Source organism: Paracoccus alcaliphilus (genome assembly GCF_028553725.1).
GTDB classification, from domain to species: domain Bacteria; phylum Pseudomonadota; class Alphaproteobacteria; order Rhodobacterales; family Rhodobacteraceae; genus Paracoccus; species Paracoccus alcaliphilus.
On record NZ_CP067127.1, the window covers coordinates 173,015 to 286,295 of the forward strand.

Sequence of the window (113,281 nt, forward strand, 5' to 3'; positions counted from 1 at the left end):
CGCGTATCAGGAAATTCCGCGCCGCCGGACCCCATGCGCGGGCCAGCCAGTCGATATCGGCCTGAAACCCGCCCGAGGCCAGAACGAAGGCCTTTGCCCGCACCACCTGCGGCTGGCCCGCGATCTCTGCCTCCAGATGGGTGATCTTCTGCCCGTCGCGATGGACATGGGTTACCTGCGCATCGTAATGGACCTCGACGCCCAGATCCTCGGCGGTGTTGTAATAGGCGTTGACCAGCGCCTTGCCGCCGCCAAGGAAAAACGCGTTGGTGCGCGACAGCGACAGCGTGCCCGACAGCGAAGGCTGAAACTGCACCCCATGCGATTCCATCCACGGCAGGCATTCTTCCGATGTGCGGATTGCCATGCGGGCCAGGTGTTCGTCGGTCTTGCCCTTTGTGACCAGCATCAGGTCGTCGAAATATTCGTCCTCGCCATAGGCATCGGTCAGCACCGACATCGGCCCCCGATGCATGCAGCGGAAATTGCGGGTATGACGCGAATTGCCGCCGCGATAGGGTTCGGGCGCGCCTTCCAGAATGACCACCCGCGCCCCCGCCTCGGCAGCGGTGATCGCGGCGCAAAGCGCGGCGTTGCCGCCACCGACGACAGCGATGTCATATGTGTCGGGGGGTGTTCGGTGGCTCATTCGGCTTCCTCCAATGGGATGTCGCGGTTGCGCATGCCCCGGATGCGGGCCTTCAGCGCGGCCTCGACATGGCGTTTCATCGCCAGTTCTGCGGCGTCGCCATCACGCGCGGACAGCGCCGCGATCACTTCGGCATGTTCGGACACCGCGCCCTCTTGCCGCTCGGGTTCGGCCAGTGTGGTCGGGCCAAGAATCAGCAGCGTCTTTTGCAGGGCGCTGACCGTTTTCAGCAGATACCGGTTGCGCGCGGCGTCGATCAGCGTGCGGTGAAACTGGCGGTTGGCCTCTTGCGCGGGCGTCCCGACCGGGGCCGCAGCCAGCTGGGCGTTCAGCGCCACAAGTTCTTCGATCTCGACGGGCAGGGCCATCCGCGCGGCAAGGCGGGCCGCCGTGCCCTCCAGTACCGCCCGCATCTCATAAAGCTCGATCACCTCGCCATATTCCAGCCCGCGCACCGAGGCCCCCTGACGCGGCAGATGGGTGACCAGCCCGTCGGCCTCAAGCTGGCGAATCGCCTCGCGTACGGGGGTGCGGCTGATGCCCAGACGCTCGGCCAGTTCGGTTTCGCGCAGCCGCGCGCCGGGCAGAAGGCGGCCCTGCTGGATCTCTGACAGGATCTGCCGATAGGCGGTCTGGCCCTGCGGTGTGTCCGGATCGTCGCTCATGGCTGAAACTTCGCGAGTTGATTTGCATGTTGCACGCAGTTGCATACAGTGGGATACAATAATCGTCAACGCTTGGGGAGGTAAGCCGCATGACGTCATCCGCCACCATCCTGCCGCGTCTGGGAACGCTGGCCCTTGCGCTGGCCGGGGCGATCGTGTTTTCGGTCGCCGGTCTGCCGCTGCCCTTCCTGTTCGGGCCGATGTGCTTTTGTCTGGTTGCCGCACTTGGTGGCGCAAGGCTGAAGGGGATGGGGCAGGTCTCGGTCGGTGCGCGCACCATTCTGGGGGTCGCCATCGGGGCCTCGATCACGCCCGAAGTGATCAACCAGATCCCGCAGATGGCGATGAGCGTGGCGCTGATTCCGCTTTATGTGGGGCTGATCGGGGTGATCGGGGTGCCGTTCTTCCGCTGGCTGGGTTTCGATCCGGTGACCTCGTATTATGCCGCGATGCCCGGCGGATTGCAGGACATGGTGATCTTTGGCGAAGAGGCCGGGGCCGATACGCGCGCGCTGTCGCTGATCCATGCGACGCGGGTGGCGGTGATCGTCACGCTGGCGCCGATGATCCTGACATGGCTTTACGACGCGCCCCCCACCGGCGCCATCGGCGCCCCGGTGCTGGATCTGCCACCGGCGCAACTGGTGCTGATGGCGGCGGCGGCCCTGATCGGCTGGAAGGGAGGAGAGCGGATCGGGCTGTTCGGTGCCTCTATCCTTGGGCCGATGATCGTGACGGCGGTGCTGTCGTTGGCCGGTATCATCCAGTTCCGTCCCCCGGCCGAGGCGATCATGGCGGCGCAACTGCTGATCGGCATCGGTATCGGGGTGAATTATGTCGGCGTCACCCTGCTGGAACTGCGCAGTTTCGTGCTGGCCGGGCTGGCCTTCGTGCTGATCCTTGCGGTGCTGGCAGCGGGCTTTACCGAATTCGTGACGCTGACCGGGCTGGCCCCGCCGGTCGAGGGCTTTCTGGCCTTCGCACCGGGCGGGCAGGCGGAAATGACGGTGCTGGCGCTGGTGGTCGGGGCCGATATGGGCTTCGTGATCCTGCACCACCTGACCCGGATCGTGCTGGTCATTACCGGCGCCCCGGTTGCGGCAAGGTTGATGAAACTGCGCAAATCACCAAGATGATCCTCCAGAACAGAAGGAGCACCCGATGACATTAAGGATTGCGGTCCTTGACGATTATGCGGGGATCGCCCGCGACTATGCCGACTGGCCCGGCGAAGACCGGATCGAGGTCTTTCGCGACACCATTTCCGACCCCGATGCGCTGGTTGCCCGGCTGCTGCCCCATAATGTGATCTGCGTGATGCGAGAGCGCACGCCCCTGCCGGCCACGATCCTTGAACGCCTGCCGAATCTGCGGCTGATCGTGACCTCGGGCGCGCGCAACCTGTCGATCGACACGGCGGCTGCGGCGCGGCTGGGGATCACGGTCTGCGGCACCGAATCGCGTGGCAGCGCGACGGCAGAGCTGACCATGACGCTGATGCTGGCCCTGTCGCGGCGGATCGTGCCCGAAGCCAACTCGGCCAGCGCAGGGGGCTGGCAGACCGGCATGGGGCGCGATCTTTCCGGGCTGACGCTGGGGATCGTCGGCTATGGCCGGATCGGTGCGATGGTGGCCCGGCTGGCGCGGGTTTTCGGCATGCGGATCCTTGCATGGTCGCGCAGCCTGACGCCGGAAAAGGCCGCCGCGCTGGATGTTGACCACGCCGCCAGCCTGACCGAACTGATGGCGGGGGCGGATATCGTCTCGGTGCATCTGGTGCTGTCAGAAGAGACGCGGGGGCTGATCGGGGCTGCCGAATTCGCGGCGATGCGTCCGGGGGCGCTGTTTCTGAACACCTCGCGCGGGCCGGTGATCCAGGTGCCCGCGCTGCTGGACGGGCTGAGAAACGGACGGCCTGCCGGGGCGGCGCTGGATGTGCATGATATCGAACCCCTGCCGCAGGACGCGCCCCAGATCGACCGCGACCTGATCGATTCGGGCCGGCTGCTGCTGACCCCGCATCTGGGCTATGTCAGCGAACAGACCTTCCGGCTGTTCTATACCCAGATGGCCGAGGATATCGCGGCATGGAAGGCGGGCGCACCGATCCGTGTGATCGGGGCAGGGGCGCAATCTACTCCGAAAGCTTGATCGAGAAATCGCGGGCCAGGATCTGATGCACCCGGCGTCGGATATCGGGGTCAATGCGCAGGGCGCGCCGCGCCAGATCCTCGGCCTCGTCGCCGATCAGCAGCGGATAGACACCCAGTGCCGCGGGCGCGCCTTCATGGAAATCGGGGTCCTTCAGCAGCTTTCCCCACGCCTCCAGCCAGATCCGGCGCAGCGGTTCGGGCGTGTCCGACGGGATCACCACCATCTTCTGGGCGGCAAAACCGGCGATGAAGAAGGCGTGATAGATCTCGTAATCCGGGCCCGACGGCGGCTGGCCATAAAGGTGTTCATAAACCTCTTCGACGGTGGGCAGGTCGGGAAAGGTCGGATCGCGCTGCGTCCGGCCGTCCGGGCCCATCACGCCCCATGACATCAGCGGCACCAGATCGCCCGACTGGAAGGCTGGCATCAAATTGCGCAGCACCGATGCGGTGGTCTGATAGTCGATATTGACGTCGCCTTCGATCATCGCGGTCAGGCCGTCATGGCGGCCGGTATAGCCAAAGACATATTGCACTTCGAGGCCCAGCAGCCGGAAGGCCAGAAACGGCACCAGATCCAGCGAGGTCGGCCCCTGACTGGCAAAGACCAGCCGCCGGTCGCGCAACTTCCGGATATCGCGCCACGATTCCAGCCCCAGCCCGGCCGAGACGAAAACCACCCCTCCGGTGGGCGAGGTCGCCAGAACCGTCCAGTCCTCGTAATCGTAATGAACGCGGAAATCGCCCAGCAGATAGGGGAACTGGGTCGAACCCGAGGTGCCAAGGATCATCCGCCCGTCCGGCTCGGCGCGCGCGGCGAAGATATTGGCGCCACGGGTTCCGCCGCCGCCCGCCTCGTTGACGATATTGACCTGCGGATTGCCCGGCAGATGCCGTGCCAGCAAGGGGGCAAGAAAATGCGCCCAGGTATCGGACCCGCCCCCGGCGCTGAAGGGGATGATCCAGTCGATTTCCTGACCGATCGGCGAAGGCTGCGAATCCTCGGCATGTGCGGCCCCGGCCAACAGGCTCAGCGCCACGACAGCCGCCCGCAAACATGATCCGGCAAGCCTTACCATCCGGCATTCCTCCCCCACAGCCGTTCGGTTCCCCTGTCCGTTTGTAGGGTCAGCGGGGCCGGCAGGCCACCCCCGAATGGTCTGCCCCTTGCCTGCCGGGACCGGGCAGCGCAGTATTCAGCATTGCCCCGCCACCACCCGGTAGCTGCCCATGCGGATCGTCTTGATCGAGGATAACCAGATTCTTGCGCGCGCCGTCGAACAGGCGCTGCGGCAGGATGGCCATTCGGTGGACTGGTTGGCCGATGGGGCGGACGGGGCGCAGTTTCTGGCCGATGAGGGCGCCGATCTGGCCATCGTCGATATCAACCTGCCGCGGATGAGCGGGCTTGACGTGGTGCGCGGGCTGGTTGCCGCGGGGGGCGAGATCCCGGTGATGATGCTGACCGCCCGCGACGCCCTCAGCGACCGCGTCGCCGGGCTGGACGCGGGGGCGGATGACTATCTGACCAAGCCGTTCGAGATGGCCGAGCTGCGCGCAAGGGTGCGGGCGCTGGGGCGGCGGCGCGGCAAACGCAGTCAGGCGCCGGAACGGATCGGGGATCTTTCCTATGACCGGCTGGGCCAGCGGCTGATGGCACCCGACGGGATGCTGGACCTGACCCGGCGAGAGATGGCGCTGTGGGAGGCATTGTTCGACCAGGCCGAGCGCGTGCTGTCGAAATCGGCGCTGTGCGACAGCATCTATGGCACCGGCGCAGATGTGGATATGAACGCGGTCGAATTGCTGATCTCTCGGCTGCGGCGCAAGATCGACCGCTATGGGGTGACGATCCGCACGATCCGGGGTCTTGGCTATATGTTGCAGACATCCGGGGCGGCCTGATGCGCCGCCGTCTGAGGCTTATCAGCCTGCGCTCCCGGCTGTTCGTTCTGATCATCGCGCCGCTGGCGCTGGTGGCGCTGCTGGCCAGCATGGTGCTGCACTGGATGGCGCGCGACATGTCGCAGGATCTTTATGACGACACGCTGCGCGTCGTTGCCCATGCCGTCGCGCGCGAATCGGTGCTGAGCGGCGGCAATATCCTGCCCGAGGCGCTGCTGCATTCGCTGGTGGGGGCGATTGGCGGCCCGATCTATTATCAGGTCGTGGCCTCGGGCGGGCTGTTCGTCGCGGGCTATTCCGATCCGCCCCCGCCGCCGTCGGACATGCAGCCGGGTCTGGGCGCGCCGATCTTCTATGACGCGGTCTATCGCGGCGAGCGGGTGCGGGTCGTGGCGCTGCTGGAACATATCGTCGATCCCGAAATGGACGGCTGGACCTCGATTCATGTCTGGCAGACGGTCACGCGGCGGCAGGAACTGAGCATGACCATGCTGGCCCAGTCGGCGGCGGTGCTGGCCTTGCTGGTGGCGGCGGCGGCGGCACTGGTCTGGCACGGCATCGACCGCGGGCTTGCGCCGCTGACCCGCCTGCGCGATGCGGTCGCGCTGCGCACCACCAACGACCTGCATCCGATCCGGCGCAGCGTGCCGCCCGAGGCCGAGCCGCTGGTCAGGACGATCAACACGCTGTTCCTGCGCCTGTCCGAGGAACTGGAGCGGCGCAATGCCTTCATCTCGAACGCCGCCCATCAGCTGCGCAACCCGGTGGCGGCGATCCAGGCGCAGGCGGAATCCGCGCTGGCGGCCGGCAGCGATCTGGACCGCGATCAGCGGCTGAACGATCTGGCGCTGGCGGCGCGCCGGTTGTCGCGGATGAGCCAGCAGCTTTTGCGTCTGGATGCGGCGACGATGGGCCCCGACGATGGTCATTCGGCGGCGGTGGATTTCGGCCAGCTGGTCGGCGACGTGGCCCGCCGCCATGTGCCGCGCGCGCTGCGCCGGGGGGTCGAGGTGACGCTGGACGACGCCGACGAACCCTTGCCGGTGCGGGCCAACGCGATCCTTCTGGAAGAGGCCATCGACAATGTGATCGACAACGCCTTGCGCTATGGCTGTCCTTCGGGATCCGGGCTTTCGCTGCGTCTGGGCCGGGCAGGGGACTGCGCCGTCCTGCGAGTGGCCGATCAGGGTCCGGGCATCCCGCCCGACATGCGCGAAAAGGTGTTCGAACGCTTTGTCCGCCTGTCCAGCGAGGATGACGGCGGCAGCGGACTGGGCCTGCCGATCGTGCGGGCCATCATCCACAACGATGGCGGCACGGTCGGAATCGAGCCCTCGGCCAGCGGCTGCGTGCTGGCCATCACCCTGCCGCTGACGCACATGCAGAAGACGTGACGGAACCTGCATGTTCTGAACGCCTATATCCTGAACAGACGTCAGCATCACTTGCCGGAAAAAATGAAAACCTGCGGCGGCCGGCGCTGCATCACTTCCCCAGATGAACCGTTCTGCCCGGTGCAAGCGATCCAAGGAATGCCTCGTCGTGGCTGATGACCAGCACCGCACCGTCATAGGCAGTCAGCGCGGCCTCCAGTGCAGTGATGCCGTCCAGATCAAGATGATTGGTTGGCTCGTCCAGGATCAGCAACTCGGGCGGTGGCATGGCCCCAAGGGCACAGGCGAGACCGGCGCGCAAGCGCTCGCCACCGCTCAGTTCGCCCGCCTGACGCAAGGCATCTGCCGCACGGAAACCGAACCGGGCCAGTGCCGCATGGGCGGTATGCATATTCGCGGAAGGGTTCAGGCGCCGGAAATTCTCGTGCAGGGTGCGGGCCGGATCGAGCAACCCGAGATGCTGATCCAGCAGCGCGAACGGCACCATCAGGTTCACCCGCCCGCGTTGCGGGATAATCTGCCCGGTGATGATCTTCAGAAGCGTGGTCTTTCCGCTGCCGTTCGGCCCGGCAATGACGATACGCTCGGGGCCGGTAACAGTCAGCGACAGATCGCGGATCACAGGGCGGGCGGGATCATATCCGCCGGTCACGCCATCCAGCCGCAACACCGTCTTGCCGGGTGCAAGGCCGGTCGGCGGAATGTCCATGCGCAGCGGTTGCAACAGTTCGATCTTCTCGCGCGCGGCGGACAGCGCCTCGTTCGCCGCTTCGCGCCGCGCATCGCGCAGGTGCACGCCCGCGCCGCCCGAGGCTTCGGCCCGGCCCTTGGCGGCATCCATCAGGATTTTCGGCTGATCGCCCTTGGCCCGCGCCCGGCGCCCGGCACTGTCCTTGCGCGCCTTGCGCTCGGACGCCTGCTGCGCGCGCCGCGCCGCATCAGCGCGGGACTTTTCCGCATGGGCAAGGTCGCGCGCCGCCGCCGCCAGTTCAGCGTCCTTGCGTTGCCGGAAGGCACTGTAATTCCCGCCATATCGGGCCGCCCCCAGCGAGGTCAGCTCGACAATGGCGTCCATTTCCTCCAGCAGCGCGCGATCATGGCTGACGATGATCGCGCCCCCTGTCCAGCCCCGGACGAGGTCGATCACCGCCCCGCGTCCGTTACGGTCGAGATTGTTCGTCGGCTCGTCCAACAGCAGGAAATCCGGCTCTGCAAGGATCAGGGCGGCCAGGGCGGCGCGGCTGCGCTGTCCACCGGATAGCGTCACAAGCGGCGTCTGCGGCCCGACAGAGAGACCGCACCGTAAAAGCGCGGTTTCGATCCGCGCGGGCAATGTCCAGTCTGCGTCAGCCAGTTCGTCGGCATTCGCCAGCCCTGCCTCTGCCCGGTCCAGCAAGTCCAGCGCGGGGCGCATTCCGAACAGGTCGGCGATGGTATCATCGGGCCGCTCCATCGCATCCTGCCGCATCATGGCGATGGTTCCAGTTACCTGAACCTGACCAGAAGTCGGCGATAAATCGCCCGATATCAGGCGCAGAAGCGTGCTCTTGCCGGTGCCATTGCGTCCGACAATGCCGGTGCGTTCAGGCCCGAAGGTCAGGTTGAGGTCAGTGAAAAGCGGGGTGCCGTCAGGCGTGGACCAGGTGAGGCCGGACAGGGAAACGGATGCAGGCATTGGACAGAACTTCTCGCAGCGAAACCGAAGGGGTGAATGCGGCGAGGTTCAGGTCCATAGGGGTGGCGTCTCCGATAGAAAGATCGCCTTAAATTAGGGGCCGCCCGGCAGTTTTGCAAGCCGGGGAAATCAGCGGATTCCGGGCTCCGCTTGCTGGCTGCGGGCTAACGCGCTGGCTTGCACGACCTTCGACATCGTCGGCCTGCTTGCGTTTCCGGTATTCGCGCCCCGGAATGGTGGGGTGTTTTCATGCACATTCCACATCCGGCTTTCGATTGCGCAATTCGTCCACCAGCACGCGGGTATTTTCGGAATAATCGACCGGCACTTCGACCAGATGGACGCCACCACCCGCAAAGGCGGCTTCGAGCACCGGCACCAGATCCGCGACGGCGGTGACTCGCGATCCCTTCGCACCATAGCTTTCGGCATAGCGCACGAAGTCGGGATTGCCAAAGCTCATGCCGAAATCCGGGAAGCCGTCCACCGCCTGTTTCCAGCGGATCATGCCATAGGCATTGTCGTTCAGGATCACGACGACAAGGTTCAGCCCAAGCCGTACTGCCGTTTCCATCTCTTGCGAGTTCATCATGAAACCGCCATCGCCGCAGACCGCCATGACGCGCCTGTCGGGATACAGCATCGCCGCCGTCATCGCCGAGGGCAGACCCGCACCCATCGTCGCCAGCGCATTGTCCAAAAGCAGCGTATTGGCGACATGGGTGCGGTAGTTGCGGGCGAACCAGATCTTGTACATGCCGTTGTCCAGACAGACGATGCCGTCTTCCGGCATCACCTTGCGGACATCATGGACGATGCGCTGGGGCGTGACCGGGAAGCGGTCTGCCTCGGCACGGTCGTTGAGGCGGGCAAAGATCTTCCGGCGCAGCTCAAGCATCCCATCGTCGGCACTCAGCCGGCCTTCCAGCCGCGCGCCAAGCGCTTCGACAGAGGCCCCGATATCCCCGATCACCTCGATATCCGGATAATAGACCTGCTCGACCGTGGCGGATTGATAGCCGATATGGATCACCTTCGGCCCGCCGGCGCTTTTCATCAGGAAGGGCGGCTTCTCGACCGTGTCGTGGCCGATGGCGACGATCAGGTCGGCGCGCTCTACGGCCTCGTGGACATGGTCGCCCTCGGACAGCGCGGCGGTGCCCATGTAAAGGTTGGAGCCGCCGGTGACGGCGCCCTTGCCCATCTGCGTATTGAAAAACGGCAAGCGTGTGCGCGCCACGAAGCTTGACAGCGGTTCAACCAGCGACGGCCGGTTGCCTGCCGCGCCGACCATCACCAGCGGACGTTTGGCAGCAAGGATCGTCTCGGCCGCAAGGTCCAGCGCCGCCACGCTGGCAACAGGACGCTCAAGCGTGTGGCGCGGGATGAGAACGGTATTCGCACTCTCCTCTGCGGCCACATCTTCCGGCAGTTCCAGATGGACCGGGCCTGGCCGCTCTTCCATCGCGACGCGGAAAGCGTCGCGAACGATCGCCGGAATGCTGCCCGCATCGACGATCTGCCGCGTCATCTTGGTCAGCGGCTTCATCGAGGCAACGATATCGACGATCTGAAAGCGGGCCTGCTTGGCGCTCCTTATGGGTTTCTGGCCGGTGATGAGGATCATCGGCATGGCGCCAAGATGGGCATAGGCCGCACCGGTCGCAAAATTCAGCGCGCCCGGCCCAAGCGTGGCAAGGCAGACGCCGGGCCTGCCGGTCAGCCGCCCATGCGTCGCCGCCATGAATGCCGCCGCCTGCTCGTGGCGCGTCAGCACCAGTTCTATGTTCGAGTTCCGCAGCGATTCCAGCATGTCGAGGTTTTCCTCGCCCGGCACCCCGAAGATGCGTTCCACGCCCTCGTTCTCAAGCGCGGCGACAAACAGGTCAGATCCTTTAGGCATGGTTTCAGCCTCCCGTGGCGGTCTTTTGCAAACACATTCCGATGATGCACAGAAAAGCCCCATCGCGGCAAATCGCCGACGATGGCGGCACCCGACGGACATCGCCTGATATTCGGCAAGATGAAGCAGCCCGTGCATCTGGCGCTTCATCCCTTCAGGCAGATCCCGACCTGTGAGGATAGAGATCGCGTGCTTATCGAATCGGGCGCGGTCGTGTGGATGCGCGACTGTCCTGCGGCAACGGCACCGCCAACACGCGCGGGGCTGCCTTGCAGCCCCCGGCTGCCTGCCCTAAATTCCATCCATGATGTTCATGTCCACATTCTTCCCGCTGATCTGAACGGCCCTGCCGTCCGGCGCGTTCGCGCCATCAGATCGACACGGCGCCCGCGCAGGCGCCCAACGGAGAATGCATGATGCCAAATCCCGACCCCACCGGCCTGACCCCGCGTCAGGTCCAGAGCTTCATCGACGACGGCTTCGTCAGGATCGACGGCGCCTTTCCCGCCGACCTCGCCCGGCAATGCCGGGAAAAGTTGTGGTCCGCAATGGGCCTTTCGCCCGACCGCCCCGAGAGTTGGACGCAGCCCGTCATCCGGATCGCCTCCATGTCCACGCCCGCTTTCGTCCAGGCCGCCAATACATCGCTGCTGCACCGGGCCTATGACCAGCTTGCCGGGTCGGATCGCTGGCTTGCGCCGCAAGGTTTGGGAAGCTTCCCGATCCGCTTCCCCTCGGCCAACGCACCAGGCGACGATGGCTGGCATGTGGACATGAGCTTCGGCGACAGCTCGGATTTCATGGAGTGGCGGGTCAATGTCAAAAGCAGTCATCGCGCGTTGCTGATGCTGTTCCTGTTCTCGGATGTCGGGCCTGACGATGCGCCAACCCGGATCAGGAAGGGCTCGCATATGACCATCGCCCGCGAATTGCTGCCCCATGGCGCGGCGGGCGCGACGCTGCGGCAATTGTCGGCGGACGGCTATGCCTCGACCGAAGCCTGCCCCGAGGCGCTGGCCACGGGCCCGGCGGGCACGGTCTATCTGTGCCATCCCTTCCTGGTTCATGCGGCGCAACCGCATCGGGGAACAGGGCCCCGCTTCATGGCGCAACCGCCGCTGCTGCCGAAGGGTGAATTCGATCCGGCACTGCCGCCCTCACCGGTCCAGATCGCGATCCGCAGGGCTTGCGGGCTGGAATTCTGACACCGGCAATGGCAGGCATCTGGAGGTCTGCATCGAACCGGGGAATTTCCCGGACACAGGCGCCTTCACCTATGCAGCGTCTTGCTTATCGAAACCATGACCGACCGCATGATGCCGATGACGCATTCGAATTGCTCAGGTCGTTCCCGCAACTGGCCCCGTCTGTTTATGAGCGGACGGATGGCGGACGCGCTTGGCCCTGAGGGCCCGAACATCTCAAGCAGATCGCAGAGGCATGGGCGGCGAAACAGAAGCCGGATCGTGGATCAATCCCTTGGCCCTCAACGGCATTCGTCAGACCATTCTGCCACCAGAGCGCTGGTTCAGGCGCAGCGCCCCGCGCAGGGCCAGCGCCTCCATGCTGTTGCGCCTGCCATCAAATCCCATGCGACGCATCATCCGTTCTTCATCCGGTGATGCGGCCTTGCCAAAGGCTGCCGCCAATAGCCGGGCCTTTCCCCGAACTGTCGCAGAGAGGTTCTTCAGCACTGTCATGGCGGGCAGTAATCGCTGCTCGATCTCACTGAAATCGGTGCCGAAGGGAAAACGAGGAAGAAGCGTCCGATGCGGGTCCAGCCAGTCGTCCAATCGCTTGGGTGAATTTCGTGTTGCGCTGACGGGCAGCCGGAAGTCCTGCGGCAGCTTGCCCACTGATTTGGCGCGGCGAAGAAGCCCCGGCTGAAAGCGGCTGTCTGCGATGCCGATCAGGGCGGCGACGGTCTGGGCATCGGTCTTGCCGCGCAGGTCGGCGATGCCGTATTCGGTCACGACGATATCGCGCATGTGCCGCGGCACGCTGACCGAGGGCAGCGACCACGAGAGATTGCTGCGAAGCCTGCCCTTGGCCATCCGGGTGGCGGGCAGGGTGATGATCGCCCGCCCGTCATCCAGCGCGAAGGCCTGCTCGACAAAGTTGAACTGCCCGCCGATGCCGCTGATGACCTTTCCGTCGGTGACGGTATCGGACATGACATCGCCCAGCAGGGACACCTGCATCGCCGCATTCACGAAACGCGCCTTCTTACGCGCCGCCCGCCTGCCGGGTTCGTCGCCGTAAAGCTGGTTGGTGAAGCTGACCGGAACCATGCCGATCCGGGCGCGGCGGCCGGGTTCCATCTGGCGCAGGCGCCGATAGAAATCCCGCGTCTCGACGAAGAAGCCGGCATGGATCGCGCAGCCATCCACCTCGCGGTCGATGACGCCTTCGTCGAACAGCTCCAGCAATCCGCCGACCAGCATCTCGGTGACGGCGTAAAGCCCTGTCGTGAACGGGCCGTCGGCGCCTTGCGGCCGGGTGAAGGGGCAATCCTCTTGCAGCGCCTGGTCCAGCCCGCGATGGCGCAGCAGCAGCGCATTCGCCACCGCATCACCGACCGAGCCGATGCCGATCTGCAATGTGCCGCCATCCTCGATCAGGCGACTGACATGCAGTCCGATCGCATGGCTTGCGTTATCGACAAGGCGCCTGGGGGCGGAAAACAGCTCGTAATCACCGGGTCGATCCAGCACCAGAGCGAATTCCTTTGGGCTGAGGATCGCATCTTGTCCGGCGAAAAACGGCAGTTCCGCATGGGTTTCAGCGACGGCCAGAAAATCCAGAACGCCGTCGCGGCGCATGCGGAACAGATCTGCCGAGATATCGGTATTGCCCGACAGGCTGAACCGCCCGTCCGCCTCGGCCACCAGTTGCGCCACGACATTCGGGCGCATCCCGACCAGCAGATCAAGCGCGTGGGTATAGTTGACCGAGATGTAATCCTGCTGCGCCTGCGCGACGTCACTCCAGCGGCCCGCCATGAAAAAGAACTCGCTGACCCTGATATTGTCGGGCAGATCGCCGCGCCGCAGCAGGTCGGCATAGAGCAGTTGCGGATAGGCGCCGAACAGCCGGTCCAATGCCGGCTCCAGAAAGCGCCGCTCGATCCCGCTGCCGGGTTGAGGCCGTTCCAGCGTCAGCGCGGTGAAGATAGACAGTTCGATCCGGGGATCCTCGCAGGCCAGCCGCACCAGCGCATTGGCGATGGATACCGGCTTGCCAAGACCAAGTGGCAGTGCAAGGCGGATCGTGCCGTCGGTCCGCGAAACGATTTCCCGCGCGACGGCATCGGCGTTGTCATGCCGTGTCATTCGCTCCAACCCGGATCGGGGCGGAACCTTTCGCCGTGGCGATCCGCCAGTTCGTCCAGCCTGTGCCGGATTTCATTAATACCGCGCGTGTTGGCGTAACGCATCGGCCCGCCCCGGAACGGCGCGAATCCGGTGGCGAAGATCATCGCGCCATCCACCTGATCCGCGTCGCGCGCGATGCCCTTGCGCAGGCATTCCATGCAGGCATCCAGTATCGGCAGGAACAGCCGGTCCTGAAGATCCTCGGGGCCGGTCTGCGCGGTTTCGGGACGCGGCGTGCCGTCCGACCAATCGTAAAAGCCGCGCCCGGCCTTCTTGCCGGTCTCGCCCGCCTTTACCTTCTTGCGCAGGCGTGGGCTGATCTCGGGTATCGGCTTCTTCAGGGCCAATTTCAGGCTTTCGGCCACGTCGAGGCAGATATCGAGACCCACCTGATCGGCCAGCGTCACCGGACCCATCGGCATGCCGAAATCGAGGGCGGCGCGGTCGATGACCTCTTTCGGGACACCTTCGTCCATCAGCACCATCGCCTCCATCAGATAGGAAACCAGCGCGCGATTGACCAGAAAGCCCGGATAGTCGTGCAGCAGCGCGGGCAGTCGGTCGATGGCCCCGCAGAAGGCCGCAAGGCGGTCCATGACCTCTGGCGCGGTGCTGGCGTGGCCGATGACCTCGACCAGCTGCATCCTGGCGACAGGGTTGAAGAAATGCAGCCCGGCGAAAAGCGCGGGATCGGGCACCGCGCGGGCCAGTTCCGTCAGCGACAGGCTGGAGGTATTCGTGGCAAGGATCGCATCCTTTCTCATCCGGCCCGCCGCCTCGCGATGGATCCGGGCCTTCAGGGCCGCGTCCTCGGGGACGGCCTCGATCACCAGATCGGCGCGTGCACAACCGTAACCCTTCGGGTCCGGCATCAGCCGGTCCAGCGCGTCGCGCGTCTCGATCCCGCCCAGATGGCTGTCGCGGCAGATCTGCGCCGCCTGCCGGATCGCGCGGGCCAGCGCCTTTGGTTCCAGATCGGCCAAGGTCACGCGCTTGCCCCGGATCGCGGCCCATGCGGCGATGCCCGCGCCCATCTCTCCCGCGCCGATCACATGGACATGGGCGATTCCGTCATCGCCGCGGCCAGCCTGTTTCAGTCCCTGTTGCAGAAAGAACACCCGGCGCAGGTTCCGCGAGGTTTCGCTGTCCAGCAACCGTGCAAAGCTGGCGATCTCGGCCTTCTGCATCGCGTTGCGGTCGCCGCCATGTGCCTCCCACAAGTCGATCAGCGCATAGGGCGCAGGGAAATGCGCGGAGGGCGCCTTCTTCCCGGTCTCGGCACGCATCCGGGTGGCGGCGAGGCTGCGGGCCTTGTGCAAGGCGAGGGCGCGGGATTTCAGCCCCTTCACCGAAGGATCGACCTTGCCGTCGATGATGGCCTCGACGGCCGCGCGGACATGGCGTTCCCGGGTGACGACATCGACGACGCCCAGCTTTTTCGCCTTTTCGGTATGCGCGGATTTGCCGGTCAGCATCAGGGTCATCGCCTCGATGGGGTCGATCAGGCCGGTCAGCCGGAACGTGCCGCCAAGACCCGGATGCAGACCCAGATTGACCTCGGGAAAGGCAAATTTCGCGCCGTCGATGGCGATGCGGTGGTCGCAGGCCAGCGCGATCTCGAACCCCGCGCCAAGGGCCGCGCCATGGATGATGGCGATGGTCGGGCAGGGCAGGGACGCCAGCCGATCCAGCACCGCATGGCCCTGTTCCAGCAGTTCCACCGCCCCCTGACCGCTGATGCGGTCGAAGCTGTCGATATCCGCGCCCGCCGCAAAACCGCCGGCCTTGGCCGAGCGGATGACCACCCCGCGCGGCGGGGACCCGGCCAGATCGCGCAGTGCCGCATCAAGGCCGGTCAGCACATCCTCGGTAACGGTATTGACCGGGCTGGCTTCGCAATCCAGCACCAGCCAGACGATACCGTCGGCCTCGGCCCGTCGCCAGGGATGGGTGGTCTGGTCCGCCGCCGGGCCAAGCTCCAGCCGCGTTCTGTTCAGGAACTCCATTGCGCTGGTCATCACGCCACCTCCAGCAGCATCGCGACGCCCTGTCCGCCGCCGATACATTCGGTGGCGATGCCGCGCCGGTGGCCAAGGCGGCGCATGGCATTGGCCAGATGCAGCACGATCCGGTTGCCGCTGGTGCCGACGGGATGGCCAAGCGAGATCGCCCCGCCATCGACATTCAGCCGGTCGCGGTCTATCCGCCCGAAGGGCTGCGCAAGCCCCAACACCTCGCGGCAGAAATCCCCGTCCTGCCACGCGGCAAGGCAGGCCAGCACCTGCGCGGCGAAGGCCTCGTTGATCTCCCACAAGTCAATGTCGTCGCAGGACAGCCCGTGGCGTTGCAGCAATGGCGTGGTGGCCAGAACCGGGCCAAGCCCCATGATCGAGGGGTCCAACGCCGCCCATTCGCTGTCCACGATCCGCGCAAGGGGCGTCAGCCCGTGACGCCGGACGGCATCTTCCGAGGCAAGGATGGTCCAGCAGGCACCATCGGTGATCTGGCTGGCATTGCCCGCCGTTACCTTGCCATAAGGCGGCTCGAAGGCGGGCTTCGGTTTGGCCAGCCCCTTCATGTCGCTGTCGGGACGGACGCCGTCGTCGCGCAGATGGGCGTTGCCGTCGCGGTCGAAGGCCGGCATCACCTCGTCCTCCAACCAGCCCTGATCCTGTGCGCGGGCCAGCCGGTGATGGCTGTCCATCGCATAGGCATCGGCGGTTGCACGGTCGATGCCAAAGCGATGGGCCAGAATTTCTGCGGTCTGACCCATGTTCAGCGCGGTGATCGGGTCGGTCAGCCCGCGTTCCAGCCCGACGACCGGCTTGAGGAATCCCGGACGGAAGCCGGTCACGGCCGTGGCGCGGGCGACGGGGCCTTTGGCATTGGCCATGTCGCCGAACCATTCGACCGCCTCCTGCCGCAGCACGAGGGGCGCATGGCTCAGTGCCTCGGTGCCGCCGGCCAGGATGATGTCGTGGCTGCCCTCGCGGATGTAGCGCAGGGCGGTGTCGATCGACTGCATCCCCGATCCGCAATTGATCTGCACGCTGAAGGCCACGGTGCTGTCGGGCAGGCCCAGACGCAGCGCGGCCACGCGGGCGGGGTTCATTTCGTCGGCGATGACATTGACGCAGCCGAGGATCACCAACTCGATCAGGTCGGGATCAAAGGGCTGCCGCGCCAGCAGGGGCCGGCCGCATTGCACCGCCAGATCGACCGGGGTGAAGGGGCCGGGCCTGCCCCGCGCCTTGAGGAAAGGCGTGCGCGCGCCATCGACCAGCCAGACGGTCCGGGTCATTGCGTGACCTCCGTTGTGCCGGGAAAGAGGCGCGCAATTTCCTCGGACGTGAAATCATCGACGGCGACGACCTGCGCGACCAGATCCTGCATTTCCGTCAACCGCGCCCGTTCCGCGTCAGAGATCACCCCGGACGCCAGCCCGCTGTCGGGATCGTGCCCGGCCTCGCGCAGCTTCGCCGTCACAGGTTCCAGCGCGACCACGGCGGCGAAGGCGCGGTTCAGCAGGGCGACGCCGCCATGCGCGCAGCCATCGTCCAGCCGCCCGATGATCCGGTCGCGGGTGGGTGAGGGTGCAAAGATCAGCCCGGCGCAGCGTTCGACCAGCGCATCATAGGGCGGGCGGGGCGCGCCGCCGGGTAGGGTCAGGAACCGGCCAAGCGCGGCGGCCCAACGGGCAGGAAAGTTCCGCAGCACCTGATCCAGCGCGCCGCGGATATTCGCGGATCCGCGCGCGGCGGCGTATTCCAGCAGCGGCAGATCCTCGGGCGACTGGCCGTCGTCGCGCCAGCGTTTCAGCGCGGCAGACAGCAGATACATCTCGGACAGCGCGTCGCCCATGCGGATCGAGATCATCTCCTTGCGCTTCAGCGCCCCGCCCATGGTCAGAAAGGCCAGTTCCGCGATCAAGGCCATCGCCGCCGACCAACGCGACAATTGCCGATAGATCGGTGCCGCCTCGCCCGCATCGTCGGGCGCAGGTGCAAGCCGCCCGCCGGTCCATGCCCGCCACCATGCCCGCCCCGTGGTCCGCAGGGCATGACCGACATGCGCCCAGAAGGCGCGGTCGAAGGCATCCAGGCTTTGTTCCTCGTCCTCGATCTGCAATGCCTGCATCTCGTCCAGCAGATGCGGATGCGCGCGGATCGAGCCCTGCCCGAAAATGATCAGCGCGCGGGTGACGATATTCGCGCCCTCGACCGTGATGCCGATGGGCACCGCGCGATAGAGCGGCAGCAGATAATTCGATGGCCCGTCGATCACCGCCTTGCCGGAATGCACGTCCATCGCGTCATTGACCGCCTCGCGCATCCGCGCCGTGGCATGGGCCTTCATGATCGCGGAAATCACCGACAGCGCCCGGCCCTCGTCCAGCCCGGCGCAGGTCAGGCGGCGGGCGGATTCCATCACATAGGCGTCGGTGGCAAGCCGCGCCATCGGCTGCTGGACGCCGCCGAACTTGCCGATGGGCAGGTTGAACTGCTGGCGGATGCGGGCATAGGCGCCCGTCACATGGGCCGACACCGAAATCGCCGCGCAACCCATCGAGGGCAGCGAGATGCCGCGCCCGGCGGCAAGCGCGCTCATCAGCATCATCCAGCCGCGCCCGGCATGGTCGGGCCCGCCGATGATATGGTCCAGCGGGATGAAGACATCCGTGCCGGTCGTTGGCCCGTTCATGAACATCGTGGTCGAGGGGATATGCCGCCGCCCGGTTTCCACGCCCGGCAGATCGGTCGGAACCAGCGCGCAGGTGATGCCGATATCCTCGGTATCGCCCAAGAGCCCGTCCGGATCGCGCAGCTTGAAGGCAAGGCCCAACACCGTGCAGACCGGCGCAAGCGTGATGTAGCGCTTGGCCCAGTTCAAGCGGATGCCCAACACCTCTTGCCCGTCCCACATCCCCTTTTCCACGATGCCCTCGTCGCGCATGGCCGAGGCGTCCGACCCGGCTTCGGCGCTGGTCAACCCGAAGGCGGGCAGTTCGCGGCCATCGGCCAGCCGGGGCAGCCAGTATTCCTTTTGCGCATCGGTGCCGAATTGGTGCAAAAGCTCGCCCGGACCCAGCGAATTCGGGACCATCACCGTCACCGCCGCCGCGACGGACCGCGTCGAGATATAGCGCACCACCTCAGAATGGGCGAAGGCCGAAAAGCCCAAACCGCCATGTTCCTTGCCGATGATCATCCCGAAAAAGCGGTGCTGGCGCAGATGCCGCCAGATTTCCGGCGGCAGGTCGGCATCGGACTGGTTCACCTGCCAGTCGTCGATCATGGCGCAAAATTCGCGGCAGGGGCCGTCGATGAAGGCCTGTTCCTCCGGGGTCAGTTCCGGGGCCGCCGTCGCATGCAGCCTGCCCCAGTCGGGATTGCCGGAAAACAGCTCTGCCTCCCACCAGACCTCGCCCGCGCCAAGCGCCTCGGCCTCTGTCGCGGACAGTTGCGGCAGGGCGCGCTTCGCCCATCTGCGGATCGGGCGGGTGATACGGTTCCTGCGAAATCCAGCCATGACGCCTCCTTCATGGCTCAACAGCGCCCGAGAAAGCAGGGTTCCATGCCTGCCGTCCGGTCATGCGGGGTTTCCGGAACGTCCGACCGGGCGATGTCCGTCGGCAAGCCAACACCTCGCGGACCCCACAAACGGAAAGGTTGGCGGCGGGACGGGGCTGTGTCATGGCAAAGTCGTCGCTGAATTCCACCGCGCAGATGCCGCCCGTGGTCCTGTTCATTGCCAGATGCGCCTTGCGATACTGGCGTCGGCGATGTGTACCATGCTGGCGCGCAAGCCATTCGTCATCGCCGTGGCGACGCCTGGACGGATGACACAACAGCATCATCGTCCCAAGCCGTAACCGGGAGGCGTTATGCCCCCCGGTTATGGCTGCCGGATCGCCTAGCGGGCAACAGCGGTGATGCGCCAGATGCGGTCGCCGTTCGGATCGTCCTGTCCCTGCGACTTGTTCACCGCCCAGACATTGCCCTTGCCATCGGCGCGCACATGGTTCGGATAGGAACCCGCCTCCAGATTGGCCACGATCTCGCCATCGGTATTCACGACCGTGATCGTGCCGGCGCCGCGATTGGCGACGAAGGCCCGGCGGCTGACCGGCTCGAACGCGACGCTCAGCGCCCCCGCGCCGACCGTGACGTCATGCAGGACTTCGCCGGTTTCCTCGCTGACGATCAGCAGGTTGTCGGATGCCTGCGACGCCACGAAGATCAGCCCGTCCTGCGGGTCATAGGCCGCGTCCGATGATGCCTTGGCGCCGGGCAGCGGCAGCACGCGAACCTCGCCGCTGTCCAGATCGACCACCGCGACCTCCGGCGTGTTGAGACTGGCCGAGAACAGCTTGCCCGCTTCGGGATAGACGGCGATGCTGCGTGCGCCGAACTCTTCGCCGCGCACCGTCGAGGTGATCTCGATCGGCTCCAGCGGCTCCAGGCTGTTGGTGTCGAAAACGTTGATCGCCTTGGTGAAGCTGGTGCTGACATAGGCGCGGCCGCGGCCCTCGTCGATCACCACATCGCGCGGATGGGTGACGGAACCGGAATCGAACTGCTTGACCAGCGACAGATCGTCCTTGTCATAGACCGCAAGGCTGTCCTGACGGGTCGTCGTGGCCCAGACATGGCCATTGGTGTCGTCCACCCAGACGCCATAAACCCCGAACAGCCCGCCATCGCTGCCGTCGGGACGCGCGGGGGCTGCGGGCGGCGTGGCGCGCCCGACGATTTCCAGCGTTTCGGGGCTCAGCTTGACCAGTTCGGATTGCGAAATCGGCGGTCGCCCGACCGACGAGGTCACATAAAGCGCGTCCGAGGATTCGTTATAGATCACCTGATAGAGACCGGGCACGACGGGCTGGCTGGCGATCTCGAACAGGTCTTCGCCCGAAAGCGGGACCTGGGGCGAGACCTTCAGCTCGAACACGGTCGCAGCGGCGGGGTTTTCGGCGATGGCGACGATGGGTTGCAGGCCGAGCGCCGCCTCTTCATCGACGGTCAGGTCGAAACTGACCTCACCTTCGTCATTGGCGATCAGCGGGCCGTCCGGGTTCAGCACCGTGTTGCCACGCATCAGCGTGATCTCCTGACCCGGGATCAGCCCGTAACCCGAGATCGTGGCCGCGCTGCCCGGATAGATCGCGGTGCCGCCGGATGGCGCTGCATACAGGCCGCCGGTGAATTCTTCCGCGACAGGGGTGTACGGGCTTTGCGCAAGAACGGGGGCCGCCAGCGACAGCGCCAGTGCCGAGGCGCCGACCAGCCTGCGGATGGGAAGGCGAAGATTTCCGTTCATCATGTTCTCCTGATTGGATGGATGGATTGCAGGCTTGACCGATTGTTCGGGCTGGCTTCGCTGCGATGCAGCAGTAGGTTTCCGACCGAAATTGTCAACCATCTGACTTCGGGTGGGTGTGTTCGTCGCCCTCGCGTCAGAACCGGCTTTGCAGCGCGAAGGAGACGCGGCGTCCTTCGCCGTGATAGTTCCCGCCGCCACGGCTGCCCGCGATCTCGTAGTATTTTCTGTCGAACAGGTTATCGACATTCAGCGTCGCGCTGACGCTGTCGGTGAAATCATATCCGACCTTGGCCGAAACGATGCCATATCCCGGTGCCTTGACGCGGTTCGTGTCGGCCTCATCCGTCGCGTCGCCCCAGAACGAGCTGCGCAGACGCAGCCCGAGGCCAAGGCTCAGCCCGTCCAGCCTGCCGGATTCAAAGCCATATTGCGTCCAGATGTTGGCGGAATGCCGGGGCGCCATGGCAAGGGTCGCACCCGGTGCCAGTTCGCTTCTGACATATTTGGCGTCGAGATAGGTATAGCCCGCCCCGATCTTCCAGCCCGGAAGGATCTCGCCATTCAGTTCCAGTTCCACCCCCCGGCTGCGGGTCAGGCCGGACGCAACCATGAAGGGAAAGCCGTCCGAGGCGATATGATCCGGGTCGGCGTCATCCCCGGCGCTGTTCTCTTCCTTGATCTCGAAGACCGCTGCCGTCGCAAGCGCGCGACCGCCGAAGACATCCGCCTTCACGCCGATTTCCTTCTGGGTGCCGGTCGGGTTGGGCAGCAGAACGCCGTCCTCATAGTCGTAAACCTCGCCCGCCGTCCACTCGGGCCTCCAGCCGCGGTTCCCGGTGTTCACCGAGAACATCTGCGAATACTGGCCATAGACGGTCACTGTGTCGTTGATCTGGTACACGGCGGCAATCGACGGGGTGAATTCGCCTTTCGCGGTCCATTCGCCTTCCGAGCTTTTCACCCAGCTAAGACGACCGCCGATCGGGATGGTCAGCCGGTCGGTTGCGGCAATATCGACGCGGCCAAACAGGTGATATTCCGTCGTTGGATCGGGCTTCGGGCCGAAGGGCGTGGTGATGGCCCATTCCGGCCTGTCGATCACATGTGGATCGGGGTTGAAGATGTCGACGATGAATTCGTCCCCGACATCGACCGGAAGACCGAAGGCCCGGCGGAACCAGCTGCGTTGCTGTATTGCACCGATCACGACATCATGCGAGCGCCCGAAGGCGTCGAACGATCCGGACAGGTTCGCGTCGATGACTTCATACTGGTTCCAGTCGTTCCAGTAATAAAGCGTATGACAGGCGCGCCCGTCGGGATTGTCCCTGTCGATGCCGGTGCGGTCATAGCCGATCCCGGCATTCGGTCCCGAACAGCTTGCAATGTTGCGCAGTGCCGGATGGTCGGATTCGCCGTTGCGATAGGCCAGCTTCAGGTTCCAGCGGTCGTTGATCTCATGCTCGACCTCGGCGTTCACCCACAGCGATCGGAACGGGTACAGTGCCCAGTCCTGCGTCAGCGTGGTGCCAGCGGGAAAGTCGATCAGCGTCCCGTCGGAATAGGCGGGCAGCGCCGTCCGCCACCCCTGGATCGAGTCGTTTTTCTGCCGCCACGCGTTGACGCGGAATGTGGTGCGGTCGGTCACATCGAACTCTGCCACGCCGAAATAGGACTGACGCTCGTATCCTTCCGGATGTGCGGTAAGGTCGCGATCTTCCCACGATCCCACAAACCGCGCGCGCAGCCTGCCGTCCAGAAGCGGCTCGATCGAGTAATCGACCGTCGCAAGTTTCGATGACGGATCGCCGAAACCGACCCGCGTGGTCAGCGCCTCGTGGTCCAGCGGACGCTTGAACGAATAGTTGATCATGCCTCCGAAGGCGCCATTGCCCTGAAAGATGGCCGCTGGTCCCTTGAGGATCTCGACCTGCTCGAACGCAGACAGGTCGGCCGAGGTCCGGCCGATGAAGGTGCCCACCGGGGTGCCTTCAAGCGAACTGTTCGCCCCGAAACCCCGGATGCTTGTAAAGCCCTCGTTGCTGGTCACCACGACGCCCGGCGATGCCTGAAGCAGATCGAGGTTCGAGCGGATATCCTGATCGGCGATCCTGTTCGCCGTGACCGCCGTCACCGTCTGCGGCACATCCTTGGGGTCTGCGGCCACCCGCCCGACGGTCGAGTCCGCCCGATAAGAGGTTTCCGCGCTGTCACCGGCGCCCATGATCGTGATGACATCCAGAATCGTCGGGTCGTCGTCATCGGTCGGGGATTGCGCATGGCTGGCATGGGAGCACAGCGACAGGATCAAACCCATCGCCGTGGCTGCGGAAACAGAGTGTCTTCCTGATCTTCGCATCGGTTCCGTACTCCGGTAAGGCGCTGCAACACAAAAAACCCACGTCCGACATTTCCATGCGTTTACATCCACTGGCGTGCAGGTGAATGCGCAGCCAGAGTTCATGCACAACAGAAGGAGTGGGCCGAAACCACGGGCTTCGGTCGCATCGCGGATCTTGGTGAAACGGCTTGGTGTTCCGGCAGTCTGCCTTGAACCGACCTGGCGCTTGAATATGGCGAAGCGTCCACATCTGACGATGAGATCACGCCGAAGCTGACGCAGCGGCTACTATAATGTGCGGGCAGAGTTAACAGCCGAATACCCGTCAGGCGATCGGTGTCGGATCATCTGTGTTCCGCTGGCCACAGTTTCGTGATGTGGTTCAGCCGGGGCGGCGGGCCTTCGGCAAAATCCCCTTTGACAAGCCGGTGGCATGGCGGGACATTACGCCGCGTGCCAGACCCAGTGATCCGACCGGCCAGATCCGGTCCGCCGCCAGGCCCCGCAAATCTCTGCCCTCGTTGTCCCTGCATATGAAGCCTGCGCCCCATGCGCCGGTGGATCGCAAAATGTTCCCCAAGACCAGCGGGCGTGCAGATTCCGACCTGCTGTCCGAGCGTAAGAAAGATAAGGTCATGAAATTCATTGCGCTGATTGCCGTGCTTGCGTCCCCGATTGCCGCCCATGCGGATGCAATCGACGATTTTGTGGCGGCCGAGATCGAACGGCAGGAGATCCCGGGCGTGGCGCTTGGCATCTTCCGCAATGGCGAGGTGCTCAGATTGCAGGGCGACGGACTGGCGAATATCGAGCATGGCGTGACCGTCCAGCCCAACACGATCTTTCAGGCGGGTTCCATCGGCAAGATGTTCACAGCGGCGGCGGTGATGGCGCTGGCCGAGGACGGGCTGATCGATCTGGAGGTCCCGGTGCGGAACTATCTGCCCGATGCACCTGAAAGCTGGGATGCGATCACGCCGCGCCATCTGCTGAACCATACCGGCGGATTGGGCAGCCCCGAACAGGACTACCGTCAGGATTACAGCGACGATGATCTGGTCGCGCTCTATGCCGAAACGCCGGCGCTTTTTGCCCCGGGACAGCGCTATTCCTACAGCAACACGGGCTATGCGCTGCTGGGGATCATCGTGAACAGGGTGGCGGGCAGGCATTACGGCGAGGTGCTGCAAGATCGGGTGTTCGGTCCGGCGGGGATGCGCACGGCGCGCGTCATCAGCGACACGGACATCGTGCCGAACCGCGCCGCGGGCTATGAACCGGGCGAAGACGGGCTGAAGAACCAGTCCTGGGTTTCACCCTCGCTCAACGCCACAGCGGATGGCTCGCTGTATCTGTCGCTGCTTGATTATGCGCGATGGGATGCGGTGGTGGCACGGCGCGACATCTTCAGTGCGGCCTCGTGGCGCCAGATGCTGCGCCCTGCGCCGCTTAACAACGGGACGGTGTATCCCTATGGTTTCGGCTGGACGCTTTCTGAAGGGCCGGACGGTCAGCAGGTGATCGGTCATGGCGGGGCCTGGCAGGGTTTCCAGTCGGATTTGCGGCGCTATGACGGGGATGGAATCACCTTCGTCGTGCTTGCCAATTCCGCCGGCGCGGATGTGGGCAGCATCCTGCAAGGCGTCGCAGAGCGGTTCGATCCGCGTTATGCGAAGCCCGCCGTGCAGCTGGTGGACACGCATCCCGGTCTGAGCGCCAGCTTTGACGAGGCGCTGCGACGGATCGCCCAAGGGTTGGCCAGTCCAGCAGATTTTCAGGACATGGACCCCGAATGGGCGGTGCGCTCGCTGGAGCGCAGCCGGGAGGCGATCGAGGCGGCCGGGGATTGCGGAGAGTTTGAGCTTACGTCTCATCAGCCGAATGGCGACCGGACGACACGCTTATGGCGGGCGGATTGCGCGAAGGACAGGCTGACGGGCAGGGCTTCGTTCGATGAAGATGGCCGCGTGGTCGCCGCATCGGTCTGGGGGCAGCGTTAGGCGCCTGCAAAACCGTTGCGAGATCCGGCCGCCGGGTGGCGGCCGGAGAATCTGCATTGCTCAGAACGTGTTGGTCAAACCCACATAGAAGCGGCGCCCGTCGTTATAGCCGGTATTGCCGAAGGTCTTGTCATCGACGTTATAGATGGCGACGCTGCCCATGACGCTGTCGTTGAAATCATAGTCGAGGCCGATGTCGAAAACGGCGTGCTCGCCGACGTAACCGCTGCCGGTATCGAAGGTCGCGCTGCGGTATTGTGCGTTGCCCCAGACCGACAGGGCGTGGCTTGCCTGCCAGTCCAGCCGAAGGTTCGCCACATGCAGCGGGCTGTTGTTGAAGCGGCTGCCGACCTCTTCCCCCTTGGTCACCTTGCTGTCGGCATAGGTATAGTTGAAGGCGACATCGACATCGCCAAGGACGAAGTCCACCGTCGCCTCGACCCCGTTCAGTTCGGCCGCATCCCGGTTCACATATTGATTGATCCATTTGATCGGATCGGTCGGCGTGTTCATTCCGCAATCGCTTGGCAGACCCGGAACGGGGGTGTCATGGGCGCAGATCTGTTCGGTCGTGATCTTGTCCTTGAACCGGGTGTGATAGGCCGTCAGCCCGATCTGCACGCCGCCTGCGGTTTCCCAGATCGCGCCGATTTCATAGTTGGTGCTTTCCTCGGGCTTCAGGTTGGTATTGCCCTGATCGCGGGCCCGGCCATCGCCGCCGGAAGGCTCGAAGATATTACTGTCGGCCTGTTTCAGCGTCGGCGTCTTGTAGCCGCCGCTGACGCCGCCCTTGACGGTCAGCGCGGGGGTGGCGTGCCAGACCGCATAGGCGCGCGGGGTGACGTGCGAACCATAGCGTTCGTTATCGTCATAGCGCAGCCCCATCGTCAGCATCAGGTCGTCGGTCAGGTGGAAATTGTCCTCGGCAAACAGCGCCCATTGCCAGCGGGTCATCTTGGGATCGACATTGACCCGGTCGGGCGAGTGGCGCGTCGTCTCATCGCGATAGTCCAGACCGAAGGTCAGATCATGCCGGCCAAGGCTCATGCGGGTTCTGGTGTTCAGGTTCAGCATCTCATAGCCCGACAGGTTCGTGCCGTTCTCGAAATCGACATCCTCATAGGTCAGGAAGCTGTCGGTCTCGTAATCATCGCCCCAGACGATATTGTGTGAGACGCCATAGCTCATGCGCTTGTAGCTGATCCCGCCCGGCGTTCCTTCCCCAAGCGGGGTCGAAACCGTGTCCTGCGCACTGTAGATCGTTTCGAAATCCAGCTTCTGCGCCTCGTCGATTTTCCAGGTCAGCCGCGCGCCAAGCGATTTGCGCTCGATATCCTGCGATTGCAGGGTATCGCCGCCGCGCCCCGACACGATCATCTCATCCTTGTTGCGATCATGGCGCGAACCGAACAGCGTCAGGCCCAGCCGATCCTGCATCAGCGGCCCGCCGAGATAGAAGCGCCCCTCATTGGCCGCGCCTGCGCCACTGTGCTTGTACTGGCTGGTGCCAAGCGTCATCGAACCCGACCAGACATCCGAGACGGGCTTGGTGATGATATTGATCACGCCGCCCGATGCCGCGCTGCCGTAAAGCGAGGACATCGGTCCGCGGATCACCTCGATGCGTTCGATGGCCGAGGGCGGCGGCAGATAGGACCACGCAAGACCCGAACCGAAGCCGTTATAGGTGGCCTCCTGAGAGTTGCCGACCGGCTTGCCATCGACAAGGGTCAGCACATAGCCTTCGCCCAGCCCCCGGATCGAGACGCTTTCCGCACCCGAACGCCCCGAAGGCGCGCTGACGATCACGCCCGGCACGTTCTTCAGCACATCGGCCACCGTGGCGTAAGGCTTTGAGGCGATTTCTTCGCCGGCGATGACCGTGATCGTCGCCGGGGCGTCCGGCAGGGTCTGGGCATGCCCGCTGGCCGAAACGACGATGGTGTCCAGTAGGACAGTCTGCTCTTCTGCCGTGCCGTCCTGTGCCTGAACCGACGAAGGCGCGGCCATTGGCAGCACGGCGCCTGTCATCAGCAACCAAAGCGGCAGGCGCGCCAGCCCGCCTGACATCATGTGCGTTGATTGGTTCATTGATTTGCCCCTCTTTTGCCATTTTTGGCGAATGCCGGAATCCGCCTTGTTACGAAGGGCTTCACGAATGAGACGGGCGGTCACTGAACCAATGGCAGAGTTTTTCTGTCATCTTTTTCGCGCGCGGCCGAAACTGTATCGGATATGCAACAATCCACTTGCGGGCGGGCAGACAGGTTCTGGACAGAATCCGGCCCGGGGTGATAGCCACTTGGCTGTCAGCCCGATGCGGCCCGCCGTCGCATTTCAGCCAGAACGCTATCCTTCCCATACGCGATTTTTGGCTGCTGTGATGTCTTCCCGTGACAGTGAAAAGATTGGTCGCCTTTACCTCGATGAAGGCGAGCGGCTTGAACGCCAGATCGCGCGACGCATCGGCAATCGCAGCATCGCACGGGATCTGGTACATGATATCTTTCTGCGCTTTTGCGAGCGTGCGGGCGAATTGCGCGGCAATCCTTCCGCCTTCATGGCGCGGTCGGCGCGCAATATCGCCATCGACCATCTGCGCCGCGAAAAGCTGCGCAGCGCCCATGCGGCGACCGGCTGCACCCAATTCGCGCCCGGCGATCCGGCCTTTGATGCGCTGCTGGCGCGGCAATCCGGTGATGCCGTCAGGAATGCCATCCAGAACCTGCCCAAAACCACCCGGCGCCTTTTCCTGATGAACCGCGTGCAGGGGCTGACATTCCAGGAAATCGCCTCGATCTGTGGCATGTCCGAAAGGAACGTGGCAAAACATATGGCAAAGGCCGTGGCCCATTGCGCCCGCGCGCTGGAAGACGTGCAAAGCGAATGAGGACCACCCCCTTGCTGCCTCGTCCTGATCCGCAGAAACGACTCCGGGCAGAGGCTGCGGATTGGGTGGTGCGCATCGCCTCCAACCCGGCGCTTGAGGACGATCCCGCCTTTCACGACTGGCTGGCGATGGGCGAGGACCGGACCCGTGCCTTTGCCAATGCGCGTCTGGCCTGGCAGATCGCCGCCGAAGTCGGGGACAGCGTCGCCGTGGGTCATGCCCCGGCCAGACGGCCATTCCGGCTGCTGCCATCCCTTGGCGGGGCGCTTCGCCCGGCGATGACCTGCGCGGGGCTGGCTGCGCTGACGCTGACCGCGCTGTGGCTGGACATGGTGCGGCCCGATCTGCGCCTGCACCTGTCGGCCGATCACGTCACCCGCCCTGGCCCGGCGCAGGGCTTTGCACTGCCTGACGGCAGCAGAACCCTGCTCGATGGCGGCTCGGCGCTGGATTACGCCGAGGATGGCGCGACCCGTCGGGTGACCATGCGTTCGGGTGCTGCCTATTTCGACGTCACAAAGGGGGATCGCCCGTTTTCGGTCCGGTTGGGAGACAGCGAGGTTCGCGCGCTTGGCACCCGTTTCGAGGTGCGCGACTGCGGCGGCTGCATGATCGTGACACTGGAGGAAGGCCGCGTCGAAGTCCTTGGCCCCGGCGGGCGATCTCTGGCGGTGCTGGAACCGGGGCAACAGCTGCGCATCCCCGCCCGATCAGACGCGGCAATGCCGGTCGCAGAGCGGGTCGATCTGTCCGACGCGCTGGCATGGCGCGAGGGGCGTTATGCCTTCTATGACGTCCGTCTGCGCGAAGTGACGGGGATCCTGCAGCGCCGTGGTGCTGGCGCGATCGTCATTGCGAACGGTGCGGTGGCCGACCGTCGCATCACCGGCAGCATCAGTCTGACCGATCCGGCAGCCGAACTTGCTGCGCTGGTCGAGGCCCTGGGGCTTCGGCTTGTGCCGCTTCCGGGTGGCCAGCTGGTCATGTAAGTGCCATTCCCGCCAGCCCTTCCGCCAGCGCATCACAAGTGAAACCGCAGGTTCGGTGTCGGGCCTGATTGCGCAAAACGAATGAGAACCGGGCCGGCCGCCCGGAAGGAAAGATGCCGTCATTCTCCGCCAGATGCAGACCGGCGCTTTTCGCGCTTGCGGCCCTTGCGCTGCTGACCGGCGCGGCGACGGCGCAGCCCGGGGCGACGAAGTTCGATTTCGACATTCCGTCCCAGCCTCTGGCCCATGCGGTCAACCATATCGGACAGATCACCGGCACATCGGTTCTGATCGAGGGCGAGGGCGACGGTCTTACCAGCCCACCGCTTGAAGGCAGCATGACGATTGACGCCGCGCTGCAATCGGTGCTGCGCGACAGCAGGGGACGTTACCGCTTTACCGCGCAGGGCAGCCTGGTGGTCGAACTGCCTGCGCGGACACGCGCGACGACCCCGGCCGAGGGGGCGACGGTGACGCTGGATACGGTCGTGGTCACGGCCAGCGGATATGTCCAGCAACTGACGGATGCGCCCGCCACGATGACCGTCATCCGGGGCGAGGACCTGACGGCCCGCCCCATCGCCGATGCGCTGCGCGATGTGCCCGGCCTGTCTGTCGGCGTATCGGGGCGCGATGGCGGATCACCGATCACCCTGCGCGGCATGGGACAGCCATATGTGCTGTTCATGGTTGATGGCAAACCCCTCAGCGCCTCTGAAGAGGCCGCCTATAACGGCAACGGCACGGGGTCCAAGTCGGGCTTCCTGCCGCCCGCCGCAGCCATCGACAGGATCGAGGTGATCCGGGGTCCGATGTCGGCGCTCTATGGGTCGGCGGCCCTGGGTGGCGTCGTCAATGTGATCACACGTCCGGTTCCCGAAAGCTGGTCGGGAAACGCCGATCTTGGCCTGTCGCCCGATACGGGATCGACCGAGGCGCGTTTCATGTATGGCGGGCCGCTGATCCGCGACCGGCTTGGGCTGATGCTGTATGGCGGGCGCAGCGACCGGCAGGGCAGGCTGCCGCCCGACGGGTCTGCCTTGCGTCGCGGCCATAGCGAACGTGTCAATCTTGTCGGCAGGCTGAGCTGGAACCTGACCAGGGATCATTCGCTCGACCTCGATCTGTGGCGCAGCAGGCAACGTTTCGAACATGGCGCAGGCGGTGGCCGGATCCGCGATAACGGCGCAAGCCTGACCCACAGGATCCGCTGGAGCGCCGGGGCCGAGACGGTTTCCTTTCTGTTCCGCGAAACCACAGACTTCGACGCGGATTACCAAAGCGGCCACGACGCGCTCACCTTCAGCACCCGCTCGTCGCTGCCGTGGGGGCCGCATCATCTGACCTTCGGGTTCGAGCATCGGCACTAACGGACAAGACACGACCCCGACCGGCTGCCCGATTCCGTCATCGTCAGCCCGGAACGCTGGCATCAGGCGCTGTATGGCGAGGGTCGTTTCATGCTGTCGCCGGATGCCATGCTGACCCTTGGCCTGCGCTATGACCGCAGCGAAAGATATGCGGCGCAACTGACGCCCCGGCTTTATGCCGTCTGGCATCCGCTGCCGGGGCTGACGCTCAAGGGCGGGATCGGCAGCGGCTATCGGGTGCCGGCGCTGAAACAGGCCGATGACGATGTGTGGGAGCCTTCGGGCGGGGATGGCCGCTCTCGCGATCGGGGCAACAGCGCCCTGAAGCCCGAGCAAAGCACGAATTACGAGTTGGGCCTGGTCTGGGAGGCGCAAAACGGGCTTCAGATCGGCGCCGCCGGCTTTCATACCCGTTTTCGCAATCGCATCAGCCGGATGGACCTGTGCCGCACGCCGGCCGGGCAGGCCCCGTCCTGCGAATTGAACGGCACCCATCACGTCGCGGTCACGCAATATGTGAACGAGGATGCCGCCACGCTGGAGGGGGTGGAACTGACCTTTGATCTTCCGCTGGATCAGGTGCGGATTTCGGCGAACTATACCTGGTCCAATTCACGGATCACCAGTGGCGTCAACGCCGGACGGCCCTTTCACAACCTGCCACGGCATATGCTGAATCTCGGTCTGAACTGGCAGGCGGACGAGGCGCTGGAATTCTGGTCGCGGGCGCGCTTTCGCAGCAGGACCGAAACCCTTGGCAGGTCGGCGGGTCGGCCCTCGCATCTGACTGTCGATCTGGGCGTGAACCACCGCATCGGCAAGGCAATGACGGCCAGCCTCGGGCTGTATAATATCGGCGATGTGGTCATGGCGGACGATCCCTTCGCCGAGGGGCGGCGGTTGTATCTGGGGCTTGGCGGAAGGTTCTGAATCCCGCGCCCTTGGCCGGGACGGTGATCTATGACCGCCACCACGCAGGAATCGCGGGTCGAACCGGGCCGCCATGCGCAGACCGTCAGCGTCATGGTGGCGCGGGGGCTAGTGGATATACAGCTTGACGGCGGGGCAGCGCAGGCAGTTGTCGGATGGCGACGGCGACACTGAAATATCAATGGTGATTGCGGAAGGGCGCGGGCCTTTGCGACGGGGTGGCCCATGTCGTGGGCATCCCGGTGGCCCGGATGCGCCTGTGGCTGCTGGGGCTGACCGCCTGCGCGACGGCGGCGGCGGTGCTGACGGTCGGACCGCTGACCTTCGTCGGTCTGCCGGCGCCACATCTGGCGCGGCTGACCGGCTTTCAGCGTCCCGCCAGCCATCTGGCCGCCAGCCATCTGGCCGCCAGTGTCCTTGGTCGCGTCACTCTGTCCGGTCGGCGCGGTGATGCGTCAGCCGGACAGGGCGGCGTAAGGTGCGCACGGTTTCAAGAGCCCGGACCGATATGGGCCGTGGAGGATGTTCAGGGGAGTGTTATAAACTGGCAGCAAACGATCGAAGGAATCGAACATGCTGGACGGGCTGACGCTGGACCAGATGCGCGTCTTCTTGACGGTCGCCGAGAGCGGCAGCTTTCGCGCGGCGGCGATGCGGTTGTCGCGCGTGCAATCGGCGATCAGCCATGCCATCGGCAACCTTGAGGCGCAACTGGCGGTGGAACTGTTCGACCGGTCCGGCCACAGGCCGCAACTCACCCCGGCCGGAGCGACGCTGCTGGCCGATGTGAAGGCGCTGCTGATCAAGGTCGATGCCCTGCGCGCGCGGGCAGGCGGTCTTGGCCGGGGAGTGGAGCTGGAGATCACCGTGGCGCTCGACCCGCAATTCCCCTTGCCGATCCTGGGGCGCGCGCTCGGCGTGCTTTGCGAAAGCTATCCTTCGGTCGCTTTCCGGACCCTTTCGACGCCTCTGGGGGCGTCGTTCGAGGCGTTGCTGAAAGGCGGATGCGATCTGGCGATCAGCGGGATCGACCTGATCAATCCGGCGATCGAACTGGAAGCACTGATGAAGGTCAGACGTGCTGCCGTGGCCGCAGCTGGCCATCCGCTTGCACAGACTGACCAACCCCTCGGCACGGCCATGCTTGCGGATCATATCCAGATCGTGGGCGAGGACCCGTCGGCCCTGACAGGCCAGCGGGATTACGGCGTGGTGTCACCGTCGCGCTGGCGGGTGGCGGATAACATCACCAAGAAGACGCTGATCCTGTCCGGGGTCGGGTGGGGCAGCCTGCCGCTGTGGATGATCGAACGCGAGTTGCGCGATGGCGATCTTGTCCGGCTTCCCGTCGCCGCCTTCGCGAAGGATGGCGAAACCACGGTGCAGACCTATCTTGCCCATCGCGTCGACCGCCCGCTCGGTCCGGCAGGCACCGCCTTCCGCGAGGCGTTGCTGGCGGCCCTGCCGAACGCCCATCCAATCAGATAGATCATGATGATCCATCTTTTGTCAGTCCCGTAGATCATGCAGCCGTGGCATCAAGCGCCGTCAAGAACATTGCGTTCGACGGAGGCTCTGATGACCACAGCGATCACGACAGGAACGGATGCCGGACAGGCAGGCTTGCGGATGGACGACGACCCGCGGTCGGCGGGATGGAATACGGTTTTCATCATCGCAGGCGCAGGCGTCGTCTCTGCCTTTCAGGTTGGCAAGGCGCCAATGGCGCTTGGCGCTGTCCAGCAGGATCTGGGCCTCAGCCTCGTCGTTGTTTCCTGGCTGATATCGGCCTTCGCCATCATCGGCGCCTTCGTCGGGGCGCCGGTCGGACTGGCGGCGGACCGGATCGGGACCAGGCGCATGATCCTGGGCGGGCTGGCGCTTCAGGCGCTTGGGGCGGGGCTTGGCAGCCTGTCGCCCGGCGTCGAATTGCTGATGGTGTCGCGCGTCGTCGAAGGGCTGGGCTTTATGGCGGTTCTGGTGGCCGCGCCCGCGATGATCTTTGCGACCGTCGCCAAGCGGATGCAGGATCGCGCCATCGCGGTCTGGGCCACGGTCATGCCGGTCGGCATGACCACGGTGATGCTGGCCTCGCCGCTTCTGACCCTGCTTGAATGGCGAGGTTTCTGGCTGCTCAATGCAGCGATCCTGTTCGCCTATGCGGTGTTCTTCGCCTGCGCCATCCCGGTTTCAAGAGCGGCAATCGCGGACGGTCGGCGCATCGGCACGCAGTTGCGGCGGGCGCTTGCGACGCCGGGGCCATGGGCACTTGCCACGATCTTCGCCGCCTTCTCGGCTGCCTTCTTCGTGGTATTCGGCTTTCTGCCCACTTTGCTGACAGAGCGGTTCGGTCTTGGCCGGGATCTGGCCAGCATGGTCGCCGCCATTGCGATCGCGGCAAGCGGGGTCGGCAATCTCGTCGCCGGTTTCCTGCTCGCCTCGGGGCGCAAGCCGCTGCATGTGCTGGCGGCGGGCTTCCTTGTCATGGCGCTGTTCGGTTTCGGGGTGCTGACCGGCGATATGTCGTGGATCGTGATCGCGATATTCGCGGTACTGTTCGCCTTCATGGCCGGCCTGATCCCGGTTGTCCTCATGGACAGCGTGCCGCGCTTTGCGACGCGCCCTGAACTGGTTGGCGCGACAATGGGCCTTGCCATGCAGGGCAACAATGTCGGAATGCTGCTCGGCCCGGCTGCGGGTGGCGCGCTGGCCGCCAGTCTCGGCTGGCCGAGCGTGGCCATCGCCATGGCGCTGGTCTCGGTCGCTGCGGTGGTGCTGGCGCGCGGGGTTTCTTCACTTGCTGCGTGATCCCCCATCAACCCGCCCGGTGCTGCTGGGCGTCATGACGCCGCTTGGCCGCCTCGACATTTTCCAGCTCGCGCCCGATCCAGCCGGTCAGCCCGTCCATGACGCCCAGCAACCCCTCGCCCAGATCGGTCAGGGCATAGCTGACCTTCGGCGGGACGCTCGGCTCGACATGGCGGGTGATCAAGCCGTGACGGCACAGCTTCTTCAGCGCCTCGGACAACACGCGCTCGCTGATGCCTTCGACCGCGTTGCGGATCTCGTAGAAGCGCTGCGTGCCGCCCCGCAGCGACCACAGGATCAGCAGCGGCCAGCGGCTGGTGATCAGTTCGAACAGCGCGCGGCCGGGGCAATCGCTGCGCATCGGGTCGGCGGGGTTGAGAAGGGGGCTTACATCCATGTCAGCTCCTGAGATCCATATCTGCTCTTTAATCAGTAAGCGGCTTACTTATTATAAGCCAATATCAGAATGCATCAAGAAAGGTTGGACATCATGGATGCGATCAGGAACGACGCCTATACGCTGGTCAATGTCTTTACCCCCAAGCCGGGCGAGACGGATCGATTCCTTGACCTGCAACTGCGCGAAACCGCCGCGATGCGCGGGGATGCGGCGCGGCAGGGCTGGCTGGGAAACGAGGTCTATCGCGCGCAGGACGGTGCGCGGGTGATCGTGGTCACGCGCTTTGCCGATGCCGAGGCGCAGCGGGGCTGGGCGGCCACGCCTGCCTTTGCCGCCCATCTCGACCGCATCGGGCCGTTGCTGGAGAAGGTCGAGTCGATCCCGGTCGATCAGGTCGCCCGCCACAACGGCAATGCGCTGCGCCTGGCGGTCGTCATCGGCAGCACGCGCGAGGGCCGCTTTGCCGACAGACCGGCGTCCTGGATCGCTGAGAAGGCCGAAGGCGCGGGCTTCGATGTCACCGGGATCGACCTGCGCGATTTCGCCATGCCGTTTTTCGGCGACCCTGCGGCCTCCGAGGCACAGCAGGCCGCCGCGCAAGCCTTTGCCGATAAGATCTCCACCTTCGACGCCTATGTCTTCACCGTTGCCGAATACAACCACGCCCCGACGGCGGTGCTGAAGAACGCGCTGGATCATGCGGAATGGGCCAGAAAGCCCGCCGGGCTGGTCGGCTATGGCGGCGTTGGTGGCGCGCGGGCCGTCGAACATGTCCGGGCGATCGCCGCCGAGCTTGAGATGGTGACGATGCAGACCGCGGTTCACATTCCTTTCGGCGACTATCTGGCGATCACGAAAGGCGAGGCCGAGATCGGCAAGCTGGAACATCTGGATCGCTCGGCCGGCAAGATGCTGGAGCAACTGGCATGGTGGGCCCGCGCGCTGCAAACCGCCCGCAGCGAAGCACAGGTGACGCTGACTGTGTGACGGTGGCAGGCGGGCCATGCCCGCCTCACCATTCCGATCCTTGTCGCTGGCCGGGCGTCAACGCACCGGCAAGGTGGCGGCTTTTGCCGTCGGCGCGCTCTGCTGGCTCAACCAGATGCTGGCGATGACGACCGCCGCGCCGATGGCCTGCAACAGCGACAGCGACTGGCCGAGAAAGACCCAGCCAAGCAGGATCGCCGTCAGCGGGCTGAGAAAGCCCAGAGAGGACAGGGCGGCGGGTTGCAGTCGTGCGACGCCGCGAAACCACAGGATATAGGTCACGGCGGTGAACAGGATCAGGTAGGCCATGCCCATCGCACTTGCCGAATCCGGCGTGGGTATCGGCGGGTCCAGCAGCAGCGCCAGCGGCAAAAGCAGCAGGCCGCCCGCCGTCAACTGCCACGCGGTCAGCACCAGCGCGGAAACCGGAGGTTGCCATTTGCGCGTCAGCACGGTGCCGAAAGCCATCGACACGGCCCCGCCAAGTGCCGCCGCCATCCCCGTCATGTCCGGCGCGGCGCCGCCTTGCAGTACCAGCAGCGCCACGCCGGCCATGCCCATGACGGCTGCCAGCACCGCCCGGATTGTCACCTGCATGCCAAGGACGGCACCGGCGGCAAAGACCACGATCAGCGGCTGCACCGCGCCGACCGTCGCGGCGATGCCGCCCGGCAGGCGATAGGCCGCGACGAACAGCAGCGCCCAGAAGACGGTGAAGTTCAGCGCCCCCAGAACGAAACTGCGCCAAAGCCATTCGCCCTTGGGAAGCCGCCGCACCAGCAGCAGCAGAATCAGCCCCGCAGGCAAGGCGCGGATCGCGGCGACGCTGAGCGGTGGGGCACCGGGCAGCAATTCGGTCGCGACGATATAGGTGCTGCCCCAGACCATGGGGGCCAGCGCGGTCGGCAGGATGTCGGATGCATTCGGCATGGCGGCCCCGGGGCTAAATCGTGGTCAGGATCTGCGCCACCGGCAGGCGCGGCTTTTGCGGCCAGTTGCCGGCACCGGCATGGCCGACGGCCAGCAGCATGACCGGCAGTTCGTCCGGGGCCAGTGCGAATTCGCGTGCCAGCCTGTTCGCATCGAAGCCGACCATCGGGCAAGAGGCCAGCCCATGCGCCTGCGCCGCGAAGATCAGGAAGGCCGCCGCCAGACTGGCCGAACGGATCGCCTCGTCGCGCTGTATCCGCGCGTCGCCATAGCCCTCGCTGACGGCGGTGGTCCATGTCTGCGCGGTCTCGGCCGTCATGATCCCGGCCGCGACCGAGGGCCGCAGCCGCTCGGCCAGCGCGTGATGCGAGGGGGCCTGACCGCAGAGGATATAGACCACGGCCGCCTCGCTGACCTTTTGCTGCCCGAAGGCGATGTCGCGCAGCCGGGCCTTGGCCCGGGTCGAGCGGACCGCGATCAGGCGCCAGTTCTGCAGGTTATAGGCAGTGGGCGCGCGCGTCGCCAGTTCGGCCAGATCGCGGATCTGCGTGTCGGGCAGCGGTTTGGCCGGGTCGAAGCGGTTGGCGGAAATACGCGTCGTGATCCCGGCGATGATCGAGTCGTTCATTCGGGCCTCCTGTGGGTTGCCCGTCCGATCTAATTGCTTCCGATCTGGGTGATAATCAGCTATTTATTCATGATACTCGCAACCAATGGTGCATGATGGATCAGATCACCGCCCTGCGCGTGTACCGGACGGTGGTTGAGCAGGGCTCTTTCGCCGCTGCTGCGCGGCGGATGAAGCTGTCGCCCGCCGCCATCAGCAAGAATATCGCCGAGCTGGAGACCCATCTGGGTGCCCGGCTGCTGAACCGCACCACTCGCCGCATGAGCCTGACCGAGCCGGGCCAGCGCTATTACGATCAGATCGCCCGCATTCTGGACGATCTGGCCGAGGCGGATCATTCGCTTGGCCCCCTGCAACGCCAGCCAAGCGGGCTTTTGCGGGTCAGCGCGCCGATGACCCTTACCCTGACCCGGCTTTCCACCGCGATCCCTGCCTTCCTGTCCCGCCATCCCGGTCTGTCGCTGGACCTTCAGCTTGACGACCGCCGGGTGGACATCGTGCAGGAAGGTTTCGATCTGGCCATCCGCGGCAGCGATCGGCTGGAGGATTCCAGCCTGATCGCACGCCGGCTGATGGTCCTGCATCACGTCATCTGTGCCTCGCCCGGTTACTTCGCCCGCCACGGCAAGCCGCGCGTGCCGCAGGACCTGCGGGCGCATGACTGCATCCGCTTCACGCTTTCGGGCCATGTCAGCGAATGGGAGTTCACGCGCGGGGCCGAGACCGTCCGCGTGCCCATCGACGGCCGCTATCGGGTGACCAGCGGGCTGGCGATCCGCGATGCGCTGCTGGCGGGTTTCGGGCTGAACCTGATCCCGCGCCAATATGTCGCCGAGGATATCAGGGCAGGGCGGCTTGAAACCGCGCTGGATGACTGGGTGCCTGTGCAGACGGTGATGCACGCCATCTATCCCTCGCGCCGCTATCTTCTGCCCAAGGTCCGTGCCTTCGTCGAATTTCTGGTCGAGCAGACACGGGATGAGGATTAACCTGTCACAAACCGCCCTGCCGTCTCGTCATGGTTACAGAAGCAACCCCGATGGAGAAACCCATGACCCCTCGACTGGACTATTTCAAGGCGGCCCCCGCCGCGATGAAGGCGATGCTGGCGCTGGAAACCGCCAGCCGGCAGCAGTCGATCCCCACAGCCCTGCGCCAGCTGGTGAAGATGCGGGTGTCGCAGATCAACGGCTGCGCCTATTGCCTGGACATGCACGCCCCCGAGGCGCGCGAGGCCGGCGTCGCGCAGCAGAAGCTGGATGTGCTGGCGGCATGGCGTGAAAGTCCGGCCTTCGATGCCCGCGAACGCGCGGCCCTTGGCTGGGCCGAGGCGCTGACCCGGATTGAAACCTCTTGCGCGCCGCAGCAGGATTATGACGAACTCGCCGCGCAATTCAGCGAGGCCGAACGGGTCGATCTGACGCTTATCATCAATGCGATCAACAGCTGGAACCGCTTTGCGGTAGGGTTCAGATCGCAACACCCCGCACGGACCAGGGGCGATGACCGCTGAGCAGCAGATAAAGACCTTCGGAAGCGAGCGCCGCCGTCTGGCGGGGCTCGCCTATCGCATGACCGGCTCGGTCGCCGATACCGAGGATATCCTGCAAGAGGCTTGGCTGCGGTTTTCGCGGCAGGATCTGGCGGCAATCGACCAGCCGTCACGCTGGCTGGGGGCTGTGGTGACGCGGCTGTGCCTCGATCACCTGAAATCCGCGCGGATGCGGCGCGAAACCTATGTCGGCGCCTGGCTGCCCGAGCCGCTGGTCCAGAGCAATGACCCCGGCGCCGAGCAGAGTTGGATCGTGACCGAAGATGTCGGCATCGCGCTGATCCTGACGCTGGACCGGCTGTCGCCCGAGATGCGCGCCGCCTTCATCCTGCGCGACGCTTTCGACTATGGTTTCGATGAAATCGCCGCGGTGGTGGGCCGCACGCCCGCCACCTGCCGCCAGCTTGTCTCTCGCGCGCGGCGCAGGCTGGCCGGGGCCGATGTGGCATCGTCGGTTTCGCCCGCCGACGCCCTGCCCATCGTCACGGCCTTCTGGCAGGCCAGCCGAGAGGGTGACATGGCGGGTCTGCTGCGACTGTTCGCCGAAGAGATCGAGGTCCATACCGATGGCGGCGGCAAGGTGCCCGCTTCCATCAATGTCCTGCGCGGTCGCCGGCGCGCGGTCGGTTTCTTCGCAGGCGTCGCGCGCAAATGGCCACATCCACCCGATCACGGCCCGCATCTGTGCCGGATCAACGGCTCGCCCGGCTTTGTATCGGTAGAGCTGGGCGGGATCATCCAGACCACCGCGCTGGCGATCAGGGGTGGCCGGATCGCCGCCATATGGATCGTCCGCAACCCTGAAAAGCTGCGGCATATCCCACCGGAAATGCGGGCGGGGCCACATGCACCATCCTTCGATTTCTGACCGCCGCAGCAAAAGGCGGCTTACGCGGGATCGACCCGGACCGACTGATCCGCACTTCCGTGATTGCGATAGACGTCGACAAGTGTCTCCACGAAGGCGCGTACCTTCGGGCTGGTCAGGTGACTGCGAGCGTGCAGCACCCAGGCCTCGATCTCGCGGCCGGGAACCTTGCCCCATGCCCGCAGCCGACCGTTGCGCAGATCCGAGGCGATCAGCCAGGCCGGCAGCAATGCGGCGCCGGCGCCGGCCAGCACCGCGTCATAGACCAGCATCATCGATGAGCACCGCAAGGTCTCGCGCGGGATGACCCGAAGCTGGCGGTCACCACATTCCACGGTCCAGGCCGTCTGACTGCCTGTTGCGGTCAGGATCACGGCGTCGACAAATGCGTCCTGTTCGGACGGAATCGGCATTTCAGGCAGGGCCGCAAGCAGGATTTCACTGCGAAGGAAGCGCCTGCCGACAAGGTCAGACGTGGCAGCCGGGTTTGCGCGGATGACCAGATCGTAACCCTCTGCCACCGGATCGACGAAGCGATCGTCGATATCGATCTCCAGATGAATCTGCGGATGTTTCCTGACGAAGCTGGCGGCGATCGCGCCCATGCCGGTCCGCGCCATCAGATTCGGGACACTGATGCGAAGACTGCCGCGCACCTGCCCGTCCCGGGCGCGCAGTTGGTCTGCAACGGCTGCAAGGTCGGCCATGAGAGGGGCGGCGCGCTCGAAAAGCAGCCGGCCATCTTCGGTGACACGCATCTGACCACGACCGCGTTCCAGCAGCAGCGCCCCGAGACCCGTTTCGAGCTGCCGGATGCGCCGCGACATTGTCGCCCGGGGCACGCCGGTTTCCCGACTGGCCGCGTTCAGCCCGCCATGCGTGGCGACGGCGACAAACAGCGCGAGCGCTTCGAGATCCATCTGTTCCATAAATGGGCCACTATGTTTCATATCTCGGCCTTTCTTGCCTTCTGGTGAAACACTAACTTGCAGGCAGGTGGCAGGGAACCCCACAGGTTCCCGGACCGCAAAAAATGATCAGAAACCGCCCGTGCCACAGCGATCGGCCCGGCAATCATACGAGCGAAGGAACTTGAAACGATGTCAGATATCTGGACCCCTGCAAAAATCGGAGCCGTTGAGACCGTGAACCGGCTGGCAATGGCACCCATGACGCGCAGCCGGGCACAGCCCGATGGTACGCCGGGACCGCTGGTCGCCCGTTATTACGCGCAACGCGCCGGACTTGGCCTGATCATTGCGGAAGGCACGCAGCCCTCGGCCGATGGTCAGGGCTATCTGGCCACGCCGGGAATATACACAGCGGCGCATGTCCAGGGCTGGCGGCATGTCACCTCGGCGGTTCATGCTGCGGGTTCACGCATTTTCATTCAGTTGATGCATGTCGGGCGAACCTCGCATCCCGACAACACGCCGCACCATCGACAGCCTGTCGCCCCCTCTGCCGTCGCGCCGGATGACCGGATCTTTACCGCGACCGGCATGCAGTCGATCCCGGAACCGCGTGCGCTGACCACCGATGAGGTCCGGCAGACCGTGGAAGATTTCCGCAACGCCGCCCGCCACGCCATCGAGGCAGGCGCGGATGGAGTCGAGATCCACGGCGCCAACGGCTATCTGGTGCAGCAGTTCTTTGCGCCGAATGCCAACCTTCGAACGGATGCCTATGGCGGCAGCATCGAGAACCGCGCCCGTTTCGCGATCGAAATCGCCCGGGCCGTGGCCGAGGAGATCGGCGCGGACCGGACCGGCATCCGTCTGTCGCCGGGCGCGACATTGGGTGGGCTGAAGGAAGGCCCCGAAGGGCCGGCACTCTATCGCCATCTCGTCGCCGGGTTGAACAGGCTGGGGCTGGCCTATGTCCATCTCATGCATCTGGGCAATGAGCCGCTGCTGGCCGATATCCGCGCGCTCTGGGATCAGGCGCTGATCGTCAACCGTCCCGGCCGTACGCTGGAAGATGTCGGATCGGACGTGAGGTCCGGGCTGGCCGAGATGGAATCCTACGGTCAGTTCGTGCTCTCGACGCCCGATTTCGTCGAACGGCTGAAATCCGGCTCTGCGATGAACCAACCCGACCGCGCAAGCTATTACGGCGGTGGCGCCGAGGGTTACATTGATTATCCGACGCTCTCGGAAGCCGTAGGTGCGTGATAACACCCATCACGGCTAATCGCCGCCTCAAGTACGGCCATCGAAGGGGAGTATCTTCCATGACAGTGCTCGGCAGATTGCAGATGGACCGGCAAGAGACAAGTGGAGCACTCGGCTCAGGCGCGGATTCCTAAAAGGAGGCCTGAGCCGAGTGGCACGTTTATGATGGACAGCCATTCGGAGAGGATGTCTGTTCGATCGAGGTCTTGGTCACTCAGCAGGGCTGTTCTGGCAGCGGAGAGTGTGTGCCCTATTCGCGCTATGGCGAATCGATTGCCAGCGTGCGGCGACAGCTTCACCAATTGCCGCCAACGATCACTCGGGAGGACTTGCCGGCGCGTCTGCGAGCGGGGATTGCAGCGAAGTGGTGCCTCTTGCGGTCCTTGATCCGCAGAAAGCTGCCCCGCAACAGGCCGCGACACAGAAGCAGCGGACCAAACGACTTCGACCAGCTTGATGTGACCGATCGTGTTTCCCCGCTTCGATATCCTCGCCACGATTCGCGATCGGTTCGGGCGCGCCTGATTGGCTCCATTACGGCGCTTATCCTGCCGGAGGAGCGGCGCTCCGGGCCGAATTTCAGCAATCCATGCCTGCGCGCTGTGAATAAAATAAATTCGATATCGGCGTTTATCCCAGTGATTCCAGAAGGTTGTCTGGATCAAAAAAATTCATTGCTTGGTGGTATATTTCACATAACATACCACTGACATATCAGATGAATTGGGAGGTTCACCGATGGCTCAACACACTCGTGCACTTATGCAGGCAAGGAGTGGCGCCGTTTCATCGCCGCATTACCTCGCCTCGGTGGCGGGCCTTGGGGTCCTGCAGAAGGGCGGCAATGCGGTGGATGCGGCGATTGCCATCAACTCTACCCTGGGCGTCGTCTATCCGCATATGACCGGTATCGGCGGCGACGCCTTCTGGCTGATCTATGACAGTGCCGAGAACAAGGTGCATGCGCTGAACGGCACCGGACGCTCGGCCAAGGATGCCTGTCGCGACTTCTATGGCAAGGCCGGGCACAAGCGCATTCCCGAACGTGGCCCGCTGGCCGCCGTGACGGTTCCGGGGGCGGTGGACAGCTGGTGCAAGGCGCATGAGCGCTTTGGCCGGCTGGGGCTGGACGAGATCCTGAAACCCGCGATCACCTATGCCCGCGACGGCTTCCCGGTCTCGGCCGGACAGGCGCAGTTCTCGATGGACCGGTTCGATATCCTGTCCCAGACCGCCAGCACCCGCAACGCCTATCTGCCCGGCGGCAAGCCGCCCGAGGCGGGCAGCGTCATGCGCCTGCCGCAACTGGGCGAGACGCTGCAATCCATCGCCGCCAAGGGGCGCGCCGGGTTCTATGAAGGCCCTGTCGCCGACGAGATCGTGCGGGCACTGGGCGCCGAGGGCAGTTATTGGCAGAAATCCGACCTGCACGAGCATCACGGCATCTGGAGCGATCCGATCACCACCACCTATCGCGGCCTGACCGCGTGCCAGCATCCGCCGAACTCGCAAGGTTTCGTGCATCTGATGCTGCTGAATGTGCTGGAACAGTTCGACCTGTCGAAGATCCCCGATACCAGCCCCGATTACACGCATCTGATTGTCGAGGCGTGCAAGCATATCTTCGAGGATCGCGACCGCTATCTGACCGATCCCGCGCATTGCGACATCCCGCTGGACCAGCTTCTGTCCAAGGAATACGCCAAGGAAATCGCCGGCCGCATCCGCATGAACCATGTGGCCGAGGACCTGCGCGAGCCGATGGGCCAGGACACCACCTGCACCGTGGTGGTGGACAAGGATGGCAACGCAGTCTCGATCATCCAGAGCATCTATCACGAATTCGGCTCGGCCTTCGTCGCGGGCGAATCCGGGGTTCTGCTGCAAAACCGCGGCTCATCCTTCGCACTGGACGACAACCATGTGAACTGTCTGGAAGGCGGCAAGCTGTGCTTCCACACGCTGATGCCGGGGATGCTGCTGAAGGACGGGCGCCCCTATCTGGTTTACGGCACGATGGGCGGCGAAGGCCAGCCCCAGACCAGCACCATGATCGCCTCGCGCGTGGTCGATTACGGTCTGGACGTGCAGACCGCGCTGGACCGGCCGCGCTGGCTCTATGGCCGGACCTGGGGCGAGGACACCAAATCGCTGCGGGTCGAGACGCGCTTTGGCGCCGCCGCGCTGGATGATCTGCGCGCGCGGGGCCACACGGTCGAGCCGGTCGGCGAATGGAGCGATCTGACCGGACATGCCGCCGCGATCCGCTGCGATCCCGATACCGGCGTGCTGGCCGCCGGGGCCGATGCGCGGGGCGATGGCGTCGCGCTAGGCTGGTAACAAACGGGAATGGCGGGCGCGGGGAGGCGCCCGCCATTTTCCGTAAGACGAGCAGGGAACAAGGCCGCACAGAACGGTCCAACGGGCCAAAGGTCCATTCCGGGAGGAAAATAATGACATTAGATATCACGTGGATCAGCTGGGGTCTGGCTTTCCTGCCGCTCGCGATCCTGCTGCTGCTCATGTTGGGCGCGAACTGGGGTGCCGCCGAGGCCGGTCCGTTGTCCTGGCTTGTGGCCCTGGTCATCGCCTTCTTCTATTTCGATGCGCCGCTCGACGTGATCGGCTTTGAAAATGCCAAGGGCATCTGGAGCGCATTGACGGTTCTGTATGTCGTCTGGGCCTCGATCCTTCTCTACGAGGTCTCGCACGAAGGTCAGGCTTTCGAGCCGCTGCGCCGGGGTATCACCCAGCTTCTGCCCGATCCGCTGATGCAGGTGATGGCGTTCGGCTGGGCCTTCGCCTCGTTTTTGCAGGGCGTTACCGGGTTCGGCGTGCCGATCGCGGTCTGCGCGCCGCTGCTGGTGGGCATCGGAGTGCGGCCGCTTTACGCGGTGACGATCCCGCTGATCGGACATGCCTGGAACAACACGTTCGGCACGCTGGCCGTCGCATGGCTGGGCCTCAAGGAAGTTACGGGGATGGATATGGTCACGGCGGCGCAGACAGCGCTTTACGCGGCCAGCTTCATCTGGGTGCTGAACCTGTTTGGCGGGCTGCTGGTCTGCTGGCTCTATGACCGCTGGAACGGTATCGTCAAAGGGCTTCCGGTCGTGATCGTGATGTCGCTGCTGCAAGGCGGCCTGACCCTGGGCCTGTCGCAGTGGAACGACACGCTGAACGGCTTCATCGCCTCCAGCGTCGCCTTCGTGTCGATCTTCGTGCTGGGCCGGCTGAAGCGGTATCGCGACCCGAAACCGGCCACCAGCCATATTTTCACCGAGGAACGCCGCGAGGCCGACGCCAAAGCGCAGACGGCTGCCCCGGCCGGTGGCGCCCAGCCGACCCAGGCAGTCGCGATAAAAATTAACGAGGATGGCAGCGCCACCCTCGCTTCGGGCAAGGGCGCCCACGAGATGAGCCTGCAACAGGCTTTCATCCCGTATTTCGCCCTGCTCATCGTCACCTTCGGGGTGCTGCTGATCCCGCCGGTCAAGGCCGCGCTCGGCACCTGGTCCTTCGGGCTGAGCTTTCCGGAAACGGTGACCCAACTGGGCTTCGTGCGCCCGGCCAGCGTCACCCATTTCGCGCCGCTGACCCATGCGGGCACCTTTCTGCTGATCTCGGCGATCGTCGGCTGTCTGGCCTTCAAAAGCTTCGGCACTATGGGCGAGGGCGGACTGGGCCGGATCGTCAGCCGGACGGTGGACAAGTCGATCCCCTCGACCATCGCGGTGGTCGCACTGATCGCAATGTCGAATGTGATGGCGGGATCGGGCGCGGTGAACGTGCTGGCGCAGGGCGTGGCCGCGGCCATGGGTCAGGGCTATGGCTTTCTCGCGCCGATGGTCGGCGGGCTGGGATCGTTCATGACGACGTCGAACCTGGCTTCGAACCTGCTGTTCGGCACATTTCAGCAATCGACTGCACAGGTGACCGGGCTTTACGGCCCCGCGATCCTCGGGGCGCAGACCGCCGGGGCGGCGGCCGGGAACATGATCGCACCCGGCAATGTGCTGCTCGGCACCACGACGGCGGGAATTCTGGGCCGTGAGGGCGAGGTGCTCAAGATCACCATACCGCTCTTTGCCATCGTCGCCGTCATCATCGGGGCCTGCGTACTTTTCGTGGCCTGAACCAACCAAGGGAGAGAGAACCAATGAACACCATGACCAAACTGCAAGTCGTCGCCGGGCTCACTGCCGTGATCGCATTGCCGATGATCTATTATGGTCTGCATAACGGAAGTGCGGCGCTGCCCTGGACGGGTATCGCGCTGTTTCTGATGGCGATGATGGTGACCCCTACGGTCCGAATACTGCCCTCAGCGTGGATCAATGGGGAAGAGTGCTCCGATGTTTGACAGCATCCTCGCCCCCACCGACGGCTCCGAGCACGCCTCGCGCGCGATGGAGGTGGCGATTGACCTGGCGGTGAAATACGAAGCCCGCCTGATGATCCTGCATGTCGAAATTCATCACGGCACCGCCCAGGAAATCACGCATATCCTGAGAGACAGCACGATCCCGCCGGAAATCCGGCGGGAGATCGACCGGCTGCAGAACATCTCTGCCCCGATCCCGGTCGGGGGCGCGCGCGGCAGGCGCACGCTGTCGCCCAAGCTTGAACAATATGTGGGCGAGTTCATCGTGAAACGCGCCGAGGATTACGCCAATGCTGCGGGGGTGAGGAAGGTGGCCACGCATATCACCAATGGCAGCCCCAACAAGCGGATCATCGAGGCCGCCGAACAGGAAAAGTCCGATCTGCTTGTCATGGGCACGCGCGGACTCGGCGGGATCCACGGCTTCCTGCAGGGCAGCGTCTCGCAATCGGTGCGCAGTCATTGCCACTGCGCCTGTCTCACGATTCCGTAGCCCGGCGGGCGGGGCGGACCGAACCCCTCCTCCATGGTTCCACCCCGCCCAAAGGTCTGGCCAAAGCTCCGCCCGCTTCAGAACAGCGCCAGCACCGTGCGGCGGGTATATTCCTCGACATAATCGATCAGCGCCTCGAAAGCCGCGCCCGCCGTCTCTTCGTCATTGGCTGCAATGGCCTCGGCGATCCGGGCATGTGCCCGGCCCACCTTGTCCAGTTCGCCGAACCTGTTGAAGGTCAGATACCAGAAACGCCGGGTCTGGGCCTGGATCTTGGCCATCGTGGCCTCGGCATATTTGTTGTCGGCGGTGGCAACGACCAGCAGGTTGAATTCGCGGTCGGTGTCGATGAACAGCGATTCACTGTCGGTCTCGGCGGCCTCGTCAAACTGCTGCGCCAGACGGGTAAAGGTCGCACGGGCGTCGGCATCGGCCAGGCGCGCGGCGCGGATTGTCACGAAGCGTTCCACCTCGCGGCGGAATTCGATCAGCTTGAACTGGTCAGCCACGTCGATCTCGGAGACGATCGCCCCGGCGCGCGGCAGGATCCGCAGATTCCCCTCGCGCGCCAGTCTCTGCATCGCCTCGCGTACGGGTGTGCGGCCGAGGCCCAGATACTGACTCATCTGGGCCTCGGAGATCCGGCTGCCGGGCTTGAGCTCCAGCGTGATGATCATCTCTTCCATCCGCTCATAGGCCTGCATCGCCTGAGTCTGTGGCACTGCGCCGAGATCCATTTTCTGCTGTTTCCTGTTTCCCGCTTCTGCGCTCGCTCACCGATATCCACGAGCCTGATCGCCTTTGCAAGTGCACCCGAAGGCGGACCACAAGCCATACAGGGGCCGGACATTCTGAAATCCAGAAGACCATTCCGTCCGCCCGGCACCATGTCCGAACGGGCCCGTTTCCCGGGGAGGCATGTTTATCGAGGAACGCGATCAATCCATCCGGGTTTACGTTCCCCGCCGTACGGAGCCATGATCCCATCGCCTTTCGCACATATTCATGGGGTTCATCCACCAGCATTGCGCAGATATGGAACGTATCATGCGTGTCTCGCTGGCGAATGAGAAACCACGAAATCTATGGGCCACAGCCGCCGCATACGGATGATTCATGAAGGCAATCGACGATCCACGCCTAAAACCGGGATGTCATTGATGCTATAGTGGACATTTGTCCTTTGTCGGGGGATCCTCCCGTTGCCGAGTGGCGGGAGGATCCCCCGACCGGGGTGTCTGAAGCAGCGACCGGACCGTCCTGTGCCACTTCAAAGCTGAGGAGCAAACCCATGGATCTGACGATCAACGGCACCACCCATCAAGTCGATATCGAGCCTGATACCCCGTTGCTTTGGGTCTTGCGCGACGAATTGGGCATGACCGGCACCAAATATGGCTGCGGCGTCGCGCAATGCGGGGCCTGCACGGTGCTTGTCGACGGCATGGCGATGCGGTCCTGCGTCACCCCGGTGGACAGCGTCGCGGGGGCAGAAATCACGACCATCGAAGCCATCGAGGATGATCCGGTCGGTCAAAAGGTGGTGCAGGCCTGGGTCGCCCATCAGGTGCCGCAATGCGGCTATTGCCAGTCGGGTCAGGTCATGGCCGCGACGGCGCTGCTGAAAGAGACCCCGCAGCCGGACGACGACGACATCGCGGGCGCGATGGTCAATCTGTGCCGCTGCGGCACCTATAACGCCATCGCGGCGGCCGTCCGCGACGCGGCGCAGGCATAAGGGGGGCGCAAGGATGAATGACATGTTCCACAACGCCCCCGAGACCGGCAAGCCGTTCAAGCTGTCGCGTCGCGGCTTCATCGGCGCCTCGCTTGGGGCGCTGGTGCTTGGGGTGAACCTGCCGGCAAGGCGCGCCATTGCGCAGGCGGCGGAAACCATTGCCCCCGGCCGCCGCGTCTCGGCCTTCATCGAAATCCGTCCCGACAGCACCGTCCTGTTCCGCAGCGCCTTCATCGAGGGCGGGCAGGGCGTCTTTACCGCCATGGCGCAGATCGTCGGCGAGGAACTGGACGTCGATCCGGCCGATTTCACCGTCGAGGGCGCGCCGCCCGGCCCGGACTATCTGCTGGTCGGCGGCGGTCGCTTTACCGGCGGCAGCATGTCGGTGCGCATGAGCTATGATGCCATGCGCCAGCTGGGTGCCTCGGCCCGCATGATGTTGCTGCAAGCGGCGGCGTCGCAACTGGACGTGCCGGTTGATGAGCTTTCGACCGAGCCGGGGCGCGTGGTCCATGCGGCGACCGGGCAGAGCGTTCCCTATGGCGATCTGGCCGATGCTGCTGCCGACCTGCCGGTCCCCGAGGATGTGGCCCTGCGCGACAGCGCCGATTTCCGCTGGATCGGCAAGCCGGTCGAGCGGTTGGATGCGCATGATAAATCGACCGGCAAAGCGCAATACACCATCGATCTGACGCTGGACGGGATGCTGCACGCCGCCGTCCAGCACAGCCCGCGTCTGGGCGGCGAACCGGACGAGTTGCAGAACGAATCCGAGGTCAGCGAGATGTCCGGCGTCCACTCGATCCACCGGTTGCCCGGGGCGGTCGCGGTGGTCGCCAGCAGCTGGTGGCGCGCCCGCATGGCGGTCGAGGCCCTGCAAGTGACCTGGAGCGAACCCGCGCCGGGCCCGGCCCATGCCATGCCAGCCGGCTTTTCGACCGAAGCGCATATGGCCCACCTGAAGGGGACGACAGGCGACGGCATTGATTTCGAGGCGGAAGGCGACGCCGAGGCCGCGCTTGCCGGTGCGGCGAAGGTGGTCGAGGCGACCTATGACGCACCCTATCTGGCGCATGGCCAGCTCGAGCCGCCCTCGGCACTGGCGCGCTGGAACGATGACGGCACGCTGGAGCTGTGGGTCCCGAACCAGGCGCCCGAGATGTTCCAGGCCGACGCCGCGAAGGTGGCAGGCATCGAACCCGGGAAGGTCATCATCCATTCGCCAATTCTTGGCGGCTTCTTCGGGCGGCATTTCCTGTATCAGTCCGCGAACCCGTTCCCGCAGGCGATCCTGCTGGCAAAAGCCGTGGGCCGCCCCGTCAAGCTGATCTGGAGCCGCGAAGAGGAATTCCTGCGCGACACCCTGCGCCCCATGTCCGTCGCGCGCTTCCGCGCGGGGCTGGACGATGACGGGCTGCCGGTGGCCTTGCATGCCGTTGCGGCTGGCGAGGGGCCGGGCGGTCGCTGGTTCGGGGGCGAGCCGGACAAGGTTGACAGTACCGCCGTCGAAGGCATCGCCGGCAAGGTCTATGCGATTGCGAACCGTCGCGTCGGGCATGTCCATGTCGATGATCCGGCGATCATCGGCTTCTGGCGCTCGGTCGGTCATTCGATGAATGATTTCTTCTATGAGACCTTCTTCGACGAAATGGCCGATGCCGGGCAGCAGGACCCCTATGAGTTGCGCCACCGCCTGCTGGCCGACAGCCCACGCCACAGAAACCTGCTGGAGGCGGTCGCCGATCTGTCCGGCGGCTGGCAGCGCGGCCCGTTCGAAGCCGGCGATGGCACCCGGCGCGCGCGCGGCGTCGCCATGGCCTCGCCCTTCGGCAGCGAGGTCGCGACGATTGCCGAGGTGTCGATCCGGCAGGGCGAGGTCGTGGTGCATGATGTCTGGGTGGCCATCGATCCGGGCAGCATCGTCAACCCGGCAATCATCGAGGCGCAGGTGAACTCTGCGGTCGCGCTGGGGCTGTCTTCTGCGCTGTTCGAGGAGGTCGTCTATGTCGATGGCATGCCGCAGGCGCGCAATTACGACGGCTATCCGATCCTGACCCCGGACCGCATGCCGCGCGTCCATGTGCGCATCATCGAAAGCGGCGCGCCCATGGGCGGCATCGGCGAACCGGGTGTGCCGGGCGTGCCGCCGGCGGTGGCGAATGCGGTCTCGGCCCTGACCGGACGTCGTGTCCGCAGCCTGCCCCTGTCGAAGCTCGACCTCGCGGAAGGAGGGGAGGCCTGAAGCCCGGCTTTCCCATGGCGGCAGGCGCTGCGGCGCCTGCTTTCGCGCAAGGACGCCCCGAACCGGCGGCTGATTTCTGACGAGGCAGGATGTGACCCAAACGACGGAAACCCTTTGCAGACCGCCAACGCCCGTTCGGGCGATGCAGACCGACGATCCGGTGGAACTGCTGCGCTTTGCGGTGACCAGCTTCAGCCGCGGTCCCGTCGCGATTGCGACCCTGACCGGCATTCGTGGCGGCGCGGCGCGGGCATTGGGCGCGCATGTCGTCATAGCGGCGGATGGCGGTTATGCGGGTTTCGTGTCGGGTGGCTGCGTCGAAGCCGCCGTCGCGACCGAGGCCATGCTGGCCATGGCCGAAGGGCGTGATCGGACGGTGATCTACGGCGAGGGCTCTCCCTTCTTCGACATCGTCCTGCCCTGTGGTGGCGGAATTACCGTCGCCATCCATGTTCTGCGCGATGTGAAGGCGATCGAATGCGTCCTTCGATGCCTGAAGGCGCGTCGGCCCGCCGCATTGCGCTATTCCCCGCAAATGCAAGCGCTGGCCTGTACGCCACCGCCCGAGCGCGCCGGATGGGGTGGTGAGGATTTCCTGTCGGTCTATCACCCGGTGACCCGTTTGATGATCTCGGGCCGCACGATCGAGGCGCAAAACCTGATGCGACTGGCCGAATGCTCGGGCTATGATGTGATGCTTCTTGATCCACAGCGGGGCATAGAGGCTTTTGAGGGGATGGCCGACGCCTATACCGCCATCGCCATTTTACAGCACGATCCCGATGCCGAACTGCCTGTGCTTCTGAAGGCGTTGCAATCGCCGGGCTTCTACATCGGTGCCCTGGGCAGCATGAGGACACATCATGCCCGTGTCGAGCGTCTGCGCAATCATGGGATCCCCGAGGCCGACATCGCCCGGATCAAAGCGCCTATCGGCATGTTCGGCCCGACAAGGGACGCATCCTCTCTGGCGATCTCGGTGCTTGCCGATGTCGCGGCGGCGCGATTGACGCATTTTGCGTAAGCCGCCTGGCTGGCATCGCCGCTCAGCCTTTCAGGATGCCGCCCGCCTGTTTCACCGCTTCAACCGTGTCCACATCCAGAAGCGCCGCAGGACCAATGTCGATATCCACGACTGGCAGCGCCGATTGCCGGATCAGGCTGCGGGCGCCGTGGTCGCCCGACAGGTTCCGCATCAAGTCATGGAGCGCCTTCGGAATGATGACGGGGTTGCCGGGATGGCCGTCGCTACTTGCCCGCACGACCGCGCTGCCCCCATGCCGACAGAATGCCGTGACGAGTCGTTCCACATGATCGGGCGTGATCGCGGGCATATCGCCCAGCATCACCAACACGCCGTCGCGGTCCCGAAGGCCCTCATCCCGGAACCCGCATGCCAGCGAGCTTCCCATCCCCGAGCCATAGCCCGCGTTGAATCGCAGGCGAAGATCCAGGCCCCGCAGTGCATCTTCGATTTCGCGCCGTCGGTGCCCCGTCACGACGACGGCGGGCAAGACGGAAGCGGACAGCACGGTTTCAGCAGTTCGCCTTATCAGAGGCGTGCCATCGAATTCAGCCAGTAATTTATGAGACCCGCCCGGCCCCATCCGGCGCGCCTGACCCGCAGCCAGAATGACCGAGCCGATCGAGATTTTCGGGTCCGGCATCAGATCCTCCACCGCTGGCGATAGGCATGGTTCATGAACCTTCGCAGCCCACAAGAGCAAATGGCGGTGACTGAATGACTGCGTCCAGGGCGGGGAGAGGATGCGCCGAATATCCCGGATTTCCCGTCACGCCAACAACGCTGCCCGTCTTGCCACCGCCGCAACGTCGCGGCTCAGGTCAAGGGCGGTTTCCATTTCTTGTATGGGAACCCATTTCGCGTCCATCGCGTCATCATCGGCGACGGGTTCGCCCTGCTGCCACTGACATTGGACCGCGATCAACACGAAATGCTGCCGAAGACGGCCATCTTCGAAGCGATCATAGGCATCGACCGCATCAATCACCCGCCGTGCGGCGGCCCTGACACCGGTTTCCTCCAGCAATTCGCGCTCGGCGGCAGCCAGCAGGGTTTCCCCGAACTCGACCTTGCCGCCGGGAAAGCCCCACAGCCCCACATCCGGAGGATTGGCGCGCTGCACCAGCAGGATTTGATCGTCCCGGATGACGACAGCCAGAACTGCCGTGATCGGACGCGCTGGAAAGGAAGCATGAACCTCTGGCATACCCGTCATGATACCGGACGCGGGACAGGATTCACAAGAATGGCTGTTCATGCTGTCACCTGCCGAATTGCGACGGTGGCCGAAGATGGGACGTGAAGGCGTCCAAGAGGCTCGGGGTTATTCAGACCTCATGAGTTTCGCTAGGGTGAGATCAAGCAGATTTAGATAAGGATCGCCAGCGAGCATGACTCCGAGATCGTGGGTCACCGGCTGAAAATTTACGTCAAACGAAAGCCGAGAAGAGGAGGGGGCTAGCAGCGGCTGCGTGGCCAGCGCCGCGATATGGGCGGCCAGCGGTGCCCAACCGACGGCCAGCACGGTGATCATCGTGCAGATGGAGCTTGACCCCATTAGCGCTTCGGCGACTATGCCCAGCCCATCGCCATCGACGGCAGCAAAACCGGGCTGATCCCGCTGCGACAGCCAAAGGTTTGGCAAGCCGTACGGATGAGAAGTATTCTCTGCAATCATCCGACGGACGGTAGGGTCGCATGATCGAGCGAAGTGCCTTGTGCTGTATCGGCGATTTTGGCATTGAGTTATGTGATGTTATCACGTATTTGATCCCGCGATCTTTCGGGAGACGCGCATGGCTCGACAATTCACGATTCGAAAACCCCTGACCCTTGCTTCGCTTCTGGCAGGCGTGGCCTGCGTGGGACACGCGCAGCAATCCGATACACCGTTCCTTCTGGATCCGATCGTCATCACCGCCACGCAAGGAGAGCGCAGCCAGCGCGACGCACCTGCCAGCATCACGGTCATTGACGGTCAGGAATTGCGCCAACGGCCAATGAATGATCTGAGCGACGCGTTGGCCGCCGTGCCGGGCGTTGCCCTCGATGGCATAGGTCTGGGCAATCGCGGCATCAGGATCCGCGGCATGGATACGGATCATACGCTGGTTCTGGTGGACGGGGCACGCATCAGCACTTCGGCGTCAGCAGTGGCTCATTCGGATTACGAACATGGCTGGATTCCCGCCGCCGCCATTGATCGGGTCGAGGTGGTGCGCGGGCCGATGTCCTCGCTCTATGGGTCCGAGGCTCTGGGGGGTGTGGTCAACGTCATCACCCGCCGTCCGGGCGACAGCTGGGAAGGGGCAGTTAACGCCAATGCCACGGCCCCGGATGACGGAGGGGATCAGCGGTCGGTCTCTATCGCCTGTGCTGCCATACTGCACGAACGTCGGGCATTCCCGGAAAAAGACCGATGGAACATGAGGTGCAGAATCTGTTCGAGCGATACGCACGCTTCTTCGGGCAATCTCTGGCCGGGGAAATGGATATGGACGAGGCGGCAGCGCTCTATGCCTCGGATTTTATCGCCGCTTCGCCCGCCGGGGTCACGTCCGGCAAGAATGACCACCGGTTCAGGCAGGCCATGGAGCAAGGTTATGCGCATTATCGGGCCATCGGCACGAAGGAGATGCGCATCCGGCATGTCCGCCTCTCACCGATCGACGACTGCCATTGCGTCGCTCATGTGGCCTGGACGGCGATCTATGCCCGCAAGGATCAGGACGCTGCCAGAATTGATTTCGACGTCCACTACCTGGTGCAGGTTCTGGATGGCGAAGCGAAGGTTTTCGGTTGGGTGTCCGGCGACGAGCAGGCACTGCTGAAGCAGCATGGCATTGGCTGAGGTCCTGTCCTGCATTGCTGCCGTGCTGGCAACCTGCTCAGGCAGGAAGCGTTGAAAACGACCGATTTCGTTTGACCTGCTGACCTGCCACAGCACCGTGTCAATGACCGCGACAGCGTCAGCACCGTCATTTCAGTAATTGCGAGGAGGATCAGCAACCAAGAGCCTACTCGGGCAGTCTGCCCAGATAACTGGTGATCTCATCACGGCTTTTCAGGCGCACCTTTGAGCTCGGAAAAGCGTCATAAAGAGCCAGATGGGCGGCAAAACAGCTTGTGTTGCTGCGGGTGCGATAACCTGCCACCCATTCCAAAAGGTCCTCAAACGCCTGCTCTGAACCGCCACCCTGTATACCACGAAGCCTGACATTCTGGATGCATTCTTCTTCGGGTATGTCCAGCCAGATCATTGTCGTGGCACGGGGCACAACGATCCTGGCAAGCCAGCCGTAAACACCTTCCATCAACCATTGCTCAGCATTGCCTGCCTCCGCGACTTCGCGGGCGACAATCTGGTTGTCGCGAGCAACGCCGTAACGGCCCGGCTGCCAGCGCAGATCATCCATATGTATCACCGGCAACCTCAATCGACTTGCAAGCCGGCCTGACAGCCAGGTCTTTCCGCTTCCGCCGTTGCCGACGATCAATATCCTGTCCAGCTCGTCCGCCATATTCGCCTCGTTCAATAACGGCAAAGTCCCAAACCTTTGCATGCGACTGGACCGGCATCAACGGGGGACTTCGTTCCGCAGGCAAGCCCTGCTAGCGTTAGTGAAGCAACCCCGCCATTCCGCTTTGCGCCTGGTTCAGCCGCCGGTTGCGATGCTGGCGAAGCATCTGGCCAATTCCGGCGGTGATCCCTGATCGGTAGCCCATCTGGCGACCTCGCCAGCCTCCGATGGGTCCGCCATGCCGCCCCAGATTCCGTAAAACAGCTGCTTGGTGTCTTGCGCCTGATAGAGGAAATATCCCACGCCATCGGCATCGGGAATTTCCGCGCCGACGATGGTCCAGGGCGCCTGTTGCAGGACATTGACGATCGTCACCTGTGCCGGGTCTGGCGGCGCGGACAGAGCGCCGGTGACAAAGGCGCGAAATGAATTCCTCTCGTTGGTATTGTCGATCCGGTTGACATGGTCACAGGCACCGGACGCATGCGCGACCGGCGCGAAAACAAGAGAAGCAGCTAAATAGAAAGGATAAGCCTTGAATGATATCATGTCGTCTATCCTCTGGTGGGTAGGGAGACCTGTCCGGGCAGCCTACGAAATTTTCTAGCAGATGTGGCTGAAAAATTTCTGCCGGACTTTCAGGATGGCAGGCGGAACATGGATGGCCAGGTCCTGTCGAGGCAATGTAGGAATTGGACGGAAGTCGGCGACGGATGCTTACGGACACCTGCGCATCCTCGTCAGCCTGATCCTCAGCCTAAGCAGCGCGCGTGTCCTCACGGGGGGCTGTCGCAACGCATCCGGTCACCCATCCGTAGCGAAGAGATGCCTGCCCAGACGGTCTGGACGTCGTCATCCTGCTGAGCGCTGTGCATTTCTGGTGATGAAATTCACCTTGCTGCGCATCAGCGACCGGCATTTCGGAGCCTACATCATCGTGCTCGGCTACGCCTCGCTTAATGTCGGGCCAGCCAGGCAGGCCAGACCTGCCCCCTCAGATGGCGCCCCATGTGGGAAGCCAGCATTCAACGGCCTTGTGGCGCTCGACGCGAACGAGCCCAGAGCGGTCATTCATCCAAGAGATGAGATGAATTGTGCAATACGCTCAGCGGCTTCTTCTGGTTTCGTTTGCAGAACGAAATGGGGCGCTTCAATTGGCAAGAGTGATTGGCAGTGCCCATTGAAGTCCTGCGATATCGCTATCGGAACCAACCGGTCTTTAGTTGCTCGCAGATACGCGCAGGGCACGCTTATTTCGGATAATCTTTCCCGCAGGTCGACTTGCGATACCGCTCGCAAACGATCGACAAGAGTGCTCAACGGGACTTCTCGCAACACCGACCTATAACTGGCCGCAAACGCGTTTGAAGCTGCTTGTCCGGTAACGAAGGGCCTGCTCACAACTGCGATCATACCCGGAAAATGCGGAACGTATTTCAATAAGCTCAAAAGATTCTGCGGCAACTTCCTTGGTGCACGGGCAAAGCTGGCGACAAAGACGGTCGCCAGCAAACCTCGTGGACGCTGAGCTGTGATATCAATCGCTACCGGTCCAGAAAAAGATTCGGCGACGATCACATAATCATCCTGCCGCAGGCGAGGGCCAATCCATTTGCGGATCTCTTCATAAGAGGTCATGTCCAGTGGATAGGAAACAATCTCAACGTCGAAATTTTTACGCAAAGATGCAGTAAAATCTGACAACAAGCGGCCTGTGCCGTCGAGACCTGGAAGCACCACGATTTTCATGGCTCGGAAGTATCACACTTGGCAACAGAATTAAAACTGTATCTGCAACGCCCGCTCCGTCCAGACCGCGACCGATCTGCTACATCGACGCGAAAGAGCTTGCGGAAATATTAGGCAGATGACGGGGATCAACCGGATGGCCGTATCATCTCTTTCGCGCCACGATGTAAGGCCGGAACCCGCTACCCTTTGTTGCATGGTTTTCCATGGCAAGTATCTCGAAGCCTGCGGTCGATATACGCTGCTTCAGTTCGGTTTCCCGGAAGACGCCCACATAGGGGGCCTTTCCTATCGCGCGCATCACGGGCAGGGCGAACTTGATCAGAACGTTCATATCGCCGATGCAGGGTGTTTTCGATACAAACAGGCCCTCCGCCGCAAGCAGAGCGTGAATCTGGCTCAACGTTCCGGGCAGGTCGCGGACGAGATGAAGGTAGTTGAAACCAAGAGCGGCATTGAATCCGGATGGCCCGAATTTCACGGATTCGGCGGTGGCGGTATCGAAGACAAGGCCCGGCACGGGATTGCCGGCATATCTTTCATTCGCGATGGCGATCATCTCCGGCGATATATCCGTCGCGAGATAGCTTTTCACGCCAGCCGCAAGACGAAGCGCCGTTGTTCCCGTTCCGCAACCCAGTTCCAGCACCCGGTCATCCGGTGCCAGAAGGCCGAGGGCACGGTCGAGGGTGCGCTCATACCCGGCCTGATCCGCAATCGCACTCCGGGCATATTTTCGTGAGGCCCGATCCCAGAAACGGGCATCGTTCGTTGTGCTCATTATTCCAAAATGATCTTTGTCTCGATTGGATCAGTGTCGCACGACACGGTAACAGGGCAATGACCTTCTTGTCCCCATCGTCGCCGGCTCGTTTCATCGGCGCGAAGACGCCGAAAGGTGGCCCGTCACTGCCAAGAGGCAGGGATGTCAAACGTCAGCAATTCGGACATATCCTGAGCTTATTGGCCAGCAACCGGGACTTGATGTAATCGAGGGCGCCGAGCGCCATTTCGGCGCTCACCCGGGCATCCAGGGTGCGGCAATGCCCCATCGAGACCCGGATCAACTGCTTGCGCACCGTTTCCAGCGAAACCTCGCCACCATCCGCCAGCAAGGCGATGACGATCTGCCCGATGGTGAAGGCTGCCATGTCCGGGCTGGTCACGTATTCCGGTGCCTGGCGGCCTGGCCGCATAATGCTTGCGTCGCTCATCAATCCCTCATTGCATCGCGAAACCGACAGTCCGAAGACCTGCCTGGCACCGGTCATGACAAGCTGAACAATTCACTACCGCATCGACCACATGCCTTGAATGGCGGCTCTAGCGGATGTCGAACCGCCTCGTCATACGCTGATTGGTGTATGCGCCTCAGTTTCGGTGTGCCGAGGCGATGATACGATCAAGGATGAGGTCATTGCGCTGGTAGAAGACCAGTTCGGCCGCATCGGGCACCGGCTCGACCGTGATCATGGGATTGACCTTTTCCAGCTGCCTGCACGATGCAAGGTCGATGCCGGCATCCTCGAGAGGCGCCAGATATCGCATGGGGATGGCAAGCTCCCGCAGCGCGCTGTCCATGCGATGGCGCGAAAGCTGCAATTCCCGCACGAAGGTCGCGTGACCCTGTTTCAGCAAATGCTCACAGGCGTTTCGGATCAATGCCGTCCAATCGGGATTACGCACCGTTTGCTGGTTCAGCGGCGTATTGCGGAAGGCCCGTTCCAGATACCAGTCCAGGCCGTGCTGGCGCATCATCCTGTGCCCGGATTTGGCCATCAGTTCGGCCACCCAGGGCGCGCTGTCTGCGAGGTGCAGCAGGGTGCGCTGAATCTGCGGCAGACGCCGGACTCCCGAAGGGTCGATCCCGGACGAGAAACCGACCGCAAGGATTCCGTGGAAGCGCGAGGGATCCGCGACCGCCTCGACCACAAGCGGCAAGGTGCCGCTGGCCAATCCGACGCCAAGGCAGGGGCGGTCGACGACCTGATCGAGAAAGGCCCGCAATGCGATCAGATTGTCGCTCATCACGTCAAGCGAAGGGTCCATCGTGCTGTTCCCGTGACCGGGGCGTGACGGAACATAGAGGCAGATGCCGGCATCGCGCAGCCGGGCTTCTCCATCGCCGGGCAGCAGATAGGTCATCGGCAATCCGCGAAGCATGACCACCGGCACGCCCCGCTTCGCGCCCATCCAGGTCCATGCGATCTTGCGTCCATCGGGCATCGCAATCAGCTTTTCACGGCCCAGGGGATCGTGCCAGACAGGGGCTTCGCCCCGAAGCCCGACATGTTCGCGACTGGCGATCATGGCCAGCAGACGCATCAGGTCGATATTCGACGGCGCGCCCATCTTGGCCATGATCGTCTTGATCTGGGTGCGCACCGTCAGCAGCGATACGCCTCGTTGGGTCGCGATCGATTCGAGGTTGCGCAAACGGAAGAACAGATGCGCGACTTCGGATTCAGCCTGCGTCAGGCCGAAGGCCTGTTGCAGACGATCCGCGATCCGCGATCCCCAGGCGATTTCCAGAGAGCGGATGGCGATATGCGCACCGCTCTGGCCCGGCATGCGGATCAGGTAGGCCTCGGCCAGGAAGGATTCGCCATAGTCCTCGGCGACGGGCAGGATCGTCAGGATCGCCTGTGCCGCATTGCCCTGACCGGTGGCGGCGCGCAACAGCGCGCGATAGTCCTCCAGAGAATTGGGCGCGATGACGCCCGCGTCCATGAACGCGCCCTGTCGTTTGCCGAAAGCGCGTTCGCCCGCAATGTTGATGACCGCGACATTGCCGCCCGGAGACAGCACCATCGCCGGGCCGGGCACTTCGGAGACCGCCAGTTTCAGCGGGTCACTTTCCGTCGGGAGGTCCAGCTTCTCCAGGGTGGTGCGGAAGGTCAGCAACTGGCTGAAAAGACCCCTGGAGACTTTGGGATACGCGACGTTTCCACCGGGCACTTCCAGTTTGGCCTCCCAACTCGCAACCATTTCATCGAAGGCATGCTCGTCGATGATCGAGCGATAGGTGCTGGCGATGATGTTCAGATCGATATCGTCATCCGAATCACGGCCTTTGCTAAGTTGGGGCGACAGAAAGAAGCTCTGATCGGCCAGTGGCGTCCTGGATTTGGAATCGGGCACGACCGGACCTCTCTCACGCAGACCATCACGACATTGCATTTTGCCCGGCAGCGTTCAACCGTGACGGGCATGGCAGCGGAAGGAGGCCTGCAGGGAGGCTGGGCGCTGTGCCCATGAAATCACTGATCTGGCGGGCTGTCACGAACAGTTGGTTCAGGCGATCGCTTGCCGGTCATATCCTGCATCGCCCTGCGGATCTCAGGGAAATCCGGCGGTCGCTCGCGCCTTCGGGGTGCGGCCTATACGGGAAGTCATCCGTAACGGGCATACTCTCGACCTCTGGCGGGAGCAGCGATACCCCGACGAAACGCGTCGGCAGCTGATCATCCTGAGTCGAACCATGTATCCTTCGGCACTGCCAAAACTGATGCCTTCAGGAAAGACCGATAGTCGCGGCCTGACGGTCGAGGTGATTTGCCAAGGTATTTGCATCAGCTGCCCAGCACTCCAGGCGATATGACGCGCACGCGAGTTGCGCGCCGAACAACCTGACGCTCCGCATCAGCTATTCCATCACTGTCTACGGCAAAGAGGACCCGCAATCTTCGCGTCGAATTTCGCGATGCGCCGCGGCAAGTCATCGAACTGTTCAAAACAGAGCCATGCCAAACGCAATCAGTCGGCCTTCTCGCATCACTTGTCGGCGATGATGCCGAGTTCGGCGGAACCATATCCCCTACATGACGCTTATTTGCTCATTTTGTCTGGACGAATCAGTTTTGATTGCCTAGCTCGCCGTTCCTTATCCAGAAAGGCCATCCATGACGATCATAGAAGAACACATGGTCCGCTTGCTTCAGGCTGTGGAGGCCTCAAATGCTTCTCCGGCGATCGGAGAAATACTGATCGACGCAATCCGTCGTGCGCAAATCCTCGTAGCCGCCGATCGGCTGCGATACGATTTGGCCCGAGAAATCGGATGAGGCATGGGTTTCCGCCAGAAGCAGATGGTCAAAGCGCCGCGCGGTCATCTCGCCTGGTTCAGTTGTTCGTGTCAGACTTGGCAGGCAGCTCTTCATCGCACGATACGCCTGCGTGTCGGATCATCACTCTAGGCGATACCGGTCCTACCCGCCATCATGTCGCGGCCTTCAGGTTCACCCGTTCCTCGAGTGCGACCGTGGTTTCCTTTCGCTCGCTGTAGCGGTCGGTCAGATAAGGCGAGAGATCGCGGGTCAGCAGCGTGAACTTCACCAACTCTTCCATCACGTCCACCAACCGGTCGTAGTAGGGCGAGGGTTTCATGCGGCCTGCCTCGTCAAATTCCTGATACGCTTTGGCAACCGAAGACTGGTTCGGGATAGTCAGCATCCGCATCCAGCGGCCCAGAATGCGCATCTGGTTGACGGCGTTGAAGCTCTGAGATCCACCCGACACCTGCATGACCGCCAGCACCCGCCCCTGCGTGGGCCGGATCGCGCCAAGAGCCAGGGGGATCCAGTCGATCTGCGATTTCATCACGCCCGACATTGCCCCATGCCGTTCGGGGCTGGTCCAGACCTGCCCATCGGACCACTGGCACAGCTCGCGCAGTTCCTGCACCTTCGGGTGCCTTTCGTCTTCCCCATCCGGCAGGGGCAGGCCATATGGATCGAACACCCGTGTTTCCGCCCCGAAATGGCGCAGCAGACGTTCCGCTTCCAGCGTCAGCAACCGGCTGTAGGAGCGCGCGCGCAGTGAGCCATAGAGCAACAGGATGCGCGGCGGATGCGTGGCACGCGGCAGGTCGAAGCACCGAAGGGTGGGGATCTCCACCGAGGCGGGGACAAGGTTCGGCAGGTCCGGCAGGGTCATGTTTTCACCTCCTGAGCCGTGGCTTCATGGGGAAACCATCGCCGCCCGAGCCGCAGCGCAACATGGACGAGCAGGATCAGCGCCGGCACCTCTACCAGCGGTCCGATCACTGCCGCGAAGGCCACCGGCGAGGCCAGTCCGAAGGCGGCGATGGCGACCGCGATCGCCAGCTCGAAATTGTTGCCCGCCGCGGTGAAGGCGATGGCCGTCGTGCGGGGATAGTCAGCTTCGATCAACCGTCCCATCGCAAAGCTGACGAGGAACTGGATGACGAAGTAGAGCGCCAGCGGCACCGCGATCCTGAACGCGTCCAGCGGCAGGCGGACCACATCGCCGCCCTTCAGGCTGAACATGGCGACGATGGTGAACAGCAGCGCCGTCAGCGTGATCGGGCCAATGCGCGGCAGGAAAGCGGCCTCATACCAGCCTTCGCCCTTACGGGCGACGAGGACTCGCCTGGTAAGGAACCCGGCCGCGAAGGGGATGCCAAGATAGATCAGCACCGCCAAGGTGATGGTCCGGAAGCTCACGTCGATCACGCTTCCCTCCAGTCCGAACAGCGGCGGCAGGACCGAGAGGAAGAACCACGCATAGATGGAGAAGAACAGGATCTGGAACACCGAATTGAAGGCGACCAGCGCCGCGACATACTGGCCGTCGCCTCGGGCCAGCTGGTTCCAGACCAGCACCATCGCAATGCAGCGCGCCAGGCCGATCAGGATCAGACCGGTCATGTATTCGGGATGGTCGCGCAGAAATATCACCGCCAGCGCGAACATCAGCACCGGGCCGATGATCCAGTTCTGCACCAGTGACAGGACCAGCACCCGCCGGTCGGCAAAGACGCGGGGCAGCTCCTCGTAGCGCACCTTGGCCAGCGGCGGATACATCATCAGGATCAGGCCGATGGCAATGGGAATGTTGGTCGTGCCGAGCGACAGCGCATCGAGCGCGCCAGGAAGGCCGGGGAACAGCGTCCCCAGCAGAATACCGAGCGCCATGGCTGCGAAGATCCACAATGTCAGCCAGCGGTCGAGAAAGGACAGCCGCGAAGGCGGCGTCGGGGAGGTCATTGATCTGTCTCCGGTCAGGGTCAGGCGGTTATGATGCAGGCGTCACGGGCTGGCCGTCGTCGCCCACCACGGCTTCACCGTCCTCTTTCGAGAACGCGCCTTGTTGCGGGGGCAGAAGATCCAGCACCGCCTCGGATGGGCGGCAGAGCCGCACGCCTCTGGGGCTGGCCACGATGGGCCGGTTGATGAGGATCGGATGGGCCATCATCGCATCCAGAAGCTGATCCTCGCTCAGCGCCGGATCGCCGAGGCCAGGATCGGCGTAAGGCGTGCCCTTCTCGCGCAGCAGGTCGCGGGCGGTGATCCCCATGCGGGCGATCAGTTGCACCAGCAGCTCCCGGCTTGGCGGGCATTTCAGATATTCGATCACATGTGGCTCGACCCCGGCATTGCGGATCAGGCCAAGCGTGTTTCGGGACGTGCCGCAATCGGGGTTGTGATAGATGATGATGTCCATGATCCGCCCTCAGGCCACATCCGTCCGGGGCTGGGTCGCGCCCTCCGATTGCCCGATCTCGCGCAGTCTGGTCGTCAGGCTTGCGCGGTTCAGGGTTGTCATCGGCAGGGCGGTGAAGACCGGGATCCGGTTCTTCATGATGCGCAATGTATCGATGAAGGCCATTTCCCGTTCCAGACCCGTGCCGGTGGCAACGGCCGGATCAGGCACGCCCCAATGCGCCGAGATCGGCTGGCCGGGCCAGAGCGGACAGGTCTCTCCGGCGGCCTGGTCGCAGACCGTGAAGACGAAATCCATCACCGGCGCATCCGCCCCGGCGAACTCGTCCCAGCTTTTCGAGCGCAGCCCGTCGGTCGGATAATGGAAGTTCTCCAGAACCCTCAGCGCGGTCGGATGGACCTCGCCCTGCGGCTGGCTGCCGGCCGAAAAGGCCCGGAACCGCCCCCCGCCATCCTGGCGCAGGACGCTTTCGGCGATGATCGAGCGTGCCGAATTGCCGGTGCAGAGAAACAGCACGTTGAGCACGCGGGGGGATTGGTCAGGCATGAGCTTGATCCTTATCGGGTTCGCAGGAGCAGGACAGCGCGGCGACGACCGGGGCGCAGATCTCGGGTCGCCCCTGGCAGCAATCGCGCATCAGGAAGGCGATCAGGTCGGACAATGCCTGATAGGTGACGCTGTAGATGATCTGCCGCCCCTCACGCCGCGACGTGACCAGCCCGGCATGTTCAAGATGGCCGAGATGAAAGGACATCCGCGAGGATGTGGCCCCGTCCATCGCCTCGCCGATGGCGCCGGCAGGCAGGCCCTCCGGCCCCGCTGTCACCAGCAGCCTGATGATCCGCAGCCGGGTTTCCTGAGACAGCGCCGAGAAGGCGGTAAGCGCCCGTTTCTCTTCCATCGAATCAACCTCTCAATAGATATCGATCTATTAACTGAAGATTCCGGCTATGGCAACGTTTCTCGTCGTGACCTGCCGTCATTGCCAGCGCCTGAATGTTCCCCTAACGTTCCAAGGGGCATGCAGGAGGAGACCCGGATGTCGCAAACCAGCCTGCAAGATCAGCGCGGCGACAACATTCCCCTTGCGGTGGGCACTATCATCCTGACCGTGCTGGCGCTTTCCCTGGGCGATGCACTGATCAAGATGACGAGCGGCAGCTTCGTCATCTGGCAGATCTTCGTGATCCGTTCGCTTATCGTCATTCCGGTTCTGCTGGGGGTTCTGGCGTCGAAAGCACAGGGAAAATTCCGGTTGCCAGATGCGATTCCCTGGGTCGCCCTGCGCAGCCTGATGCTGGTCGGCATGTGGGTCTGCTACTATCTTTCGCTGCCGGAACTGACGCTTTCGGCGGCTGCCGCCGCTTATTACACGCTCCCGATCTTCATCTCTCTGTTCTCCGCCCTGTTCATCGGAGATCGCATTTCGCGCGCCGGCTGGGCGGCGGTATTCATCGGCTTTTCAGGCGTCCTGCTGATCCTTCGCCCCGAAGCGGGGGATTTCAACGCCTATGCGATCCTGCCCCTGATCTCGGCCATGCTCTATGCCGGAGCGATGATCCTGACCCGCACCAGATGCCGCCAGCAGGATCCAATCATGCTTTCGCTCGCCCTCAACATCAGCTTTGTCATCGTCGGTGCCCTGGCGGCAGCGGTCATCGCCTTGCTGCCCGAGACGATGCGGCAAGGGTTTCTGCTGGCCCCATGGTCGGACATGGGCCCCTCCGAATGGATATCCATGACCCTGCTGGCGACGGCGATCCTGATCGGCAGCATCGGCGCGGCCATTGCCTATCAGAACGGACCGCCAGCGATGGTCGGGACCTTCGACTTCGCCTATGTCGGGTTCGCCGTCATCTGGGGGCTGGTCTTTTTCGCGGAGGTGCCGGATGCAATTTCGTCACTCGGCATGTTGCTCATCGTCGGAGCCGGTATCCTGTCCTTACGGCGATGATCCAAAAACCGCACCGCGACCAGTCTGCTAAATCGCAGCGAACGAGCCAGTAGCCGCCGGTCGGAAATCCCACTAAACTCCGTAAGAGTTCTGCCCAACGTGGGTTTTTCCTATGCGCATGTATCAGGTCGATGCCTTTACCGATCAGCTTTTCGCGGGCAATCCCGCCGCTGTTCTGGTCCTTGAAGATTGGCTTTCTGATGCCCTGATGCTGGCGATCACGCAGGAGAACAACCTTGCCGAGACAGCCTTTGTCAAACCTCGGCCGGATGGCGCGTGGGATTTGCGTTGGTTTGCCCCCGCGCATGAGGTGGATTTCTGCGGACATGCCACGCTGGCAACCGCGCATATCCTGTTTACGAAACAGGGTGCGGATTCCGATCTCGTCTTTCATACCCGTGTCGGTGAGCTGCGGGTATCGAAAGAGGCGCATGGTTACCGCCTCGATATTCCCCGGCTGTCGCCCGAAGCGGTCGAGAGGCTACCGAATGAAATCGCGGATATCTTTCCAACGCCACCCACCAGCATTTTCCGAAACTTCGAGAACATCTTCGTGGACCTTGGCAGCGCCGAAGCCGTCCGCAGCTTCGTGCCCGATCTGACTGCAATCGCCAGGCTCGGCCCTGTCGGTCTTGTGGTAACAGGGGCAGATGCCGAAGAGGCATCAGCGGACTTCGTCTCGCGCTATTTCGCACCCGGTGCTGGCATTCCCGAAGATCCGGTCACGGGGTCCATCCATGCAACACTTGTGCCCTATTGGGCCGCGAAGCTGGGCCGCGACAGGTTGATGGCCTTTCAGGCTTCGGTGCGTGGTGGCTGGCTGGACTGTGAGTTGTCCAAGGAGCGCGTCCTGCTGTCAGGCAATGCTGTGACCTTCATGGAAGCTACTATTTTCATGCCGGAGGCGGCCTGATCCGAACGTCCGCTGTCCGCTTGCTCCAGCATCGCTAGAGCGCGCACCAATGGCGCCGGTGCCGCGGAGCGGCTTCGTCCATGGGCCGGCCTTACCCTGCTCGGCGGGCCCGCCAACATGTTGCCCGGAGCCCATTGCCGCCGTTCGGACCGGGGGCAACCCACAAGGCTTCAGCGTCGGGTCTCGGTGATCATCCGGACGGCCAGAGCGGCCAGCACTGTTCCCATCAACCAGCCCTGCACCACGGTCCAGACCGGGCGCTCCGAAAGAAATACCGCGATGCTTCCGGCGCCGATGGCGATCATCGCGTTCACGCTGACGCTGACAAGGATCTGCGTCATCCCGAGGATCATGGATTGAGCGAAGATGCTGCCATTTTCGGGGCTGATGAACTGCGGCAGCAGCGACAGATACATCACGGCGATCTTAGGGTTCAGCAGGTTCGTCAGAAAGCCCATCAGAAACAGCTTGCGCGGTCCATCCGCAGGCAGATGGCGGACCTGAAAGGGCGAACGGCCGCCGGGCTTCACCGCCTGCCAGGCCAGATAAATCAGATAGATCGCCCCGGCAAATCGCAACGCATCATAGGCAAAGGGCACCGCCATCACGATGGCGGTGATGCCAAGCGCTGCGCAGATCATGTAGAAGACGAACCCCAATGCTACGCCGCCCAGAGAAATCAGCCCCGCCGTCCTGCCCTGACAGATCGATCGCGAGATGAGATAAATCATATTGGGGCCGGGCGTCATCACCATCCCCAGTGAGATAGCCGCGAATGCGATCAGGCTGGTGAGGTCAGGCACAACGATTACCCCAACGGAATTGCTCGCTCAACTGAAACAGGAAATTGGAGCGTAAGGCAATTACCGCTCCGTCTGGCATCGTTACCATCCTGGCAATGATATCCAGGGCGGGGAGAGGATGTGCCGAATATCCCGGATCGCCCGTCACGCCAACAACGCTGCCTGTCTTGCCACCGCCGCAACGTCGCGGCTCAGAATGAGGGAGGATTCCATGTCCTGTATGGGGACCCATTTCGCGTCCATCGCGTCATCATCGGCGACGGGTTCGCCCTGCTGCCACTGACATTGGACCGCGATCAGCACGAAATGCTGCCGAAGACGGCCATCTGCGAAGCGATCATAGGCGTCGACCGCATCGATCACCTGCCGTGCGACGGCGCTGACACCGGTTTCCTCCAGCAATTCGCGCTCCGCGGCAGCCAGCAGAGATTCCCCGAACTCGACCTTGCCGCCGGGGAAGCCCCACAGCCCCGCATCCGGAGGGTTGGCGCGCTGCACCAGCAGGGTTTGACCGTCCCGGATGACGATAACCAGAACCGCCGTGATCGGACGGGCAGGAAGGGAAACATGAACATCCGGCATGCCCGTCATGATATCGGATGCGGGACAGGATTCACAAGAACAGCTGTTCATCCCGGGCTGCACCCGGGCAATCAGAGCGCTGCCATGCCCCGTGGCGATCCGGGGTCCAGGAGACCGCATCCGCCTGATACCCTGTTCGAGCATCGGTTAAGCGATGACGCGGGCCAGAAGCGAGCGCCTTTCGGTCAGTCTGCCACCACTGCCGGAACGCCGTCCTTCCATGCCTCCCAATCCGCCACGATCCGATCGACCAGGGGCGCGCCGACCAGCGCGATATTCTCGACGGTTTCCGCAAATCCACCGGCCGTCTCTCCCGGCGCGGGATCGAGATGCTGGAGCGTGGTCTCGTCCGGGTGGCCCTGGTCGAAGTTCACCGACCCGCGGATCGCCGCGATGCGGTCGGTGCCGTGCAGCCGGTTGATGACCTGCGCGATGGCGTTGTCCTCCATCTCGGTAACCAGATAATCGTCCGCCTCATAGAGTTCGGCCATGTATTGCGCCTCGTCCGACAGGCCGGGGCCGTGGAAGAACGTGTCGCCGGTCATATGCGTGCCCACCTTCACGGAAGGCGCAGCCTGCGCGGCGGCATCCGGATAGCGCATCCGATAGGTCTGCGCCTCTTCGGAATCCTTCAGCGCCACATCTGAGGACAGCTCGATACCCCAGGCCACCAGGTTGGGATTCAGCTCATGAACCCGATATTCCTCATAGCCCTTTCGCGGCATGAAGACCGGCTCGCCGGGCTCTCCTTCCTCGGGCGCCCATCTGTGGCCGAGGTCGTAGTCGATCAGCCAACTTGCCCAGACCACATCGCCGATGGTTCCCCGTGACGGCGGCGTGCCCGCCACCCCGGTGATCAGGTAATAGGCATCCGAGAAATCATAGGCCGGATTCAGCAGGATGGCCTGCATCGAGGCCGCCGCGTTGACCTTGCCCATGCCCAGCACCGAGCCGCAAACGCCCTCGTCATTGCAATGCACCGGGGCGATCGCCCCCGGAACCTCCTGCGGTGCCGCGTCCTGCCAGTAGCGCTCATACCAGTGCTGATACTCGCCGGCGCGGTCGCCGCTGTTCTCGCCGATCTCGAACATCGCGCTGATGAAGACCTTCACCTCGATCGGCTCGGCCGATGCTGCTCCGGCAAGTGTAAGCACAACGGCCGAGGTTCCCCACAGGGTTTTCGTGAAGGTCCGCATCGTCTCTCCTGTTCATTGGCATCGTGCGTTCAACTCAGTGTATGCGCAACGCGGGAAGGTGCAAGCGCAGCGAGGGGCTTGCGGCGGAAGAGGACGCCAGAGGTTTCGTGACACTTGCTGAAAGCAGCCGGGTATTCCGCATCCTGATCGAGATCGAAGAGCCGCAACAAGACGACGCCGATCTCGTCGCCGGTTGCATCTCGACGGTTCTGGATGAGGCTGTCCATTAGGTATTCATAAAGTTTGAGATGCTTCTTCATAGCGGGATTTCTGCAATGTGCAGCTGAGCAGATTCCGCGGGGTCAAAAGCGCAGAGACCGCCGCCCTACACCGTGCTGCCAGGCAACATCATTCGCTGTGATCCGCAGGCGTCGCGTGAGGCCAATGATCAGTGGCAGGCCAGGCCCCGGTAGTCGCTCGGGGACATTCCTGCCCAAGCGCGGAAGGCACGGGTGAAATGGGCCGGGTCGGCGTAACCGAGGTTCTCGGCGATCATCGAGATGGAGAGCGGGCTTTCAATTAGCAGGGTTCTGGCGCGTTCGTATCGCAAGGTGCCGATCAGGATGGAGAGCGTCGTGCCGTGGTCGGCGAGCCGCCGTTGCAGACTGCGGCGTGACAGACCAAGGCGGGAGGCGATAGAGGCTGCGCGGGGGGCGCCCGAGAGCACGTCGATCAGCGCTGCGGCGCGGATTGTCGCGAGGCAGGCCGGGCCATGAGGCATAGCGGAGGTGGCGTGGGTCGGCGCGACGAGGGCAACGGCGGGCCGCAGGGCGGCAAGAAGGACAGGTGCGAATTCGATCCCACAGGCCGCATAACCGCACCGGGTCGGCACGCTGAATATCCGTTCAAGCCTGCGGGCACGGGGACGGTCCTGGCCAATGATGCGGATCAGGTCGGGTTGCCAATGCGCGCCAAGATAGCTGCGCAGGCAGTCGAGCAGGTAGCTCGGCTCGACGACTGAACCTGATCGGCCCGGTCGACAAGGCCGGGCCTTTCCCGAGAAAACACCGACAGCCGGAATCCACCAGGATTCCGGCACAAAGGCGTGCTCAATGTCTTGATGCCAGGTGGCGGTTGCCTGTTGTCGCACGGAGCATCGAAGGTAGAGAAGAGCCCTTTGCCGTCATTCATGCGAAGCGCTGCATCACCCCTCGTTTCGAAGCTGACAAGGTGACCTCCCCAATCCGGCCCTCGCCTTCAATGGTAGGCGAGGGGTATGCAAGCGGACCATGGATCAGTCCAAGGAGACGACTATCTTTCCGATCTGCGCGTTGCTTTCGAGAAAGAGCGTCGCGTCCTGGATCTGGTCAAAGCCGAAGATCCTTGAGATCAGTGGCTCGAGTGCGCCCGACCGCAGGCCCTCGTTGATGAAATCCTTCGCCCGGTCGAGGATGGCATCATCGGAAACGATTTCCGTATAGAGATAGCCCTTCAACGTGAGGCTTTTGCCGAGAACGGCAAATTGCGGGAACGGGCCTTCGGACGTGCTGAGCGCGCCGTATTCCAGCAAGATGCCGCCGACGGACATGCACTCGGCCAACTGCGCGATGGCAGGTCCGCCGATGGGATCGAACACCACGCGCGCGCCTTTGCCGGAAGTTATCTCGGCCACCTCTGCCGCGAGATCCATCTCCTCGGTCGGGATCACGTGATGGGCACCCGCAACGCGCAGGGCATCGGCCTTGGCGTTGCTGCGGGTCGTAGCGATCACCGTCGCTCCAACGCTGCGAGCGATCTGAATGGCGGCGATGCCGACACTGCTCGATGCCGCCGAGACGATCACGAATTCTCCGGCAGAAAGCTGCGCCTGCTCGATCAAGGCACCCCATGCTGTGACATATTGCATCCATGACGCCGCAGCCTGTTCGAAGCTCAGGTTCTCCGGGTGCCGGACCACATGGCGAGCAGGCACGTTGATGATTTCGGCATAGGTGCCCCAACGGGCCATATCCAGTGTCGGAATCACGCTGACCGCATCGCCGACGGACATTCCATCGACATTGCCGCCAAGCGCCTTGATTGTTCCTGCGGCCTCGTAGCCGAGCTGAGAGGGAAACTCTGCCTCCTGCAGATATGCGTTGCGTCGAAACATCACTTCGGCGCGGTTCAGGCCGATGGCGCGGACAGCGATCTGCACCTCATCCGCTGTCGGCGCAGGAACGTCGATATCATCAATCTGCAGCACCTCGGGCCCACCGTATTCGTGAAAACGCACTACTCTGGTCATGCTTCACTCTCCTTACATGGTTCGGACCGCGCGGCATGTCGTTGCGCGGTCGGTCAGAACCATCTGGGGAGTAGCCTCCAAAGTTAAAATAGGGTAATAAACTGCATATAGTGTCTAAAAGTATACTGTAAACGAGGCGGGCATGAACAAGGATCGGAATTACGATGAGGTGCCCGGCTGCACGATGTATGCCGCGCTCAATCTCATCAGCGGGAAATGGAAGGGCATGATCCTCTATCACCTGCTAAAGGGGACATTGCGCTTCAATGCGCTGAAGCGCGAGTTGGGCGATTGCTCACAACGGTTGCTGATCAAGCAGTTGAGGGAGTTGGAAGAAGATGGCCTTGTCGAGCGCAAGGTCTTCGCCGTCATCCCGCCTAAAGTCGAATACTCGATCAGCGAGGAAGGCCGGACCCTGGCGCCCATCCTATTCGGGCTGAGAGATTGGGGCCATGGCTGGCTGAGCCGACGCAATCTCGTGGCGCGCGACGACCATCTGGCCGAAGATCGCCCCAAGGTGGCTGCGGGGCATTGAGCCTGATTGGAAAGACACGGAACGGCAAACCATCCTTCGGGGCATCCTGGGCAAAGGAATTACATGGGCATTGACAAAATCGGTGAACGCGTCGTGCGCGTCCATGCTACCGGCGGACCAGAGGTTCTGCGCATCGACCATATCCCGGCAGCCCCGCCCGGACCTGGCGAAATCGGCATTCGAGTTGCTGCCATCGGACTGAACCGGGCTGACGTCATGTTCCGCCGTAATACCTATATCGAAAAGCCGGTGCTGCCATCGCGCCTTGGCTTCGAGGCAGCGGGGCGGGTGAGCGCCATCGGCGCGGGCGTCGAAGGGTTCCATATCGGTCAGAGGGTCAGTGTTGTGCCCGGCGCGCCACTCGGGGCGCATGGCACCTGCGCGGATTGGGTCAATGTCCCGGCCTCGCGGATCCTGCCTTGCCCCGACGACTTCAGTGATGTGCAGGCTGCCGCGCTCTGGATGTCCTACGGCACGCCCTATGGTGCGCTGATCGAGGTTTGCCGCATTCGCGCGGGCCAGCGCGTGCTGATCACTGCGGCGAACTCGACGGTGGGTCTAGCCGCGATCCAGATCTGCCGCGCCGCAGGTGCGAGCCCGATTGGCACCGTGCTGGACGAAAACTTGCGCCTGCCGATGCTGGAAGCCGGTGCGGAAGCCGTGATCGTGACGAAAAGAGAGGGGCTTGCGCAAGGCATGGCACGAGCAGCCCCGGACGGGATCGACGCGGCCTTCGATGCGGTCGGTGGTCCGCAGGTCGCCGAGATCGCTGAGGCAACCCGCCCGCGCGGCACCATCGTTATTCACGGTTCGCTCAGTAATGAGCCGACGCCCTTTCCGCTGAAAATTGCCCTGCGCAGGAACCTGTCCCTGCGCGGCTATTACTATACCGAGGTGACTGACGATCCGGAGGCCCTGTCTCGCGCGCAAAGTTTCCTTACCACGGGCATTGCTTCGGGGCTCATCGCTCCGCGGATAGATCGCTGCTTTTCCCTCGATCAGATCGCGCAAGCGCATAGCTACCTAGAAAGCAGCCAGCAATTCGGCAAAGTCGTGGTCTTGACGCAGCCCAAGAGCTGAGCAGATGCCTTGCATGTGATTTCAGCGATCACTCTCGGGATCAAGGCTCGAAGCTGAGGTCAATAGCGTCTGCTTGGAGTTCGCCATGCGGCCGCAGCAAGACCCTACCTGCTGCGGCAGCAAACGTCTGCTTCGTCCCGCATAGCTGCCGTCCCGGCGCATCGACTCGCAAAGCGCGTAGTAGACGCTAAGCCGCACCTAACTGGTTTACTGGCCTCGTGGAAAGACAACGAATCACCGGCTTAGAGTCGCACCACCGATACGGGTGCCGCACGACAAACAGGCATCATGGTTGAAGGGAGACCGCACTTTTCGGGGCTCTTTGCACCGCTTACGCTTCATAGGGACTGGGTGTCCGCTTTGGACTGATTCCGCAGCTGCCATGCCGCACCACGGTCAGGCCGCGCTCCGCCCTTGTTGTCTCCGTCACTCGCAGCAACAGCGAAGGCGAGAACGGCACTTCTGGAGCTACTGGCGCCGAATGTCATGCAACCGGGTGCCGAAGCTGTACGCAACCGAGTGCCGAACCAACTGAGAACCAGCAGGGGCAACCCGAGTCGCTCAGAGAGCCGTTCTTTCTCGCATCTCGCTCGGACGACAGCAAAGCGGCGAGGTTTCCCCCGCCGCGCAGTCGTGCATTTCGGCAATGATGGGATTGCCTGTCGCTCAGCCCGGAAGGCGGGACTTGCGTTGTTCCTCACTGGCCGCGGCATCCTTGCCCGGTTCGGCCTGCTGGGGCTCGTCGCCCAATTTTCCGGGCGCAGACTCGTTCTGCTGAGCCTGTTCGGGTTTCGAGGAATTTTCCTGATTGGTCTTGTCGGCACCCATGGTTGGGTCCTCCATATCGCGGGGCGGACAATACCGTCCCGTCGATACAGATATAGGTTCGCGCATCGCCGAATACATCCGGCTGGCGGCAACTATCGCGCAGGGCTCGGGGAACGTGGGGAACTTGCCCCTCCTGCCACGCCGCGAGACGCAAGGGCGCGACATGGATGTTATTCGGGCCGCTCATGAAAGAAGCGGCCCGAATGCGCACGGAAGTGCCGTTACGCCGAGAAATAGTGCCAGCTTTCGGCCTTGGGTTCAGCCGAACCGACGCGGCCATAGACCTCTGCAAGCATCGCGGAAACAGCCGTGAAGATGGCCAGGATGGCAGCGCGGGGACCCGAGGCGCGGCGTTGCATGGTTGCGGTCGTCATGGTTTAACCCTCCTTCAGTTTCGCAGGCCTGTGGAAGATGATGTGGCCTGCCTTCTCTATGGTATATGGTATCCCACGAATGAATTGTGAAGGGACAATTCTGCATTGCGGCATTGCACGGAGCGCATGGCTCGATCAGCGTCCTTGCTTACCCTCATGCCTTCCGCCCGCATCCGGGGCGGCTGAACCTGTCGACCGGGCTGGTGGCGCTGGCGTTGCTGGGCGAGGTGGTCGATCTGTCGCCCGCCGTCACCGCCTTGCTGTGGGCCGCTGCCTTTCTGTTGTGGCTGGCCGATTACTGGCCCGCTTCGCTGGTCCGGGTTTCTGTCTCATCGTCGCGTCTCGGTGGTTGCGATAGGCCAGAAGCCTTCCGTTACAAAATCAACTCGGCTGTTCCAGGGGCACTGACGGGGGACAACCGGATTCGCCCCCGCTGCCGAACCCTCCGGCAGGCCGGCAGGTGCCATCGGCCGCAAACTGCCCAAGGCGACGTGCAAATGGCAGGGTTGTGTCGGCGAAGGCCCGATTGTGATATGAAGCGCGACATATGCGACTTTTTCGAATGAAGAGGAGGTCCCATTGCGCCTGACCACACTTGGCCTCATGTCAATGATCGCAGCGGCCGGTTGTCACCTGCCGGCCCAGGCTGATGAACCGCTTTTCGATGAAGCGACCGAGAGCGATGATCGGCTGAAGGAACTTCATCATGATGCCGGCGATCTCTGCCTCAGGAACCCGAGCCGCGACGTCGAGGTCGTCGTCGCCTGCAAGGCGATGATCATCTACGGGCTGGCGCTGAACGAACGGGGCTGGTGCCACGGTCGTCACGACGAGGCCAATGCCGAGAAGGACTGGCATATCTGCGAGAGCGGTTCCAACAGGTTCTCACTCGATCATCTGACGGATTTCCAGTGAGGCACGCCATGCTGAAGAAAATCGCGCTCCTTCTCGTCGGGCTGGTCGTGCTTGTTCCGGCATGTGGGCTGCTGGGCTATGCCATCGGCTATCTCATCTCGATGTTCATCTACTCCGCGACTCTCGAACCTCATAGCTACGAACTGGACCGCGATCTCTTCGCTGCCGTCTATGGCATCATGTTCATCGGCAGTTTCCTCTATGTCGTCGCGGCAGGCTACGCGATCTTCCGGTTCGTTCGGGGCTTGCGGAAAGGCTGACCGAACTGGCACGACCTGCCTTCCCATGCGGGCGACATGCTCCACATCGACCGTGATCGGACCGGCATCGCGCCGGGATGATTGATCCGCGCCAGCCTGATTCAGATGCCGTTACTGCGCCTGAATGGATTCCAGATATTTGGCAAGTTCCACTAACCGCTCCGGCATCGGGGAGGGAGTACCGTCACCTGTGTCATAGGGAACCGGCGGGCTGTCGAGAGCTTCGGCAAATTCGGGCATCGTACGATCACTGGAGCCCATGGTGTAGCCATGGATTTTCCCCATGATCTGTAGTCGCGGGAATGTTCCGCCATTCCGTTGAGCGATTAGCGTCAGGTCGCTTGGTTTCGGCTCCATTCCGCCAGATGCGGGACCATCTCCGCGACCGGATGCGCCGTGGCAACTGGCACAATATACGGCGTAATCATCGTTAACGGTGTTCTGCGCAGGCTCCGGGGCACATGCCATCACCAGTACAGTTGTTGTTATCGCGATGCTGAGCGCAGGGCCCTTCTTGCCGATCATTTCTTGCTCCCATTCAGGTGGCTTGTTCATGGCAATTGCACAATGCCGCGGCCTGAAGCAATTCGCCAGTCACTGTTAAGCCACGTTTCCCGCAATTCGTCACGAGGTCACCGACCTGCAGCGTCATTGTTGATGTCATACAGCTTCAGCTTCTCCCACACTCCCAAGGAGAGGTTTCTGTGTCGGGGGCATCCGGATTGTACATTTTTGACAGATATTCTGTCCATTTGGCGCCTTTACCTCGCGGAACAGGAAATGTGCGACGGCAGCCCGGCCTTGGCTGAACACCCCGCCCCCCTCGAAAGATGCCCCGGCCTGCCCCATCGCCTCGCCAAGCCGCGCCAACGCACCGAAACTCAAGATCAAATATGGTCGGGGGCCGCTTTGTGGATCGCGCGGCTATCAGACGGAGCCTCTTTTCGAGAGTTCATGCTGTAGTCCCGCGTCACCGCCGCGATCCGCAGATGGTAATCGGCAAAGACGTGATTCCGGCCCGCAGCCTGCACGCGCCGATGTGCAGGCAGGTTACGCCAAGCCGCGACCGCTGCTTCGTCGCGCCAGAACGACAGTGACAGAACCTTGTCAAGGTTTGTGAGGCTCTGGAAACGCTCGATGGATATGAAGCCGTCAAGGTCCGCCAGCAGCGGGCGCAGTTCCGCAGCCAGATCGAGATATTCGGCCTGCGCCTCGCCGGGAACCCACGCCTCGAAAATGACGGCAATCATGAGCGAACCCCATGCGGTGCCGAGGCCAGTTTTACGAACAGGCGGTTTTCACGACGGATGAAGCCTTCACGTTTGGCAAACTCGTAATTCTCGCATCCCAGAGGATCAGCCGCCAGACGGGTGCGGTAGGCTTCGTAATCCGCCAGGGATGGCAGCGAATAGATACCATAGGCCGTCGAGGTGGAGCCTTCATGCGGGGCGAAATAGCCGATCAGTTCAGCCCCGCATCGCGGGCTGCATTCCCCCCAGTTGCGGGCATATTGCGCGAACAATTCGCTCCGGTTCGGGTCGATGTCATAGGTGATAACGCAGGTAATCATGGGTCTTTGCCTTTCTTGCTGACACCGGACTTAGCCGATTGGAGGCATCGAAAGGTTCGGTTAAGATCGAACCATGAGAGAAGGCCCTGATATTTCCCGCGTAGCGGCCCTCGTTGCGGACACTGCCCGCAGTGCCATGCTGATAGCGCTGATGGACGGGCGCGCGCTGACCGCGACCGAACTGGCCGGGCTGGCCGGGATCACGAAGCAAACCGCCAGCTCTCATCTTGCCAAGCTTGTGGATGGCGAGGTGCTGACGGTCGAGGCACAGGGGCGCCACCGATATTTCCGTCTGTCCGGTCCCCATGTCGCCGATCTCATTGAAGCCCTGATGGTCTTTTCCAGCGATGCCGTGCCACCTCTGCGCATCGGCCCGCGCGATCCCAGCTTACGCAAGGCCCGTATCTGTTACGACCATCTGGCTGGTGAGATGGGCGTCCGTCTTTTTGAGCGAATGCAGGCAGATCGGTGGTTGCAGGATGATCTGACCGTAACAGAGCGCGGCAACGACAAGCTGGCCGAGATTGGTCTGGACTTTAGGGACTTGCCGCCACGCAACCGCCCCCTATGCCGCGCCTGCCTTGATTGGAGCCAACGGCGACAGCATCTCGCCGGACGATTGGGCAAGGCTATATTGGAACGCCTGCTAGCGCAGGCTTGGGCGCGGCGGTTGCCAGATTCACGCATCGTCAGCTTTAGCCCTGAAGGTGAGCGGCGCTTCAATGGATGGCTCGGCTGACCGACCGCTCCGTCCCGCATTACTGCCATCCCGGCGCATCGATACGCAAAGCGCGTAGTGGGCGCTAAGCCGCACCTAACTGGCTGACTGGCCTCGTGGAAAGACAACGAATCACCGGCTTACAGTCGCACCACCGATATGGATGCCGCACGACAAACAGGCAGCACGGCTGAAGGGTGGCCGAACTTTTCGGGGTTCTTTGCACCGTGTATGGACGCTCCCTTTGATACAAGTGAATTTTAGGGGTGATCGAGCATGTGATCAGGTGCGGTCGTGTATCCGGCCTTGCAGATGTGGCCTTTCATGCGCCGCTGGCCGGTTCTCTGATTGCGGCCTTGTCAAGCGGGGGCATGGATATTCCGTCCGGGGTCATGGTTCTCTCCGAGGTCACTCTTGTTGCGCCTCATGATGGTTTTCGTCGGTGGGTCGTCGCAATGTATGGTGCGGGTTCGCAGATTGACCCGCATCCCATCGGCCCGCGCGAGATCGACCAACCTCCGCCCCCTCGGAACTCTGCTCCCCGGTGATCCTCCCCCAGTGAAGTGGTCCGCCGTTATGATTAGGAAACGGAGGATCGAGAATGGCCAACAAGCGACCGAAGCCGGAAGAGATTGTCTCGAAGTTGCGGCAGGTTGAGGTTCTGATGGGGCAAGGCCTGTCCCGTCTTGATGCGATCAGGCGGATCGGCGTTGTCGAACAGACTTATTACCGCTGGCGCAAGCAATATGGTGGGATGGGCGTAGATCAGTTGAAGGAACTGAAGCGGCTTCAGCAGGAGAATGAACGGCTCAGGCGTGCTGTTTCGGATCTGACCCTGGACAAGCTGATCCTGACGGAGGCGGCTCGGGGAACCGCAGGTCCGCGCAGCGAAACTTCTGAGCCCCGCTCGCCGCCGGGCCTGCATTGACCATGTCCGGGGTGAGTTGGGCGTTTCCGAGCGTCGGGCCTGCCAGGTGCTGCGCCAGCATCGCTCCACGCAGCGCAAGTTGCCGCAAGGGCGAGCGGATGAAGATCGCCTGGTCGCCGACATGATCGAACTGGCCCGACAATATGGCCGCTATGGCTATCGTCGGATTGCGGCTCTGTTGCGGGATGCCGGAGGCGTTGTTGCAGAAGTCAGTGTGTGAGCGCAGTTTTCCCTTTCCGCGTTGAGTTCATGCCACGCGTTTGATCTCGGCGGATCCGAGGGCATTGAAGCGGTTCATGAGGGCGATGCGGATATGGATTTCGGCGGTCTGGCGGTCCGGGTCTCGTGATGAGATGCGTTCACCGAAGGCCTTGAGGCAGCGCATCCTTGCCTCGATCCTGCTTCGGACGTGATAACCTGACCAGCGCTTCCATATGGCCCTGCCCAAGCGCTGGGTTGCCCGGAGGATCTCGTTGCGCGCCCTGGCTGCGGGGCAATCCTCCTTCCAGAGACGGCCATTCCTCCGGATCGGGATGATAGCGGTGCCGCCTCGATCCAGGATCGCGGTGTGGCAGCGTCGGGTGTCAAAGGCACCGTCGCCGGTGACGGTGCCGATCTGTTCATCCTCTGGGATCTGGTTGAGCAGGTCGGGCAGAACAGGGCTGTCGCCTTCACGGCTTGAGGTGAATTCGACGGCGCGGATGTCACCTGTAGCCGTGTCCATCGCCAGATGAACCTTACGATATTGGCGTCGGCGATGCGGGCCATGCTTGCGGGCAAGCCATTCCCCATCACCAAGAAACTTGATCCCGGTGCTGTCCACCAGCAGGTTCAGCGGCCCCGGCGCACGGCGGCTCGTGATCTGAACCGTGATGCGCTTCTGCCTGCGGCTCAGGGTCGAGAAATCGGGCACCCGCCAGTCGAGCCCGGCCATCGAAAGGATGCTCGCCACCATCCCTGTCGTTTGCCGCAGAGGCAGGCCGAACAGAACCTTCACCATCAAGCAGAACTGGATCGCGGCATCAGAGAAGACCGGCGGCCGACCATTGCATCCGGATTTGGGTGCGCGCCAAACCATGTCCTTGTCCAGCCAGATCAGAAGGGACCCGCGCCGCTTCAAGGCATCGTTGTAGGACTTCCAGTTCATCGTGCGGTAGCGGGTCGGCTCAGGCTTGCTCATACTCGCCCCTTAGCCCACTGGATTCGCAGTGTGAATCCCTCAGAAAACGGAGTTCTGCAACAACGCCGATCTCCAATGCCCGTTTCCGTTCTTCGGGGGGCAACCAGCCGTCGGCGAGCCGCCAGTTGCGGAAAAACAACCAGTCCAGTTCATGGCGTCCGACGAAAATCAGTCCTTTACGCACCGATTCCACAGTCAGCGGTAGGTCGATCGCGGTTCGGGCCATGCTCAGTGAGTAACTCCTGCTGATGGGCTTTTCGTCTGGCCAACCCCTCGGCCACATCCGCATCGGTGATGGTGACGAGCCGGACGAGGTCGGCGCGGATAGGGGTGACTCTGCTGGAGCGTTGTCGATCGCCTGAGACTGCATCTCGGGAACGCTTGACGCATGTCGGTGATCACCGTCACCCGATACAGATTGATCGGCGCGGCGATCCGTAGCCTGATTGTTGTGGTGCCGGACAGCGGCGACCTTTGCCAGCCAAGAACGGAGTTCCGGCCCTGCCAGTTCACGCTGCTCCAGCAGGGCTTTCGCCATCTCGCGCAGCAGATCAACATGGTTGCTGAGGATCTCTGTCACGCGTTCTTCCGCCCCCTCGAGCCGTTGGCGCACACGTGTATGGACAACAGGGTTGCGCAGCAACTCGTGATCTGGCGCTGCAGTCCAGACCGGCCCATCGGCACCAAGACCGAGAATCACATCGATCGCGAGTGCAAGCCGTGTTGCCTGTGCGAGGTCGGATTCCGCCGCGCCGCCGGCACCGCCCGAGACATCGCCCAGGATCATTCGCTCGGCGGCACGCCCGGCCAGCGCGTGCGCGATCTCGGCTTCGATATCGCTCAGCACGGCCTGCTGTGGGCCGCTCAGCCGAATTGTCTGGCCGCCATCGGGCAGGATCAGCAGACGCTGGACGGATCCGCATCCCAGTGCCGCGCAGGCAATCGCATGGCCGCATTCATGCACCGCCACGCGCCAGTCGGTCGCCGCCTGTGCGGGGTCGCTGCCGATGCCGAGATGGCGGCGGATCGCATTGACCGATAGCGACGTCCTGCCGTGCCGCGCATCGGAACGCGCGGCACGGATTGCGGCATCCATTGCTGCGGCGCTCTGGCCGACGCATGTCGTCGCCAGTGCAAAGAGGTCATCACCGGCGATCTCGTCGTGCAGGTGCTGCCGCAGGATGCCGAGGATCGTGGCGCGATCCGGCATCGGCATGACGACTTTGATGTCGAATCGTCCGGCACGCAGCACCGCCGGATCGATGCGATCCGGATGATTGCAGGCACCGATGACGATGACGCCTTCCTCCTGTGCGATGCTGTTCATCTCGCCAAGGAATCCGTTGATGACTTGCATCTGGTAGCGGCTGCCATGCGTATCGCCGCTCTCACGCGAGCCCACCGCGTCGATCTCGTCGATGAACAGGATGCTGGGCGCCAGCCGGCGTGCCTCGGAGAAGCTCTTGCGCATCTCACGCAGCATGTCGCCTAAGTGCCCGGCACTTTGCCAACCGGCAAAACTTGCCTCCACCATCGCGATGCCGGCGGTGTTGCCCATCGCCCTGGCCAGCCAGGTCTTGCCGGTGCCTGGTGGGCCATAGAGCAGCATCGAGTGCGACAGTTCCGTCCATTTGATCTTGCCATCTTGCCACAGCCGCAGATCGGCGATCAACCGGCGTGCCGCGTTGAGCGCCGGGCCATTGCCGGTCATCACATCGAGATCGGGACCGTCGGGCTGTGTGTATGCGCAGAGTTCTGCGAGGCGCTCTGCCACTGCGCGCGCCGTCGCGGCACGCAACGCCAGCCGCAAGCTGGTGAAAGGCAGCGCTGACAATAGGCGATCATCAGGCAAAACATCACGCAGCACATCCTCATCGATACAGCCGGACGCATTGTGGCTGTGACGCAGATGCGCAATCAGCACCTCTCGATTCAGGGGCGTCAGACGCATGACATTCGGAATGCCCCGTTGCATGCCGGACGGCAGGCAGGAGGCATCCGGTGCCAACAGGATCAGGCCGCCATTGCGCTCCAAAGCCTTGTTGATCCCACGATGGAAGGCCTGCTGTCCGGTCGCAGTGATCTCGTCACCGCGCGCATCGGGCGCGAGCAGGATCATCGTATCATCAGGGCCATAGTGCTTCGGCTCTGTTGTCACCGGCACGCCGGGCGCAAACAATCGCTGCCGAATGAGTCCCATGGCAAGCTCGAGATGGGCGGGAGCGATGCCGGTGATCAGGGTAATGGCACCGGGTTCTGTATAGCGCTGCAGATTGGTCTCGCTGCCGATGGTGGCCGCCAAGCGGATCGCCATCGACAACCGGTGCGCCGGCAAGCGCGTGACGGGACGCATGTCATCCGCAATTAGGGCCGCATCCGCACCTGTATCACTCAGCGCATCCGCCGCACCGTCTGACAGCAGAAGCGGTTTGCCTTCCGGATCGGACGATTTGTCGGACAGATTATTCGCCAGCTCTCTCTGGGTTTTCGTTTGCAGGAACGGTGGCAACTCGTTGATGGGATCAGGATCGTCACGAGCGCCTGCCAGGCCCCGCGCTTTGTCGCGCGCCTCCTCCTGTGCCGCGTGCTCGGCCGCCAGTCGTGCAGCAATGGCATCCGCATAAGGTCGCCATGAAGGATCAGGGTTAACTTGATTGGGCATGAGGGTATCTCCCCGGAAAAATGGAAAACATGTCGGGGCAGGGCGCGCCGCAGGTGCGCGCCCGTGCAGTCATGGATGGGGCGTGGATGTGTGTGCTGCGGGGCGAAGCCGATCCGCTGCGCGCTGCGCGCTCAGGCGGCTGCGGCTTGTGTTTCGATGCCGTCGAGCATCGACAGGATCAGTGGCGTCAGTGTCGCATCATAAATCTCCGAGCGAACGCGGATCTGGCCGCGATAGAGAAGGGGATCGACAACCGCATCCGGATGCGTCTCGCGCAATTCGGTATGCAGCCCCTTCTCGGTGCGGATCGCCTGATGGCCCGATGCCATTTCGACCACCCGCAAGATCTCGCAGGGCATGGTCCGCGCGATGCGCAGCTGATGCAGCAAGCGCGACTCGGGATCACGGGAATAGCCCAGCTTCACCAGGTCGCGGCCGTTCGCTAGCGTGAAGCTCATCGCATAGAGATAGCTGCGCGATGCTGCCCAGCCTTCACCGCAGCAGCTGCATTCGAACCGGCCCGTCCGCATATTGACGCGGGCGATGCGCTGTTGGGCGCCGCAACCATCAGCATGTGCGTAGAGCCTGTAGTTCGGATCGCCCTCGGGATCGGGGCCCACCAGCATCCAGCCGCGTTTGCGCGCCTCACGCGCTTCGGTGGCGGCATGGCAGGTCTCGCAGCGCAAATCGGTGACCCCAGCGGCGACCCGGCGAATGATTTCATGCTGGCGGCGAACGTCGTGGCCGCAGGATGCGCGATAGAAGCTATACTGCCTGTGCTCCGGGTCGCGGCGCAGATGTGTCACGCCTGCCGCTTCCGCATCGCGCTGCAACCGCGCCAGCATGCAGGCCGGGCATTGCGGCTGGACCGACATCACAGTGTAAATGCGGCTGGCATGGACATGGCTGCACGCATGGCAGCGCAGTGCGAGATGATAGCGATCCAGGATGCGCCCGGTGATGTCGAAGCCTTTGGCGTTTGCAGTCGCGTGCCAATGCGCATGGATGGCGCCGGGGTAGAAGGAAAACTGTTCGGGGTGAGAGGTGACCATGTCGTTCGGGATGATGGTCCGGTTCTGGAGCACGGGCGACTGGCGGCGGGGGCGGTGGCTGTTCAGATTCATATTGATATCCTTTACGGAAAAAGGGATCGCACAGGCATGCGGCGGCCACTGCCGGACCCGTTGCGGAACCCGACAGTTCGATTCTGTTGAAAGCAGGGCTGACAGAGGTGCCGCGGTTGCGCGTAAAGTCTGCGCAAGCCGATGGCATCGCCGTGATCACGCATCCGAGGACCGCTGGTCGCGGTCATCGGTGATGCGCTATTCGCCGGGAAGAGATGTCAGGCCGCCAGAGGATCGGGCCAGATGTCGAGTTCGGGATCCGGGTCGTCATGCGATTGATAGGGATCCAGCGATGCGAGCTCCATCGCACGATCCTGCGCGATCAGGATCAATTCCTGAATATGCCAGTCCGTTTCGCCATGATCGGGGTCGGCATCGAATTGCGGATCCTGGATCAACCGCAGGGCGTGATGCAGCTCATGCGGCGCCTCGGATCCCAGCAGCATGTGGATCGCGGAAGACATCCGGATCAACGGCAGATCAACGGCGTGCTGCGGATGGGTATCGCTGATCACGCGCAGCAGATCGGTCACCAGTTGATGAGCATGTTCTGCGTCGGTCAGCCAGGGCCGATATGCGGGATCCCAGACATCGACGTCTGCGATATCGCGCTCGGCACCGATCAGCGACGCCAGCGCATCGAGCAGGCGCGAGAAGCTGTTCGTGATGACGGTATCGGTGAAGCTGCCCGGATGGGGCAGGCCTTCAGTCGCCTCGATGGGCGTGGTATGTGCGGCATTAGCCATATGCGGTCTCCTCAGACGAGATCGTTGTGGTCAGAGCAGAGGTGAGGGGGGCAACCCTTGCCTTTGCTCGCACATTATGACATCGTAAAATCGATTAATCAATAGAGAAATGCGATGTCATGCAAGAAAAACGTAAAATGGGTCGTCCACGTCTTGATACGGAACCCATAACTCTTCGATTGCCGCGTACCATGATCGAAACAATTGATGATCTGCGTCGTGATGAGGCTGACCTACCGACACGCCCCGAAATGATTCGGCGGCTGCTTGAGAGAGTCATCGGCAAGCGGGAAACCTGATGTTGGCAAGGATGGCAGGCAGAATTGCGAACCAGCATTTTTGATTCCGGGAACGCATTTTTCTGCACGGCTATCCAGTGGAGATGCCAACTGCTGACCTTTGCTGAAGGCCACCATTTTCTCTTCCGGGCCGGCATTTTCTGACAGGGATTCCTGGTGGTCTTCTGCTGTCCGATAAACGGGATCAGGATGCTCCATTCCATATTATCGGACCGGGACGAATCTCCGCCGTGCCGATCTCGGGGTGAGCTTTCCGGTCGCATTACCAATTTCGATAAATGTTGGAATGCATGTTCAGCTTGCTGAAATCAAAAGATAATAATTTTATCGGATATGAAAAATGATCGCACGCTGATGCCGATCAGGGAGAGCGATAAAAACCTGCGGCATCCGGGAGGCGGGGCAGGGCTCTCCCCGCCTCCTGAAGAAGAAATTTATGCTGAAACCTCGCCTGTCGAAAAGTTCTGAGGCGTCACCGAGGCCTTCTTGCTGGCCGGGTTGCGCCGTATCGGGCGGACCGGTCGTGACGATGCCTGCGCCTGTCCGGCTGCACGCAGATAGCTGCCAAGGGTGCTTGCGGAAATCTTCAGGCCGCCGGCCTCAAGTTTCTCTGCCAGATCGGCATAAGTGTAGCCGCGCTCCCGGATTGCCACCTTCAGTTCAGGTGCGAGTGCGGTAATGATGTCGCGCGCTGTCGGCTGCGTGATGGCCTTGGGTGGCAGGGCCGTGAGTGTCGCGCGCAGGGCGTCGATGTCGATGCTTGTCGTCATATGTCGTCTCCATGACGGGTTAAGAACGACAATATTAATAAGCCCAATTTTGCAGGATGCGACAACTGGATTCGCGTAATCCACATGAATCGTTCGGGGTGATATGGGGATGGCTGGAGAAATATCGCACCATCTCTCGGAACCCGCCGAACCATTATTTGCGCGGTCGAATCCTGTGGATTACACGCTCAGACTTGTTTCCAGCCGGAATTTGGCGACTATTATTCCTGTCGGCTAATAAACGGAGTGCCGACAAAAATGACAATTTTTAATCCAAAATTCCCGACGACTGAACACTCGACTCACACCCTTCCTGTGCTTGTTCAGGAAAAATGCGAGGTGCCACAGAAGAACCATGGCGCTATTCAGAACGTCATGATCGGCGATTGCCTCGATATCCTCCCGACGATCAAAACCAACAGTGTGGATGTGGTGATCACCTCTCCGCCGTATAATATCGGTGTGGCCTATCGCAGCTACAATGACTGCCGTCCGCGCGATGAATATCTGGCATGGATGAATGCGATAGCAGCCGAAATCGCGCGCGTTCTGGTCGGTGATGGCGCCGCTTACATCAATCTCGGCGCCGGGCCCGATCCCTGGATTGCCGCGGATGTCGCGGGTCAGTTCAGAGCGCATCTGACGTTGCAGAACCGAATCTCATGGGTGAAATCCATCGCGATTGATGATCGGACGCGGGGACATTTCAAGCCGATCAACAGCAGGCGCTTTCTGAACCGGACGCACGAGGAAATTCTGCATTTTACCCGCCATGGCGATGTGCAGATCGATCGCCAGGCAATCGGCGTGCCTTATGAGGACAAGAGCAACATCAGTCGCTGGCAGCACGCGAAAAGCGACAGGCGATGTGCCGGCAACACGTGGTTCATTCCTTATGAAACCGTCCGCAGCGGGGCAGGGAAGCATGGTCATCCCGCCACCTTTCCTCTGGAATTGCCGCTGCGGTGCCTGCGGATGCATGGCAAAACGACAGGTGTTGTTCTGGATCCGTTCGTCGGGTCAGGCACCACGCTGGTGGCGGCCCAAAGGCTGGGCTGGAACGCGATCGGCATCGAAATCGATGAGGCATATGCGGCGGTGGCGCTCGACCGGCTTACGGAAAACAGTGTTGCGTAACAGTTCAAGTTCCACGACAGCAGATCGTCAATCTTTGCCTGCGGGTGGCCGGCGGCGACGGCTTCCAAGGTTGCCTTGAGATAGGCGAATGGTTGTAACGTCCCGGTTGGCCTTGCGATTACCCACAAGTGGACCCTTGGCCTATCTCGGCTCCGAGCTGGATATCGGCGAGGCGGCGTAGTCCTCTCCATATGACGGTGTTGCCGGGGGGCGGATCAGACATTCTGGCGAGATAGCCGCCGAGGCGCGCAAGCTTTGTCAGATAGAGCAGAAGCGTGCCCGGCCTCGCTCCTCGATTGCCGGCATCTCCGACGAGCCTGTCGAGGATGGCGATCTCCGCGGGGGTCAAGGCGGTCTCCGGGTCAGCTTCGGGACTGGCGCGCGCCATCATGGTTGTCCAAAACACGCGCCAACTAACGATGCAAAAGACAGCCACGAGGTTGGCAAGGCGATCGGCGGTGCGCAGCTTGGCATCCTCGGCGCGGCAGCCCGACTTGAGGATCTTGTGGAAGACCTCGATCTTCCAGCGCATGGCGTACCAGCGGATCTTCTCGATGGCCTCCTCGCGGGACGTCACCTCCAGATCGGTTACCAGCTTCCACAGGATGGGTTTGCGGCCGGGAGGTTGGGCAAGTTCAATCGCGTGAATGACCGTGAGATCAAGCGACGGGTAGCGCTTCTGCTTGCCGATCGGCGGGCGGACATGGATCCGCTTGTAACGGATGTCGAGGGTGATCCGCTCAATCGCATCGTCATCGCCGCGCAGTTCGATCACATGCGTGCCGGCGCTTTCGGCCGCGGCCATCTCACTTTTCACCGTATGTCCCCCGTTTCCGGCAAGCCGGTCGACCACGGTGCGCACGACGAAATGGGTTCCAAGCTCCCGGGCCAGGCAATAAAGTTCGTAGATGTCGCTTTCCCTGTCGCCGACATGCACACAGCGCTCGGGCTGTCCGAGCAGGGCGAGTGACTGGCGCAGGTTGTCGAGCCATCGGATGCTTTCCTTCGTCTCGATGGGAACTCTGGTAGGGTTGATCTTGCGTTTGAGTTGAGCCGTGCCCTTGAATTTGTCCCGGTTCCAGAATTTGACGGCGGCCAGCCCGAGGGGCAGTCCTTCCGTGGTGACGGCCAGGCTGGAATGCATCAGTATGCCGCACACTGCGTGATGGCGCAGACGCCCTTTACTGTCGCGACCGCTATTGACGCTCTTGGTGAAACCCACGTCATGCGGGTTACGGCGCTGGTAGGTGAACTCGGTGGTATCCTGCAGGAGCAGGACCGTGCCGCCGGTCGCCGAGTACCGGGTTCTCGTGGCATCGAAATGACCGCTCAGGATATCGCCCTCCTCGACCCGTGGATTGGAGAAGAACCGATAGGCTGCCTTCGTGCTGGCCCAGTCCTGGCAGGCGAGCGGGATCGTCCCGCCCATCCGGTCGCTCAGACACCTGAGAAGTTCCACGAACCGGTTGCCGAGGCGGGCATCCTTGAAGGCGCCCACATTCACCTCGCGCTCCGACCAATGGCTGCCGTCAGGTGGAAAATTCTCGGATCCGGCAGACATCGCGCACCTCATCAAGGAATTCGGGTGCTCGAAGACGAATCATAAGTGATTCTTTCGAATCAAGATTTTTCTCTCTCAAACATCAAATCGATTCAGATATTTGTGGGTAATAGCAAGCGCGGATGGCAGGTTACACAGCCTGAAAGACAGCAAGCACAACCCCGCCCTGCTGGTCGCGTTCCTGTCCAACCGCTGCCCCTTCGTCCGTCGTTCTGAGAGGTGGTCCGGGGTTTTTGACCAGTTTGCCGCCTCGCTAAGCTCTGGCATGGGTTTCATGTCAGGCTGCGGCTTTCAGGTTCTGGTTGGGAGTATCATAGGCTTCAGCGGGCGACAGCAACCCCTGCGATGAGTGCGGAAGTTTTTCGTTGTAATAGCTGATCCAGGCGCCGATCCCCTTGCGGGCTTGCGAACCGGTCTCGAAGGCGTTCAGGTAGACGCATTCGTATTTCAGCGACCGCCACAACCTTTCGATCATCCGGTTGTCGATCCAGCGGCCACGGCCGTCCATGGAGATCTTCACCTTGGCGTCGAGCAGCACCTCATGCGATACCTCTGTTTCCGTGAAAACGAGGCTGGCGATCGCTGACGTTCGGGATCCAATTCGCCGCTTCCCTTGCGTCATGCGACCAAATATGACCAACCTGTGAGAGTTGGCCTGCCATGTGGCGGGAAGGACACATACCGCAGGTCCCGGCTTGGCATTCCGGACGCTATCGGCTAGGGGGTCCGCAATCGCATGGACCCGGTGCAAGTCCGGGTGGCTATTCCGGCCGCCGATCCGCCGGACAATGCATCCCAGACACGCCTTTCACATCATGAGTAGCACACGGCACTATCTTCGCCAGTGGCGGGAAAACCCTGTCCGCGAAATCCTTGCCGGGGCGGTGGCGACATTCGCCCTGATCCCCGAAGTCATCGCATTTTCTTTCACCGCAGGCGTCGATCCTGCGGTCGGGCTTTATGCCTCGTTTATCATCAGCATCGTCGTCGCGGTCTTTGGCGGCCGGCCGGCGATGATATCGGCTGCGGCGGGTTCGGTCGCGCTGGTCGTGGCCCCTTTGGTGCGCGAACACGGTGTCGAGTATCTTTTCGCGGCGGGGCTGCTGGCGGGGCTGTTTCAGTTCCTGTTCGGCTTTGCCAGACTGGCGACGCTGATGCGATATGTCTCGAACTCGGTCCGCACCGGATTCGTCAATGCGCTGGCCATCCTGATCTTTGCCGCCCAACTGCCGCATATCCTGAACGCGGGCCTAGCGGGTTATGGTATGATCGCTCTGGGGCTGACGATCATCTATCTGGCACCACGGCTGACGACAAAAATCCCCGGCCCGCTGATCTGCGTCGTGCTGCTGACCGCGATCTGTTCGGCAGCCGGGATCGACGTGCCGCGCGTCAGCGATCTGGGCCGATTGCCCGAGGGGTTGCCGGCCTTCGGATTGCCCGATGTGCCCCTAGGCCTTGATCTGCTGAACATCATCTTTCTGCCTGCGTTGGCCATCGCCATGGTGGGGCTGCTGGAAAGCCTGATGACAGCCGGGGTGGTTGATGACCTGACCGGCACGCCATCGGATAAGAACGCCGAGTCGCGGGGGCTGGGGCTTGCCAATGTCGCGGCCAGCCTGTTCGGCGGCATCGCGGGCTGCGGGATGATCGGCCAGACGGTATCGAACGTGAAATATGGCGGGCGCGGGCGGCTTTCGACGCTGGCCGCCGGTGGGATGCTGCTGCTGTTGATTGTCGCAGCGAAGGATCTGGTCGGGCGGGTGCCGGTGGCGGCACTGGTCGCGATCATGGTCATGGTTTCGATCGATACGCTGGACTGGGGCTCTCTGCGGCGGTTGCGGCGCACGCCCGCCTTGTCCAACCTTGTCATGCTGGCCACCGTGGCGGTGACGATCCTCAGCCACAACCTCTCGCTGGGGGTGCTGGTCGGCGTGCTGATGAGCGGGGTCTTCTTCGCCGCCAAGGTCGTGCGAATGCAGCATGTGCGGCGCGAGGGTGACCATTACACGGTCGATGGGCAGATCTTCTTCGCCTCGGCGGATGCTTTCATCGATTCCTTCGATCCGGTGGATCACGAGGGCCCGGTGACGATTGATCTATCGCGCGCGAAGCTGTGGGATATCACGGCAATCGCCGCGGTGGAGAAGGTGCGGGACCGCTTTGCGAAACATGGTCTGGCGGTGACGGTTCTGGGCCTGCATCCCGGGGGAAGGCCCATCCAGACACAACCAGATGCGCGAGCCCTATAGGGGAAAGGTAATCAGCCGCCCGGTTGCGGGATGGGTGCGCATCCGCCAGAGCATGGTCAGCCTGCACATGGCCCGGGCGCTCGAGACGCTGGACCAGACCCCCAGCCGATTGGAGAAGGGTGAGATCAGCGCAATCGAGGTGTCAATCGGCGTTGAAGAGTGCCCCCTGATCGGCGTCGAAAAGGGGCTCTGACGCAGATTGTGTGATGTCTGTATGCGCCAGCTCTACATTCAGCGTGTTTGTTCATGGAGGTGGACATCATGCAGGCACGCTACGATACCAAGCTCTTGCCTGAGGGGGTGCGCGCAACCGGATACAAGGTGGACGGCGCGGTGATTTCGGTTGATGCGGAGATGATCCGGTCCGAAGCGTTCTGTCCGGAGTGCGGCTTCCGTTCGGCGCGCCGACATGGGCGCTATGTCCGCAGTATCACAGATCTGCCCGCCCACGGCCGAACTGTTCAGCTGCGCCTTTCGGTTCGGCGGTTCCGATGTCTGATTGCGCAATGCCAGGTCAAGACGTTTAGCGAGGCAGTCCCGGTCTCTCTCGCGCAGCCGCATGGTCGGCGAACGGGCCGCTTCCAGGATCTTGTTGCATATCTTGGTCGGGCCATGGGGGGCCGGCCTGCCCAGGCACTTGGGCGTCGCATTCTGCTGCGCGTCAGCAAAGACACCTTCCTGCGAGGCGCTGTGCGACCGGCGAATGAGCCGTTTTCGCGACCGCGTGTCGTCGGCATTGACGACTGGGCGTGGCGCAAGGGGCAACGCTACGGCACCCTGGTCTGCGATCTCGAGCGCCGCGCTGTCATCGACCTCCTGCCGGATCGCGAGCCCGCGACCGTGGCCGCCTGGCTGCGACGTCATCCGCAGATCGAGATTGTCGCGCGGGATTGGAATGGCGGGTATGGCCGGGCAATCTCACAAGCTCTTCCGGACGCCATACAGGTCGCCGACCGCTGGCACCTTCTCCAGAACGCAAGCGATGCGTTCCTGTCCGCAGTCCGCCGCGCGATGTCGCAAAACCGCAAGGTGGCCTAACCGATGCCAGCGGCGCCCCCGTCGAGGTCGCCACGCAGCAAAGCTATTCGCTGTCAGTCGGCGATATGACCCGGTCCAGCCTGATCGTGCCCTCTGCATGGGTGGTTGGGTCCGGACGGACGATAGACGGCGGTGAAGCGACCCACACGCCGTGCACGGCAAGCGAGCTGGCCCAACCCCTCGCGGCGCAGGTGGGGCGCTGGTACCGCATTGGCTTCGCGGTGTCGGATCGCACGGCAGGGGCGGTGGCGCCCCGCCTGTCGGGTGGCTCGCTGCGGCCCGGTACCGCGATCTCGGTCGATGGACAGGTCACCGATCGCATTCAAGCCGTCACCGGCAACGATACCTTAGAATTCTCCGCCGACGCAGCCTTCGACGGAGCCGTCAGCGACATCCTTCTCAATCTCGAAACCGCCGCCTGTCTCGACGCCGGCACCCATTATCTGTGGCTCGAGCCACAGAACGCTGATGGCGTGCCTGGCCCGATCAACGCCCCCCTGACCATTGAGGTGATCTGATGGCCGGAGTTACCACTCTGAACCTTCCGCAATCCAACCTTGCGGATGATGTGATCGTGAACTGGCAGGGCTCTACCCGGTTGATCCCGATCGCGCGCCTCGTGGCGTTGCTGATGGCGGAGGTCGGGCCGGCCCATGAGACCCGCGTCCAGCTGTTTGCCGATCTGGACTGGGCCACCGGCTCGGCCGGTCGCGTCTACGGTGACGGCAACAGCAACTTCAACGGCATCTATCGCAAGAACGGGGTTTTCGGTGGCGGCAACTGGACACGGATCGGCGACCTGCCCACACGGCTTGAACGTAGCGCACGCATTCGGCACAGGGCGAAGAGGTGTAAGAAGCCGACGACTCCATGGGCAAAAGATCGAAACGATCCGGATCGGGAAAACCAGATAGCAACTGCGAGCAACCGAGCTCGAGACACAGATGTGGACCCGCTTCGCTGATCACCATCCCGGCCAGCGGCTTCTGAAAATTGCCGCACATAATACAGGCCTGACAGAAGACCGCACTCGATCACCTGCCCCAAGAGAAGAGGCCTTGCTCAATGGGAGATATGCGCAGAAGTTGGTGACGCCTGCTCAGGCGGCGGCTTGAAGGTGGCGGAGGCCGTCGCGGAATTCAATCCCCTGGATGATTTCCGGCAGGCGGTTCTGACCGTCGAGCTTGCGCTATTTCTTCTGCGCGGACATCATCAGTCGGAATGCCATGGCGAGCCCGGTCTTGCGGCTCAGGCAGCCCTTGGTTCGTCTGGTCCGATGCCGGACGGTGGCGAAGGTGCTTTCGAACGGGTTTGACGTCCGGATGTGTTTCCAATGCTCGGCCGGGAAGTCATAGAAGGTGAGCAGCGCATCGCGGTCCTTGACCAGCTTGGCGAGCGCTTTTTCGTATTTGACCCCATAGGTTTCGATGAAATAATCGAAGGCGGCGTTGGCTTGGACCTTCGTCTCGGCCAGCCAGATGTCATGCAGATGCCCCTTGGCCTTGACCTGCAGCGATTTCGGCAGCGCGTTGAGCACGTTCATGGTCTTGTGGACCCAGCAACGCTGTTCCCGTGTCGTAGCGAACACCTCACGCAAGGCAGCCCAGAAGCCGAGAGCGCCGTCACCGATGGCAAGCTTCGGATCCTGTTTCAGGCCACGGCGTTTGAGATCGAGCAGCAATTCCCGCCAGCTCTGCGTGCTTTCGCGGAAGCCGTCTGTCATGGCCAGCAGCTCCTTGCGGCCATATTCATCGGCACCGACGATCACCAGAACGCACTGTTTCTCCTCGGCCATCCGGGGTTTGAAATAAACCCCATCCGCCCAGATGCAGAGGAAGCGGCGCATGCCGAGGTCACGCCTTTGCCAGGCTTCATAGTCGTTCCACCAGTCGGCTTTCAGCCGCGAGATCGTCGCCGCCGACAGACCCTGCGCCTGCGGACCGAGCAGCGCCGCCAGGGCTTCGCTGAAATCCCCGGTCGACACGCCCTTGAGATAAAGCCATGGCAGCAGTTCTGCGACCGATTTCGTCTTGCGCAGGTATCGCGGCAAAATGCTTGGCGTGAAACTGATCCGGTCCTCGCCCGCCCCACGATCCCGAACGCGAGGCACCTTCACCGACACCGGGCCGATGCCGGTCAGCACCTCACGCTCGGGCAGATGCCCATGCCGGACCAGCCGGGCGCGACCGTCTTCCAGCCTGTCGGCCGCGTGGCGTTCAAGCAGGACCGCCAGTTCGGCTTCGACAGCCTGACGGATCAACTGCCGCGCCCCGTCGCGCACCAGATCGGTCAACGGGTCGGAGGAAAATCCCGATGGATCGGGCAGATGGGTGATGGTAGAGCCTGACATGTGGCATATCCCTTTCTCGGCTGAGAATTGACAGCGTCTGAACACCGCCTTGATATGCCGCCTTTTAGGGCATCACCAACTTTCGCGCGTTACTCGCTCAATGGGCGGCAACCACAGAAGTTGCTAAAGCATTTTTACTGAACCCTGAATCGTTTGGGGTTCCGTCGCAGCGCGGTTCGGCGATCAGTTGCAGCGTCCCGTCGGGCAGCGGCCAAGAAATCTGCCCTGTTCTGTTCAGCGAGACTGACCCCGGCAGGCCTGCATTTCGGGCAGTTTGGCGGACCCTATAACCAAGGGATGATGCCCATCGGGTTGCACAATCGGGGCAAAAGGTTAAAAGACCCTCAAGTCAACCTCCCGATTTTGTGAGTGCCGCCGGGCGAAACCCGTGGCACTCCTGAATGCTTCGCCGCCGATCAGGCCAGGGCAGAGCAATGAAAAAACCCTGCGGTCCGTGACGTGCAGCCTTTGGCTGCCCGCCTGCTGTCGTGTGTTTCGGTCCGCCTCGATGTCAACAACCGGCTACAGGTGCAATGCAACTTCAACAACTTGGAACACCGCTCACCCTTCTTCTTCTCATTCTCTTTTTCGGCGTGACCTTCCTCATCACCCTGTCGATCGGGCGCAAACAGGAAAACGCCGACCATTACATGACCGCAGGCAACCGCGTTGGCTTCGGTATCTCGGCGGCGTCGATGACCGCCACCTGGATTTGGGCCTCGTCGCTTTATGCCTCGGCCACCTCGGGTTATACCTATGGCGTCTCCGGGCCGATCCATTACGGGCTGTGGGGGGCGCTGATGATCCTGTTCATCTATCCCTTCGGGCGACGTATCCGCAGCCTTGCTCCGCGCGCCCATACGCTGGCGGAAATCCTGCATGTGCGCCACGGGCGATCCAGCCAACTGATCCTCGCAGGGTCGAACATTCTGGGTAGCCTGCTCAGCCTGACGTCGAACTTCATCGCGGGCGGGGCGCTGATCGCGATGCTGTCGCCGCTATCTTTCTCGACCGGCATCCTGCTGATCGCGACGGGGGTGCTGCTGTACACGCTGTGGTCGGGCATCCGGGCCTCGATCCTGACTGATTTTCTGCAGGTCTGCGCGATGCTGGGCGCGGTCGTTGTCATCGTTCCGGTCATCTTCTTCGCCGCCGGCGGTCCCGCCATCTTCGAGACCGGCGCTATCAATCTGTCTGCCCAGCAGCAGAGTTTCTTTTCGTCCGAGGCGTTCCTCAATCAAGGCGCGCCCTATATTGCCGCCGTTCTGGCCTATGCCATCGGCAACCAGACCATCGCGCAGCGCCTGTTCGCCGTGCGCGAGGACAAGATCAAGCAGACCTTCGTCACCGCCACCGTGGGTTACGGCGCGACGGTGATCGGCGTTGGAATGCTGGGCGTTCTGGCGCTGTATCTGGGTGTCGAGCCGATGGATGGCGACGTCAACAATCTGGTGCCGCAACTGGCCGCCACCTATTTGAATGTCGGCATCCTGTGCTTGTTCTTCATCATGGTGATCGGTTCGATGGCCTCGACCGCAGACAGTGATTTGTCGGCCCTGTCCTCGATCATGATGACAGATGTATATGGCCGCAACATCGCCCGGCCCGGTCAGGCAAAGCCCCGGGTGATGCTGCTGATCGGGCGGTTGACGATGATTCTGGCCACCGGTACCGCCGTCTATATCGCGTCGAACCGGCTGAACATTCTTGAACTGCTGGTGTTGGTTGGCGCGATCTGGGGGGCGCTGGTCTTTCCGGTGATCGCCAGCTTCTATTGGAACCGGGTGTCCAATACGGCCTTTTCCGCGGCGGTGCTGACGGCGCTGGCGGTGTTCTTTCCGGTCCGTTTCGGCTGGATCGCGCTGAGCGGGCCGGTCGCGATCCTGACCGACCTGCTGGCGGTGATCGGTGTCGGCGTCATTGCCGGGCTGATGGCCTTCGGCTTTTTCGGCCTGCGGGTTGGGATCGCGGCGGCTGTCGTGGTCGCGATGGCGGTGCTGCCCTTCGGCATGGGCTTTCTGCATCTTTACCCGGTGCTGACGGCCTCGCTGCTGGCCTATGCAATCAGCACGGTTCTTTGCGTCGGCATTTCGCTGACCACGACCGAGCGTTTCGACTTTGCCCGCATCGCCGAGGAAACCGGCCGCTTTGACAAATCACCTGCACAATCCTGAGGAGACCGCATCATGTCCACCAGTTTTCTGACCTTCTATGTCCTGATCTGGCCGGTGATCGTCGCCGGGGTGCTGGCGGTCATCGCCCGCGCCTTCTTCGGCGAGATGCGCAAGGCCCGCAAGGAAGGGCGTTCAATGATCTGACCCTTTGTCGCGGGGCCGTCGTTTTAGACCCGTCTAGCCGCCCGCACTCAGGGGGCGTTGATGCTGTGACTGCCCCCCGACGGCATCTGGACCTGTCCCGGTTTCGTTCCGGTCGGGTGCTCATGTTAAGCGGCCTGACCTGCCCCCCTTTGTTCCGTCGATCATAACGAGAGTCTGCGGGTTTGAGATTGGTAGTCGGCGGGTGGTTTCATGACAAGCGCGCCGGTCGCGGAGCCATCAGGTAGCGCAAGCGCGCGGCGCGCTTCGAGGGGCGTCAGGTTGCCGAGCGAGCAATGCGGCCTGACGGCATTATAGTCGTAGCGCCAGAGTGCGACCTTGCGGCGGGCGTCTTCGAGGGTGTCAAAGATCTCCTCGTTTAGCAACTCGTCGCGCAGGCTGCCGTTGAAGCTTTCGATGAAGGCGTTCTGCTGCGGCTTGCCGGGGTCGATATAGTGCCAGGTGACGTTGTTCTGGTCTGCCCACTTCAGGATGGCCCGACTGGTGAACTCGGTGCCGTTGTCGCTTACGATGCAGGTGGGCTTGCCATAGATCCGCACCAGTGCATCCAACTCGCGCACCACCCTCGCGCCCGAGAGGCTGGTGTCGGCGATCAGGCACAGGTTCTCGCGGCAGCAATCGTCGATCACCGCCAAGATGCGGAACTTGCGTGACGCCCCGAACGTGTCCGCCACAAAGTCCAGCGACCAGCGCTGGTTCGGTATCAGGGCCGGCGGCATCGGCGTGCGTGTGCCGCGGGCGCGCTTGCGGCCCCGCCTGCGTCGGACCGACAGCCCTTCTTCGCGGTAGAGACGATACAGCTTCTTCGGTTTCATCAGCATGCCTTTACGCTCCAGCAACAGCCCGATCCGCCGATAGCCGAACCGACGGCGCACGGCTGCGATCTCCTGCATGGCCTTGCGGATCTCCGGATTGTCGGGTGGACGCTCGCGCCGCACCGTCTTCGGATCGACACCGATCAGGATGCAGGCCCGGCGTTGCGAGATATCATGATCCCGCATCGCCCTGAGCACTGCCTCCCGCCGCACCTTCGGTGTCGTCAGGGCTTTCCCAGAAGATCCTTCAGCACGATGTTGTCCAGCATCGCGTCCGCCAGCAGACGCTTCAGCTTGCCGTTCTCGTCCTCCAGCGTCTTCAGCCGCTGCGCATCAGACACGTCCATGCCGCCATACTTGGCCTTGAGCTTGTAGAACGTTGCGGGGCTCAGGCCATGACGGCGACAGACTTCCGCTGTCGCCATGCCGGCCTCCTGTTCCTTGATCATTCCGATGATCTGCGCCTCGGTGAAGCGGCTTTTCCTCATATCGTCTGCTCCTTCGCGGTGAAGCAAACCCTACATCAAAGCGAGGGACATTCCGGGGGGCAGGTCAACCTCAACAAATTGCCCGACATGGGCAGAATGAACGGGTGATGACCATCACGAGGAAGAACAGCCTGTTCGCCGGGTCAGATGGCGGCGGTCGGACATGGGCCTCCATCTCCACGCTCTTGCAGACCTGCAAAATGAACAGCGTCGTCCCCGTCGTGTGGCTGACCCAGACCTTGGAGCGCATTGCCAATCAATGGCAAAGCGCAAACATCGACGCTCTCATGCCATGGAACTACAAGGCCTGAACGGTCTCCGCTTCCCGCTTACGAACAGATAGATGATGCAGTGGAAGAATTTCCCTCCCAAAGCGCTTGTTCAGGCAATTACAAAAAAAATGGCGATGCGGGGCGTCAGATGCTGCATCGCGACAAGAACGCCAAACAAGTCGCCTTGTTCCGCCTACTTGCGAAGTTTGAAACGGCACCCCGGAGCAGGCGCGAGACCGGCCGGGCCCGGCTTGCTTCCATGGGTTGAGTCAGCAGTCTTCGCTCTTATCGACCATTCCTGGCCGGTCCCGGTTCTCGCACATGGCAGTGTCGGGCTTCCGGCCACCCGGCTCGACGGGATTGTCGGCATCTTGCCGAATGTCTTTCTGCTTGGCCGGATTGAGCGTGTCGAACTCTTTCGGATCGTGCGGGACGCCCTCATGTTTACCCTGGCCATTCTCCCGCTCGGGATCGGTCGCTGGGTTGTGCTGCTTCGGTCGTTCTCTGGTCATGGGTCAAACCTCCATGCCTGTAACTTGGGGGGCGGGCATATGTTCCCGTCGTCTGCGGGCGCCGCCCACGCGCCTTCGTCAGTGCTGGCCGACCTGGGACAAGCCCTGTGGAACCTTGATTCCCGCTTTCGCTGCTTCGTCGGTCAAGCGATCATGGATTTTCCGGAAATCCTTGTTGTGGCGGTAGGTGCCGAGAACGGTCAGGATCACCGCCCATTCATGGGGCGAAACGGCAGGACGGAAGATGCGCGGGGTGGATTTATGGGGCATGACAATAAACCATGATAAGCGAAAACCTGCCTAAGTATAGGAACCCTGACCTATACAAAGTCAAGTTGTCTTCATCGCTGAATGCCAGATCGCCGCATGCTAGCTTGGCGTGGCGATCGGGACCGCACCAGCGCGGCGGCTGTCTCACTCGCCGAGAAAACGTCGACAACCTTGAAATCGCGCTTCATTGTTTTGCGTCTTTTCGATCCGGAAGTCTTCCGCCTTCAGTCGTACGTTCTGTGGGGTGAATTGCGTGATCGTAACTGTAAAACGCGACACGTGGTCCGAAGAGCATCTTGTTGACGATCTCGATCCCCCAGCGTCGACCATGATGCAGACAAAGATGGCGTAAAAATCCTCACCGGCTCTGGATCTTGTGGGGCAACCGGTTGAGCGTGAAATCATCGGCACGATGACTAGGCCGCGCGCGCCAGCCGAAAGGCCGTCACCGGTGCCTCTTCCGTGCCGAGATAGCAGCAGTCAGGACCGTTTCCGTGGCGCTGGCCGGCACCATGCCGAGAGCCAGCTTCTGCCGATGCATTTCAGTCATTCGGAATCTGCTCGCCAATAGGACAAAGAGAAAAATCAGCGATTTTGTTGCTTTATCGGGAACAACAGGCACCGGTTCCTGTTGCACCAGTTGTAAATGCGCGGACATGTCATTTGCACCGGCTCCCGTGCAGGCAAAACCAGGAAAGCGAGTGTCTCAAGCGGCACGAGTGCCCCAACGTTTAGAATTGATGCCGCATCTCTTGTCGAGGTGAAGCAGCATTTGAACAGGAGTAAAAAATGCAGGATGATCCGCAGAAGAAGCACGTCCAGCCTCCGCTGCCCGAACAACAGCAGGACATGCCCGGTTATACCGGCCAGATGGATCCGCAACCGGATCATGGTGAGGAGAGCTATCGCGGCAATGATCGGCTCAAGGACCGCGTAGCAATCATTACCGGCGGAGATTCAGGCATCGGGAGGGCAGTCGCCATTGCCTTCGCGCGGGAAGGCGCGGATATCGTCATCAACTATCTGGAAGAAGACGAGGATGCGCAGGACACCGCCCGCTGGGTGGAAAAGGCCGGGCGGAAGGCTGTTCTGGCGCGGGGCGACATCTCGGACGAACATTATGCCAGATCTCTGATTGGCAAGGCCGTGGAGGAGCTGGGCCGGCTGGACATTCTGGTCAATAACGCCGCTCATCAGGCAACATTCGAGCAGTTCGAGGATATCAGCACCGAGGAATGGGACCTGACCTTCAGGACCAACATCTATTCGATGTTTTACCTCTGCCAAGAGGCGGTAAAGCACATGAAACCGGGCGCTGCGATCATCAACACTTCGTCGATCAACGCCACAAGCCCTTCGGCAACCTTGCTGGCCTATGCCACAACCAAAGGGGCGATCGCGAATTTCACGGCAGGGCTCGCGGGGCTGCTGGCGGATCGGGGCATCCGCGTCAATGCAGTGGCTCCGGGGCCCATCTGGACGCCGCTGATCCCGTCGACCATGCCGGAAGAGAAGGTAAGGAACTTCGGCAAGGACACTCCGCTGAAACGGCCAGGGCAGCCCGCCGAACTTGCGGCGACCTATGTCCTGCTTGCATCGAGCGAGTCGAGCTATACCACTGGCGCTCTCTATGAGGTGACCGGTGGACGGCCGATGTTGTGACGCAGACAGAACGGGGCCAGCTACGCCATATTCGCGTACTGGTCTGACCTATCAGGTCCCCCCACCCATTCCGGAAAGCACGTTAGCGCCCATATCGTTGCGCTGGCACGACCGATGGGCCAAACCAGTCCGGGTTCACCGCCGTTACACGATCATTAATGTTCGAACGCGGGAACGGCTGAGCCAGGATATGTTTGAGACGCTGGCTCCTCTGCCGAGCAATGCGTCGGACGATTTTGCCCTACCCAAATCGTTTAGCTGTTCGATCTGACATTCGTGCATACCATTCCTGCAACTGATTCCGTTATTGTTGAGGGAACTGTCGTTGCTCAGCCAACCAGAAACCACAGGCTCGCCATAGCGATCAATGCCAGCAGCACGAGCGCGGGGGCCCAGGCGCCAAGTGTCAGCCGCGCTCCTACTTGCTTGGACTTCCGATAGTAGTCCATGTCGACAGGTGCGCCAGCCTCGCCTGCCGAACGATCCGTTTTCGTTTCGGACCTGTTGCGAACGGTATCTGATGACCTGTGCTGTTGCTGTCCGTCTACCGGCATAAGCGGCGTCCTCCATGCAATGGGACCCCAGAACACCGACCGCCCGCCAATGTTCCCGACGGTGCCGATCTTTAGTGGGAACACCTTATGCGGCAAACGGTTACGTCAGTTGGCCAACGCAAACAGGAGGCACGCATGGCACGGACAGTAGGCGATTTCTCCTGGCAGCGGTTGAAGGATTGGGGAGTCACCCGAGTCTTCGGCTATCCTGGCGATGGTAGCCGAACCGCTCGAAATCCTTGGCGTAGTGGGTCTGGACGCGGATCCGGTCGGCCACATCCCAGACGATCTCCTGAGGCGCGCTGCGCAGTTCGTGCGGGGGCGTCTCGGGGGGCGCCACGCCCAGGACATCGGCGAGGCGCGCCAGCGGCGCGGCCAGGCCGTCCTCCAGCCGGAACACCTCGACGTCGTTGCCCAGGAACTCCCATTGCGGGCGCAGGTGGTTGTCCAGATGGAACCTGTCGCGCTGCTGGCGGTCTAGGTTCTCCTCGATCCAGGGCGAGAAGGCGGGCAGCCCCTTCCAGAAGCTTTCCTTGGCAAGCTCGGCGCGCATCCGGTATTCGCTGGCGATCCGGTCATAGGGGTTGCGCACGATGGTCACGGCGAGGTCGAAGAACCCCTCGCCCAGCAGCGCCCGGATATCCTGGGCGCGATAGTGCTGCGGCGTGCAGCGGCTGGCATGGGGGATCCCCATCGAGAACAGCCGCAGCGGCGCGATGCCCTTCATCCAGGTCTCGACCGAGGTGCCCCCGGCCTTCGGGATATGGATGAAGAGGACGCGTTTGCCGTTATGCTGGATGAAGGGCATGGCGGTATTGGCTCCGGAAGAGAGGCCTGCAAGAGGCAAGGTCGCGCAGAGGGAAGATGCTCACGCCTCGACCGCTGCGCGGATCTGGTAGCCGTTTTCCTTGAAGAAGGCCTGCATCTCGGCATGGCAGCGCCGCAAGGCCGCATTGGTCTTGTCCCAGGAATGGGACAGGATCGCCTCGGCGGGCGAGACCCAGGGATCTCGCACGTCCTGATAAGGAAGCGCATAGAGTTCGCAAAACTCGCGGATGCGCGAGTCATAGACATAATAATAGCAGGGTTTTCCCTGCAGCAGGGCCACCATATTGCCGTGGAAGCGGAAGCCTATGATGGCGTCCAGTTCGGCCGCGCGAGCCAGCCATTCCTCGATGCTGGTGACGCTCACCATGTGGGCGATCAGTTCTTCCGGGGTAAGCCGGCCGTCAGGGGCAATGCGCTCGACGATCTCTTGCGCGGCGGCAAGACGCTGGGTCATGGGCAGGTCGGCGTCGGCAACGTCGAATTCCGCTTTTACCCCCTGCTCGAAGAGGTAAAGGGCGCTGCATTCGTCGATGCCATACCGGATCGCGTCGACATGCGCTTTTCGTGCCTCTGTCGGAGTGGCGCAATAGATGCTTTTGCGCAGGCCGGTATGAATGGAAACGCCAATCCGGCGCTCGGATGAGGCCAGGGACGGGCTTACTTCAACCTGCGGGCATTGGAGCGTGTAGAACACCGACGGACAGCCCGTCAGCCGAATATTCTTTCCGCCCAGCCGCTCGACGACGGCGGCGGTAAATTCTCCGCGCACCGAAATCGAGTTCGACCGTTCGGAGAGGCGGGCAATGAAGTCCCGGGCGCCTGCATTCTGGTCCAGGAAGGACACGTCGCTTTCGGAATTCTGCGCCCCCAGGCCGACAATGGTCAACGGCGCATCGATACTGTCCAGGGTCTGGTTTGCCCCTTCAAAATCGAACCTGTTATGAAGATAGGTCGAACCCCGGATCAATGCCCGCGACACCGGCTGTTCCAGCGTCCTGGGAAAGCCGACGCGGACCGTGTCATCCAGCTCCACTTGGCGAAGCAGAGCGGCACAGACCAGCATGTCGCCATAATTCGGCTTCCAGCTGGACGTCCTCATGCTTGGCCAGGTGGTCTGATTTCCCTGAAAGGAATGATTGAAGTGAACGAGAGCTGTCGTCATGTTTGTTCCCGATAAGAGGCCGCCTGATCTTTCAGCGGGCATCTACAACGTGTGAATTAAGGCTTCCGCGATCAGATCAATGCCGGAGTTTCTGGCCCAACGTCGCTCCGATCGCGTCATCCGACATATCCTCGCCCAGAAAGTTATAAATCTCCCGGGCGTAATCGATTCCCTCGGCGTATTTCTCGTAGCTGATCGTGAAGCAGATATCGGGATTTTTCCGGGAATATTCCGAAAACATTTCATCCGCCTGCTTCAGCTGCTTGTATACGACGTGCTTGGGCTTGTTCGCCCACCAGCTCGATCTGGAAACCGCGTCATGGTTCCGGGTCTGGAAAAGGAAGCGGGTCTTTGGAAAGCTGTCACGCAGATAGTCCAAGTGACTCTCAAAGAAGTTGGGATCCTCGTGCAGCCTGATTTCCTTGAAGCCGCTTACCCGACACCCCGTCTCGGGCTTGAGAACTTTTTCGGCAAAAAGGTTCATCAGCGAAAGACGAAAATCCTCCGGCTCTACGCTTTCCGCTCCGGCCCAGGGGTCATAGGGCTGTCCCAGGATGTTCTTCAGATAGGCACGGCGTTCCTGCGGCTCTTTGGCGAGGTCTTCGCGCCGCCACGTATACATATCGTGCTTTGCAACCAGATGGATCGCCCGGGAAAGAAAATACGTCAGATTCCCGTTTTCCCCGCGAATGCTGTATCCCGGTATGGCATTGAGCAGGCTTTGCGTCAGCGTCGATCCCGAGCGGCCATAGGTCACGACGAACACATAGCCGTCCTTCGGCGCGTAGAGGGCCGGGTAACGTTCTTCATTCATGGTCTTTATTCCTCAGGCCTTCTTCCCGCCGGCCGCAAGCATCGTCTCCAGCCGTTCGATCACCGGCCGCAAGCATCGTCTCCAGCCGTTCGATCACCGGGCGCACCGCGCCGTCCCAGTCGCGCCCCCGCATATCAAGCCTCGCCTGATGCGCAAGCTTGTGCAGAAGATCCGGATCGAAGCAGAGGCGCCGCAGCGCGGCCATGGCCTCGTCGACGGTGTCGCTCTGCGACAGGACGACGCCGTTCTGCCAGCTCTGGACCACCTCGGAGACCGCGCCCGCATCGGTCGCGATGGGCACGACCCCGGACCGCATGGCTTCCAGGATGGTCAGCGGCAGGCCCTCGAAATAGGACGGCAGGACGAAGACATCCGCCCATTCCAGGGCCTCGGCCAGGCCTTCCGGGGTGGTGATCGGCGGTTCGATCATCCGGGCGATGCGCGAGGGCAGGCGCATCCCCCCATGGGTCACCACCTGCTTGCCGATCAGGCGCCAGTCGATGGGCAGCGATTCCGAGCGCGAGGAATCGATGATGCTGATAAGCCGCTCCAGCCCCTTCTGCTGGTCGAGCCGGCCCAGATAGATGACCCGCAGCCTGTCGGGGCGGTTCTCGCCGGACCGCCGCGCGTCCAGCCGCTGCGCCGAATCCTCGGGCAGGTCGAAGCTGGGCGCGTTCAGCAGCGGGATGACCTTTTCCTCGGGCACGCCCATGGCGTGGCACCAGTCCGCTAACTGCCCCGAGCAGGGCAGGAACAGGTCATAGGCATGTTCGAAGGCAAGGCCGAGATAGGTGTTTCCGACCAGCCGCTTGAACGGGCTGTGGTCGTTCAGGTGGAGGGACAGCGCGGTCTTGACCCCGAAGCGCTTCAGCCGGCCCATCAGCCCCGAGATGGCGCCGCCGTGGAAGTTGATGACGACATCGAGCCAGGCCAGCATCGCCGTGGCGTTTCTCTGGTCGCCCCATCGCGACCAGTCGGGGACGTCGGTGCCCAGATAGCTGGAACCGGCCTGGCCCCAGGTGGCGAAACCGTCGTCGGCCAGGAAGGTGACGCTGTCGAAGGTCTCGTGCCATTCCGCGCTGAACTGGCAGCTTTTGGCGTCGACGACGAACAGGTGCGGGCGCCAGCCGGCGCGCTTCATGGCCCGCGCGGTGTTGAGGGCGACCCGTTCCACGCCGCCGAATTCGACCAGCGGCAGCACGAAGCCCATGTCGCGGCCATCGCGATGCACCCGCGGATAGGCCGCCTCGGCCAGGGTGGGGACGCGCGTGATCTCGTGCGTGCGCGAGCGCCAGGGAATGTCGGGATGGCGCCAGTCCCATTTCTGCGCCAGCGCCGCGCGCATCGGCGAGGCGCGCAGCCGCGAGGCGAAGGCGACGAAATCATGCGCGGCAGAGCGGTAGGGCGGCACGTCCTTGCTGAAGAACTGCTCGCAGAGGGCGAAGCCGAGGACCAGCGAAGGCAGGCTGCAGGGCCGCGAGGCGATGCCCGAGGCCCAGGCGATTGAGGTGTCGCGGGCGATCTCGGGCAGCAGCTGCGGACGGATCATGAGAAGTGCGGCGCCCAGCTCGCGCTTGCCCTGGATGTCTTCCTCGGTCCAGGTGATCCGCTCGCTTTCGTGGGATTGCAGTTCCAGGGCGACGAAGGGCTTCTGCGCCAGCCGCCGTTCCATGGTCCACAGCAGGCCATGCAGCAGCTTGGCCTGGCGAAGCTGTTCCAGGACGCTGGAATGGGTCATGACCAGCAGCGGCGGGGCATGGTGATGCGAGTTGTCGGTCTGGGTCCGCCACCACAGATCCTCGTATTCGGCGGCCGGCACGCAGCGTTCGTGGCCCAGGTCGGGATCGGTGGTCAGCAGGACTTCATCGCGGTCGCTGAGATAGATCGCATAGCGCGGGGCTTCCCGCTGTTCCAGCGTCAGCAGGCCCCGCGGGCCGAACAGTTTCTTGTGCTTCTGCCGCATCACGCTGCGGATGGCCTCGGCGTCGCGCTCGGAATCGGCCAGCATGGATTCGGCGCGCTTGCGGTAGAGGAAGCCGAAATTGTCGATGTTCTTGCCGCGGAAACCGGCCTCGGCGGCGGTGAGGAAGAAATCCCAGTCCTCGAAGCCGGATTTGAACGCGGTGTCGAAGAAGACACCGGCGTCGAACACCGCGCGCCGGATCAGGCTGCCCGCCTCGCAGACATTCATCACGGTATGGATCAGCAGGGAATAATCGCCGCCGTAATCGCCGGCCCATTGCAGGCCGAACATGTCGATATTGGGATAGATCCAGCCGATCTGCGGGTCTGCTTCCAAGGCGGCCATGGCATTGCCCAGGGCATCGGGCCGCAGGCGGTTGTCGGCATCCAGCATGTAGATCGCCTCGACGCCGGGCCATGCCGTCAGGGCATGGCGGATGCCGTGATTGCGGGCGTCGCTGAGCCCGCCATTGGGCTTGCGCAGATAGGTGATGCGGTCGGGATAGGCCATCGCATAGTCGCGGCAGACCTGCTCGGTCTCGCGATGGGGGCAGCCGTCATTGACCAGGACGATGGTGATGGAAAAGGGCGCGCGCTGCTCCAGCACGCTGTCGATCGCCTCGGACAACAGGACAGAGTGGCGGAAGATGGGCACGACGACCGCAATGCGCGGGCTGTCCGCGCGCAGCGGATCGCCGTCGAGCGTCAGCAACTGGGTATCAGGCATGTCCGGTCCCCGGTCAGTATTGCAGGGTGAGGTTTGCAAAGGTCGACCAGCCGAAGTGATTGTTCAGCACCCCCTTGGGCAGGCGGGTCAGCATGTAGACGTCGCAGGGCTGATCCAGCGGTTCCGGCAGGATCAGGTGAACCTGTCCGTCCTCCTGCGGGGCAAGGCGGATCCAGTCCGAGGCGAATTGCGGCCTGAAGGCGGGAACCTCGCCGTCATGGGGGCGATGGGCCGAATGCGGCGCCAGGGCGATCTGGTATTCGACGGGCGGGGCATCGGCGTGATAGGTGCGCACGTCGGCATAGACATGGCGCGCCCCGGGTAAGGCGACACCCGACAGGATCGCGCCCGCCAAGCGCTCCTCCAGCACATGGACCAAGAGCGCCGAGGTATTCGGCTGCAGCCTCAGCATCTGATTGGAATCATTCATGTCCCGGGCGGTGGTGAGGGTCTCGCCCAGAACCCGGCGCAGGCGGTTCTTGCCGCCGACCGGCAGGATCGCCGTGGCCGCCAGGGGCGCGCTGGCGCCCGCGATCCAACGCCAGATCTGCAGCGCCGGTACATTGGGCGTGGAATGATCGCCCATTTGCGCCCAGAAGCGCTGCTCGGGATGCTGGACCGAATTGGACAGCTTGACGGTGCTGCTGCCCTGATAGCTGACCGACAGCACCAGCGTCACCGCGTCGGGCCCCAGGGCGCGCTCCAGCGACAGGCGCAGCCAGCCATGGCGGAGCGTGTTCGCCGGCACTTCCCAGATCGCCAGCGTATCGCCGCCCTCCAGACTGGACAGGCTGGCATGGAGAATGCCGTCGGCGGGCGGGGTCTCGTTGGCGATATGGATGGAAATGTCGCTGAGCCCGGCACTGGCGCCGGGCAGGCGTTGAACCAGTTGCGCTCCGCCGCGCAAGGTCAGCGGCAGCTGGCCGGCGATGGGCGACAGGGTGATGTCCAGCATCCGTTTCTGCGAGACATTGCGATAGAGGAACATCTCCAGGTCGCGAAACCCCGCCTGGGTTTCCTCATGCTGCCGGCGCAGAAGCCCCAGTTCCCGCATCAGCCGCGTCGACCGGACCGCGGCGGTCTGCCGCTCGTCCGACATCTGCAGGACCAGCCATTCCAGCACCGCCAGGCGGCGCGACGGCAGGTCTTCGCCCCGGACCGCCAGGGATTGGGGCGCGGGACCGCCCGTCCGCTCCTCCCAGAAGGCCCCCATCCGGGCCAACTCGTCACGCCCCCGGCTGGACAGCGGCAGGCAGCCGATCGCCACCAGCATGACCTGGGCGAGGGCCAGGTCAGTCCCCGCGCCCGTTCCCGCATCGGGCCGGAAGGTGATCCCGTCCTGCGACCTGGACACCTCGATGAGCGTCACGGGAAGGGCGAGGCTGCGGGCCTCGGCCATGTCTGCGGAAGCGACCAGCAGGGCGGAGGACGCGGCGGCGCGCAGGCCGGAGGCGGTGCTTTCCCGGTCGAGGGAGAAAAGGGGCTGGGACTGATGTTTCATGATCTAACGCATCTATGGCGGGGGCCTGAAGCCACGGGGGGAGGTGGAGGCAACATTTCGACTAAACAACTTGGGAAATTTTTTACTCTCTACTCTCTGGGGTTTCCGCAGCACAACCCCTGCGCCGGCTCCTTGCGTGAACTCGCCGATCACGGTGGGGCATGGTGTTCCTTCCATCAGGGGGCGCGCAGGGCCGGGGCACGAGCGGACATGCTTTCCCAGACAGTCCAGGCCGTATGCGGAAAGCTCGGCGATCTTGCGATAGCCATGGTGACGGCCGGATGACAGTCGGGGCGATTTCTGCGCGTTTGACAGGCAGGATGCGGCGCGAAACCTCGTCTTGCCGCCCAAAACGGCAGATCCTGCATCCGATCCTGGCCCTGTCCGCAGGGAAGCGGATCGCATCCTTGCGGCGAAACGGCCGCAGGGCGGGCGGGCCCGGGGAAACCGGGCCCGCGGCAGCAGCGGAACCTTACTTGTCGTAGTGTCCGGTCTGGTGCCAGGTCCAGGCATCCGCGATCATCTGGTTCATCGTCGATCGTCCCGGCGTCCAGCCAAGGCGCTGTTCGGCCTTGGTCGAGCCGGAGACCAGCTTGGTGCAATCGCCGGGGCGCCGCGGTTCATCACCTAGGGTATTTTCCTATTAACTTAAGATCCAGAAGATGATGATTGCGGCGAGGATGATATTATTGAGGAAGATGTCTCCGCATCACTCATAGCGGGTAGCAATGGGCATTAATGATGAAGCAATTGGCGCTGGAAAGATCTTGATTGTGACGATAAATATCTATTAGCGACCAAGTCGTTCCCTTACGCACGCAAAGAAAAATCCGGATTTACGTCATATGAAAACTTGCTATCTTCACCTCGGGATGCCCAAGACAGGTTCAAGTTCCATCCAGAGCGCATTCGCCGGCTTCGAAACGACCGACCTAGCATATGCGAAGCTTCGGGGCAGCAACCACGGTCCTGCCATTTGCTTTGCCTTTTCTCGCAAGCCCGATCAGCTTCCTGAAATCGAGTGGCGCGGATGGAATTTTTTCAAGTTAAATCATCATTTTACAGATTTCAAACAGCAGTTCGAACAGTCGTTGAAACCCCAAAAAAGCATCATTTTTTCAGGTGAAATCATCGTCGATCGTCTGGACGCCGAGGAATTCGGAAAACTGGTTGCGAAGCTGCGCGCCCATTTCCAGCGGGTTGTCGCCATCGCCTATCTCCGTCCGCTGGCTTCACTGGCCTCGAGTCAGTTCCAGCAGCGATTGAAGACCGGCCAGCGACGCTTCGTTATCCCCGCCCCAGACTATCGCAAACGCTTCGAGAAAGTGCTGGCGGAATTCGCTTCCGGCGATATCATCTGGCGCCGCTTCGACCGTGTCGATCTGCATAATGGTGACATCGTGGCCGATTTCGCGCACGTGCTGGGCACTGAGGTACCACCTCGGGCCGAAATATCCAAGAACGAGTCGATGAGCGCCGAGGCATTGGGTGCACTTTACGCCTTCAATCGCTTTACTGCACCGGCGCTGCCCACGGCCATGCGGAACCGTATCCGCGACCAGATGCAGGAATCCCTGCGACACGTCGGCCAGACAAAATTCGGTCTGGATGCCAAGCTGATCGAGCAGCATATCGAGCGCCATCGCGATGACATCATGTGGATGGAAAATGTCTGTGGCTTCGACGTGAGGGGCAAGTTCAGCACGGTTCCCAACCCGATTGCAAATCAGCGTCAGCTGCTTGAACTTGCGGCCAGCCTAGGCGATAAGGTAGATAGCCGCATTTGAGATGGCCTCCATGACCCTACAAGCTCCTGTGAAGCCGGCCATCACGACGACGACCGCCAAACGTATCCTGTTCCACGCGGCCGGTCTTGCGACGCACCGTCCCGCGATAGGAATACCACATCTTCTGGGGGTGCAGCCGACGGTTATGCACAGCCTGCAGGGCTTGCTGCCGTCGCATCAGTTGACTGGCAACCGTGGCAATATCATCCATGCCGAAGCCCCGGCAAAGCTGTTCCAGAAGATCCCCGACCAGTCGGCTTATGGAAACCTATCCAAGCTGCTCAAAACTCTGGGGGAATCCTTCGCTGATCGGATCGCCGAGAATTTCGATGTGGTGGTTGTCTCGCTGGCAAATTTCATCCGCCCCAACCATGACATCTCGGCCCTGGGCCGCGCATTGATGGCGCTGGATGGTCGCGTCCCCTTCATCGTTCTGGGGGCAGGGGTCCAAGGCCGCAACTCCATATCGAAAATCTCACCCGGAACCGTGAGCACGATAGGGATTATCAATGAACGGGCGGCGGTTTTCGGCGTTCGCGGCAGGGAAACTCGCGACTGGTTGCACAAGAACGGCTTCACCCGTGCCGAAGTCCTGGGCTGCCCCAGCCTCTATGTGTATCCGCAATCGATCATGGGACTTGACACTACCAATGCCCGCCGCAAGGGCAATGCTGCCAGCGTGCTGACCGCAGGCCATCTCAGCATCCGCGAGGACGCAATGGTCAAGCGCGGGCTCACCCTGGCGCAGGCATTCACGGGGATTGATGCCTCTTACGCCATGCAGGACGAATTTTTGCATTACAGCGATCTGAAGAAGGTGGCGAACCTCTATAACGACGGCAATTCCGAAATCGACCCGAAGGTCATGAGCGAATGGCTGAGCGGAAAGGCCGGGCTGCCGATCAATTTTCGACGCTATTATTACTTCAACGAATCCGGTTCGTGGCGTCACGGTGCGTTGCGTCATGATGTCTTTATCGGTGACCGTTTCCATGGCGGTATCGCCGCTCTACAGGCGGGCTTGCCCGCCATTTTCCTAAAGGAAGACAATCGCGTCGGCGAACTGACCGGGTTGTTCGACTTGCCGGCGTTGTCGATTAGGGAGTTCCGCAAACTCGGGCTTGCCGGAACTCTGGACGAGATGCTGCATGAGCAGAAGCTTGCGCAAATGAAGGCGACATATCGGCAGCGCTTCCGGCATTTTCGCAAAACCATGGCGGATCAAGGTCTTACTGTCGCTTCGCGGTTGCCCGAATAGAAAAATGCCTCTCGGCAGTTTTAATATGACAGCAGAGGAATGCCGATGCCGGGCGGACTCAGCGGCATTCCTTTTGTTTCGGGGCAACGGGCGGCCTTACCTCTGCTTGACGCCCTTCGCGAGTAGGGGATAGATGAATCCGAATTTGCGGATCGTGCAGGGAAGCTTGTGGATAAGAAAAAAATTCTCTACGTACATATCGGTCATTACAAGACCGGATCTTCCGCGATTCAGGATTATTGCAGTGCCCACGCTGCCGAGCTCGGCCAATATGGCTATCTTTATCCGGCGACCGCGCGGCCACGCGGCAATCCAACCAATCACGGCCATCTTTCGCTGTCCGTCGCGCGCAAGCACGGCTTCGTGCCGCCTCCTTGGTATGGCGAGAATGTCGGTGCCGACGAAGCCTGGGCCGCGCTGGCGGCCGAAATCAATGCGTCGCCCCACCGGAAGATCATCCTGTCCAGTGAAGAGTTCGTCCAGTTGGCTCTGCGCAAAGACCATGCCGCTGCCATCGGTGAATTGGCCCAACGCCTTGCCCCCTATGACACGCGGATCCTGTTTTACATGCGCGAACCGCTGTCGCTGCTGAAATCCTGGTATAACGAGGTGAACAAGGGGCCTTCGGGTACCCGAAACTTCCCGACCTTCTTTACAGCGCTGAATGTGGATTTTCTGGCGCAAGGGGCGATCTGGTCCCGTTTTGCGGAGGCATTCGGCCGCGAGAACATGATTACCCGTGCCTATGGTGATATCGGGCAGGCCCATATCGCCGGTTTCATGCAGGCCATCGGTTGCGGACATGATCCCGCAGAGAAGCGCAATCTGGTCAATACCGCCCAGCCGCTCGATGCGCTGGAAAAGCGTCGGCTGGCCAAATCCGCGCTTCCCTTCGAGGCTGCAAGCTTTTCGCATATCAACGATATCAAGGCCTTCCGGAACCGCGCCCTGCGGATTTCGCGCGAATATGACGCCATCGCCTGCGCGACCGACCTGCCCAATCGCAGTGCGTTGACCGCCGCGGCAGTGATCGCACATTATGCTGCGCTTCTGTCCCCGAATTTGCCCGAGGGAAGAATCAATCAAAAAGAGGTGGACAATCTGCGCGATATGGCATTCGCCATCGAAGAGATCGACCTTCCACTTGCGCGGGAACTGATGGAGGTCGCCCATATGTTACGACCACATGGCCAGTTGATCAGCACGCGTCTGGGAGCCTATCGGTCCAGGCTGGAGGCAAGTAGCTGACCTCTGCCCCCGCACCCGGGCTGGCCGTCAGAGCGACCGCTCCCTTACTTGCAATCGGATTCGAGGATCACATCGATCATGTCAGTACCCGCATCTGCCCGCCCTGTCGCCGATACGGACGTCAAACGATTGGAACGCGAAGAGGCGGAGGCCATCGCGATCTATCGATGCCTGTTCCCCGATGATGATCTGGACTTCACCTTCTGGCAGGGCAAGGATCCGGTCTGGGGGGCGCCGCTGGTCGTGAACGACCGGATGACGTTTCATCCTCATCACCTGCGCCCCGAATATCTGGGGCGTCTCAGACTGCCAGCGGGGCATGCTGGTGTCGGGATGCGCTCCATCAATCTTTCGGTGCCGCGCGCACCGTTGCCGGGCGAGACTGCGAATATCGAGGCGCCCTGGCAGCCGGTCCGTCGCCTGAGGGCGCTGTTTCGCATGTGGCCGATGGCATACGAGCATCTGCGCTATCAGGTGGAAATGCGGCGCAGGAGGCTTCGGCGAAAGCGTCACAGCCATCAGTCATTGCCCAGCAGCGACGGATCGCCCGCGCTGCCGCCGCTGGCCGTGAGCGGCCCGGATATCGCTCAGCGTCCGGCCATCCTGATCGGCTTTCACTGGCTCGAAGTCGGTGGGGCCGAGAAGCTTGCCTTCGACTGTGTGAATTGGGCACTGACCGCCGGATTGCGGGTCATCGTCGTGGCGTCGGTTCCGTCGTTTCAACGGCTGGCGGACAGGTTGCCGGATCATCCAGACATACAGTTCATCCGGCTTGACCGTTATCTGGCACATGAACTATGGCCTCAGTATATCGAACGGCTCGCCCATGCTGAAAACATCCGCCTGATCCATATTCACCATTGCGTGCCACTTTATGCCGCGCTCGCACATCTGCGTGTCACCACCCCATGGATAAAGGTGGTCGATTCCACCCATATCGTGGAAAATGCCGATGGCGGCTATCCTCGGGTTTCAGGAGTCTGGACCAATTATATCGACCATCACCACGTCATCAGCCGTGAACTTGTCGATTATTACCGCAACAACTTCTACATCATGCACAATATTCATCTAGGCCGGATGCTAGAGCGGATCGAAGAGATCACCCTCCCCGATCTGAACATGAGCGCGGGCCAGAAACATCTTCACGTCGCCTTCATCGGCAGGATGCATTACCAGAAACGCCCGGTCGTCCTGGTCGAAACCCTGCGGGCCCTTTCCCGTTGGGCCAAGCGTAACGGAATTGAGTTGACGGCCACGATCGTCGGCGAAGGTGCCTTTGCCGATACCGTCAGTATGCTGCTGAAACGATACAATCTGACACAGCAAGTGGCGCAAGAGCCTGCCAATTCTGATATTCCGGCCCTGCTGAGAAAATCCGATATCCTGTTGCTACCGTCGAACAATGAGGGGCTGGCGCTGGTCTGTTATGAGGCAATCCAGCATGGTTGCATCCCGATCTCGACAAATGTCGGCGCTCAGGCGGAACTGATCCCGCCGGAACTGCTATTGAGCCTTGAACCCTTCTCGGCGGTCAAATCGTCCGTCTCGGTGGTGGA

At 62.6% G+C, this 113,281-nt stretch carries 107 protein-coding genes, 8 pseudogenes and 1 other annotated feature (2 of these 116 cut by a window edge); of the genes and pseudogenes, 51 read left to right on the forward strand and 64 right to left on the reverse strand.

Annotation, left to right across the window (positions count from 1 at the left end; genetic code table 11):
- Both tcuA and JHW40_RS22920 read right to left on the reverse strand, forming a co-directional pair.
- A protein-coding gene (gene tcuA, locus JHW40_RS22915) for an FAD-dependent tricarballylate dehydrogenase TcuA (protein WP_090610365.1) crosses the window boundary here: on the reverse strand, positions 1-649 show its beginning. Its footprint begins 749 nt before the window's first position; only the first 649 of its 1,398 coding nucleotides appear in the window; it begins with the start codon at positions 647-649; its stop codon lies off the left edge, out of view.
- Positions 646-1,314, reverse strand: a complete 669-nt coding sequence (locus JHW40_RS22920; RefSeq protein WP_090610364.1) for a GntR family transcriptional regulator — start codon at positions 1,312-1,314, stop codon at positions 646-648. Before JHW40_RS22920 ends, tcuA begins: the two co-directional genes overlap by 4 nt.
- Positions 1,315-1,403: 89 nt before the next feature.
- Here JHW40_RS22920 and JHW40_RS22925 point away from each other — a divergent pair, with 89 nt between their 5' ends.
- Together JHW40_RS22925 and JHW40_RS22930 are read left to right on the forward strand one after the other, a co-directional pair.
- The gene (locus tag JHW40_RS22925; RefSeq protein ID WP_090610363.1) at positions 1,404-2,450 is read left to right on the forward strand and encodes an AbrB family transcriptional regulator; all 1,047 of its coding nucleotides are present in this window, start codon (positions 1,404-1,406) and stop codon (positions 2,448-2,450) included.
- Positions 2,451-2,475: 25 nt separating this feature from the next.
- Entirely contained in the window at positions 2,476-3,465 is a 990-nt protein-coding gene (locus JHW40_RS22930; protein WP_090610362.1) for a D-2-hydroxyacid dehydrogenase family protein, read from the forward strand.
- Here the strand turns inward: JHW40_RS22930 and JHW40_RS22935 are convergent.
- Entirely contained in the window at positions 3,449-4,546 is a 1,098-nt protein-coding gene (locus JHW40_RS22935) for a Bug family tripartite tricarboxylate transporter substrate binding protein (protein ID WP_090610361.1), read from the reverse strand. The genes JHW40_RS22930 and JHW40_RS22935 overlap by 17 nt on opposite strands.
- Positions 4,547-4,697: 151 nt before the next feature.
- Between JHW40_RS22935 and JHW40_RS22940 the strand changes: the two genes are divergently transcribed.
- Both JHW40_RS22940 and JHW40_RS22945 read left to right on the forward strand, forming a co-directional pair.
- Positions 4,698-5,372: a response regulator transcription factor gene (locus tag JHW40_RS22940; RefSeq protein WP_090610360.1), complete on the forward strand. Its 675-nt coding sequence runs from the start codon at positions 4,698-4,700 to the stop codon at positions 5,370-5,372.
- Positions 5,372-6,766 (forward strand): sensor histidine kinase, encoded by a 1,395-nt coding sequence (locus JHW40_RS22945; RefSeq protein ID WP_090610359.1) that lies wholly within the window; start codon positions 5,372-5,374, stop codon positions 6,764-6,766. Before JHW40_RS22940 ends, JHW40_RS22945 begins: the two co-directional genes overlap by 1 nt.
- A gap of 91 nt (positions 6,767-6,857) precedes the next feature.
- Here the strand turns inward: JHW40_RS22945 and JHW40_RS22950 are convergent, their stop codons facing one another.
- Positions 6,858-8,441 carry an ABC-F family ATP-binding cassette domain-containing protein gene (locus tag JHW40_RS22950; RefSeq protein ID WP_090610358.1) on the reverse strand — a complete coding sequence of 528 codons (1,584 nt, stop codon included), beginning with the start codon at positions 8,439-8,441 and terminating at the stop codon, positions 6,858-6,860.
- A gap of 247 nt (positions 8,442-8,688) precedes the next feature.
- Positions 8,689-10,344 carry an acetolactate synthase large subunit gene (locus JHW40_RS22955; protein ID WP_090610357.1) on the reverse strand — a complete coding sequence of 552 codons (1,656 nt, stop codon included), beginning with the start codon at positions 10,342-10,344 and terminating at the stop codon, positions 8,689-8,691.
- Positions 10,345-10,760: 416 nt separating this feature from the next.
- Between JHW40_RS22955 and JHW40_RS22965 the strand changes: the two genes are divergently transcribed.
- Positions 10,761-11,549: a phytanoyl-CoA dioxygenase family protein gene (locus tag JHW40_RS22965; RefSeq protein ID WP_090610413.1), complete on the forward strand. Its 789-nt coding sequence runs from the start codon at positions 10,761-10,763 to the stop codon at positions 11,547-11,549.
- 294 nt (positions 11,550-11,843) lie between these two features.
- On the opposite strand, the gene JHW40_RS22970 is transcribed toward JHW40_RS22965, so the two are convergent.
- The 7 genes and pseudogenes from JHW40_RS22970 to JHW40_RS23000 form a co-directional block, all read right to left on the reverse strand.
- Positions 11,844-13,676, reverse strand: a complete 1,833-nt coding sequence (locus JHW40_RS22970) for an acetyl-CoA hydrolase/transferase C-terminal domain-containing protein (RefSeq protein WP_090610355.1) — start codon at positions 13,674-13,676, stop codon at positions 11,844-11,846.
- Positions 13,673-15,736, reverse strand: a complete 2,064-nt coding sequence (locus JHW40_RS22975; RefSeq protein WP_090610354.1) for a 3-hydroxyacyl-CoA dehydrogenase NAD-binding domain-containing protein — start codon at positions 15,734-15,736, stop codon at positions 13,673-13,675. The genes JHW40_RS22970 and JHW40_RS22975 overlap by 4 nt, the downstream gene beginning before the upstream one ends.
- A complete protein-coding gene (locus JHW40_RS22980) occupies positions 15,736-17,019 on the reverse strand; it encodes an acetyl-CoA C-acetyltransferase (RefSeq protein WP_090610353.1) in 1,284 nt (427 codons plus the stop codon). Before JHW40_RS22980 ends, JHW40_RS22975 begins: the two co-directional genes overlap by 1 nt.
- A complete protein-coding gene (locus JHW40_RS22985) occupies positions 17,016-19,247 on the reverse strand; it encodes an acyl-CoA dehydrogenase (protein ID WP_090610352.1) in 2,232 nt (743 codons plus the stop codon). The genes JHW40_RS22980 and JHW40_RS22985 overlap by 4 nt, the downstream gene beginning before the upstream one ends.
- Before the next feature lie 178 nt (positions 19,248-19,425).
- Positions 19,426-19,539 (reverse strand): annotated as a pseudogene (locus JHW40_RS22990) (IS5/IS1182 family transposase); the annotation flags it as partial.
- 92 nt (positions 19,540-19,631) lie between these two features.
- Positions 19,632-21,038 (reverse strand): YncE family protein, encoded by a 1,407-nt coding sequence (locus tag JHW40_RS22995; protein WP_090610350.1) that lies wholly within the window; start codon positions 21,036-21,038, stop codon positions 19,632-19,634.
- A gap of 136 nt (positions 21,039-21,174) precedes the next feature.
- The gene (locus JHW40_RS23000; RefSeq protein ID WP_170851717.1) at positions 21,175-23,358 is read right to left on the reverse strand and encodes a TonB-dependent siderophore receptor; all 2,184 of its coding nucleotides are present in this window, start codon (positions 23,356-23,358) and stop codon (positions 21,175-21,177) included.
- Between the two features lie 593 nt (positions 23,359-23,951).
- Here JHW40_RS23000 and JHW40_RS23005 point away from each other — a divergent pair.
- Complete coding sequence (locus tag JHW40_RS23005; RefSeq protein ID WP_170851716.1) at positions 23,952-25,382, forward strand: serine hydrolase domain-containing protein; 1,431 nt, start codon at positions 23,952-23,954, stop codon at positions 25,380-25,382.
- Between the two features lie 60 nt (positions 25,383-25,442).
- Here the strand turns inward: JHW40_RS23005 and JHW40_RS23010 are convergent, their stop codons facing one another.
- Entirely contained in the window at positions 25,443-27,473 is a 2,031-nt protein-coding gene (locus JHW40_RS23010) for a TonB-dependent receptor domain-containing protein (protein WP_090610347.1), read from the reverse strand.
- Between the two features lie 292 nt (positions 27,474-27,765).
- Here JHW40_RS23010 and JHW40_RS23015 point away from each other — a divergent pair, with 292 nt between their 5' ends.
- The 8 genes from JHW40_RS23015 to JHW40_RS23045 all read left to right on the forward strand — a co-directional run bounded on the left by JHW40_RS23015 (position 27,766) and on the right by JHW40_RS23045 (position 34,369).
- Positions 27,766-28,272: an RNA polymerase sigma factor gene (locus JHW40_RS23015; RefSeq protein ID WP_090610412.1), complete on the forward strand. Its 507-nt coding sequence runs from the start codon at positions 27,766-27,768 to the stop codon at positions 28,270-28,272.
- 11 nt (positions 28,273-28,283) lie between these two features.
- Complete coding sequence (locus tag JHW40_RS23020; RefSeq protein ID WP_170851715.1) at positions 28,284-29,261, forward strand: FecR family protein; 978 nt, start codon at positions 28,284-28,286, stop codon at positions 29,259-29,261.
- A 113-nt stretch (positions 29,262-29,374) separates the two neighbouring features.
- Positions 29,375-30,631: a TonB-dependent receptor gene (locus JHW40_RS23025; RefSeq protein WP_090610345.1), complete on the forward strand. Its 1,257-nt coding sequence runs from the start codon at positions 29,375-29,377 to the stop codon at positions 30,629-30,631.
- A 39-nt stretch (positions 30,632-30,670) separates the two neighbouring features.
- Entirely contained in the window at positions 30,671-31,561 is an 891-nt protein-coding gene (locus tag JHW40_RS23030) for a TonB-dependent receptor domain-containing protein (RefSeq protein WP_336390202.1), read from the forward strand.
- A 30-nt stretch (positions 31,562-31,591) separates the two neighbouring features.
- On the forward strand, positions 31,592-31,735 hold the full coding sequence (locus JHW40_RS23035) for a hypothetical protein (RefSeq protein WP_211657202.1): 144 nt from the start codon (positions 31,592-31,594) through the stop codon (positions 31,733-31,735).
- Positions 31,736-31,779: 44 nt separating this feature from the next.
- Positions 31,780-32,265: an iron chelate uptake ABC transporter family permease subunit gene (locus tag JHW40_RS24290; RefSeq protein WP_090610343.1), complete on the forward strand. Its 486-nt coding sequence runs from the start codon at positions 31,780-31,782 to the stop codon at positions 32,263-32,265.
- Positions 32,162-33,049: a LysR family transcriptional regulator gene (locus JHW40_RS23040; protein WP_244519097.1), complete on the forward strand. Its 888-nt coding sequence runs from the start codon at positions 32,162-32,164 to the stop codon at positions 33,047-33,049. Before JHW40_RS24290 ends, JHW40_RS23040 begins: the two co-directional genes overlap by 104 nt.
- Before the next feature lie 90 nt (positions 33,050-33,139).
- Positions 33,140-34,369, forward strand: a complete 1,230-nt coding sequence (locus JHW40_RS23045; RefSeq protein ID WP_211657200.1) for an MFS transporter — start codon at positions 33,140-33,142, stop codon at positions 34,367-34,369.
- A 7-nt stretch (positions 34,370-34,376) separates the two neighbouring features.
- Here JHW40_RS23045 and JHW40_RS23050 read toward each other — a convergent pair whose 3' ends face one another.
- Positions 34,377-34,766 carry a winged helix-turn-helix transcriptional regulator gene (locus JHW40_RS23050; protein ID WP_090610340.1) on the reverse strand — a complete coding sequence of 130 codons (390 nt, stop codon included), beginning with the start codon at positions 34,764-34,766 and terminating at the stop codon, positions 34,377-34,379.
- Between the two features lie 93 nt (positions 34,767-34,859).
- Between JHW40_RS23050 and JHW40_RS24060 the strand changes: the two genes are divergently transcribed.
- Positions 34,860-35,756, forward strand: a complete 897-nt coding sequence (locus tag JHW40_RS24060; protein ID WP_090610339.1) for an NAD(P)H-dependent oxidoreductase — start codon at positions 34,860-34,862, stop codon at positions 35,754-35,756.
- 57 nt (positions 35,757-35,813) lie between these two features.
- On the opposite strand, the gene JHW40_RS23065 is transcribed toward JHW40_RS24060, so the two are convergent.
- Positions 35,814-36,686 carry an EamA family transporter gene (locus tag JHW40_RS23065; RefSeq protein ID WP_090610338.1) on the reverse strand — a complete coding sequence of 291 codons (873 nt, stop codon included), beginning with the start codon at positions 36,684-36,686 and terminating at the stop codon, positions 35,814-35,816.
- 13 nt (positions 36,687-36,699) lie between these two features.
- Complete coding sequence (locus JHW40_RS23070; RefSeq protein WP_090610337.1) at positions 36,700-37,314, reverse strand: nitroreductase family protein; 615 nt, start codon at positions 37,312-37,314, stop codon at positions 36,700-36,702.
- 95 nt (positions 37,315-37,409) lie between these two features.
- Between JHW40_RS23070 and JHW40_RS23075 the strand changes: the two genes are divergently transcribed.
- From JHW40_RS23075 to sigJ, 3 genes are all read left to right on the forward strand, one after another.
- Positions 37,410-38,303 carry a LysR family transcriptional regulator gene (locus JHW40_RS23075; protein WP_090610411.1) on the forward strand — a complete coding sequence of 298 codons (894 nt, stop codon included), beginning with the start codon at positions 37,410-37,412 and terminating at the stop codon, positions 38,301-38,303.
- 62 nt (positions 38,304-38,365) lie between these two features.
- Complete coding sequence (locus JHW40_RS23080) at positions 38,366-38,827, forward strand: carboxymuconolactone decarboxylase family protein (protein WP_090610410.1); 462 nt, start codon at positions 38,366-38,368, stop codon at positions 38,825-38,827.
- A complete protein-coding gene (gene sigJ, locus JHW40_RS23085; protein WP_090610336.1) occupies positions 38,817-39,734 on the forward strand; it encodes an RNA polymerase sigma factor SigJ in 918 nt (305 codons plus the stop codon). The genes JHW40_RS23080 and sigJ overlap by 11 nt, the downstream gene beginning before the upstream one ends.
- Before the next feature lie 20 nt (positions 39,735-39,754).
- On the opposite strand, the gene JHW40_RS23090 is transcribed toward sigJ, so the two are convergent.
- A complete protein-coding gene (locus JHW40_RS23090; RefSeq protein ID WP_211657198.1) occupies positions 39,755-40,663 on the reverse strand; it encodes a LysR family transcriptional regulator in 909 nt (302 codons plus the stop codon).
- A gap of 171 nt (positions 40,664-40,834) precedes the next feature.
- Here JHW40_RS23090 and JHW40_RS23095 point away from each other — a divergent pair, with 171 nt between their 5' ends.
- The 5 genes from JHW40_RS23095 (at position 40,835) to JHW40_RS23115 (ending at position 46,785) form a co-directional block, all read left to right on the forward strand.
- Positions 40,835-41,908 (forward strand): alkene reductase, encoded by a 1,074-nt coding sequence (locus JHW40_RS23095; protein ID WP_090610334.1) that lies wholly within the window; start codon positions 40,835-40,837, stop codon positions 41,906-41,908.
- Positions 41,909-42,646: 738 nt separating this feature from the next.
- Positions 42,647-44,248, forward strand: a complete 1,602-nt coding sequence (gene ggt / locus JHW40_RS23100; RefSeq protein WP_090610333.1) for a gamma-glutamyltransferase — start codon at positions 42,647-42,649, stop codon at positions 44,246-44,248.
- A gap of 113 nt (positions 44,249-44,361) precedes the next feature.
- Positions 44,362-46,044 (forward strand): L-lactate permease, encoded by a 1,683-nt coding sequence (locus JHW40_RS23105; protein ID WP_170851713.1) that lies wholly within the window; start codon positions 44,362-44,364, stop codon positions 46,042-46,044.
- 23 nt (positions 46,045-46,067) lie between these two features.
- Positions 46,068-46,271 carry a hypothetical protein gene (locus JHW40_RS23110; protein ID WP_090610331.1) on the forward strand — a complete coding sequence of 68 codons (204 nt, stop codon included), beginning with the start codon at positions 46,068-46,070 and terminating at the stop codon, positions 46,269-46,271.
- The gene (locus JHW40_RS23115) at positions 46,264-46,785 is read left to right on the forward strand and encodes a universal stress protein (RefSeq protein WP_170851712.1); all 522 of its coding nucleotides are present in this window, start codon (positions 46,264-46,266) and stop codon (positions 46,783-46,785) included. Before JHW40_RS23110 ends, JHW40_RS23115 begins: the two co-directional genes overlap by 8 nt.
- Positions 46,786-46,862: 77 nt before the next feature.
- Here the strand turns inward: JHW40_RS23115 and JHW40_RS23120 are convergent, their stop codons facing one another.
- Both JHW40_RS23120 and JHW40_RS24295 read right to left on the reverse strand, forming a co-directional pair.
- Positions 46,863-47,507 carry a GntR family transcriptional regulator gene (locus JHW40_RS23120; protein WP_272849142.1) on the reverse strand — a complete coding sequence of 215 codons (645 nt, stop codon included), beginning with the start codon at positions 47,505-47,507 and terminating at the stop codon, positions 46,863-46,865.
- Positions 47,476-47,868, reverse strand: a complete 393-nt coding sequence (locus tag JHW40_RS24295; protein ID WP_090610328.1) for a DNA alkylation repair protein — start codon at positions 47,866-47,868, stop codon at positions 47,476-47,478. Before JHW40_RS24295 ends, JHW40_RS23120 begins: the two co-directional genes overlap by 32 nt.
- A 208-nt stretch (positions 47,869-48,076) precedes the next feature.
- Between JHW40_RS24295 and JHW40_RS23125 the strand changes: the two genes are divergently transcribed.
- From JHW40_RS23125 to JHW40_RS23135, 3 genes are all read left to right on the forward strand, one after another.
- On the forward strand, positions 48,077-48,523 hold the full coding sequence (locus JHW40_RS23125) for a (2Fe-2S)-binding protein (protein WP_090610327.1): 447 nt from the start codon (positions 48,077-48,079) through the stop codon (positions 48,521-48,523).
- 13 nt (positions 48,524-48,536) lie between these two features.
- The gene (locus tag JHW40_RS23130; protein WP_090610326.1) at positions 48,537-50,765 is read left to right on the forward strand and encodes a xanthine dehydrogenase family protein molybdopterin-binding subunit; all 2,229 of its coding nucleotides are present in this window, start codon (positions 48,537-48,539) and stop codon (positions 50,763-50,765) included.
- A 142-nt stretch (positions 50,766-50,907) separates the two neighbouring features.
- Positions 50,908-51,789: an XdhC family protein gene (locus tag JHW40_RS23135; protein ID WP_090610325.1), complete on the forward strand. Its 882-nt coding sequence runs from the start codon at positions 50,908-50,910 to the stop codon at positions 51,787-51,789.
- A 22-nt stretch (positions 51,790-51,811) separates the two neighbouring features.
- Here JHW40_RS23135 and JHW40_RS23140 read toward each other — a convergent pair whose 3' ends face one another.
- The 3 genes from JHW40_RS23140 to JHW40_RS23150 form a co-directional block, all read right to left on the reverse strand.
- Positions 51,812-52,432, reverse strand: a complete 621-nt coding sequence (locus tag JHW40_RS23140) for a nucleotidyltransferase family protein (RefSeq protein WP_090610409.1) — start codon at positions 52,430-52,432, stop codon at positions 51,812-51,814.
- Positions 52,433-52,558: 126 nt separating this feature from the next.
- Positions 52,559-53,005, reverse strand: a complete 447-nt coding sequence (locus JHW40_RS23145; RefSeq protein ID WP_336390201.1) for an NUDIX hydrolase — start codon at positions 53,003-53,005, stop codon at positions 52,559-52,561.
- 108 nt (positions 53,006-53,113) lie between these two features.
- Positions 53,114-53,467, reverse strand: a complete 354-nt coding sequence (locus JHW40_RS23150) for a hypothetical protein (RefSeq protein WP_090610323.1) — start codon at positions 53,465-53,467, stop codon at positions 53,114-53,116.
- A 118-nt stretch (positions 53,468-53,585) separates the two neighbouring features.
- Here JHW40_RS23150 and JHW40_RS23155 point away from each other — a divergent pair.
- Together JHW40_RS23155 and JHW40_RS23160 are read left to right on the forward strand one after the other, a co-directional pair.
- Positions 53,586-54,044, forward strand: a pseudogene (locus JHW40_RS23155) (TonB-dependent receptor plug domain-containing protein); the annotation flags it as partial.
- A gap of 164 nt (positions 54,045-54,208) precedes the next feature.
- Complete coding sequence (locus tag JHW40_RS23160; RefSeq protein WP_090610322.1) at positions 54,209-54,640, forward strand: hypothetical protein; 432 nt, start codon at positions 54,209-54,211, stop codon at positions 54,638-54,640.
- A 166-nt stretch (positions 54,641-54,806) separates the two neighbouring features.
- Here JHW40_RS23160 and JHW40_RS23165 read toward each other — a convergent pair whose 3' ends face one another.
- The 12 genes from JHW40_RS23165 to JHW40_RS23220 all read right to left on the reverse strand — a co-directional run bounded on the left by JHW40_RS23165 (position 54,807) and on the right by JHW40_RS23220 (position 64,365).
- Entirely contained in the window at positions 54,807-55,310 is a 504-nt protein-coding gene (locus JHW40_RS23165) for a P-loop NTPase family protein (protein ID WP_211657196.1), read from the reverse strand.
- 135 nt (positions 55,311-55,445) lie between these two features.
- Positions 55,446-55,859 carry a hypothetical protein gene (locus tag JHW40_RS23170; protein WP_090610321.1) on the reverse strand — a complete coding sequence of 138 codons (414 nt, stop codon included), beginning with the start codon at positions 55,857-55,859 and terminating at the stop codon, positions 55,446-55,448.
- A gap of 522 nt (positions 55,860-56,381) precedes the next feature.
- Positions 56,382-57,059: an alpha/beta fold hydrolase gene (locus tag JHW40_RS23175; protein ID WP_139208094.1), complete on the reverse strand. Its 678-nt coding sequence runs from the start codon at positions 57,057-57,059 to the stop codon at positions 56,382-56,384.
- A gap of 145 nt (positions 57,060-57,204) precedes the next feature.
- Positions 57,205-57,840 carry a class I SAM-dependent methyltransferase gene (locus JHW40_RS23180; RefSeq protein WP_090610320.1) on the reverse strand — a complete coding sequence of 212 codons (636 nt, stop codon included), beginning with the start codon at positions 57,838-57,840 and terminating at the stop codon, positions 57,205-57,207.
- Positions 57,841-57,994: 154 nt separating this feature from the next.
- Positions 57,995-58,273, reverse strand: coding sequence for a hypothetical protein (locus JHW40_RS23185; RefSeq protein ID WP_244519092.1), 279 nt, complete (start codon positions 58,271-58,273; stop codon positions 57,995-57,997).
- Between the two features lie 157 nt (positions 58,274-58,430).
- The gene (locus JHW40_RS23190; protein WP_090610318.1) at positions 58,431-60,200 is read right to left on the reverse strand and encodes an alpha/beta fold hydrolase; all 1,770 of its coding nucleotides are present in this window, start codon (positions 60,198-60,200) and stop codon (positions 58,431-58,433) included.
- 812 nt (positions 60,201-61,012) lie between these two features.
- Positions 61,013-61,171: a hypothetical protein gene (locus tag JHW40_RS23195; protein ID WP_170851710.1), complete on the reverse strand. Its 159-nt coding sequence runs from the start codon at positions 61,169-61,171 to the stop codon at positions 61,013-61,015.
- Positions 61,172-61,277: 106 nt separating this feature from the next.
- Entirely contained in the window at positions 61,278-61,994 is a 717-nt protein-coding gene (gene arsH, locus JHW40_RS23200) for an arsenical resistance protein ArsH (RefSeq protein WP_090610317.1), read from the reverse strand.
- Positions 61,991-63,067 carry an ACR3 family arsenite efflux transporter gene (gene arsB, locus JHW40_RS23205; protein WP_090610316.1) on the reverse strand — a complete coding sequence of 359 codons (1,077 nt, stop codon included), beginning with the start codon at positions 63,065-63,067 and terminating at the stop codon, positions 61,991-61,993. The genes arsH and arsB overlap by 4 nt, the downstream gene beginning before the upstream one ends.
- A gap of 28 nt (positions 63,068-63,095) precedes the next feature.
- Positions 63,096-63,524 carry an arsenate reductase (glutaredoxin) gene (gene arsC / locus JHW40_RS23210; RefSeq protein WP_090610315.1) on the reverse strand — a complete coding sequence of 143 codons (429 nt, stop codon included), beginning with the start codon at positions 63,522-63,524 and terminating at the stop codon, positions 63,096-63,098.
- A gap of 9 nt (positions 63,525-63,533) precedes the next feature.
- Entirely contained in the window at positions 63,534-64,070 is a 537-nt protein-coding gene (locus tag JHW40_RS23215; RefSeq protein WP_090610314.1) for an arsenate reductase ArsC, read from the reverse strand.
- Positions 64,063-64,365: an ArsR/SmtB family transcription factor gene (locus tag JHW40_RS23220; protein WP_244519096.1), complete on the reverse strand. Its 303-nt coding sequence runs from the start codon at positions 64,363-64,365 to the stop codon at positions 64,063-64,065. Before JHW40_RS23220 ends, JHW40_RS23215 begins: the two co-directional genes overlap by 8 nt.
- Between JHW40_RS23220 and JHW40_RS23225 the strand changes: the two genes are divergently transcribed.
- Both JHW40_RS23225 and JHW40_RS23230 read left to right on the forward strand, forming a co-directional pair.
- Complete coding sequence (locus JHW40_RS23225; RefSeq protein ID WP_272849143.1) at positions 64,249-65,478, forward strand: DMT family transporter; 1,230 nt, start codon at positions 64,249-64,251, stop codon at positions 65,476-65,478. The genes JHW40_RS23220 and JHW40_RS23225 overlap by 117 nt on opposite strands.
- A 112-nt stretch (positions 65,479-65,590) precedes the next feature.
- Positions 65,591-66,391 (forward strand): PhzF family phenazine biosynthesis protein, encoded by an 801-nt coding sequence (locus JHW40_RS23230; protein ID WP_090610311.1) that lies wholly within the window; start codon positions 65,591-65,593, stop codon positions 66,389-66,391.
- A 170-nt stretch (positions 66,392-66,561) separates the two neighbouring features.
- On the opposite strand, the gene JHW40_RS23235 is transcribed toward JHW40_RS23230, so the two are convergent.
- The 6 genes from JHW40_RS23235 to JHW40_RS23260 all read right to left on the reverse strand — a co-directional run bounded on the left by JHW40_RS23235 (position 66,562) and on the right by JHW40_RS23260 (position 71,199).
- On the reverse strand, positions 66,562-67,194 hold the full coding sequence (locus JHW40_RS23235) for a LysE family translocator (RefSeq protein ID WP_090610310.1): 633 nt from the start codon (positions 67,192-67,194) through the stop codon (positions 66,562-66,564).
- A 144-nt stretch (positions 67,195-67,338) separates the two neighbouring features.
- Complete coding sequence (locus JHW40_RS23240; RefSeq protein WP_090610309.1) at positions 67,339-67,776, reverse strand: NUDIX hydrolase; 438 nt, start codon at positions 67,774-67,776, stop codon at positions 67,339-67,341.
- 185 nt (positions 67,777-67,961) lie between these two features.
- The gene (locus JHW40_RS23245) at positions 67,962-68,972 is read right to left on the reverse strand and encodes a purine-nucleoside phosphorylase (RefSeq protein ID WP_090610308.1); all 1,011 of its coding nucleotides are present in this window, start codon (positions 68,970-68,972) and stop codon (positions 67,962-67,964) included.
- A 29-nt stretch (positions 68,973-69,001) separates the two neighbouring features.
- Complete coding sequence (locus tag JHW40_RS23250; RefSeq protein ID WP_139208093.1) at positions 69,002-69,232, reverse strand: hypothetical protein; 231 nt, start codon at positions 69,230-69,232, stop codon at positions 69,002-69,004.
- Between the two features lie 128 nt (positions 69,233-69,360).
- Entirely contained in the window at positions 69,361-70,062 is a 702-nt protein-coding gene (locus JHW40_RS23255; RefSeq protein WP_090610306.1) for a helix-turn-helix transcriptional regulator, read from the reverse strand.
- Positions 70,063-70,206: 144 nt separating this feature from the next.
- A complete protein-coding gene (locus tag JHW40_RS23260; RefSeq protein ID WP_090610305.1) occupies positions 70,207-71,199 on the reverse strand; it encodes a zinc-dependent alcohol dehydrogenase family protein in 993 nt (330 codons plus the stop codon).
- Positions 71,200-71,341: 142 nt separating this feature from the next.
- On the opposite strand from JHW40_RS23260, the gene JHW40_RS23265 reads away from it, so the two are divergent.
- Positions 71,342-71,734: a winged helix-turn-helix transcriptional regulator gene (locus JHW40_RS23265; RefSeq protein WP_170851709.1), complete on the forward strand. Its 393-nt coding sequence runs from the start codon at positions 71,342-71,344 to the stop codon at positions 71,732-71,734.
- A 63-nt stretch (positions 71,735-71,797) separates the two neighbouring features.
- Complete coding sequence (locus JHW40_RS23270; protein WP_090610304.1) at positions 71,798-72,814, forward strand: zinc-dependent alcohol dehydrogenase family protein; 1,017 nt, start codon at positions 71,798-71,800, stop codon at positions 72,812-72,814.
- Between the two features lie 666 nt (positions 72,815-73,480).
- Here the strand turns inward: JHW40_RS23270 and JHW40_RS23275 are convergent.
- Both JHW40_RS23275 and JHW40_RS23280 read right to left on the reverse strand, forming a co-directional pair.
- Entirely contained in the window at positions 73,481-73,642 is a 162-nt protein-coding gene (locus JHW40_RS23275) for a hypothetical protein (RefSeq protein WP_170851708.1), read from the reverse strand.
- Positions 73,643-73,863: 221 nt separating this feature from the next.
- Complete coding sequence (locus tag JHW40_RS23280; RefSeq protein ID WP_170851707.1) at positions 73,864-74,016, reverse strand: hypothetical protein; 153 nt, start codon at positions 74,014-74,016, stop codon at positions 73,864-73,866.
- Positions 74,017-74,102: 86 nt separating this feature from the next.
- Between JHW40_RS23280 and JHW40_RS23285 the strand changes: the two genes are divergently transcribed.
- Genes JHW40_RS23285 through JHW40_RS23295 form a run of 3 tightly spaced genes read left to right on the forward strand, consistent with a single transcriptional unit; the run spans position 74,103 to position 75,191 of the window.
- Complete coding sequence (locus JHW40_RS23285; protein WP_090610303.1) at positions 74,103-74,582, forward strand: hypothetical protein; 480 nt, start codon at positions 74,103-74,105, stop codon at positions 74,580-74,582.
- Between the two features lie 13 nt (positions 74,583-74,595).
- Entirely contained in the window at positions 74,596-74,931 is a 336-nt protein-coding gene (locus tag JHW40_RS23290; protein ID WP_272849144.1) for a hypothetical protein, read from the forward strand.
- An 8-nt stretch (positions 74,932-74,939) separates the two neighbouring features.
- Positions 74,940-75,191 (forward strand): hypothetical protein, encoded by a 252-nt coding sequence (locus tag JHW40_RS23295; protein WP_090610421.1) that lies wholly within the window; start codon positions 74,940-74,942, stop codon positions 75,189-75,191.
- A 111-nt stretch (positions 75,192-75,302) separates the two neighbouring features.
- Here the strand turns inward: JHW40_RS23295 and JHW40_RS23300 are convergent, their stop codons facing one another.
- The 3 genes from JHW40_RS23300 to JHW40_RS23310 all read right to left on the reverse strand — a co-directional run bounded on the left by JHW40_RS23300 (position 75,303) and on the right by JHW40_RS23310 (position 76,761).
- On the reverse strand, positions 75,303-75,746 hold the full coding sequence (locus JHW40_RS23300) for a c-type cytochrome (protein WP_272849145.1): 444 nt from the start codon (positions 75,744-75,746) through the stop codon (positions 75,303-75,305).
- Between the two features lie 332 nt (positions 75,747-76,078).
- Positions 76,079-76,441, reverse strand: coding sequence for an antibiotic biosynthesis monooxygenase family protein (locus JHW40_RS23305; RefSeq protein ID WP_090610418.1), 363 nt, complete (start codon positions 76,439-76,441; stop codon positions 76,079-76,081).
- On the reverse strand, positions 76,438-76,761 hold the full coding sequence (locus tag JHW40_RS23310) for an NIPSNAP family protein (RefSeq protein WP_090610417.1): 324 nt from the start codon (positions 76,759-76,761) through the stop codon (positions 76,438-76,440). The genes JHW40_RS23305 and JHW40_RS23310 overlap by 4 nt, the downstream gene beginning before the upstream one ends.
- A gap of 73 nt (positions 76,762-76,834) precedes the next feature.
- Here JHW40_RS23310 and JHW40_RS23315 point away from each other — a divergent pair, with 73 nt between their 5' ends.
- Positions 76,835-77,500, forward strand: coding sequence for an ArsR/SmtB family transcription factor (locus JHW40_RS23315; RefSeq protein ID WP_090610416.1), 666 nt, complete (start codon positions 76,835-76,837; stop codon positions 77,498-77,500).
- Between the two features lie 580 nt (positions 77,501-78,080).
- Positions 78,081-78,609 (forward strand): annotated as a pseudogene (locus JHW40_RS23320) (transposase); the annotation flags it as partial.
- A gap of 45 nt (positions 78,610-78,654) precedes the next feature.
- On the opposite strand, the gene JHW40_RS23325 reads toward JHW40_RS23320, so the two are convergent.
- The 6 genes from JHW40_RS23325 to JHW40_RS23350 form a co-directional block, all read right to left on the reverse strand.
- Positions 78,655-79,587 carry an IS5-like element ISPpa3 family transposase gene (locus tag JHW40_RS23325; protein ID WP_026155396.1) on the reverse strand — a complete coding sequence of 311 codons (933 nt, stop codon included), beginning with the start codon at positions 79,585-79,587 and terminating at the stop codon, positions 78,655-78,657.
- Entirely contained in the window at positions 79,574-82,249 is a 2,676-nt protein-coding gene (locus JHW40_RS23330) for an AAA family ATPase (RefSeq protein WP_090617938.1), read from the reverse strand. The genes JHW40_RS23325 and JHW40_RS23330 overlap by 14 nt, the downstream gene beginning before the upstream one ends.
- Positions 82,250-82,380: 131 nt before the next feature.
- Positions 82,381-83,373 carry a GIY-YIG nuclease family protein gene (locus tag JHW40_RS23335; RefSeq protein WP_244519402.1) on the reverse strand — a complete coding sequence of 331 codons (993 nt, stop codon included), beginning with the start codon at positions 83,371-83,373 and terminating at the stop codon, positions 82,381-82,383.
- A 218-nt stretch (positions 83,374-83,591) separates the two neighbouring features.
- On the reverse strand, positions 83,592-84,119 hold the full coding sequence (locus JHW40_RS23340; protein ID WP_090617936.1) for a hypothetical protein: 528 nt from the start codon (positions 84,117-84,119) through the stop codon (positions 83,592-83,594).
- Between the two features lie 233 nt (positions 84,120-84,352).
- Complete coding sequence (locus JHW40_RS23345; protein WP_170851995.1) at positions 84,353-84,616, reverse strand: hypothetical protein; 264 nt, start codon at positions 84,614-84,616, stop codon at positions 84,353-84,355.
- A 236-nt stretch (positions 84,617-84,852) separates the two neighbouring features.
- A complete protein-coding gene (locus tag JHW40_RS23350; protein WP_090617933.1) occupies positions 84,853-85,188 on the reverse strand; it encodes a hypothetical protein in 336 nt (111 codons plus the stop codon).
- Positions 85,189-85,446: 258 nt separating this feature from the next.
- Here JHW40_RS23350 and JHW40_RS23355 point away from each other — a divergent pair, with 258 nt between their 5' ends.
- On the forward strand, positions 85,447-86,325 hold the full coding sequence (locus tag JHW40_RS23355; RefSeq protein ID WP_090617931.1) for a DNA-methyltransferase: 879 nt from the start codon (positions 85,447-85,449) through the stop codon (positions 86,323-86,325).
- Positions 86,326-86,333: 8 nt separating this feature from the next.
- On the opposite strand, the pseudogene JHW40_RS24360 reads toward JHW40_RS23355, so the two are convergent.
- The 3 genes and pseudogenes from JHW40_RS24360 to JHW40_RS23365 form a co-directional block, all read right to left on the reverse strand.
- Positions 86,334-86,423: pseudogene (locus tag JHW40_RS24360) on the reverse strand (transposase domain-containing protein); the annotation flags it as partial.
- Positions 86,424-86,443: 20 nt separating this feature from the next.
- A complete protein-coding gene (locus tag JHW40_RS23360; RefSeq protein ID WP_272849146.1) occupies positions 86,444-87,886 on the reverse strand; it encodes an IS4 family transposase in 1,443 nt (480 codons plus the stop codon).
- Positions 87,887-88,163: 277 nt separating this feature from the next.
- Positions 88,164-88,424, reverse strand: a pseudogene (locus JHW40_RS23365) (integrase core domain-containing protein); the annotation flags it as partial.
- 197 nt (positions 88,425-88,621) lie between these two features.
- Positions 88,622-88,677: a sequence feature (sul1 is cis-regulatory element that is thought to sense ions involved in sulfur or methionine metabolism; They are found in Alphaproteobacteria), on the forward strand.
- Positions 88,678-88,701: 24 nt separating this feature from the next.
- On the opposite strand from JHW40_RS23365, the gene JHW40_RS23370 reads away from it, so the two are divergent.
- From JHW40_RS23370 to JHW40_RS23390, 5 genes are all read left to right on the forward strand, one after another.
- Positions 88,702-90,138: a SulP family inorganic anion transporter gene (locus tag JHW40_RS23370; RefSeq protein ID WP_090617796.1), complete on the forward strand. Its 1,437-nt coding sequence runs from the start codon at positions 88,702-88,704 to the stop codon at positions 90,136-90,138.
- Complete coding sequence (locus tag JHW40_RS23375) at positions 90,122-90,331, forward strand: hypothetical protein (RefSeq protein WP_090617798.1); 210 nt, start codon at positions 90,122-90,124, stop codon at positions 90,329-90,331. The genes JHW40_RS23370 and JHW40_RS23375 overlap by 17 nt, the downstream gene beginning before the upstream one ends.
- A gap of 53 nt (positions 90,332-90,384) precedes the next feature.
- Entirely contained in the window at positions 90,385-91,176 is a 792-nt protein-coding gene (locus JHW40_RS23380) for an ISL3 family transposase (RefSeq protein ID WP_090617800.1), read from the forward strand.
- A 65-nt stretch (positions 91,177-91,241) separates the two neighbouring features.
- Positions 91,242-91,694 (forward strand): hypothetical protein, encoded by a 453-nt coding sequence (locus JHW40_RS23385; RefSeq protein ID WP_139208293.1) that lies wholly within the window; start codon positions 91,242-91,244, stop codon positions 91,692-91,694.
- Positions 91,694-92,140 carry a hypothetical protein gene (locus JHW40_RS23390; protein WP_090617804.1) on the forward strand — a complete coding sequence of 149 codons (447 nt, stop codon included), beginning with the start codon at positions 91,694-91,696 and terminating at the stop codon, positions 92,138-92,140. Before JHW40_RS23385 ends, JHW40_RS23390 begins: the two co-directional genes overlap by 1 nt.
- Before the next feature lie 135 nt (positions 92,141-92,275).
- Here JHW40_RS23390 and JHW40_RS23395 read toward each other — a convergent pair.
- Positions 92,276-93,526: pseudogene (locus JHW40_RS23395) on the reverse strand (IS256-like element ISPpa1 family transposase).
- Positions 93,527-94,059: 533 nt separating this feature from the next.
- Between JHW40_RS23395 and JHW40_RS23400 the strand changes: the two are divergent.
- Positions 94,060-95,700, forward strand: coding sequence for a sodium:solute symporter family transporter (locus JHW40_RS23400; RefSeq protein WP_090617806.1), 1,641 nt, complete (start codon positions 94,060-94,062; stop codon positions 95,698-95,700).
- 12 nt (positions 95,701-95,712) lie between these two features.
- Positions 95,713-95,844: a putative transporter small subunit gene (locus JHW40_RS23405; RefSeq protein WP_090617808.1), complete on the forward strand. Its 132-nt coding sequence runs from the start codon at positions 95,713-95,715 to the stop codon at positions 95,842-95,844.
- A gap of 161 nt (positions 95,845-96,005) precedes the next feature.
- Here the strand turns inward: JHW40_RS23405 and JHW40_RS23410 are convergent.
- A protein-coding gene (locus JHW40_RS23410) for an IS3 family transposase (protein ID WP_090617810.1) occupies positions 96,006-97,165 on the reverse strand; the annotation gives its coding sequence in 2 pieces (ribosomal slippage) (positions 96,006-96,907 and positions 96,907-97,165; 1,161 coding nt in all).
- 101 nt (positions 97,166-97,266) lie between these two features.
- Here JHW40_RS23410 and JHW40_RS23415 point away from each other — a divergent pair.
- Positions 97,267-97,476 (forward strand): annotated as a pseudogene (locus JHW40_RS23415) (transposase domain-containing protein); the annotation flags it as partial.
- Positions 97,477-97,706: 230 nt separating this feature from the next.
- On the opposite strand, the gene JHW40_RS23420 reads toward JHW40_RS23415, so the two are convergent.
- Positions 97,707-97,949 (reverse strand): hypothetical protein, encoded by a 243-nt coding sequence (locus tag JHW40_RS23420; RefSeq protein ID WP_272849147.1) that lies wholly within the window; start codon positions 97,947-97,949, stop codon positions 97,707-97,709.
- Between the two features lie 78 nt (positions 97,950-98,027).
- Positions 98,028-98,219 (reverse strand): hypothetical protein, encoded by a 192-nt coding sequence (locus JHW40_RS23425; protein ID WP_272849047.1) that lies wholly within the window; start codon positions 98,217-98,219, stop codon positions 98,028-98,030.
- A 789-nt stretch (positions 98,220-99,008) separates the two neighbouring features.
- Here JHW40_RS23425 and JHW40_RS23430 point away from each other — a divergent pair.
- On the forward strand, positions 99,009-99,881 hold the full coding sequence (locus tag JHW40_RS23430) for an SDR family oxidoreductase (protein WP_272849045.1): 873 nt from the start codon (positions 99,009-99,011) through the stop codon (positions 99,879-99,881).
- Positions 99,882-100,622: 741 nt separating this feature from the next.
- Here JHW40_RS23430 and JHW40_RS23435 read toward each other — a convergent pair.
- The 6 genes and pseudogenes from JHW40_RS23435 to JHW40_RS23460 all read right to left on the reverse strand — a co-directional run.
- A complete protein-coding gene (locus JHW40_RS23435) occupies positions 100,623-101,243 on the reverse strand; it encodes a sulfotransferase family 2 domain-containing protein (RefSeq protein ID WP_090617483.1) in 621 nt (206 codons plus the stop codon).
- A gap of 60 nt (positions 101,244-101,303) precedes the next feature.
- Positions 101,304-102,425 (reverse strand): polysaccharide pyruvyl transferase family protein, encoded by a 1,122-nt coding sequence (locus tag JHW40_RS23440; protein WP_170851967.1) that lies wholly within the window; start codon positions 102,423-102,425, stop codon positions 101,304-101,306.
- 76 nt (positions 102,426-102,501) lie between these two features.
- Complete coding sequence (locus JHW40_RS23445) at positions 102,502-103,239, reverse strand: sulfotransferase (protein ID WP_090617487.1); 738 nt, start codon at positions 103,237-103,239, stop codon at positions 102,502-102,504.
- Entirely contained in the window at positions 103,232-105,928 is a 2,697-nt protein-coding gene (locus JHW40_RS23450) for a glycosyltransferase (protein ID WP_090617489.1), read from the reverse strand. Before JHW40_RS23450 ends, JHW40_RS23445 begins: the two co-directional genes overlap by 8 nt.
- A gap of 13 nt (positions 105,929-105,941) precedes the next feature.
- A complete protein-coding gene (locus JHW40_RS23455; RefSeq protein WP_090617492.1) occupies positions 105,942-107,429 on the reverse strand; it encodes a DUF6212 domain-containing protein in 1,488 nt (495 codons plus the stop codon).
- A 472-nt stretch (positions 107,430-107,901) separates the two neighbouring features.
- A pseudogene (locus JHW40_RS23460) lies at positions 107,902-108,048 on the reverse strand (UDP-glucose 4-epimerase GalE); the annotation flags it as partial.
- Positions 108,049-108,274: 226 nt separating this feature from the next.
- On the opposite strand from JHW40_RS23460, the gene JHW40_RS23465 reads away from it, so the two are divergent.
- The 4 genes from JHW40_RS23465 to JHW40_RS23480 form a co-directional block, all read left to right on the forward strand.
- Positions 108,275-109,216 (forward strand): hypothetical protein, encoded by a 942-nt coding sequence (locus JHW40_RS23465; RefSeq protein ID WP_090617494.1) that lies wholly within the window; start codon positions 108,275-108,277, stop codon positions 109,214-109,216.
- Positions 109,217-109,226: 10 nt separating this feature from the next.
- Positions 109,227-110,474 carry a polysaccharide pyruvyl transferase family protein gene (locus JHW40_RS23470; RefSeq protein WP_170851968.1) on the forward strand — a complete coding sequence of 416 codons (1,248 nt, stop codon included), beginning with the start codon at positions 109,227-109,229 and terminating at the stop codon, positions 110,472-110,474.
- Positions 110,475-110,642: 168 nt separating this feature from the next.
- Positions 110,643-111,722 carry a hypothetical protein gene (locus tag JHW40_RS23475; RefSeq protein ID WP_090617498.1) on the forward strand — a complete coding sequence of 360 codons (1,080 nt, stop codon included), beginning with the start codon at positions 110,643-110,645 and terminating at the stop codon, positions 111,720-111,722.
- A 78-nt stretch (positions 111,723-111,800) separates the two neighbouring features.
- On the forward strand, positions 111,801-113,281 hold the 5' portion of the coding sequence (locus tag JHW40_RS23480; RefSeq protein ID WP_090617501.1) for a glycosyltransferase. Its footprint extends 139 nt past the window's final position; the window shows 1,481 of its 1,620 coding nt (coding positions 1-1,481); its start codon is at positions 111,801-111,803; its stop codon lies off the right edge, out of view.

Coding starts and splice junctions, on each gene's coding strand:
- JHW40_RS22920 (WP_090610364.1), bottom strand. CDS start 1,314: ATGAGCGACGATCCGGACACACCGCAGGGCCAGACCGCCTATCGGCAG.
- JHW40_RS22925 (WP_090610363.1), top strand. CDS start 1,404: ATGACGTCATCCGCCACCATCCTGCCGCGTCTGGGAACGCTGGCCCTT.
- JHW40_RS22930 (WP_090610362.1), top strand. CDS start 2,476: ATGACATTAAGGATTGCGGTCCTTGACGATTATGCGGGGATCGCCCGC.
- JHW40_RS22935 (WP_090610361.1), bottom strand. CDS start 4,546: ATGGTAAGGCTTGCCGGATCATGTTTGCGGGCGGCTGTCGTGGCGCTG.
- JHW40_RS22940 (WP_090610360.1), top strand. CDS start 4,698: ATGCGGATCGTCTTGATCGAGGATAACCAGATTCTTGCGCGCGCCGTC.
- JHW40_RS22945 (WP_090610359.1), top strand. CDS start 5,372: ATGCGCCGCCGTCTGAGGCTTATCAGCCTGCGCTCCCGGCTGTTCGTT.
- JHW40_RS22950 (WP_090610358.1), bottom strand. CDS start 8,441: ATGCCTGCATCCGTTTCCCTGTCCGGCCTCACCTGGTCCACGCCTGAC.
- JHW40_RS22955 (WP_090610357.1), bottom strand. CDS start 10,344: ATGCCTAAAGGATCTGACCTGTTTGTCGCCGCGCTTGAGAACGAGGGC.
- JHW40_RS22965 (WP_090610413.1), top strand. CDS start 10,761: ATGCCAAATCCCGACCCCACCGGCCTGACCCCGCGTCAGGTCCAGAGC.
- JHW40_RS22970 (WP_090610355.1), bottom strand. CDS start 13,676: ATGACACGGCATGACAACGCCGATGCCGTCGCGCGGGAAATCGTTTCG.
- JHW40_RS22975 (WP_090610354.1), bottom strand. CDS start 15,736: ATGACCAGCGCAATGGAGTTCCTGAACAGAACGCGGCTGGAGCTTGGC.
- JHW40_RS22980 (WP_090610353.1), bottom strand. CDS start 17,019: ATGACCCGGACCGTCTGGCTGGTCGATGGCGCGCGCACGCCTTTCCTC.
- JHW40_RS22985 (WP_090610352.1), bottom strand. CDS start 19,247: ATGGCTGGATTTCGCAGGAACCGTATCACCCGCCCGATCCGCAGATGG.
- JHW40_RS22995 (WP_090610350.1), bottom strand. CDS start 21,038: ATGAACGGAAATCTTCGCCTTCCCATCCGCAGGCTGGTCGGCGCCTCG.
- JHW40_RS23000 (WP_170851717.1), bottom strand. CDS start 23,358: ATGGGTTTGATCCTGTCGCTGTGCTCCCATGCCAGCCATGCGCAATCC.
- JHW40_RS23005 (WP_170851716.1), top strand. CDS start 23,952: ATGTTCCCCAAGACCAGCGGGCGTGCAGATTCCGACCTGCTGTCCGAG.
- JHW40_RS23010 (WP_090610347.1), bottom strand. CDS start 27,473: ATGAACCAATCAACGCACATGATGTCAGGCGGGCTGGCGCGCCTGCCG.
- JHW40_RS23015 (WP_090610412.1), top strand. CDS start 27,766: ATGTCTTCCCGTGACAGTGAAAAGATTGGTCGCCTTTACCTCGATGAA.
- JHW40_RS23025 (WP_090610345.1), top strand. CDS start 29,375: ATGCCGTCATTCTCCGCCAGATGCAGACCGGCGCTTTTCGCGCTTGCG.
- JHW40_RS23035 (WP_211657202.1), top strand. CDS start 31,592: ATGACCGCCACCACGCAGGAATCGCGGGTCGAACCGGGCCGCCATGCG.
- JHW40_RS23040 (WP_244519097.1), top strand. CDS start 32,162: ATGCGCGTCTTCTTGACGGTCGCCGAGAGCGGCAGCTTTCGCGCGGCG.
- JHW40_RS23045 (WP_211657200.1), top strand. CDS start 33,140: ATGACCACAGCGATCACGACAGGAACGGATGCCGGACAGGCAGGCTTG.
- JHW40_RS23050 (WP_090610340.1), bottom strand. CDS start 34,766: ATGGATGTAAGCCCCCTTCTCAACCCCGCCGACCCGATGCGCAGCGAT.
- JHW40_RS24060 (WP_090610339.1), top strand. CDS start 34,860: ATGGATGCGATCAGGAACGACGCCTATACGCTGGTCAATGTCTTTACC.
- JHW40_RS23065 (WP_090610338.1), bottom strand. CDS start 36,686: ATGCCGAATGCATCCGACATCCTGCCGACCGCGCTGGCCCCCATGGTC.
- JHW40_RS23070 (WP_090610337.1), bottom strand. CDS start 37,314: ATGAACGACTCGATCATCGCCGGGATCACGACGCGTATTTCCGCCAAC.
- JHW40_RS23075 (WP_090610411.1), top strand. CDS start 37,410: ATGGATCAGATCACCGCCCTGCGCGTGTACCGGACGGTGGTTGAGCAG.
- JHW40_RS23080 (WP_090610410.1), top strand. CDS start 38,366: ATGACCCCTCGACTGGACTATTTCAAGGCGGCCCCCGCCGCGATGAAG.
- sigJ (WP_090610336.1), top strand. CDS start 38,817: ATGACCGCTGAGCAGCAGATAAAGACCTTCGGAAGCGAGCGCCGCCGT.
- JHW40_RS23090 (WP_211657198.1), bottom strand. CDS start 40,663: ATGGAACAGATGGATCTCGAAGCGCTCGCGCTGTTTGTCGCCGTCGCC.
- JHW40_RS23095 (WP_090610334.1), top strand. CDS start 40,835: ATGTCAGATATCTGGACCCCTGCAAAAATCGGAGCCGTTGAGACCGTG.
- ggt (WP_090610333.1), top strand. CDS start 42,647: ATGGCTCAACACACTCGTGCACTTATGCAGGCAAGGAGTGGCGCCGTT.
- JHW40_RS23105 (WP_170851713.1), top strand. CDS start 44,362: ATGACATTAGATATCACGTGGATCAGCTGGGGTCTGGCTTTCCTGCCG.
- JHW40_RS23110 (WP_090610331.1), top strand. CDS start 46,068: ATGAACACCATGACCAAACTGCAAGTCGTCGCCGGGCTCACTGCCGTG.
- JHW40_RS23115 (WP_170851712.1), top strand. CDS start 46,264: ATGTTTGACAGCATCCTCGCCCCCACCGACGGCTCCGAGCACGCCTCG.
- JHW40_RS23125 (WP_090610327.1), top strand. CDS start 48,077: ATGGATCTGACGATCAACGGCACCACCCATCAAGTCGATATCGAGCCT.
- JHW40_RS23130 (WP_090610326.1), top strand. CDS start 48,537: ATGAATGACATGTTCCACAACGCCCCCGAGACCGGCAAGCCGTTCAAG.
- JHW40_RS23135 (WP_090610325.1), top strand. CDS start 50,908: ATGCAGACCGACGATCCGGTGGAACTGCTGCGCTTTGCGGTGACCAGC.
- JHW40_RS23140 (WP_090610409.1), bottom strand. CDS start 52,432: ATGCCGGACCCGAAAATCTCGATCGGCTCGGTCATTCTGGCTGCGGGT.
- JHW40_RS23145 (WP_336390201.1), bottom strand. CDS start 53,005: ATGACGGGTATGCCAGAGGTTCATGCTTCCTTTCCAGCGCGTCCGATC.
- JHW40_RS23150 (WP_090610323.1), bottom strand. CDS start 53,467: ATGATTGCAGAGAATACTTCTCATCCGTACGGCTTGCCAAACCTTTGG.
- JHW40_RS23160 (WP_090610322.1), top strand. CDS start 54,209: ATGGAACATGAGGTGCAGAATCTGTTCGAGCGATACGCACGCTTCTTC.
- JHW40_RS23165 (WP_211657196.1), bottom strand. CDS start 55,310: ATGGCGGACGAGCTGGACAGGATATTGATCGTCGGCAACGGCGGAAGC.
- JHW40_RS23170 (WP_090610321.1), bottom strand. CDS start 55,859: ATGATATCATTCAAGGCTTATCCTTTCTATTTAGCTGCTTCTCTTGTT.
- JHW40_RS23175 (WP_139208094.1), bottom strand. CDS start 57,059: ATGAAAATCGTGGTGCTTCCAGGTCTCGACGGCACAGGCCGCTTGTTG.
- JHW40_RS23180 (WP_090610320.1), bottom strand. CDS start 57,840: ATGAGCACAACGAACGATGCCCGTTTCTGGGATCGGGCCTCACGAAAA.
- JHW40_RS23185 (WP_244519092.1), bottom strand. CDS start 58,273: ATGAGCGACGCAAGCATTATGCGGCCAGGCCGCCAGGCACCGGAATAC.
- JHW40_RS23195 (WP_170851710.1), bottom strand. CDS start 61,171: ATGACCGCGCGGCGCTTTGACCATCTGCTTCTGGCGGAAACCCATGCC.
- arsH (WP_090610317.1), bottom strand. CDS start 61,994: ATGACCCTGCCGGACCTGCCGAACCTTGTCCCCGCCTCGGTGGAGATC.
- arsB (WP_090610316.1), bottom strand. CDS start 63,067: ATGACCTCCCCGACGCCGCCTTCGCGGCTGTCCTTTCTCGACCGCTGG.
- arsC (WP_090610315.1), bottom strand. CDS start 63,524: ATGGACATCATCATCTATCACAACCCCGATTGCGGCACGTCCCGAAAC.
- JHW40_RS23215 (WP_090610314.1), bottom strand. CDS start 64,070: ATGCCTGACCAATCCCCCCGCGTGCTCAACGTGCTGTTTCTCTGCACC.
- JHW40_RS23225 (WP_272849143.1), top strand. CDS start 64,249: ATGTTCAAGATGGCCGAGATGAAAGGACATCCGCGAGGATGTGGCCCC.
- JHW40_RS23230 (WP_090610311.1), top strand. CDS start 65,591: ATGCGCATGTATCAGGTCGATGCCTTTACCGATCAGCTTTTCGCGGGC.
- JHW40_RS23240 (WP_090610309.1), bottom strand. CDS start 67,776: ATGCCGGATGTTCATGTTTCCCTTCCTGCCCGTCCGATCACGGCGGTT.
- JHW40_RS23245 (WP_090610308.1), bottom strand. CDS start 68,972: ATGCGGACCTTCACGAAAACCCTGTGGGGAACCTCGGCCGTTGTGCTT.
- JHW40_RS23250 (WP_139208093.1), bottom strand. CDS start 69,232: ATGAAGAAGCATCTCAAACTTTATGAATACCTAATGGACAGCCTCATC.
- JHW40_RS23260 (WP_090610305.1), bottom strand. CDS start 71,199: ATGACCAGAGTAGTGCGTTTTCACGAATACGGTGGGCCCGAGGTGCTG.
- JHW40_RS23265 (WP_170851709.1), top strand. CDS start 71,342: ATGAACAAGGATCGGAATTACGATGAGGTGCCCGGCTGCACGATGTAT.
- JHW40_RS23270 (WP_090610304.1), top strand. CDS start 71,798: ATGGGCATTGACAAAATCGGTGAACGCGTCGTGCGCGTCCATGCTACC.
- JHW40_RS23275 (WP_170851708.1), bottom strand. CDS start 73,642: ATGGGTGCCGACAAGACCAATCAGGAAAATTCCTCGAAACCCGAACAG.
- JHW40_RS23280 (WP_170851707.1), bottom strand. CDS start 74,016: ATGACGACCGCAACCATGCAACGCCGCGCCTCGGGTCCCCGCGCTGCC.
- JHW40_RS23295 (WP_090610421.1), top strand. CDS start 74,940: ATGCTGAAGAAAATCGCGCTCCTTCTCGTCGGGCTGGTCGTGCTTGTT.
- JHW40_RS23300 (WP_272849145.1), bottom strand. CDS start 75,746: ATGAACAAGCCACCTGAATGGGAGCAAGAAATGATCGGCAAGAAGGGC.
- JHW40_RS23305 (WP_090610418.1), bottom strand. CDS start 76,441: ATGATTGCCGTCATTTTCGAGGCGTGGGTTCCCGGCGAGGCGCAGGCC.
- JHW40_RS23310 (WP_090610417.1), bottom strand. CDS start 76,761: ATGATTACCTGCGTTATCACCTATGACATCGACCCGAACCGGAGCGAA.
- JHW40_RS23315 (WP_090610416.1), top strand. CDS start 76,835: ATGAGAGAAGGCCCTGATATTTCCCGCGTAGCGGCCCTCGTTGCGGAC.
- JHW40_RS23325 (WP_026155396.1), bottom strand. CDS start 79,587: ATGAGCAAGCCTGAGCCGACCCGCTACCGCACGATGAACTGGAAGTCC.
- JHW40_RS23330 (WP_090617938.1), bottom strand. CDS start 82,249: ATGCCCAATCAAGTTAACCCTGATCCTTCATGGCGACCTTATGCGGAT.
- JHW40_RS23335 (WP_244519402.1), bottom strand. CDS start 83,373: ATGAATCTGAACAGCCACCGCCCCCGCCGCCAGTCGCCCGTGCTCCAG.
- JHW40_RS23340 (WP_090617936.1), bottom strand. CDS start 84,119: ATGGCTAATGCCGCACATACCACGCCCATCGAGGCGACTGAAGGCCTG.
- JHW40_RS23345 (WP_170851995.1), bottom strand. CDS start 84,616: ATGGAGCATCCTGATCCCGTTTATCGGACAGCAGAAGACCACCAGGAA.
- JHW40_RS23350 (WP_090617933.1), bottom strand. CDS start 85,188: ATGACGACAAGCATCGACATCGACGCCCTGCGCGCGACACTCACGGCC.
- JHW40_RS23355 (WP_090617931.1), top strand. CDS start 85,447: ATGACAATTTTTAATCCAAAATTCCCGACGACTGAACACTCGACTCAC.
- JHW40_RS23360 (WP_272849146.1), bottom strand. CDS start 87,886: ATGTCTGCCGGATCCGAGAATTTTCCACCTGACGGCAGCCATTGGTCG.
- JHW40_RS23370 (WP_090617796.1), top strand. CDS start 88,702: ATGAGTAGCACACGGCACTATCTTCGCCAGTGGCGGGAAAACCCTGTC.
- JHW40_RS23375 (WP_090617798.1), top strand. CDS start 90,122: ATGCGCGAGCCCTATAGGGGAAAGGTAATCAGCCGCCCGGTTGCGGGA.
- JHW40_RS23380 (WP_090617800.1), top strand. CDS start 90,385: ATGGAGGTGGACATCATGCAGGCACGCTACGATACCAAGCTCTTGCCT.
- JHW40_RS23385 (WP_139208293.1), top strand. CDS start 91,242: ATGACCCGGTCCAGCCTGATCGTGCCCTCTGCATGGGTGGTTGGGTCC.
- JHW40_RS23390 (WP_090617804.1), top strand. CDS start 91,694: ATGGCCGGAGTTACCACTCTGAACCTTCCGCAATCCAACCTTGCGGAT.
- JHW40_RS23400 (WP_090617806.1), top strand. CDS start 94,060: ATGCAACTTCAACAACTTGGAACACCGCTCACCCTTCTTCTTCTCATT.
- JHW40_RS23405 (WP_090617808.1), top strand. CDS start 95,713: ATGTCCACCAGTTTTCTGACCTTCTATGTCCTGATCTGGCCGGTGATC.
- JHW40_RS23420 (WP_272849147.1), bottom strand. CDS start 97,949: ATGACCAGAGAACGACCGAAGCAGCACAACCCAGCGACCGATCCCGAG.
- JHW40_RS23425 (WP_272849047.1), bottom strand. CDS start 98,219: ATGCCCCATAAATCCACCCCGCGCATCTTCCGTCCTGCCGTTTCGCCC.
- JHW40_RS23430 (WP_272849045.1), top strand. CDS start 99,009: ATGCAGGATGATCCGCAGAAGAAGCACGTCCAGCCTCCGCTGCCCGAA.
- JHW40_RS23435 (WP_090617483.1), bottom strand. CDS start 101,243: ATGCCCTTCATCCAGCATAACGGCAAACGCGTCCTCTTCATCCATATC.
- JHW40_RS23440 (WP_170851967.1), bottom strand. CDS start 102,425: ATGACGACAGCTCTCGTTCACTTCAATCATTCCTTTCAGGGAAATCAG.
- JHW40_RS23445 (WP_090617487.1), bottom strand. CDS start 103,239: ATGAATGAAGAACGTTACCCGGCCCTCTACGCGCCGAAGGACGGCTAT.
- JHW40_RS23450 (WP_090617489.1), bottom strand. CDS start 105,928: ATGCCTGATACCCAGTTGCTGACGCTCGACGGCGATCCGCTGCGCGCG.
- JHW40_RS23455 (WP_090617492.1), bottom strand. CDS start 107,429: ATGAAACATCAGTCCCAGCCCCTTTTCTCCCTCGACCGGGAAAGCACC.
- JHW40_RS23465 (WP_090617494.1), top strand. CDS start 108,275: ATGAAAACTTGCTATCTTCACCTCGGGATGCCCAAGACAGGTTCAAGT.
- JHW40_RS23470 (WP_170851968.1), top strand. CDS start 109,227: ATGACCCTACAAGCTCCTGTGAAGCCGGCCATCACGACGACGACCGCC.